This is a genomic window from Acidobacteriota bacterium (assembly GCA_016196065.1).
Classification (GTDB): domain Bacteria; phylum Acidobacteriota; class Terriglobia; order Terriglobales; family Acidobacteriaceae; genus Acidiflorens.
Genome location: JACPYL010000008.1, coordinates 115,344 through 230,686 on the forward strand (window position 1 = coordinate 115,344; position 115,343 = coordinate 230,686).

At 57.7% G+C, this 115,343-nt stretch carries 100 protein-coding genes (2 of these 100 cut by a window edge); 59 read left to right on the top strand and 41 right to left on the bottom strand.

The features are described from left to right. Positions 1–255: the beginning of a PAS domain S-box protein gene (locus tag HY010_01615; protein MBI3474400.1), read on the bottom strand. 3,261 nt of this gene lie to the left of the window's left edge; the window shows 255 of its 3,516 coding nt (coding positions 1–255); its start codon is at positions 253–255; its stop codon lies off the left edge, out of view. Positions 256–385: 130 nt separating this feature from the next. On the opposite strand from HY010_01615, the gene HY010_01620 reads away from it, so the two are divergent. The 3 genes from HY010_01620 to HY010_01630 all read left to right on the top strand — a co-directional run bounded on the left by HY010_01620 (position 386) and on the right by HY010_01630 (position 3,212). Continuing rightward, complete coding sequence (locus HY010_01620) at positions 386–1,462, top strand: response regulator (GenBank protein ID MBI3474401.1); 1,077 nt, start codon at positions 386–388, stop codon at positions 1,460–1,462. Between the two features lie 296 nt (positions 1,463–1,758). Continuing rightward, positions 1,759–2,400: a hypothetical protein gene (locus HY010_01625; GenBank protein MBI3474402.1), complete on the top strand. Its 642-nt coding sequence runs from the start codon at positions 1,759–1,761 to the stop codon at positions 2,398–2,400. A gap of 98 nt (positions 2,401–2,498) precedes the next feature. Then, positions 2,499–3,212, top strand: a complete 714-nt coding sequence (locus HY010_01630; protein MBI3474403.1) for an SIMPL domain-containing protein — start codon at positions 2,499–2,501, stop codon at positions 3,210–3,212. 83 nt (positions 3,213–3,295) lie between these two features. Here the strand turns inward: HY010_01630 and HY010_01635 are convergent, their stop codons facing one another. The 3 genes from HY010_01635 to HY010_01645 all read right to left on the bottom strand — a co-directional run bounded on the left by HY010_01635 (position 3,296) and on the right by HY010_01645 (position 7,006). Beyond that, positions 3,296–4,063, bottom strand: a complete 768-nt coding sequence (locus HY010_01635) for a hypothetical protein (GenBank protein ID MBI3474404.1) — start codon at positions 4,061–4,063, stop codon at positions 3,296–3,298. Between the two features lie 157 nt (positions 4,064–4,220). Continuing rightward, a complete protein-coding gene (locus HY010_01640) occupies positions 4,221–4,481 on the bottom strand; it encodes a hypothetical protein (protein ID MBI3474405.1) in 261 nt (86 codons plus the stop codon). Positions 4,482–4,633: 152 nt separating this feature from the next. Continuing rightward, positions 4,634–7,006, bottom strand: a complete 2,373-nt coding sequence (locus HY010_01645; protein MBI3474406.1) for a DUF1343 domain-containing protein — start codon at positions 7,004–7,006, stop codon at positions 4,634–4,636. A 143-nt stretch (positions 7,007–7,149) separates the two neighbouring features. Here HY010_01645 and HY010_01650 point away from each other — a divergent pair, with 143 nt between their 5' ends. Both HY010_01650 and murA read left to right on the top strand, forming a co-directional pair. After that, on the top strand, positions 7,150–8,304 hold the full coding sequence (locus HY010_01650) for a beta-lactamase family protein (protein MBI3474407.1): 1,155 nt from the start codon (positions 7,150–7,152) through the stop codon (positions 8,302–8,304). A gap of 227 nt (positions 8,305–8,531) precedes the next feature. After that, a complete protein-coding gene (gene murA, locus HY010_01655) occupies positions 8,532–9,833 on the top strand; it encodes a UDP-N-acetylglucosamine 1-carboxyvinyltransferase (GenBank protein MBI3474408.1) in 1,302 nt (433 codons plus the stop codon). A 73-nt stretch (positions 9,834–9,906) separates the two neighbouring features. Here murA and HY010_01660 read toward each other — a convergent pair whose 3' ends face one another. Next, positions 9,907–12,303 carry a protein kinase gene (locus HY010_01660; GenBank protein ID MBI3474409.1) on the bottom strand — a complete coding sequence of 799 codons (2,397 nt, stop codon included), beginning with the start codon at positions 12,301–12,303 and terminating at the stop codon, positions 9,907–9,909. Positions 12,304–12,526: 223 nt separating this feature from the next. On the opposite strand from HY010_01660, the gene msrB reads away from it, so the two are divergent. Further along, on the top strand, positions 12,527–13,096 hold the full coding sequence (gene msrB, locus HY010_01665) for a peptide-methionine (R)-S-oxide reductase MsrB (GenBank protein MBI3474410.1): 570 nt from the start codon (positions 12,527–12,529) through the stop codon (positions 13,094–13,096). 120 nt (positions 13,097–13,216) lie between these two features. On the opposite strand, the gene HY010_01670 is transcribed toward msrB, so the two are convergent. Next, positions 13,217–13,648: a nuclear transport factor 2 family protein gene (locus HY010_01670; protein ID MBI3474411.1), complete on the bottom strand. Its 432-nt coding sequence runs from the start codon at positions 13,646–13,648 to the stop codon at positions 13,217–13,219. A 276-nt stretch (positions 13,649–13,924) separates the two neighbouring features. Here HY010_01670 and HY010_01675 point away from each other — a divergent pair, with 276 nt between their 5' ends. After that, the gene (locus tag HY010_01675; protein ID MBI3474412.1) at positions 13,925–15,346 is read left to right on the top strand and encodes a hypothetical protein; all 1,422 of its coding nucleotides are present in this window, start codon (positions 13,925–13,927) and stop codon (positions 15,344–15,346) included. A gap of 102 nt (positions 15,347–15,448) precedes the next feature. Here the strand turns inward: HY010_01675 and HY010_01680 are convergent, their stop codons facing one another. Further along, on the bottom strand, positions 15,449–15,733 hold the full coding sequence (locus tag HY010_01680; GenBank protein MBI3474413.1) for a DUF427 domain-containing protein: 285 nt from the start codon (positions 15,731–15,733) through the stop codon (positions 15,449–15,451). Between the two features lie 220 nt (positions 15,734–15,953). Between HY010_01680 and HY010_01685 the strand changes: the two genes are divergently transcribed. The 8 genes from HY010_01685 (at position 15,954) to HY010_01720 (ending at position 23,412) form a co-directional block, all read left to right on the top strand. Continuing rightward, complete coding sequence (locus HY010_01685; GenBank protein ID MBI3474414.1) at positions 15,954–16,460, top strand: hypothetical protein; 507 nt, start codon at positions 15,954–15,956, stop codon at positions 16,458–16,460. A 338-nt stretch (positions 16,461–16,798) separates the two neighbouring features. Continuing rightward, the gene (locus HY010_01690) at positions 16,799–17,002 is read left to right on the top strand and encodes a cold-shock protein (protein MBI3474415.1); all 204 of its coding nucleotides are present in this window, start codon (positions 16,799–16,801) and stop codon (positions 17,000–17,002) included. Between the two features lie 26 nt (positions 17,003–17,028). Next, complete coding sequence (locus tag HY010_01695; GenBank protein ID MBI3474416.1) at positions 17,029–17,484, top strand: hypothetical protein; 456 nt, start codon at positions 17,029–17,031, stop codon at positions 17,482–17,484. Between the two features lie 97 nt (positions 17,485–17,581). Beyond that, complete coding sequence (locus HY010_01700) at positions 17,582–18,070, top strand: hypothetical protein (protein ID MBI3474417.1); 489 nt, start codon at positions 17,582–17,584, stop codon at positions 18,068–18,070. 162 nt (positions 18,071–18,232) lie between these two features. After that, positions 18,233–18,967, top strand: coding sequence for a DUF3857 domain-containing protein (locus HY010_01705; protein MBI3474418.1), 735 nt, complete (start codon positions 18,233–18,235; stop codon positions 18,965–18,967). Between the two features lie 5 nt (positions 18,968–18,972). Then, positions 18,973–22,374: a hypothetical protein gene (locus HY010_01710; protein MBI3474419.1), complete on the top strand. Its 3,402-nt coding sequence runs from the start codon at positions 18,973–18,975 to the stop codon at positions 22,372–22,374. Between the two features lie 246 nt (positions 22,375–22,620). Beyond that, entirely contained in the window at positions 22,621–23,007 is a 387-nt protein-coding gene (locus HY010_01715) for a VOC family protein (GenBank protein MBI3474420.1), read from the top strand. Positions 23,008–23,016: 9 nt separating this feature from the next. Further along, a complete protein-coding gene (locus HY010_01720; protein ID MBI3474421.1) occupies positions 23,017–23,412 on the top strand; it encodes a DUF1801 domain-containing protein in 396 nt (131 codons plus the stop codon). Between the two features lie 58 nt (positions 23,413–23,470). On the opposite strand, the gene HY010_01725 is transcribed toward HY010_01720, so the two are convergent. The 3 genes from HY010_01725 to rpsO form a co-directional block, all read right to left on the bottom strand. Continuing rightward, a complete protein-coding gene (locus tag HY010_01725) occupies positions 23,471–26,143 on the bottom strand; it encodes an EAL domain-containing protein (GenBank protein ID MBI3474422.1) in 2,673 nt (890 codons plus the stop codon). A gap of 409 nt (positions 26,144–26,552) precedes the next feature. Continuing rightward, the gene (gene pnp / locus HY010_01730) at positions 26,553–29,000 is read right to left on the bottom strand and encodes a polyribonucleotide nucleotidyltransferase (protein ID MBI3474423.1); all 2,448 of its coding nucleotides are present in this window, start codon (positions 28,998–29,000) and stop codon (positions 26,553–26,555) included. A gap of 152 nt (positions 29,001–29,152) precedes the next feature. Then, positions 29,153–29,419, bottom strand: coding sequence for a 30S ribosomal protein S15 (gene rpsO / locus HY010_01735; GenBank protein ID MBI3474424.1), 267 nt, complete (start codon positions 29,417–29,419; stop codon positions 29,153–29,155). A gap of 249 nt (positions 29,420–29,668) precedes the next feature. On the opposite strand from rpsO, the gene HY010_01740 reads away from it, so the two are divergent. Together HY010_01740 and HY010_01745 are read left to right on the top strand one after the other, a co-directional pair. After that, on the top strand, positions 29,669–29,887 hold the full coding sequence (locus tag HY010_01740; GenBank protein MBI3474425.1) for a hypothetical protein: 219 nt from the start codon (positions 29,669–29,671) through the stop codon (positions 29,885–29,887). 135 nt (positions 29,888–30,022) lie between these two features. Then, positions 30,023–30,442, top strand: coding sequence for a response regulator (locus tag HY010_01745; protein ID MBI3474426.1), 420 nt, complete (start codon positions 30,023–30,025; stop codon positions 30,440–30,442). Between the two features lie 76 nt (positions 30,443–30,518). On the opposite strand, the gene HY010_01750 is transcribed toward HY010_01745, so the two are convergent. The 3 genes from HY010_01750 to HY010_01760 all read right to left on the bottom strand — a co-directional run bounded on the left by HY010_01750 (position 30,519) and on the right by HY010_01760 (position 32,813). Continuing rightward, the gene (locus tag HY010_01750; protein MBI3474427.1) at positions 30,519–30,842 is read right to left on the bottom strand and encodes a hypothetical protein; all 324 of its coding nucleotides are present in this window, start codon (positions 30,840–30,842) and stop codon (positions 30,519–30,521) included. Positions 30,843–30,951: 109 nt separating this feature from the next. Then, a complete protein-coding gene (locus HY010_01755; GenBank protein MBI3474428.1) occupies positions 30,952–31,425 on the bottom strand; it encodes a septum formation initiator family protein in 474 nt (157 codons plus the stop codon). Further along, positions 31,410–32,813, bottom strand: a complete 1,404-nt coding sequence (locus tag HY010_01760) for a phosphoglucomutase/phosphomannomutase family protein (protein MBI3474429.1) — start codon at positions 32,811–32,813, stop codon at positions 31,410–31,412. The genes HY010_01755 and HY010_01760 overlap by 16 nt, the downstream gene beginning before the upstream one ends. Before the next feature lie 46 nt (positions 32,814–32,859). Here HY010_01760 and HY010_01765 point away from each other — a divergent pair, with 46 nt between their 5' ends. Beyond that, positions 32,860–33,177: a divalent-cation tolerance protein CutA gene (locus tag HY010_01765; protein ID MBI3474430.1), complete on the top strand. Its 318-nt coding sequence runs from the start codon at positions 32,860–32,862 to the stop codon at positions 33,175–33,177. 194 nt (positions 33,178–33,371) lie between these two features. Here the strand turns inward: HY010_01765 and HY010_01770 are convergent, their stop codons facing one another. The 6 genes from HY010_01770 to HY010_01795 all read right to left on the bottom strand — a co-directional run bounded on the left by HY010_01770 (position 33,372) and on the right by HY010_01795 (position 39,250). Further along, a complete protein-coding gene (locus HY010_01770) occupies positions 33,372–33,815 on the bottom strand; it encodes a hypothetical protein (GenBank protein ID MBI3474431.1) in 444 nt (147 codons plus the stop codon). A 167-nt stretch (positions 33,816–33,982) separates the two neighbouring features. Continuing rightward, on the bottom strand, positions 33,983–34,783 hold the full coding sequence (locus HY010_01775; protein MBI3474432.1) for a class I SAM-dependent methyltransferase: 801 nt from the start codon (positions 34,781–34,783) through the stop codon (positions 33,983–33,985). 97 nt (positions 34,784–34,880) lie between these two features. Beyond that, positions 34,881–36,032, bottom strand: a complete 1,152-nt coding sequence (locus tag HY010_01780) for a PLP-dependent transferase (GenBank protein MBI3474433.1) — start codon at positions 36,030–36,032, stop codon at positions 34,881–34,883. Positions 36,033–36,100: 68 nt separating this feature from the next. Next, positions 36,101–37,024, bottom strand: coding sequence for a cysteine synthase A (gene cysK / locus HY010_01785; GenBank protein MBI3474434.1), 924 nt, complete (start codon positions 37,022–37,024; stop codon positions 36,101–36,103). A gap of 161 nt (positions 37,025–37,185) precedes the next feature. Then, the gene (locus tag HY010_01790) at positions 37,186–38,256 is read right to left on the bottom strand and encodes a VWA domain-containing protein (protein ID MBI3474435.1); all 1,071 of its coding nucleotides are present in this window, start codon (positions 38,254–38,256) and stop codon (positions 37,186–37,188) included. Further along, positions 38,240–39,250 (bottom strand): VWA domain-containing protein, encoded by a 1,011-nt coding sequence (locus tag HY010_01795; protein MBI3474436.1) that lies wholly within the window; start codon positions 39,248–39,250, stop codon positions 38,240–38,242. Before HY010_01795 ends, HY010_01790 begins: the two co-directional genes overlap by 17 nt. Before the next feature lie 372 nt (positions 39,251–39,622). Here HY010_01795 and HY010_01800 point away from each other — a divergent pair, with 372 nt between their 5' ends. From HY010_01800 to HY010_01815, 4 genes are all read left to right on the top strand, one after another. Beyond that, positions 39,623–40,915: a DUF1015 domain-containing protein gene (locus HY010_01800; protein ID MBI3474437.1), complete on the top strand. Its 1,293-nt coding sequence runs from the start codon at positions 39,623–39,625 to the stop codon at positions 40,913–40,915. 176 nt (positions 40,916–41,091) lie between these two features. Then, entirely contained in the window at positions 41,092–42,552 is a 1,461-nt protein-coding gene (locus HY010_01805) for an N-acetylmuramoyl-L-alanine amidase (GenBank protein ID MBI3474438.1), read from the top strand. Further along, the gene (locus HY010_01810; protein ID MBI3474439.1) at positions 42,549–43,142 is read left to right on the top strand and encodes a GerMN domain-containing protein; all 594 of its coding nucleotides are present in this window, start codon (positions 42,549–42,551) and stop codon (positions 43,140–43,142) included. The genes HY010_01805 and HY010_01810 overlap by 4 nt, the downstream gene beginning before the upstream one ends. Before the next feature lie 244 nt (positions 43,143–43,386). Beyond that, positions 43,387–43,761: a PAS domain-containing protein gene (locus tag HY010_01815; protein MBI3474440.1), complete on the top strand. Its 375-nt coding sequence runs from the start codon at positions 43,387–43,389 to the stop codon at positions 43,759–43,761. Here the strand turns inward: HY010_01815 and HY010_01820 are convergent. Further along, positions 43,758–44,285 (bottom strand): NUDIX domain-containing protein, encoded by a 528-nt coding sequence (locus HY010_01820; protein MBI3474441.1) that lies wholly within the window; start codon positions 44,283–44,285, stop codon positions 43,758–43,760. The two genes, HY010_01815 and HY010_01820, sit on opposite strands and share 4 nt — an antisense overlap. An 80-nt stretch (positions 44,286–44,365) precedes the next feature. Here HY010_01820 and HY010_01825 point away from each other — a divergent pair, with 80 nt between their 5' ends. Beyond that, complete coding sequence (locus HY010_01825) at positions 44,366–44,581, top strand: hypothetical protein (GenBank protein ID MBI3474442.1); 216 nt, start codon at positions 44,366–44,368, stop codon at positions 44,579–44,581. Positions 44,582–44,973: 392 nt separating this feature from the next. Here the strand turns inward: HY010_01825 and HY010_01830 are convergent, their stop codons facing one another. Further along, a complete protein-coding gene (locus HY010_01830) occupies positions 44,974–45,174 on the bottom strand; it encodes a cold-shock protein (GenBank protein ID MBI3474443.1) in 201 nt (66 codons plus the stop codon). Between the two features lie 364 nt (positions 45,175–45,538). Beyond that, positions 45,539–46,606, bottom strand: coding sequence for a PD40 domain-containing protein (locus HY010_01835; protein ID MBI3474444.1), 1,068 nt, complete (start codon positions 46,604–46,606; stop codon positions 45,539–45,541). Between HY010_01835 and HY010_01840 the strand changes: the two genes are divergently transcribed. From HY010_01840 to HY010_01850, 3 genes are all read left to right on the top strand, one after another. Then, positions 46,592–46,948: a hypothetical protein gene (locus HY010_01840; protein MBI3474445.1), complete on the top strand. Its 357-nt coding sequence runs from the start codon at positions 46,592–46,594 to the stop codon at positions 46,946–46,948. The genes HY010_01835 and HY010_01840 overlap by 15 nt on opposite strands. Positions 46,949–47,056: 108 nt before the next feature. Then, complete coding sequence (rph, locus tag HY010_01845) at positions 47,057–47,794, top strand: ribonuclease PH (protein ID MBI3474446.1); 738 nt, start codon at positions 47,057–47,059, stop codon at positions 47,792–47,794. Positions 47,795–47,947: 153 nt separating this feature from the next. Next, on the top strand, positions 47,948–49,318 hold the full coding sequence (locus HY010_01850; GenBank protein MBI3474447.1) for a dipeptidase: 1,371 nt from the start codon (positions 47,948–47,950) through the stop codon (positions 49,316–49,318). Positions 49,319–49,414: 96 nt separating this feature from the next. Here the strand turns inward: HY010_01850 and HY010_01855 are convergent, their stop codons facing one another. After that, the gene (locus tag HY010_01855; GenBank protein ID MBI3474448.1) at positions 49,415–52,861 is read right to left on the bottom strand and encodes a TonB-dependent receptor; all 3,447 of its coding nucleotides are present in this window, start codon (positions 52,859–52,861) and stop codon (positions 49,415–49,417) included. A gap of 111 nt (positions 52,862–52,972) precedes the next feature. Between HY010_01855 and HY010_01860 the strand changes: the two genes are divergently transcribed. Next, positions 52,973–53,329: an MmcQ/YjbR family DNA-binding protein gene (locus HY010_01860; GenBank protein MBI3474449.1), complete on the top strand. Its 357-nt coding sequence runs from the start codon at positions 52,973–52,975 to the stop codon at positions 53,327–53,329. Between the two features lie 126 nt (positions 53,330–53,455). After that, the gene (locus HY010_01865) at positions 53,456–54,577 is read left to right on the top strand and encodes an esterase family protein (protein ID MBI3474450.1); all 1,122 of its coding nucleotides are present in this window, start codon (positions 53,456–53,458) and stop codon (positions 54,575–54,577) included. Positions 54,578–54,579: 2 nt separating this feature from the next. Here the strand turns inward: HY010_01865 and HY010_01870 are convergent, their stop codons facing one another. Beyond that, positions 54,580–55,002, bottom strand: coding sequence for a hypothetical protein (locus HY010_01870; GenBank protein MBI3474451.1), 423 nt, complete (start codon positions 55,000–55,002; stop codon positions 54,580–54,582). 554 nt (positions 55,003–55,556) lie between these two features. Between HY010_01870 and HY010_01875 the strand changes: the two genes are divergently transcribed. The 4 genes from HY010_01875 (at position 55,557) to glmU (ending at position 59,250) form a co-directional block, all read left to right on the top strand. Continuing rightward, positions 55,557–56,009, top strand: a complete 453-nt coding sequence (locus tag HY010_01875) for a hypothetical protein (GenBank protein MBI3474452.1) — start codon at positions 55,557–55,559, stop codon at positions 56,007–56,009. A 48-nt stretch (positions 56,010–56,057) separates the two neighbouring features. Then, a complete protein-coding gene (locus HY010_01880) occupies positions 56,058–56,621 on the top strand; it encodes a tetratricopeptide repeat protein (protein ID MBI3474453.1) in 564 nt (187 codons plus the stop codon). A gap of 46 nt (positions 56,622–56,667) precedes the next feature. After that, positions 56,668–57,711 carry a uridine diphosphate-N-acetylglucosamine-binding protein YvcK gene (gene yvcK / locus HY010_01885; protein MBI3474454.1) on the top strand — a complete coding sequence of 348 codons (1,044 nt, stop codon included), beginning with the start codon at positions 56,668–56,670 and terminating at the stop codon, positions 57,709–57,711. Between the two features lie 102 nt (positions 57,712–57,813). Then, positions 57,814–59,250: a bifunctional UDP-N-acetylglucosamine diphosphorylase/glucosamine-1-phosphate N-acetyltransferase GlmU gene (gene glmU, locus HY010_01890; GenBank protein ID MBI3474455.1), complete on the top strand. Its 1,437-nt coding sequence runs from the start codon at positions 57,814–57,816 to the stop codon at positions 59,248–59,250. A gap of 46 nt (positions 59,251–59,296) precedes the next feature. Here glmU and HY010_01895 read toward each other — a convergent pair whose 3' ends face one another. Continuing rightward, positions 59,297–60,253 carry an EamA family transporter gene (locus HY010_01895; GenBank protein MBI3474456.1) on the bottom strand — a complete coding sequence of 319 codons (957 nt, stop codon included), beginning with the start codon at positions 60,251–60,253 and terminating at the stop codon, positions 59,297–59,299. Between the two features lie 103 nt (positions 60,254–60,356). Here HY010_01895 and HY010_01900 point away from each other — a divergent pair, with 103 nt between their 5' ends. Continuing rightward, the gene (locus HY010_01900; protein ID MBI3474457.1) at positions 60,357–60,977 is read left to right on the top strand and encodes an ABATE domain-containing protein; all 621 of its coding nucleotides are present in this window, start codon (positions 60,357–60,359) and stop codon (positions 60,975–60,977) included. Positions 60,978–61,031: 54 nt separating this feature from the next. On the opposite strand, the gene HY010_01905 is transcribed toward HY010_01900, so the two are convergent. Together HY010_01905 and ftcD are read right to left on the bottom strand one after the other, a co-directional pair. Next, a complete protein-coding gene (locus tag HY010_01905; GenBank protein MBI3474458.1) occupies positions 61,032–61,961 on the bottom strand; it encodes a hypothetical protein in 930 nt (309 codons plus the stop codon). Between the two features lie 251 nt (positions 61,962–62,212). Beyond that, a complete protein-coding gene (ftcD, locus tag HY010_01910) occupies positions 62,213–63,685 on the bottom strand; it encodes a glutamate formimidoyltransferase (GenBank protein MBI3474459.1) in 1,473 nt (490 codons plus the stop codon). Between the two features lie 206 nt (positions 63,686–63,891). Between ftcD and HY010_01915 the strand changes: the two genes are divergently transcribed. The 3 genes from HY010_01915 to HY010_01925 are packed head-to-tail and all read left to right on the top strand — an operon-like array spanning position 63,892 to position 65,800. Next, positions 63,892–64,164: a DUF4242 domain-containing protein gene (locus HY010_01915; GenBank protein MBI3474460.1), complete on the top strand. Its 273-nt coding sequence runs from the start codon at positions 63,892–63,894 to the stop codon at positions 64,162–64,164. A gap of 9 nt (positions 64,165–64,173) precedes the next feature. Then, positions 64,174–65,001: a glutamate racemase gene (locus HY010_01920; protein MBI3474461.1), complete on the top strand. Its 828-nt coding sequence runs from the start codon at positions 64,174–64,176 to the stop codon at positions 64,999–65,001. A 7-nt stretch (positions 65,002–65,008) separates the two neighbouring features. Further along, positions 65,009–65,800, top strand: coding sequence for an MOSC domain-containing protein (locus HY010_01925; protein ID MBI3474462.1), 792 nt, complete (start codon positions 65,009–65,011; stop codon positions 65,798–65,800). Between the two features lie 113 nt (positions 65,801–65,913). Here the strand turns inward: HY010_01925 and HY010_01930 are convergent, their stop codons facing one another. Continuing rightward, positions 65,914–66,930 (bottom strand): energy transducer TonB, encoded by a 1,017-nt coding sequence (locus HY010_01930; GenBank protein ID MBI3474463.1) that lies wholly within the window; start codon positions 66,928–66,930, stop codon positions 65,914–65,916. An 80-nt stretch (positions 66,931–67,010) separates the two neighbouring features. On the opposite strand from HY010_01930, the gene ileS reads away from it, so the two are divergent. Together ileS and lspA are read left to right on the top strand one after the other, a co-directional pair. Further along, positions 67,011–69,989 carry an isoleucine--tRNA ligase gene (gene ileS / locus HY010_01935; protein MBI3474464.1) on the top strand — a complete coding sequence of 993 codons (2,979 nt, stop codon included), beginning with the start codon at positions 67,011–67,013 and terminating at the stop codon, positions 69,987–69,989. A gap of 131 nt (positions 69,990–70,120) precedes the next feature. After that, positions 70,121–70,606: a signal peptidase II gene (gene lspA, locus HY010_01940; protein MBI3474465.1), complete on the top strand. Its 486-nt coding sequence runs from the start codon at positions 70,121–70,123 to the stop codon at positions 70,604–70,606. Between the two features lie 52 nt (positions 70,607–70,658). On the opposite strand, the gene HY010_01945 is transcribed toward lspA, so the two are convergent. Together HY010_01945 and HY010_01950 are read right to left on the bottom strand one after the other, a co-directional pair. Further along, positions 70,659–72,875: a transglycosylase SLT domain-containing protein gene (locus tag HY010_01945; GenBank protein MBI3474466.1), complete on the bottom strand. Its 2,217-nt coding sequence runs from the start codon at positions 72,873–72,875 to the stop codon at positions 70,659–70,661. An 80-nt stretch (positions 72,876–72,955) separates the two neighbouring features. Then, the gene (locus HY010_01950) at positions 72,956–74,113 is read right to left on the bottom strand and encodes a hypothetical protein (GenBank protein MBI3474467.1); all 1,158 of its coding nucleotides are present in this window, start codon (positions 74,111–74,113) and stop codon (positions 72,956–72,958) included. Positions 74,114–74,358: 245 nt separating this feature from the next. Here HY010_01950 and HY010_01955 point away from each other — a divergent pair, with 245 nt between their 5' ends. The 8 genes from HY010_01955 to HY010_01990 all read left to right on the top strand — a co-directional run bounded on the left by HY010_01955 (position 74,359) and on the right by HY010_01990 (position 82,075). Further along, complete coding sequence (locus tag HY010_01955) at positions 74,359–74,988, top strand: sigma-70 family RNA polymerase sigma factor (GenBank protein ID MBI3474468.1); 630 nt, start codon at positions 74,359–74,361, stop codon at positions 74,986–74,988. Next, entirely contained in the window at positions 74,985–75,242 is a 258-nt protein-coding gene (locus tag HY010_01960) for a zf-HC2 domain-containing protein (GenBank protein MBI3474469.1), read from the top strand. The genes HY010_01955 and HY010_01960 overlap by 4 nt, the downstream gene beginning before the upstream one ends. 180 nt (positions 75,243–75,422) lie before the next feature. Then, positions 75,423–75,650 (top strand): hypothetical protein, encoded by a 228-nt coding sequence (locus HY010_01965; protein ID MBI3474470.1) that lies wholly within the window; start codon positions 75,423–75,425, stop codon positions 75,648–75,650. 229 nt (positions 75,651–75,879) lie between these two features. Continuing rightward, entirely contained in the window at positions 75,880–76,365 is a 486-nt protein-coding gene (locus tag HY010_01970) for a YbaK/EbsC family protein (protein MBI3474471.1), read from the top strand. Positions 76,366–76,526: 161 nt separating this feature from the next. Further along, entirely contained in the window at positions 76,527–77,072 is a 546-nt protein-coding gene (locus tag HY010_01975; GenBank protein MBI3474472.1) for an arginine decarboxylase, pyruvoyl-dependent, read from the top strand. A 142-nt stretch (positions 77,073–77,214) separates the two neighbouring features. Beyond that, positions 77,215–78,003: a hypothetical protein gene (locus HY010_01980; GenBank protein MBI3474473.1), complete on the top strand. Its 789-nt coding sequence runs from the start codon at positions 77,215–77,217 to the stop codon at positions 78,001–78,003. Positions 78,004–78,320: 317 nt separating this feature from the next. Then, entirely contained in the window at positions 78,321–81,821 is a 3,501-nt protein-coding gene (locus HY010_01985; protein MBI3474474.1) for a carboxypeptidase regulatory-like domain-containing protein, read from the top strand. 101 nt (positions 81,822–81,922) lie between these two features. After that, positions 81,923–82,075: a hypothetical protein gene (locus tag HY010_01990; GenBank protein MBI3474475.1), complete on the top strand. Its 153-nt coding sequence runs from the start codon at positions 81,923–81,925 to the stop codon at positions 82,073–82,075. A gap of 161 nt (positions 82,076–82,236) precedes the next feature. Here the strand turns inward: HY010_01990 and HY010_01995 are convergent, their stop codons facing one another. Next, on the bottom strand, positions 82,237–83,346 hold the full coding sequence (locus HY010_01995; GenBank protein MBI3474476.1) for a deoxyhypusine synthase family protein: 1,110 nt from the start codon (positions 83,344–83,346) through the stop codon (positions 82,237–82,239). A gap of 166 nt (positions 83,347–83,512) precedes the next feature. On the opposite strand from HY010_01995, the gene HY010_02000 reads away from it, so the two are divergent. The 4 genes from HY010_02000 (at position 83,513) to HY010_02015 (ending at position 88,171) form a co-directional block, all read left to right on the top strand. Next, positions 83,513–84,418, top strand: a complete 906-nt coding sequence (locus tag HY010_02000) for a carbon-nitrogen hydrolase (GenBank protein MBI3474477.1) — start codon at positions 83,513–83,515, stop codon at positions 84,416–84,418. 162 nt (positions 84,419–84,580) lie between these two features. Then, positions 84,581–85,666, top strand: a complete 1,086-nt coding sequence (locus tag HY010_02005) for an agmatine deiminase family protein (GenBank protein MBI3474478.1) — start codon at positions 84,581–84,583, stop codon at positions 85,664–85,666. Positions 85,667–86,179: 513 nt separating this feature from the next. Next, entirely contained in the window at positions 86,180–87,424 is a 1,245-nt protein-coding gene (locus HY010_02010) for a competence/damage-inducible protein A (GenBank protein ID MBI3474479.1), read from the top strand. Between the two features lie 117 nt (positions 87,425–87,541). After that, positions 87,542–88,171: a PilZ domain-containing protein gene (locus HY010_02015; GenBank protein ID MBI3474480.1), complete on the top strand. Its 630-nt coding sequence runs from the start codon at positions 87,542–87,544 to the stop codon at positions 88,169–88,171. Positions 88,172–88,238: 67 nt separating this feature from the next. Here HY010_02015 and HY010_02020 read toward each other — a convergent pair whose 3' ends face one another. From HY010_02020 to ccsA, 4 genes are all read right to left on the bottom strand, one after another. Then, entirely contained in the window at positions 88,239–89,042 is an 804-nt protein-coding gene (locus HY010_02020) for a uroporphyrinogen-III synthase (protein ID MBI3474481.1), read from the bottom strand. 186 nt (positions 89,043–89,228) lie between these two features. Next, the gene (gene hemC / locus HY010_02025) at positions 89,229–90,155 is read right to left on the bottom strand and encodes a hydroxymethylbilane synthase (GenBank protein ID MBI3474482.1); all 927 of its coding nucleotides are present in this window, start codon (positions 90,153–90,155) and stop codon (positions 89,229–89,231) included. Continuing rightward, complete coding sequence (locus HY010_02030; GenBank protein MBI3474483.1) at positions 90,155–91,486, bottom strand: glutamyl-tRNA reductase; 1,332 nt, start codon at positions 91,484–91,486, stop codon at positions 90,155–90,157. Before HY010_02030 ends, hemC begins: the two co-directional genes overlap by 1 nt. Next, on the bottom strand, positions 91,483–92,295 hold the full coding sequence (gene ccsA, locus HY010_02035) for a cytochrome c biogenesis protein CcsA (GenBank protein MBI3474484.1): 813 nt from the start codon (positions 92,293–92,295) through the stop codon (positions 91,483–91,485). The genes HY010_02030 and ccsA overlap by 4 nt, the downstream gene beginning before the upstream one ends. Before the next feature lie 253 nt (positions 92,296–92,548). Between ccsA and HY010_02040 the strand changes: the two genes are divergently transcribed. Next, complete coding sequence (locus HY010_02040; protein ID MBI3474485.1) at positions 92,549–94,720, top strand: hypothetical protein; 2,172 nt, start codon at positions 92,549–92,551, stop codon at positions 94,718–94,720. Positions 94,721–94,748: 28 nt separating this feature from the next. On the opposite strand, the gene HY010_02045 is transcribed toward HY010_02040, so the two are convergent. From HY010_02045 to HY010_02055, 3 genes are all read right to left on the bottom strand, one after another. Next, entirely contained in the window at positions 94,749–95,108 is a 360-nt protein-coding gene (locus tag HY010_02045) for a CPBP family intramembrane metalloprotease (GenBank protein MBI3474486.1), read from the bottom strand. Between the two features lie 486 nt (positions 95,109–95,594). Further along, positions 95,595–96,506, bottom strand: a complete 912-nt coding sequence (locus HY010_02050; protein ID MBI3474487.1) for a serine hydrolase — start codon at positions 96,504–96,506, stop codon at positions 95,595–95,597. A gap of 171 nt (positions 96,507–96,677) precedes the next feature. Then, on the bottom strand, positions 96,678–97,664 hold the full coding sequence (locus HY010_02055) for a hypothetical protein (GenBank protein MBI3474488.1): 987 nt from the start codon (positions 97,662–97,664) through the stop codon (positions 96,678–96,680). A gap of 156 nt (positions 97,665–97,820) precedes the next feature. Here HY010_02055 and mutS point away from each other — a divergent pair, with 156 nt between their 5' ends. From mutS to HY010_02085, 6 genes are all read left to right on the top strand, one after another. Then, on the top strand, positions 97,821–100,520 hold the full coding sequence (gene mutS, locus HY010_02060) for a DNA mismatch repair protein MutS (protein MBI3474489.1): 2,700 nt from the start codon (positions 97,821–97,823) through the stop codon (positions 100,518–100,520). 153 nt (positions 100,521–100,673) lie between these two features. Then, positions 100,674–101,777 carry a beta-N-acetylhexosaminidase gene (gene nagZ, locus HY010_02065; GenBank protein MBI3474490.1) on the top strand — a complete coding sequence of 368 codons (1,104 nt, stop codon included), beginning with the start codon at positions 100,674–100,676 and terminating at the stop codon, positions 101,775–101,777. Continuing rightward, complete coding sequence (locus HY010_02070; GenBank protein MBI3474491.1) at positions 101,774–102,922, top strand: anhydro-N-acetylmuramic acid kinase; 1,149 nt, start codon at positions 101,774–101,776, stop codon at positions 102,920–102,922. Before nagZ ends, HY010_02070 begins: the two co-directional genes overlap by 4 nt. Before the next feature lie 214 nt (positions 102,923–103,136). Continuing rightward, positions 103,137–104,567, top strand: a complete 1,431-nt coding sequence (locus tag HY010_02075) for an ABC transporter substrate-binding protein (GenBank protein ID MBI3474492.1) — start codon at positions 103,137–103,139, stop codon at positions 104,565–104,567. A gap of 122 nt (positions 104,568–104,689) precedes the next feature. Then, positions 104,690–105,481 (top strand): TIGR00282 family metallophosphoesterase, encoded by a 792-nt coding sequence (locus tag HY010_02080; protein ID MBI3474493.1) that lies wholly within the window; start codon positions 104,690–104,692, stop codon positions 105,479–105,481. Between the two features lie 91 nt (positions 105,482–105,572). After that, positions 105,573–107,402: a hypothetical protein gene (locus HY010_02085; GenBank protein MBI3474494.1), complete on the top strand. Its 1,830-nt coding sequence runs from the start codon at positions 105,573–105,575 to the stop codon at positions 107,400–107,402. A gap of 14 nt (positions 107,403–107,416) precedes the next feature. On the opposite strand, the gene HY010_02090 is transcribed toward HY010_02085, so the two are convergent. Next, positions 107,417–108,025 (bottom strand): DUF4126 domain-containing protein, encoded by a 609-nt coding sequence (locus HY010_02090; GenBank protein ID MBI3474495.1) that lies wholly within the window; start codon positions 108,023–108,025, stop codon positions 107,417–107,419. 189 nt (positions 108,026–108,214) lie between these two features. Continuing rightward, positions 108,215–108,442, bottom strand: coding sequence for a hypothetical protein (locus HY010_02095; GenBank protein ID MBI3474496.1), 228 nt, complete (start codon positions 108,440–108,442; stop codon positions 108,215–108,217). A gap of 486 nt (positions 108,443–108,928) precedes the next feature. Here HY010_02095 and HY010_02100 point away from each other — a divergent pair, with 486 nt between their 5' ends. After that, a complete protein-coding gene (locus HY010_02100; GenBank protein MBI3474497.1) occupies positions 108,929–110,047 on the top strand; it encodes a PilZ domain-containing protein in 1,119 nt (372 codons plus the stop codon). Positions 110,048–110,282: 235 nt separating this feature from the next. On the opposite strand, the gene acs is transcribed toward HY010_02100, so the two are convergent. After that, on the bottom strand, positions 110,283–112,250 hold the full coding sequence (acs, locus tag HY010_02105) for an acetate--CoA ligase (GenBank protein ID MBI3474498.1): 1,968 nt from the start codon (positions 112,248–112,250) through the stop codon (positions 110,283–110,285). A 328-nt stretch (positions 112,251–112,578) separates the two neighbouring features. On the opposite strand from acs, the gene nifJ reads away from it, so the two are divergent. After that, positions 112,579–115,343: the 5' portion of a pyruvate:ferredoxin (flavodoxin) oxidoreductase gene (gene nifJ / locus HY010_02110; protein ID MBI3474499.1), read on the top strand. 868 nt of this gene lie beyond the right edge of the window; the window shows 2,765 of its 3,633 coding nt (coding positions 1–2,765); it begins with the start codon at positions 112,579–112,581; its stop codon lies off the right edge, out of view.

The following is a 115,343-nucleotide window of genomic DNA, read 5'->3' on the forward strand; positions in this document are numbered from 1 at the left end:
GACGAATTCCGCCGCTGTGAAGGCTGCCGCTGCCGGCGATGGCGCGTGCACCAGGCCACGCCGCTCCATGAACAGAAAGACGGCGAACGTGATCCAGCCCATTCCCCAGGTCAGCAGATACCGTTCACGGAAAGCTCGATAGAAGAGGAAACTCACTACCGCCAGGATCAGGGCAGTGGACTCCCTCGGCGCCAGCCATGGGATGGCGAGGGCGCCAACCGGGAAGCCTGTTAACCAGGCAGGATTCATAGACACGTGTACCAAAGAGCCTCATTTTTAGATACCATGCGCGCTTCCGTTTTCCGGGGTTTTTCCGCCTCTGGGTGGTTACTTTCGGAATGTCCACCCTGCGATAGAATTGACGATAGACTCTCCACACTCAGCCATGGCGCATGACCGTGTTCTCGTAGTTGACGATGAGGAAACGATCCGGGAGATCGTGTGTTCCATGCTGGCCGGGGCAAATTTTGAAACCTGCCAGGCCGCCAGTGGCCTCGAAGCCCTGTCATTATTGGAGTCCGGGGAGGAATTCGATCTCGTGCTCTCTGACATGTTGATGCCGGGCGGCATCGACGGCACCGCCCTCCTCGAACGCGCCAAGGAAAAATACCCCGACGTTCCCGTCGTGATGGTCACCACGGTCAGTGACATCCAGGTCGCTTTACAGGCCCTTCGCCACGGCGCCTACGATTACTTGCCGAAACCGTTCGAACGAGAGCAACTCTTGGCCACAGTTCGCCGCGCTCTGGAGAATCGGCGGCTGAAACGCGAGAACGACGCGTATCGCACGAACTTGGAAGAACTGGTCGCGGCGCGTACCCAGCAATGGAAGTCAGCCTTGGACGATCTAAAACGTTCTTACGACATCACGCTCGAAGCTCTCGGCGACGCACTCGACCTCAAGGACGCCGAAACCGAAGGCCACTCCCGGCGGGTCACTGCGTTCACCATCGCGATCGCCAGCAAGATGGGACTTCAAAAAGAAGAGATCGGTGTTATCGCGCGTGGCGCGTTCCTCCACGACATCGGCAAGATGGCCATTCCCGACAAGATCCTGACCAAGCCTGACAAGCTCACTCCTGATGAAGTAGAGATCATGAAGGAGCACGCCTGGTACGGGTACAAAATCGTAAAAAATATCCCGTTCCTCAACGAAGCCGCTGAGATTGTCTACTCGCACCAGGAGAAGTATGACGGCTCCGGCTATCCACGCCGGCTCAAAGGCGATCAGATTCCTCTCGGCGCCCGGATCTTTTCGATCGCCGACACGTTCGACGCCATCACTTCAGACCGCCCGTATCGCCCCAAACAGACCGACGAGGCCGCTCGAACGGAAATCTCCAAATGGTCTGGCCGCCAGTTCGATCCTCGCATCGTCGAAGTCTTCCTCGACATGCCCGACGACATCTGGGACCAACTTCGCCGCGATTGCGCACTAAAGGGACGCTTCCCCCATTCCTAGAGCAAAACTGCTTTCAGTTTCTTGTTTCTGGTTTCTTGTTTCTGGTTATTGGGTTCGTTAGGGGCATTGCTTTCGCGAATGCCGCAAGAGGTTTAAGAATCCTCCGTTTAGGACACGGTTTGATTTTGTTCCGCTAGGGCCTGTACTCCCGGAATCCAACCCCGTCGATTCTCCAGGCATCGTTTTTGCCCCACCCTCACATCCAACCATCCAGTTGACGTGAATTTCAGACGGGAACCCCGGGACGGCGAACGGCCGTTCCGGGGTGGAAGTCTCATAGGGCCTCGAGGAGAGTTATGACGAAGTTGTCGAATCTGCTTGGAACGTGTCTCTTGCTGGGAACATCCGCACTCTGGGCACAAACGCATGATCCGCTGATCGCGCCCATGGCTGCTCCAAACGCGGTCCCGGAAGGAACCACTTTCCTGGTCCGCCTGGAAGACAAACTGGACACACGCAAACTGCAACAGGGTAAGCATTTCAAAGTGAAGCTCGGAGAAGACCTCATCGCTGCCAACGGCAATACCATCCCGCGCGGAAAAAAAATCAAGGGCCATGTCAGCTCCGTCGAGCAAGGTCTGCACGCCCGCATGCTGCTCAGCTTCGATGAAATCGAAACCAATCATGGATGGGTCCCTCTGGTCGCGACCGTCACCGGAGTCCCCGGGGAACATGCCGTCAAAACTCCCGACAACGAAGGTGAGATCGAACGCAAAGGCATGAGCAAGAAACGTGTGATTGAAGCGGCAGCCGTAGGCGCCGCCATCGGCACGGTCAGCGGCGCAATTGCCGGTGGAGGCAAAGGAGCCGGGATCGGAGCCGGTGCTGGCGCCGGAGTGGGAGCCCTGGCAGGGTTTCTCACCGACCACGATCTCCGTCTCGATAAAGGCACCACGATGGAAGTCCGCCTCGATCGCGCTTTGCAAGTTCCACGCTAAGGCGAAGCAGTTCCAACAAGATTGTTTCCGTAGAGACGCGGCTCGCCGCGTCTCTTTTTTTGCGCCCCGGTGTATAACTGACTTTTCGGAGACTCACCATGAAATCTGGATTGATTCTTGCCTTACTCGTGCTGGCGACGTTGTCCTCGGCCCAGGCCCCCAACCTCACTGCGCTCCCCAACACCGTCTTCGTCGGCGCCGACGGAAAATTTGAGACCGCTCCCGACACCGCTGTGATCCAGTTCAACATCACAGCGCAAGCGGACACTGCCAAAGCCGCCTACGAGCAAGCCTCGAAATCCGCAGAAGGCACAAGGCAGGTCCTGCGCACCAATGGCATCGACCCCAAGGCCGCTGAAATCGGATTCTTCTCCGTCAACCCGATGTATGACTGGAAGAATCCCAAGCGCAAAGTGATCGGCTACCAGGTCACAACCAGCGTGAGTCTAAAGCTCAAGGACTTCGCCAAGATCGGCCCGATCACGCAGCAACTCGCCGACAGCGACGTGAGTGAGAGCCAGTCGCTCAGCTATACGCTCGAGAACATGGACGAAGCCAAAAGCAAGGCTGTGGCCGACGCGTATCGTCGCGCTCGCGCTTCCGCCCAGGCTCTGGCCACCGCCGCCGGCCGACCGTTGGGAGAACTCTCCTACGCTTCGGTGGATACTTCGGAAAACATTCGTATCTACGCGCCCATGCAGCGCAAAGGCGGACCCGTAATGGCCATGGAGATGTCCGCTCCCACGCAGGAATTCACGCCGCAGGAAGTCACTGTCACCGCGCACGTGAACGCCATGTTTACCTTGAAATAGTTCGAGAATGAATCAGGTGGGTGCCCCGTCCAAGCTTCGCTTGGGCGGGGGTAGTCAGATTTCAGAGCACGGCAAGACGCGCACTACTCGCGGACAATCACTTCCCGCCGGGACGTGATTCTGCTCGGGTCCACGCTCACTTCGCGCTGAATAATCATTTCGATCGACGTGCCTGGCTCCAGTTTCACATCGTTTCCCCGGGAGATCATCGCAATCGCCAATCCGGCGAGTCCGCCCGCGGCAGCACCTAATCCGGCGCCCTTCCCTCCCGCGCTCAACCCGCCGATGACCGCGCCTGTCGAGGCCGTGCTGGCAACCGTCCCAATATCCTTGCCCCGGTCGCTATCCTGACGAACCGTTCCTTCCGATCCCTTGATCGAAGTCTTGTCCGCGCCCGGAATGTTGTCGAGCGATCCCGGCAACATCACCGTATAGCCGCTGGGATAGATCATCGAAGTGAAGTGCATCAGCAATTCCGCGCGTCCCTTGATTCGTCCCGGACGTTGCACGCGGCTGATCTTCCCCTGCACATAGGTCCCAGCCGGGATGATGATTCGGTCCTCGACCACAAACGGAAATGTAGTCACGCAGTAAACGGGATCACCCTCTTTTGCATTGCGCGTCGAAATGGCCTGCTTCAACGCCAACGGAACTTTGGTTCCGGACGGAATCACCAGCCGAGGAGCAGTTCCTTCCACCGCGTTGGTGCTTTCCGGCACCGAAATTGCCGAGGTCGTCCGCGACACTTGTCCGGTCGCTGGCTGGGTAGGACCGGCTGGGGTTGAAGTATCCGGCGCCTGCGCTATTGCGCAGCCCGTCATCAACAGAGCGCCTAATACACGCATCCACATGAAACACCTCGTTGGGATGTTATTTGAGAACAAGCCTGATAACTCTGATGCGACCAGCAAAGCCATCGGTTAGCCGGGAAGATCTGCAGAACTACAAAGGTTGGGAGGTTTGCTGATCACTAACCACAAGGCACTGGCACTGGCACTGACACTGCCTCTATGCCCTTCGCCGTTCCTCATTCTCCCGCAGATTGCCCATGAACTGCGATTGCAGTTTCTGCGCGCATCCTTCTCCGCACACCGGCAACGCGCCTTCCTCGACGATCATTCTTTCGTTCCAGGGCGACAGGTGCAGCACAGGACTGGAATGATCACCGAATGACGACCACATCACCCACCACCGGTTATTGACGCCCTTTACCAAGCCACAATTCGGGCCGGCACAACGGAAGAACGGATTGGGAGCAAAATCGACCATGGACCCACCTGGAGGCAATATTGTATGCGAGGAACGATTTCAGAGCCACATATGGTTTAGGAGTCTGAAACCGCAGAAAATAAAGGGGGATAATCCAGATCCAAACAGGACGAACAACGAAGGGCGAAGGACTGAGTACTGAATGCTGAGGTCTACTTATAAATCAAATACTTCTCCCGCATCGCCATAAACGTTCCCAGCCGTTCTTCCCAGTCTTCTGAAATCCGCCTTGGATCCTGCCCCGCCAGCAACGCGTCATAAGTCGCCTGATTCAGCAGCAGATCCTGGATCCTATCGATCTTGAAGTCATTGGGATAAAGCTTATGCAAAGCAGTCGCGAGTTCTATTCCCAGTTCCGGAGCGTCCAAAGTGTTGCGTTCCAGTAATACGACATTCACGCCCTCGCATTTCTGTCCCGCGAAATTGCTGGACGAAGGCGTAAACGTCACTGGCACAAATCGTACGGCCGAAATGCCACGCTGGTTCAGCGACGCGGCGAGCTCTTTCCCTTTGATCCACGGCGCTCCTACGATTTCGAACGGAGTATCTGTCCCGCGTCCCACGGAAACGTTGGCGCCCTCAATCAATCCCACTCCCGGATACAGTGTCGCTTCCGTTAAGCTCCGCAAGTTTGGCGAAGGATTCACCCAACTCACTCCGGTGGAGTCAAACCAGTCGCCGCGCTGCCAGCCCTGCATGGCGACCACGTCGAGACGTGCTCCGATCTTCCGTTCGGCATTGAACATTTTCGCGAGTTCGCCCAGCGTCATCCCTTGCCGCACTGGCATCGGAAAATAATTCGTGAACATTTCACGCCCTTCATCCGACACCGGCCCCTGCACAAACGATCCCGTAACTGGATTGGGACGGTCCAGCACAACCACGTCGATTCCCGCCTTGGACGCCGCTTCCAGAAAATATCCGACACTCGTTTCATAGGTGTAGAAGCGGGTGCCTGCATCCTGAAGGTCGATCACCACCGCATCCAGCTTTTTCAAATCCTCCACCGCCGGACGCCGCGCCGCATCGCTCGCGCCATACACGCTGAGTACCGTGGTCCCCGTCACTGCGTCCTTGGTATTACTGACATCCGTGGTATCCAGAGTCCCCGTCACGCCATGCTCGGGACTGAAAATCACGTCCAGGGAAATTCCCGGCACGTGCGCGAGCACATCAATCGTTCGCCGCCCCTCCGAGTCGAGTCCCGTCTGATTCGTCAGCAACCCAATCCTGCGGGGAGCCGCTTCTTTCGCAGGCTTCAGCGCCGCAAACGCCGTTTCTTCGAGGACGTCGATCCCCGTCTTCACCGTTCCATTGCGCACTGCCAGCTTGCGCGCCCCACTCTGCATTTCGTTGTAGCCGGTCGTCTTCGCGAGCCGCAGCACTTCGGATTCAGCCGGCTTCAACGCCAACTCCGCCGCCACCGCAGTCGCGACTTTTGTGCGCAACGACACCGCAGTTCCCTTCTCACCCATGTGGACGGCATTCGACATCAGCACGATGTAGGTCCTGGTAATCGGATCGATCCACAGCGACACGCCGGTAAATCCCGTATGCCCAAACGATCCCACCGGCAACAGTTCACCGCGATTCGTCGAGAAAGGAGAATCGATATCCCATCCAAAGCCGCGCACCGCCGTCCCGGTAGCCGGTTGCTGCGGCGAAGTCATCTTCGCGATCGTCGCCGCGGTCAATATGCCGCGGCCGCCGTCCAGCAACGCCTGCGCAAATTTCGCCAGATCGTCCGCGGGGGAAAATAGTCCCGCGTGTCCCGCGACTCCGCCCATCCGTCGCGCGGTCGGATCATGCACCACCCCGCGCAGCATGTGATGATTTTCGTCTTCCTCAGTCGGCGCGGTTCGCGCGGCCCACGAGTGCGGAGGCTCATACCGCGTGTCCTTCATCCCCAGAGGCGTAAAGATATGTTTCTGCGTGTACTGATCCAGCGATTCGCCGGACACCTTTTCGATCAACGCGCCCAGCACGACAAAATTAATATCGCTGTATACGAACCGCGATCCCGGCGCTCGTTCCGGCGTCTCCGCAAATGCCAGACGGTAAGTCGCTTCTTTCCCGGCGAAAGGCTTTGCAAGATCCAGATCCGGAGCCAGACCGGAATAATGAATGAGCAATTGCCGCACCGTGATGTCCTGTTTCCCATTCTGCGCGAACTCCGGCAGATACTTCATCACCGGGTCGCTCATCCGAATTTTGCCCCGCTCCCACAACTGCATCACTGCCGTCGTCGTCGCAATTACCTTCGTCAACGATGCACAGTCAAACACCGTGCCCAGCGTCATCGCCTCCCGCCGTGGCTCAATCGCGCGATTCCCGTAGGCCTTGCGGTAGACAACATGCCCGTCATGCCCAACGATAACGACCGCGCCGGGAATTTGCCCGTCGGCGACCGCCTTGTTGATGATGGAGTCGAGCCCACTGAAATGGGCGTCGTTTGCGGCCTGCGCGAACGCAGTCGCAGACAGCAAAAGCACGCTCAACAAAAGAGTTTTTGCAGGAAATTGCACGCTGTTTTGACTGTACACGACCCCGAACGGCCCTCTCAAGCAATTGCCGGACGATCACGCTCCCGTTAGTAACTCCTCAAGCTACCGTCGTTTGCCTCTGCCGACCGCCTTTGCTATAACCCGATCAGCCTTCCGACTCAACTTTGACCGCCAACGACAATCCGCCCCCCGGCTTCGTCTTCCTGGTGCGCAACTGCAGCGGGCAGGAAGAGAAATTCCGCGGAGCCTTCGCGATTCTCGAGAAAGCGATTACGGCACGCGCATTTCCCGGATGCGCGTGCGCGGTATCACTTCGCGGAGAACTCATCTCTCATCACGCCTTAGGACGCTTCACCTACGATCCCTCATCGTCTGCGGTCACCGCGGCCAGCATCTTCGACTTGGCGTCGGTCACGAAAGCCATCGCGACCACGACGATGGCAATGATCCTCTACGAGAGAGGACTCCTCGACCTCGACGCTCCCGTCGCCGCCGTCGTCCCAGAATTTACGAGCAACAACAGCGACCCGCGCCGGCGCGACGTGACATTGCGAATGCTCCTCGCCCACTCCTCGGGACTCCCCGCATACGAAAAACTCTATCAGCGGACGACGACACGCGAAGAACTGCTGGCTGCGGCGTTCACTACCGGTCTGACCGCCGATCCCGGCACTCGCTCCGAGTACAGCGACATCGGCTTCATCGTCCTTGGAATTGCTTTGGAGCGCCTCGCCGACGAACCTCTCGATACGTTCTGCCAACGCGAAATCTTCGGCCCACTCGGCATGGCGCACACGACATTCAATCCACCAAAATCGTGGCGAGACCAGATCGTCCCCACCGCCAACGAAACAGGTAGCCCCGAAAACTCTGCAAGTACATGGCGCGGTCGAATCATCCAAGGCGAAGTGCAGGACGAAAACGCCAGCCTTCTCGGCGGCATTGCCGCACATGCCGGCCTCTTCGCCCCCGTCGAAAACGTCGCTCTCTTTGCTCACACCATGTTGAACGGCGGACGCCCCATTCTCCGCCCCGAAACGGTGGAACTCTTCACCCGCCGCGAAGCCTCGCCGGAAGGAACGTCCCGAGCCCTGGGCTGGGACACCCCCTCCACACCTTCGCAATCCGGAAAATACTTCGGTCCCCGTTCCTACGGCCACCTCGGTTACACCGGCACCTCTCTTTGGATCGATCCCGACCGCCAACTTTCCATCACTTTACTCACTAACCGCACCTGGCCCGATTGCCAGAATCAATCCATCAAACAAGTTCGTCCCACCTTCCACGACGCCATCATCGAAGCGCTCAAATCCCACTGAGAACTCGGAGGTGATTGAGATTTTGAGTGTCTAATGTTTTGACACTGTCATCCTGAGCGAAGCGAAGGACCTGCTGCCCCCTCAATCGCAACCAGTGCCTACGGCAGCCCGAAGCGAACATGGCGGAAATTCCTCGCTCTCCGCTCGTTACAAACCAAACCCTCCCCGCAAAACAATCCCTGCTCACACCCCCGCCCCGCTAAAATGAATTTCAGGAAAACATTGAAATGGACAAGCTAGTCATCCGCGGTGGTGAACCTCTGCTCGGCACCATCCGCACCAGCGGCGCGAAGAATGCCGCGCTCCCCTGCATGGCCGCCGCGCTGCTCACGGACGAACCCGTCATCCTCGAAAACATCCCGCAAGTCCGCGACATCGAAACCACGCGCAAGTTGCTCGCCGCTATGGGCGCCGAAGTTGAACTTGGTTTTGGACGCGCCCAGCACCGCACCACCATCTGCGCGAAAACGCTCAACGCGCCGGAAGCCTCCTACGAACTCGTCAAGACCATGCGCGCCTCCACCCTCGTACTCGGCCCGCTGGTGGCCCGTTGCGGACGCGCCCGCGTGTCTCTGCCCGGCGGTTGTGCCATCGGCGCTCGCCCCATCGACCTGCACATTAAAGGACTCGAACGCCTGGGCGCGAAGATCACGCAGGAACACGGCTATGTCGAAGCCACCGCCGACCGACTGCGCGGCGCCGAAATCGTCTTCGACAAGATCACCGTCACCGGCACCGAAGACCTGCTCATGGCCGCAACTCTAGCCGAGGGTGAAACCGTCATGCAGAACTGCGCTCGCGAGCCTGAAGTTGCCGACCTCGCCGCGCTGCTCAACGCCATGGGTGCGAAGATCGAAGGAGCAGGCACGTCAACCATCCGCGTGCGGGGCGTTGCCAAACTCCACGGAGCGCGCCATCGCATCATCCCCGACCGCATCGAAGCCGGGACGTTCATTATCGCCGGCGCGCTGACGGGGGGAGACCTCAACGTCACCGCCTGCGATCCCAGCCACCTCACTGCTATCTTGCAGAAGCTCAACGAGACCGGCGTCAAGACCGCCGTGAAAGCTGATTCGGTCCGCGTGATGGGCGATCATCCATTCACCGCCGCCGACATGAACACGGAAGAGTATCCCGGCTTCCCCACCGACATGCAGGCGCAATTCATGGCGTTGGCCACGCAGGCTGAGGGCACGTCGGTCATCGCAGAGAATATTTTCGAAAACCGATTCATGCACGCGCAGGAACTGGTCCGCATGGGCGCAAACATCAAGATCGAAGGCCGCCGCGCCATCGTCCGGGGAAAGACTCCCCTCAGCGGAGCAGCGGTGCTCGCCTCTGACCTCCGCGCCTCCGCATCGTTGGTGTTAGCGGCGTTAGTCGCGGACGGAGAGACCATCATTGACCGCGTGTACCACCTCGACCGTGGATACGAAAATATCGAAGAGAAGTTGAAGAGTGTAGGAGCCCAGATCCGCCGCGTTGGCGACATCCTGCCCAAAAAAGCCGCTGCGCCGGTACGACAATAGTACGGAGTGAAAGCCGTCGTTCGCCGTTGGTCCTTCACAGAATTCGTACGTTCTTCGCGGACGGCGGCCTATCCTACTGCCCCTGGCCCATTCCCAGCATCGCCTGCTGGCACGAACTCGACGCATTCAATACTTTGGCGAACGCCGGATCGGCGCGCAATTTCTCCAATAACGGATCGGACACCAGGTTCGAATGAGCGCAATAATTCTGCTCCACCGCGCTCTGCAGCATCCGTAGCGCAGCCTGCTTCTTCCCGCTGTAGGCAAACAGCGCGCCCTGGTAATACCAAATCTCCGGATCAGGCTCCGCCGGCGGATTACTCTCCGCATCCCGTGCCAGCCGGTCCAACTCCGAAGCCGGACGAATCTGCAAAACCGCCTCCAGCAAGTCGCGGTGGAATCGAGGTGCCGTCGGCATGTGCTTGACCGCTTCCCGCGCCTCCGCGACCTTCCCTTCCCGCAGCAGAATCGACGGCCTCACATACGCCGCCCATTCCGATCCCGCGTCGAGCCAGACGTAATCCGCCGCCCGTTTCGTGTTACCCAATTCCATGAACGCCCACGCGCACGATCGAAACTGATAGTTTCCCGGATCAAGCGCGAGCGCCGTATCGCATTCACCCGCGGCCTTCTCCAGCATTCCCGCATAGCGATAGACGTATCCCATCACGAAATGCGCCTGCGCATCCTCCGGCCGCGCCTTCACCAGCGCCAGCGCCGACTGGTACGCCTTTCCTAACTCACCGCGTTCCACGCGATTCGTAATTAACTGCCCGGCGGCGAGGATGCGATTCGGATCCAAAGCCAGCGCTCGTTCATACGCGCTATTGGAGCGCTGAAACATCGCCTCTCCGCCATCCGAGTAGTTCGAATCGTAGTAACACCGCAAGCCGAGCGCCTCCCATGCCGGCGCGTAGTTTGGATCCAGTTCGACCACGCGCTCCAGCACGGTGATTGCATCCTTATTCGGTCCCGGATCGTGCGGGAGCGCCAGGCTATGCAGGTACAAATCGTAAGCCTGCGCATCCTGCGGACGGCTCTGCGTATCCAGCACTCCGCCCGCCGCTCCCAGGCTGGGCAACAATCCCTGACGCACCTGCGCCGCCATCCCCGCCTGCAGCGCGATCAGGTCATCCGCCGGAGCGGTCACATTGCTCTGCCATCGCAGGCGATTGGTGTCGACCTCGATCGCCTCCAGCGTGACCAGCAACTTGTCGCCCTGCTTCAGAAAGTGTCCGGTAAGAATGTTGGCGACGTGAACTTCCTTGCCCACTTTCTGAGGATCGACGTCGTTGGACACATACTTGCGAGTAATCGAAGATGGCCTGACATCGAGTGATCGCGTATAGGTCAGCGTGTTCGCAATTTCGTCTGCCAACGCGAAGCGCAGGAAGTCGACGCTGATGTCGCCATTCATGTTCTGCAGCGGCAACACCGCAATCGTATTCTTTGCCGCCCCTCCGCCCGCTCCCGGACGGCTCTTGAACCACCACGCTCCGACCGCCGTCAATACCGTCACCAGCAGTCCCGCCACCGCAATCAAAATGTAGGTCTGCCACTTGCTTGTCGCCGCGAACGTGTTCGTCGCAATCCGGTACGGCAACGCCGGACGACGGAGCCCGCTCTTCGTCAACCCGGTCTCCGTCTCGCGCTTCAGCGACAGCAAATCTCCCTTCATTGACTGCGCGTTCGGATACCGGTTCCCTTTGTTCTTCTCCATCGCCCGCCCGATGATGCCTTCCATTTCCCTGGGCAGAAGGTGATTGAGTTGCAGGGGAGAAATCGGTTTCTGATTCAGGACCGCATCCAGCGTCGTGACGACATTGCCGCCGGAGAAGGGTTTCTTGCCCGTACACATTTCGTAAAGCACGACGCCCAGCGAGAATAAATCGCTGCGCGGATCGATCTCTTCCCCGCGCGCCTGCTCCGGAGACATATACACCGCCGTCCCCGGAATCACGCCCACCGCGGTCAGCGAATCTTCCGTAGCGTTATCGCCCGCCGCCAGCTTCGCCAGTCCGAAGTCGAGGATTTTCGCTTGCCCAGTCGGCGTCACAATAATGTTGGCAGGCTTGATGTCGCGGTGAATGATCCCCTTGGCATGCGACGCGCCCAGCGCGTCCGTTACCTGGATCCCGATGTCGAGGATCTCCTCCAACTCCATCGGATTCCCCCGGATGCGCTCCTTGAGGCTGGCGCCGTCGAGTTTTTCCATGACAATGAAGGGCTGTCCATCGCCATTTTCAATGTCATGGATCGTGCAGATTCCCGGATGATTCAATTGCGAAGCCGTGCGTGCCTCGCGTAGAAAGCGCTCCAGCGCCTTCTCGTCTCGAACGAGATTGTCAGGAATGAACTTCAGCGCCACATGGCGGCCGAGGCGCGTGTCTTCCGCCTCGTAAACCACTCCCATGCCACCGCCACCGAGTTTCCCCACGATGTGGTAGTGGGAGACTGTCTGTCCAATCATCCGGAGGGCCTCGGGACCTGTCCGGCGCTATGGTAGGCCGTCAAGCGAACTCCGGTCAACCCGCGACCTCTGTAGCGGCCGCAGGCGCCAGTTCCCTTCGGCCTTTGCCTGCAGGTATCGCTGGTCTTGAAAACGAGGAGTACCCCCATTTCCTCCGAGGTCAACCACTTTGTGAAACTTTTGGCCTTCTCGCAACTCTCACTCCGTGGGGATCAACAAGATCATGAACCGTAGAAATTTCCTTACAAGTTCAGCGCTCGCGATTGCGGGAGCAGGCCTGGCGACGTGGCTGGCAGATCCGTTCATTGAGGGCGTCGACGCCAGGAATTCAGATGGCGCAGACATCGTGAAGGTTATTGGATTTGATGATGCGGGGAAGAAACTGGGCCCGGCCCAAGTGAAAAAGGTTCGCAAGACGGACGCAGAGTGGAAACAGCAACTGACTCCGGAACAATTTGAAGTCACGCGCAAAGCGGGCACGGAAAGAGCTTTTACGGGCGAGTATGCCGAGACGAAAGACAAGGGGCTCTATCGGTGCATCTGCTGCAGCAATGCGTTGTTCAGTTCCGACACCAAGTTCGATTCGGGAACGGGCTGGCCCAGTTTCTGGGCGCCCGTCGCCAAGGAGAATGTTCGCACCGGTGACGACACGAGCCTTGGCATGTCCCGGACTGAAGTCTCTTGCACCGAATGCGACGCGCATCTTGGTCACGTCTTCGACGACGGACCGAAACCAACCTACCTGCGCTATTGCATGAATTCAGCTTCGTTGCGATTGGTGAAACACACCTAGCCTGCACGGGAGTTCCAGAAGTCCGGACAGTTTTCCTCAGCCTAGGTTAGCGCCCGAGAACCAATCATCTTGGAAACCGACCGTTCGTGCGGGGGCGCGAACCTGGGGCACCGGCCGGTCCTAGTTATCGATTCGCTGTACGACCGAGAGAATTTTCCAACCCCGCTCCGTCTTCGAGAGCGTCAGGTAATCAACCCAGTGCGGGGTGACGAGCTTGGCAGACGCAATATTGCCTGCCACGTCCAGCACACTGACCTGTTCCGTCCGCTCCGCTTGAGGAATGTTGGCAGACCCGTTAGTGCGCACTATTCGCAATATCTGCAAACCCGTCATCTCCCTCATTGGGATAGTTCTATGAATCATGTGTTTCAGGTAATGAGGATGAAGCGTCTGCTCCATGCGGCGAGCATCTCCGGTGTAGTAGGCCTCGATGTAATCCTTTACGGTGGCGCTCACCATGGCCGCGTCATCTTTGGCAGAGAGGTTGTCTTGAGCGGGGACTGAAATGTTGACAAGCGAGAGTAGCAGGATTCCCAGGGCGAGGCGTTTCATGGTGGAGGCTCCGTCCGGCTTTTGCCGAATGAACCGATGATGTCATGTGCCTAAATCGGATACAAGCGCACGAAAGTCCATGTATGCGGAACTAGTGGCGCAGGTTGCGTCTCTCGGAGTCTGGTTGTCGCCGACTTCCCGCGTCCACTACGGGAAGTGGCCGACCTGTTCTTCGAAATCGTGACTCACGCTCATAGAGCATGCGGGAAGGGATTGGTGTACCATTCCCAGTCGCGGCGTTCGACCTCGCGAGCCGCCGTCAACCTGGAGAGTTTCATGAAAAACAAATTCGTATGCTTTGCCGCCCTCGCGCTATTCCTTACCATCGTCCAGACTGCATGGGGACAGTGGTCCTCAGACCCATGGACGAACCTTGCCTTGGCGGACAAACCAGGCAATGATCAAGTGCAGCCGAAGGTCAGAACTCTCCCCAACAACCAGTGGTATGTCAGCTGGTTTGATTCGGACCCGAACACGCCTCCTCCAGTCGGATACGACGTATTTCTGCAGCGGCTCAATGCCAACGGCGTTGAACAGTTCCCTCACAATGGGACGATAATCGCAGACCTCGGCAACAGTTCCACCGAGGACTACGGACTCGACATCGACACGACCGGCAATGCGCTGCTCGCCTTTCTCGATACCCGCGAGGGCAGGAAAGAGCAGGTGACTGCGACCAAGACCAGCAAAACTGGCGCTCCACTCTGGGGACTATTCGGCGTGCAACTGACCACTGGTTCAGCTGGACACTTCTCCCCGAAAATTACGGGCACCAGCGATGGAGGAGCAGTCGTTGCCTGGACGGAAGCCGTTGGCAGTTCCGTCAAAGTGAAAGTGCAGAAGCTCGACAAGAATGGACACAACGTCTGGCCGCAGCCAGTGATCTTCCGCGAGACTGGATTTCAATATTTCCTGTCTGACTTGCACGCTGCAGAAAGCGGTAGCGTGATTATCTCGATGGTGAAAGAAGCCGGCTTCTTCAGCGATCACCAACTCCGCGCCAACAAACTCTCTGCTGACGGGACCAAGTTGTGGGGAAAGAATAGCGTCGTAGTGTTCGATCAGGGCTCGCTACAATTCGGCAACTTCCCTTACTTCATTCTCGACGGCGCTGGCGGCGCGATCTTTGCGTGGTATACCAACAATCCCTTGCAGTGTTTCGCGCAACATATTCGCGCCGACGGCAGCGAAGCCTTCCCGCACAATGGATCCGCTGGCTCCACCGACACGTTCAACATCCGGGTCGAACCATCGGTTTCCTATCGCGCGTCGACGGACGAAACTTTTCTTTTCTGGACAGAAGAAGACAGCAACCAGTTCACGAATGGCGTCAGTGGTCAGAAGTTTGACGGTCACGGCAACTCCCTCTGGGGAGACACCGGCCTAACGATCATTCCACTCGGCGCCGACAGCCAGACCTTCGTTGAGACGGCGCAGGTTGGTACGGGTGCGTTCGTTTTCTGGGTCGACGCACCGGGCTTCGGCGCGGGCACGATGCAGGCCGCAAAGTTGGACGGGAATGGCAACGTTCTCTGCGCGCCCTTCGCGTTGTCGTCCGCTCCGGCGAATAAATATGGTTTGTCGGTCGCGACGTCTCGCTCGGGCCTCACTGCTGTGGCCTGGGCCGATGACCGCATCGGCAACAATTCCATTTACATTCAAAACGTCAATCCCAATTGCTCGCTGGGACAGAAGTAGTTACATCAGCAGGATTGAACTCACTCGACCCTTCGCCACTGAGGACAACGATCTTTAGTGGTGAAGGGTCTTCTGCTTTCTACCTACCGATTTTCCTTCGAACTACTTCGCGACCTTCACGCCCTTCCAGAATGCAACGCGTCCCTTGATCTGGTTTGCCGCGGATTTCGGATCCGTGTAGTACCACGCCGCATCCTTGTTCCGCTTACCGTCGACGACCACGTCGTAATAGCTCGCAGTACCTTTCCAAGGACACACCGTCTGCGTCGTACTCGGCTGAAAGAATTCCTGATGGACCGAGTCCGCCGGAAAGTACTGGTTCCCTTCCACCTCGACACACTGATCGCTGTCTGCCAGCACCGCATTTTCCCACGTAGCTTTTGCCATAGTGGTTAGATGGCTCCGAAGGCCCGGGGTTTCAGCAATGCTGCAACCGTCGATACAGGGCCCGCCGCGCCTCCCCCTCTCGGCAAAAATCAGGCAAAATATGCCCTAATCCGGCAGATTCCAGGACTCAGGCCGCGCGCACCCTGTCCGGATGCCATCCTCCGTGTCGTACTCCCGTGACGTGGAATCCGCGACCGTTCCCGGCGACCATGGGAGAGCCATGAAATTCCCCCAAATCGCCCGCCTGTCAGCCTGTTTCGGGATCACCGCTCTTTGCGCGCTCACGTTTTCCACCCCCGCCGTGGCGCAACGCTGTCCAACGGTCAAAACGACCACGCAGACGGCCGCGACCATGCGAGCAATCGTGAAGTCGGTCAATTGCCTGGTGGAATCTGGAGCCTCACCAATAACGACGTCTGCCTCGGTTCGCACCGCGGACGTTCGAACCGCAGATGCCCGCGTCGCCGACTCTCGTCCTGGCACGCAGGTCGACACACTCCCCATCATCGGCCCGCAACACTCGCGCATGTATCCTGGATTCCAGCTCGCCATCCTCTCCATGCCCGTCGACAACTCGCACAGATCTGCTCTCGTCACTCCCGACGCTCCGCAAGCCACCGTTCGTGGCGCCGGCGGCGGAGAATGCAAACTGAAACTCAACCCCGACCGCACTCTCGACGCACAATGTAACCAGGCCGGCGGCACGGTGTTCGTGGTGTTCCGGTAATTAGGTCGGGAGGGCACGGCTTCAGCCGTGCCGATAAGCTCTCTGCGAAATGAGCTTCGGCGCAGATCCAGCATTTTGGGACAACCCTCTGTGGCAGCCCCTGTTGGGGCAACTTTCGAATCCCTGCCTTTAGTAGCCTTGTTTACAGCCGGCAAGCCAACCGGCAGTTTCCTGTCCCCGCGTATTCATTGGCTTTCGGGGGTCAGGTCTGGTACTCTAGAGGAGCGTCTGATTAGAGTCGGTAGTAAGAGCAGCTTCGAGCCAACCAGCTAGCGCCTGCCCGCGGTACTTCCGAATTCCTTCCAGCGTAAATCGATTGAAAAGGACACCCGATCCAAATGGCAGAACAAGGAACAGTAAAGTGGTTCAATGACGCTAAGGGCTACGGCTTCATCAGCCGTCAGACTGGCGAAGACGTTTTCGTGCACTTCTCGGCAATCCAGGCTGGCGGTTTCAAGAGCCTCCAGGAGGGCCAGAGCGTCGAATTCGACGTCACCAAGGGCCCGAAGGGCTGGCAAGCTGAGAACGTCCGCCCTCTGTAAGGCGCACCGACTCTCGAACGCAGCGGGTGCCCGTCCGGAACGTGCAAGTTGAGGACGGGCACTCTGCCCAAGAATCCCCCACCAATACGTTGCCGATCGACGCGCAACCGGTTCGAAACGAAATCACCAATTCGAACTCAAAACACGAATTCACGAACCTCGGAGCCCCTCTGATAAACGACGACGCAAAATCTTCCTACGTGCTGATCCGTCACAACGTGCGTACCTATGTGTCTGCTGGAGTAGTCGAAGTAGTCCAGGGCCGCGCGAATGCGGAAGCCGCCATGCGCGAATATCAGAATCGGCAAAGTCCCGCAGATGCCCACGAAGGGTGGCGCTTCTTCCTCGAAAAGACAGGGCTGCGTCCTGGTATGGATCCCGCCCAGGCGACTGACGCCCGTCAGCGCGACCTCGAATTGCGCGAGTCGAAAGAATCGGCCGGCAATGGAGCGGGCATCCCGTCCTCGCTCGGACACCACTAGGCTCCTCTTTACCCGTCATCCTTCCAGTCTTCTTGTAAGCGGTAGACTCCCTTTTGCTTTCAGGTAGAATCACAAGCGATTTCTTGGGGTCCTGCGAATGTCCGATTCTATCCGTGATAGCCGTACAAGTTCCGCAGCAGCGAGGCCACGAACGTTTCTCGCGATCTTCGTTGGCGGATTCATCGTTGGCGTGATCGATCTGGCTTACGCGATTCTGGTGTACAGCCCGAAGCATCCGATCCGCGTTGCCCAGGCTGTAGCTAGCGGAGTACTCGGAGCAAAGTCATTCACCGGTGGCTGGCAGTCTGCCGCCTTGGGAGTCCTCCTCCACTTTACGATTGCCTTCGGCGCGGCAACCGTCTTCTACCTCGCCAGCCGAAAGCTACGGTTCCTGGTCGAACGTCCCGTGGTGTGTGGCCTCATCTACGGAGCAATGGTTTACGGCTTCATGCATCTCGTCGTTCTGCCGCTCTCCGCGGTCAGCCATGGACACTCTCCCCTGATCTACCAGGTCTGCGAGTTCGTCGAACACTGGTTCGGAGTGGGCCTGCCGATCTCGCTGTCGGTGCGGAAGTATGCGCGATAAATTTGCAGGTAATCGCCTGCAGTAACCTCATTGTTCATCCACTAACCCCGTCCACGACTAACTCCATGAAATTGTGCCCGAAATGGTTCGCCCTTCCCTTTCGAGAGTGATTGCAGTACAAAGTACATTCTTACTTTTTACCCCGAGGTAGCGAAGGTGAGATTGCTACTAAGATTCTGGAACGTTCTTCGAGTCTGTGTCGTCTTATTTGCAGCTCAGTCGTGCGCAGCCGATGTCTGGGATGGGACAGCGTTTGATGCACCGCCCGACGCGCTGCGGAAGGCAAGCGACACCGTCAGAGCAGCCAACGATGATGAGGCGACCGTGCTGCTGAATGAAAAACACTTTACGTTTGATTCCGCTGGCCGTGTTACAGAGGTTCGCCACGTTATCTATCGCATTGAAACCCAAGAAGCGGTTTCCGGATGGTCGGAGACCAGTGTGATCTGGGCGCCGTGGAATCAGAGTAAACCCGAGATCAAAGCTCGCGTGATCACGACGGACGGGAGCGTGCATTGGCTCGACCCGAAGACTCTGTCCGACTTGCCGGTCAATGAGAATACTCCCGACCTCTACACCGACAAACGCAAGTTTGGAGGCCCCCTGCCTGCACTAGCTCCGGGCGCCATCGTCGAGGAGGAGAGCGTGCTCCGCGAGACAGCTCCCTTCTTTGCCGCCGGAGCGACAACGGAGCGAAATCTTGCCTGGTCCGTTGTGGTCAACAAGACTCGCGTTGTTCTGACTTATCCGGAGTCGGTCCCGGTGAAATACAAAGTCAACGTTTTGCCTGCTATCTCGATCACGAAGTCGGTGGCCGATCACGTCGAGACGGTGGTGTTCGAGCAGGTCCGCTTGCCAGCTATCCCGCCGAAGCGGATCACCTCCCGCCGGACCTGAACCTCATGCCTGGAATCATGTTCACAACCGGCACGAGTTGGCAGAGCGTTGCGACTGAGTATGCCCGGCAGACCGAAGAAAAGTTGCGACTCGCTGACGTACAACCGCTCATGTCGAAGATCGAAGGCCGGCAAAAGTCGCGCGAGAAATTGATTCGCAGCATCGTCGCCGTGCTTCATAACAACGTTCGCTATACCGGCGTCGAGTTCAATGAGTCGAGCCTCATCCCTCAATTTCCGGCGGAGACACTCAAGCGTAGATACGGTGACTGTAAAGACAAAGCTGCGTTGTTGGTTGCCATGCTGCGTAGTGCTGGCATCGCGGCCAATCTAGCCTTGCTCGAATCTGGCCCCGGCCTTGATGTTGATCCTGACCTGCCGGGCATGGGCGTGTTCGATCATGCCATCGTCTATGTTCCCGCTTCCGGCTCAGACCCGGAAATCTGGATTGACGCCACGTCGCAGTATTCACAGGTCGGAATCCTTCCGTGGGCAGACTATGGGCGTCACGCACTGGTAGTCAGCGCCGGGACCAACAAGCTGACGCAAACTCCCGAACTGACTGCGGACCGGGTCATTCACCGCGAATCGCGGGAATTCACCATGGCGGAATATGGCCCCGCTAAGATCGTCGAAACCAACGAGGACATCGGTCCCGGCGACGCAGACAGCCGCGACTACTACTTGGGTGACAGCAAACAGCTCCGGAAGCAAGCCGAAAAATATGTCAGCGACATGTATCTCGCGGACTCCCTTACGTCGCTGGAACGCGGCAACCTGGCCGACCTGGAAAAGCAGGGGTTGGTGACTTACATCGCTTCGGGAAGGCGAGGGAACACCTATCTCGACAGCGCCACTATGGCGATTCGCATTGAAGGCCTGTTTTCCAGCTTGCCGACTTTCTTCCGGACTGCGGAAGACAAACAGAATGAAAAGGCGGACGCGGCCAACGGAGAAAAGCCCCGCACGGCCGACTGGTGGATTAACCCATTCACGAGCGAATGGAACTACAAAGTCATCGCTCCCCTGGGATTCAAAGTGCGGGCCCTTCCTCCCGACAAAACCGAGCCCATTGGGAGCCTCACGCTCAGCCAAAAGTACTCCAGCAATTCCGACGGCACCATTGTCACCGCAGTTCTGCGCATGGAAAACGCCCAGCGGCGGCTGACGGTTGCGGAGGCTAAGCTGTTGCGCGACGCCGTAGTAAAAGCCTCCAATCGGGATGCCATCTTCATCAATTTCGATCATGTTGGACATTCCCTGTTGGCTAGCGGAAACATCAAGGAAGGCCTCGCCTCCTATGAAAAGATCGCCGCCCAGCATCCAAAAGAAGCTCTGCACAAAGCCCAACTCGCTAGGGCGCTTCTTGCAGCCGGACTCGCCGAGCGGGCGCGCACCGTGGCTCTGGAAGGCACCCAACTAGAACCCAATTCCTTCATTGCCTTCAACACGCTCGGCCACGTGCTGAAGCATGACCTGGTCGGCCGAATCATGAAGCATGGCATGGACTACAAAGGCGCCGTGGCTGCCTACCGGAAGGCCATCACGCTCGACCCGAAAGACAAAGACACCCGGGCCGACCTGGCACTTCTTCTGGAATACGACGCCGAGGGAGTTCGCTACAACGATATTGTTTCCTTGAAGCAATCGGTGGAAGTGCTTCGTGATCTCAAGAAGCTCGACGAAGAGTTCGAGCGCAGCTACGAAGACAACATTCTCTATGACCTCTGGTACACAGGCGACTATGACGGCATTCTTGCCTATGCTGCAACCCTGCCCGCCACGGAAGTCCGAAAGGGCCTCATCGTCGCAGCCACGACACTGCGCGAGAGCACCGAAGTCGCTTTAAAGAAATCGCTGGAGATGACCCCCAACGATCAATCCCGGAACAAAATCCTGGACAATGCCGCCGCCGTACTGATTCGCGCGCGGAAATATCCGGAAGCTGCTGCCATACTGTCAGCAGCCGCAAGCGAACAAGGCGACGAACCGCGCACCCGGCGCGTCGCCATTGTTTCGAAAACGAGACCTTATACGGAGGTCAGCGTCGATCCTTCAAAACCCAGCAGCGTCGTCTTACGACTCTTTGGGCAACTCCTTAGTGGCACCATGAAATTGCCAGAGTACAAATCAATGCTCTACGGCGGCGTACAGAGCAATGGAGAGCTTCCGGATGAAAAACAATTCCAGGAGTTGATGTCCAAGTTGAAAGTTCAGTTGTCGGCCACGGGTTCTCCCCTTGTCAATATTGCCGACACCGTGGTCTCCAACATGCGATGCACGGTTGATGGTGATGACGCTTCCGGCTACAAGTTGACAATCGAAAGCCCCGGCGCCGCAGCGCAGGAATTTTTTGTGGCCCGCGAAGGCGGCGAGTACAAAATACTGGGTTACTCTCTGGAGAGTACTGAGACCGATACGGAGGGCTTGGCTCCTATTATCCTGGCCGAACTGAAGCAGCAGAACCTAGCCGCCGCTCGCGTGTGGCTGGACCGGGCGCGCGATCGCATTCATACCTCCAGTGGCGACGATCCACTTTCCGGCGCGCTGTTTCCAGCATTCTGGACCAAAGGCCAGGAAGCGGACGCGAACGCCATGCGGACGGCTGCGCTCGTCCTGCTGCCCTCCAAGCAGGCGGGCCCCTATCTTGCCGATCTCAAGGCGGCCCGGGATACGGCGAAGACCGACATGGACCGCAAACGCCTGACTCTGGTCATCGCCTATGTCGATTCGGCGATTGAGAACTGGCCGGAACTGTTGTCCACCTCAGAAGAAATAGTGAAGGCGGAACCATCCTCTATCCGCGCTTTTAATCTGGTGACCATCGCGTACCGCCGTTTGCAACGCTACGACGACTGGGACAAGTTAGTGCAGGAGAAGAGAAAGAAATATCCCGATGAACTCGCTTATGTGAGATCAGCAGCGGAGCTGGCGGTGAGTCGTGGACAACCGGAAAAATCGCTCGAGATCGCAAAAAGCATTATTGATAAGGGCAAGGCCACCGCAACGGATTTGAACTTGTATGCCTGGTATGCTCTGTTCCTGCCCACACCAGTCAACGACGAAACCCTGCAAATTGCCCATCGGGCGAGCGAATTGACGCAGAACAACAACTTTTCGATTCTCCACACCGTCGCATGCGCGTATGCGGAAGCCGGCAAGCCCGTCGTGGCTCGCGAATATCTCCTCAAAGCAATGGATGCCGCACACCTGCAGGAGCCGGAGTCAGCAGTATGGCTGGGCTTCGCGCTCATCGCAGAACAGTACGGCATCACCGACGCAGCTCAAACCATGTACCGGCGGGTCGAGAAGGCCAAGTTCGAGTACGCTGGTTCCAACTACGCGCTGGCACAGCAACATCTTGCTACCTTGAGTGCCGCGGGCGGTGGTCGCAGTCCTAAGCAGTAGCACGATGCCCGTTGCTCCGGAGCAATTGACACCTTGTGCTATCCTCTCTGCGTACCTCGCGGGGCCCGCGTGCCGATCTTTCGGCGCCACGAAAAATGAGGACTCCTACCTACGTTCTTCCTCGCAGGGATCGTGGATGGAGGAGATGCGAGCACACCGGAGGTGTGCTGTGCCATCGCCTTTCATCTTTCGTCCGGCAGCACGGCGCGCCTTCTGGCAAAATCATTCAGCCACGAGGAGAACATCATGCAGATCAAGAAACTTACCCCCAACCTGATCGTCCGCAATGTCGAAGCCAGCCTGAAGTTTTATCGCGAAGTGCTCGGACTCGAGACCGCAATGACCGTCCCCGAACAATCGCCATACGTCTTTGCGGGAGTTTCGAACGGCACGGTCGAGCTTTTCTTCAATGACCAGAAGGTAGTTGCGGCCGAATATCCCCAACTGGCCGCATCGATCGCCGCCAGCCTCACGCTCTACATGGAAGTAGACAGTCTGCAGGCCGTCCTCGAACGTGTGCAGAAGGCAGGAGCGAAGATCTCCATGCCTGTCACCGAACAGTTCTACGGTATGAAAGAATTCGCGTTTGAGGATGTCGACGGATACACGATCACCATTGCGGAAAAAATGTGAAACGGCGGGATACTAGAGTGTGGAAGGAGATCGCGTAGCGTGCGGAAAATCAAACCAAAGAGTGTTGAGGAATATCTGGCGACCGTGCCGGAGCCCGCACGTTCCACTCTACAAAAAGTGCGCGCGACGATTCGGGCCGCGTCCCCTGCCGATGCGACCGAGGCAATCAGCTATGGGATTCCGACCTTCAAGTACAAAGGATCGCTGGTAGCGTATGGAGCGTTTTCCAAACATTGCAGCTTGTTCCCGATGAGCATGGCCGTGATTGGAATGTTCAAGGACGAGTTGAAAGATTCCCTCGCATCCAAAGGGACGATTCACTTCCCTCTTGATAGGCCTCTGGCCGCGGGCTTGCTGAAGAAGATTGTGAAGGCGCGGGTGGCGGAAAAAACCAAGAAGAAATAGTGACGAACACGCTATCGCCGCACGCGTGCATACTCTTGACCCCCCAAGGCCTCACGATTCAGAGTTGTTTTCTCAGCTCGATCGAGGTATTGATGCCTTCCAATTCCAAGTCTTTGGAATACTGGGTTCGGAGCCTGTCGGTAACCTCGTCGACCGTTAACGGCTTACTAAAATAGTATCCCTGAATCTCGTCACAGTGATGGGCTCGCAAGAATGATAGCTGGGCTTCGTCTTCGACACCTTCCGCAATGACCTTGAGATTCAGGCTCTTGGCCATGCTAATGACTGCCATCGTGATCGCGGCGTCATCAGGGTTTAACGCGACGTCTCGAATGAAGGAACGGTCTATCTTCAGCTTCCGGACCGGAAAGCGCTTTAGATAGCTGAGGCTGGAATAGCCAGTTCCGAAGTCGTCGATTGCCAGCGCCAAACCCATGGCGCTTATTTCCTGAAGAACCGACAGGGTGACATCAGCATTCGCGAGCAGGAGGCTTTCCGTCAGTTCCAATTCAAGATATTGCGGGGCGACGCCAGTCTCCCGCAGAACTCTTCGGATGCCCTCGCAGTAGCCTTCATTGCGAAACTGGACGGCCGATACATTGACTGCCACCGTCACTTGAGGCAGGCCGTCGTCTGCCCATTTTCGAGCCTGGGCACATGCCGTCTTGAGGACCCAATCGCCAATCGACACCATCAGGCCGCTATTTTCAGCAATGCGAATAAACACGTCGGGCGGCACAAGACCCAATTCCGGGTGCTGCCAGCGAAGAAGGGCTTCCAACCCGCTGATCTTTCCAGTCGCGATATCCATCTGCGGTTGGTAAACGAGAAAAAGCTGTTGTTTGTCGAGAGCCAGTCGCAATCCGTTCTCGAGCGTCAATCGTTCCACTGCTTGCGAGTTCAAGTCCGCCGTAAACAATTGAAAGTTGTTCCGACCGCTGTCCTTGGCGCTATACATTGCAGCATCGGCGTGTTTGATCAGGGTTTCGCTATCCTCGCCGTGTTCCGGGAACATGCTGATGCCGAGGCTACAGCCAATCGAGAGGGAATGGCCTTGAATAACGAATCCCGAGGACATCGCGTTCATGAAGCGCTCGGCGGCAACAGCAACGTCTGGAATGTCTTTCACATTGGTAAGCACGATAAGGAATTCGTCTCCGCCGAGGCGGGCCACAGTGTCCTGCTCGCGGGCAAAAGTTCTCAGACGGGCGGCGACGTCCTGCAGGAGAATGTCACCGACTGAATGCCCAAGTGAATCGTTGATCGTCTTGAAGCGGTCGAGATCGATGAATAGAAGCGCCACTTTATGGTTCTGCCTGCGAGCGGTGGCCAGGGCCTGCGACAATCGGTCGCGCAGAAGAATCCGATTCGGTAATCCCGTCAGAGCATCAAAGTACGCGAGTGATTGAACCCGTTGTTCGGCGACGCGACGGTCGGTGATATCGACCAATGTGCCTTCAATGATGCCGTCACCGCCGGCATCGCCGTCCACGAGACTTACATTCAGCATGACCCAGGCCGCATCGCCGTTTTTGCGCCGAAACTTCATCTCATGATTGGTAACAGTTTTCTCGGATTTGACTTTTTCCAGGAAGGCGAACCGATCAGAGGCCGCGTAATACAAGTTTGACACCGGGTTGGCGAGAACTTCATGGGGAGAGTCAAAACCAAACATGTGAGCGGCGGCGGGATTGCACTCCAAGACGCGCCCGGTAACGGTCGTGCGAAAGACACCTGCCAGGTTCCGCTCAAACAGGAGACGATAACGCTTTTCCGACTCGCGGATGGCCCGATCGACCTTCTTGCGTTCCGTAACCACCGCTCCCAGGCAAAGGCCCGTCAGACCTAACGCCAACATGGCGAGTTGCAGTCTTGGAAGCGAGCCCCTCGGAGCCTGCGTGAACCAGGCTGCGAGGGTCATACCGAAGCTAATGGCGAATGTGGTCAGGACGGCTCCCGGTAGACCGCGCCGAACAGCGACCCAGATGACAGGAATGAACAGCAGATAAAGAGGTTGATAGGGTATGGCGGGGGTGTAGCCGAAAACCAGCCAGATGGCGAAGAGGACCAAGCCAGATTGTGCCGCCAGTTCGAGAATCTCAACGAGCGAAAAGCTAAATCGCCAGCCCGAATGAAAGGCATCCACGATTCCGGATCGCAACCACCGAATCACGAAGGGAGCAACAAACAGGAGTAGAAAGGGCGTGAAAGTGATGATCGCGAGCGTATCGCTGACCCACCACTCCGCTGTCGTCTTGGGAATATCGGATGGCGCGATTTTCCCGTCACCGAGGAGAGTCAGCATTCCAATCAGTGCGCTGACTACCGTTGCACCGAAGCAAGCGAGGATGTATCGTCCGACGTCGACCAGAGTGGCAAGCCTGAAGTCGAGACGCCAGCGCCCTCGTAGGATCGTCGCGCACTCTACATAACCGAGATAGATGGCGATGGAACCGGGAATCCCGCACCAGGAAAAGATCGGGCGGTGGTAGTTGAGTAGCGCTGCCACAATGCTGGCGACAAACAGCACCGGCACACTCCGTATTCCTCCGCAAAGGAGCAGGGCCAGGCTCAGCCCCACTGGCAGATAGAGAGGTGGAGCCCCTTCCCATCCCTGCGATGCGGTGGATGAGCCGTCCAAAACTAAGAAGGCGGCTATGAAGAGCGCCGCTAGCAACAACTGCTTGTAGAGTGGAATATCGCGCCAATGCAACCCCGCAGAAGTGGCCACCTTTGGCAAGACTTCGTCTAGTTCCGACGGGCAGGCGAGCTTCTGCACCGATGCCCACTCACTTGAGCATTGTTCCGCTGCGGGTTTGATACAACTTTCGATGTTCGAAGTCATCGCAGCCAGGATTCTGAGGTGCTTTGACGGCACGATGCCATTCGCGCAGTTCGGGCTCAGTCCCACGCACGTAACCCTTTTTTGCAGCCCCTAACACTCATTCATCGGCAAGGCGGGCTCTCGACATTAGTTCCGTACCGTTTGATGAGACGAAAATGAGAGGATGAGCTTTGTGGGGGTAGCAACGAATGCGAAGCCGTGCACTCCCGAACGTGCGACTGAGGCGGCAAAAAAAAGGGCCGCATCTCTGCGGCCCTTGATTTTGTTATCGAATCATCACTAACGACTGAAAAGATTAGCGTCTACCGCGACCGCCGCCTCCGCCGTGATGTCCACCGCCACCACCGCCGGGGCCACGCCTTCCGCGGTCACCACCACCGCCGGGACGACGACGGCGATTACGATCTCCGCCGCGATCGCCACCACGGCCGCCTTCTGGACGACCGGCAGGAGCGCCCGCTGGTGCGCCTTCGCCTTCGACACGGTTGAAGTTCGGTTCGTCGTCGGCATCGAAATCGGCTCCGCCTTCAATCACTGCGGTTGGTTCACCGTGCGACTGCGAGGCTGAGGGCACGAAGGATTGCTCTGAACCACCTCCCTGATCGTCAGGAGGAGGAGCTCCCCCCATCTTGGCGCGTTGCTCTTTCAGAATTGCTTTGCGCGACAACTTGATGCGATTGCCTTCGACGGCCAGGACTTTTACCAGGACCTGGTCGCCTTCCTTCAGCTCGTCTTTAATGTCTTTAATCCGGTGCTCGGCGACTTCACTGATGTGCAGCAGGCCGTCGGTGCCGGGGATGATTTCGACGAAGGCTCCGAACTCCGCCAGCCGCGTGACTTTGCCGAGATAGGTCCTCCCTACTTCGGCGGTTGCGGTCAGGTCGCGGATGATCTGGATCGCCTTGTTCGCCGCCGCTTCATCGTTCGACGCGATGTTGATCTTGCCAGTGTCTTCCACGTCGATCTTGACGCCGGTCTGCTCGATGATGCTGCGAATCATTTTGCCGCCCGGCCCAATCACGTCGCGAATCTTATCGACGGGAATCTGCAGGGTGTAAATTCTAGGCGCGTAGGCCGAAACCTTGGTGCGCGGTTCGGTGATGACTTCCGCCATCTTGTCGAGGATGTGCAGACGCCCGCGTTGCGCTTGCGACAACGCTTCGCGCATGATCTGCGAAGTGATGCCGGCGACTTTGATGTCCATCTGCAGAGCGGTGATGCCGTCGCGGGTGCCGGCAACTTTGAAATCCATGTCGCCGTAGTGATCTTCTGCGCCGGCAATGTCGGTGAGGATGGCGTACGCATCGCCTTCTTTCACCAGTCCCATGGCGACTCCAGCTACGGGAGCCTTCAAGGGAACACCTGCATCCATGAGGGAAACGGAAGCGCCGCAGACGGTTGCCATCGACGACGATCCGTTGGATTCCAGAATGTCGGAGACGACGCGCATCGCGTACGGCCACGTTTCGAGTGGAGGAAGCACTGCTGAAACTGCACGCTCAGCGAGCGCGCCGTGGCCAATTTCGCGACGCCCGGCGCCGCGCAGGAACTGAACTTCTCCAACCGAGAACGGCGGGAAGTTGTAGTGGAGCATGAAGCGCTTTTTGGATTCGCCTTCGAAACCTTCGAGGCGCTGCATGTCGTCGCTGGTACCGAGAGTCGTGGTGACCAGGGCCTGGGTTTCACCGCGGGTAAAAATCGCGCTGCCGTGGGTGCGGGGCAGGACGCCGGCTTCGATCCAGATTTCGCGGACCTGGTCGAACTGGCGGCCATCGGGACGGCGTTTGTTGTTGATCACCTGGTCGCGGAAGATGCGCTCGCGCAGGGACTCGTAATATTTTTCGAGTTTCTGTTTTGCCTTGGCTACGGTCTTGTCGTCGCCCTCGGGGAGCGCCGCGACCAGTTCTTTCTTAATGGTGCGAACCAGTTCGTAGCTTTCGAGTTTCGGGTGCTTCTCGGTGTCGAGCGCGTCAGAGAGGCGTGCACCGATCTTCTTTTCCAGTTCCTTGTAATAGGCCTCGTCGAACTCAGGCGGGGTGACGGCACGTTTCTTCTTGCCAGCTTTGGTGCGCAGGTCGTTGATGACTGCGCAGATTTTCTTGATCTCGGTATGGGCGAATTCGATCGCGTCGACGACGGTCTCTTCTTTCACTTCTTTCGCGCCGGACTCGATCATCACAATCGCTTCCGAGGTTCCAACGACCATGATGTTCAAGAGGCTGTCGCGCATCTCGGCGTAGGTGGGGTTGGCGATGAAGCGTCCTTCGACGAGTCCAACGCGGACGGCACCGATCGGGCCGAGGAACGGAATGTCGGACAAAGTCAGCGCGCACGAGGCAGCGTTGATGCCGATCACGTCAGGATCATTGTCGTTGTCGGCAGACAACACAAACGCGATGAGCTGTGTTTCGTTCTTGAAGCCGTCCGCAAACATGGGGCGGATCGGGCGATCAATCTGGCGGCTGGTGAGCACTTCGCGCTCACTCATACGGCCTTCGCGCTTGATAAAACCTCCCGGGATGCGTCCACCGGCGTAGGTGTATTCGCGGTAATCGACGGTCAGGGGGAAGAAATCGATGCCTTCGCGGGGCTCGGGATTGGCGACGGCGGTCGCGAGTACAACGTTTTCACCCATCCGCACAACGGCGGACCCGTGGGCTTGCTTGGCGAGTTTGCCGGTTTCAAAGGAAAGAGTTTTGCCGCCTGTGAGTTCGACGGAAACGATTGTAGGTTCGGGCTTCATAAGGTATGTCCTTTAGGGCAGGAGGCTAAGCGCGCGGCACAGAGTTCGCACGGGTAGGCGGATGCCAGTGGGTCGGGGTTGGGAAAGCGCACGCACTATCACTGAGGGCTCTTGTGAATCAAGGAACCGGCTCCCCACGGAGCCGGTCGCGCTTATTTGCGGATGCCGAGCTTCGAAATAACAACTTTGTAGCGTTCGGAGTCATACTTCTTCAAATAGTTCAGCAGACGACGACGCTTGCTGACCAGGATGAGAAGTCCGCGGCGCGAGCCGTGGTCTTTCTGGTGCGCTTTGAAATGCTCCGTCAACTGACCAATGCGCTCGCTCAACAGCGCGATTTGAACTTCCGGACTACCCGTATCGGTGGCGTGCGTGCGATAGGTGTCAATGACGGTCTGTTTTTGCTCTCTGGCTAGCACTAACCTGTTGCACTCCTGATTCTTTTCATTTCGTAACGTCTTCGAGGTTAACACGTTGCCGCGAGAAGTGGCAAGGGGCGGGAAAAGTGCTGCCGGCTTCGCTGGGGGCTTCGAAGTGCAACATTTGCAAAGGGCCACGGCCCGCACAGGATCTGAGCCTCACTTTGGAAGACGTCCATTCGTGTAGAGCGCGGGTGCGTTTAGGCATCCGTGACCGCGATTCCGCATCTATAGTGAGTGAATAATCTTATGAGCAACGACGCGGTAAACGGCGACAGCCTCGACGACCTTTGTAAAGACTGTGGACCCACGTTCACGGCCTTCCTGGAGCAGATGGCTGCCCACAATAAAGAGCAAAAAGAGCAGATGGAAGAACTCCAACCCAAAGTAGTGTGCCCGACCTGCGGCAAAGTTCACGCCTACAGTTTCCCGGGCGGATCGAAAGTGATCGAGTCGCCAGCTTCGTGATGCGATCGTCTTTGTAGATGCCCTAACCATTACAAATCTCTACTCACTTCTTCTGCAAGGTCAGACCTGCACCATCGTTCCTCGGTGAAATCACGGACGCCTCTGCCAGCTTCCGAGCCAATCAACGGAGGATTTATGACGATGGAACACCGCACGACCGTGTTTTATGTGGACGACAATCCAAAGTCGAGCCGGGTACTGACCGCCGTTCTGGAAGCATGCGGCTTCCGCGTGATCGCCATGCAGGATCCCGTCGAAGCAATGGAACTCTGCAAAAGAACATCGTTCGATCTCGCATTACTGGACTACGAAATGCCCGGCCTGACGGGATCGCAACTGGCGCAGGAAATCAAATTCATGGTCCCAGATGCCCCGGTAGTGTTGATCTCCGGATACGCGGCGCTGCCGGCGACCGAACTGGTGTTCGTCGACGCACATTTTGGGTTGGGAACGTCGTTGGACGATCTTTTGTGGACGATGCGGACACTGGCTGGAGTGATCGTGCCTCCGGGATCGATGCATCACGTGGTCGGGCAGCGAGCGGATTCCACGTAGCAGGAGCGCAAAACTCACGGCAACAGCAAAGGGCGGCCCAAGGGCCGCCCTTTTTAATGCCTTAATCGGAAACGCCTTACAGCATCTTTGCGCTTTCCACCTGGATGCTGTCGCCTTCCACTTTGCCGGTAACGGCAACATGGTGGCCTTCATGACCCTTCAGGGCATCGGGGTTCTTCACGGTCAGGACCTTCTGATCCTTGTCGGTGACAACGACCATGCTGGCTCCGCCTTCGAGGCATTTCTTGGTGCATTCCGCAGCGCCTTCATGCGCGCCTTTTACGCCGCACTTGGAATCGCTGATCCAGCCGTTGACGGTGCTCGAATCGCCGGCGAACGAAGCTGTTGCCAGCATCGAAACGAGCGCGAGCGCTGCTAGTACAAACAGAAATTTACGCATGCCATCCTCCTGAGATTCCTTGCGAGAGATTTGTACGCCCTAAGGGTTCCTTGAACTCTACCACAAGCCCATCCCCCATCGCACCGGGAAACCGGCCATGACCAACTTCTCATTTTCTAGCGCGTCCGACCGGCGGCTTCGGGGCTGGATCGGGGGCAACATAGACATATTCTCCGGGACGAGTGTAGTGGAGCTGTTCGCGCGCTTCCTTTTCGATCGCCCGGTGATCGGTCTTCATAGCTTTGATGCGGTCTACGTATTCATCGTTTTCTTTTTGCAGGCGTTCGACCTCAGTCTGTAACGTTACCCGTTCCGCGCGCTTCTGCTGGTACACGACAACGCCATTGGCTCCGAACATGGCATGAAGCAACAGGCCAACCGTAAGCAGCATCGCGGCCAAGGTACCTACCCGGCGCCATTCTGTCGCGATCCAGGTCCATACGGGACGAGTCTGTTCCACGCAGCGGGCGGCCATTTCTTCGGCTTTGGGACCCTGTTCTTCGATGACCGATCGCCATCCTTCGCCGGAGTACTGGCGTGGAAAGATGCGCTTTCGAGATTGCGGTCCTAGTCGAAGATCCATGATTTTGCTGCCGCGCTCAACTTCTCAATTCCGTCTTTACTGCGCGCTTCCGTATAGGCTCGAACCACGGGTTCCGTCCCGGAAAGGCGGTAGCAGACCCACGATCCATCGGCGAGCACGAGTTTGAGGCCGTCGGTGCGGACCACGCTTGCAACTTTGCTGCCGCAAAAGTCAGACGGATCTCGACGTAACTTCTCAGTAAACTTCGCTTTCACCTCGGGCGTCAAGCTGAAGTTCTCACGCAGAGGATAGAAGGAACCAACATCGACAAATAACTTTTCGAGTTGTTTACCCAGTGAGGCTCCTCGACGGGCGACCATCTCGCAGCAGAGCAGTCCGGCGAGGACTCCATCCTTTTCCGGAACGTGCTTGCGAATCGACAGGCCAGCGCTTTCTTCGCCTCCGATGACGATCTTGTCTTCTTTGATGAGTTCTCCGATGTATTTAAAGCCTACCGGTGTTTCGTAAAGCGGAATCTTGTGTTTCTCGGCGAGTGCGTTGACCAGGTTGGTGGTGGCAACGGACTTGCCAACACCGTTTCTCCAACCGCGGCTTTCGACGAGGTAATCGAAGAGCAGGGCGATGATGTAGTTCGGCTGCATGAAGGTGCCGTCCTCATCGACGATGCCGAAGCGGTCGGCGTCACCGTCGGTTGCAATACCGATGCCGGCGCTAATTTCGCGCATCTTGACGCGCAGGTCTTCCAGCAAGTGGTCGTCGGGTTCGGGGGCATGGCCTCCGAACAGGACATCGCGATAATCATGGACGGCTGCTACTTCGACACCGGACTCACGCAGGAGGGCATCGGAGTATCCGCGCGCGGCTCCCCACAGGGGATCGAAGGCAACCTTCAAGCCGGACTTCTTGATGACGTCGAAGTCGACGATCTCGTGGAGACGCGAGAGATACATGCGGCGCGGATCAATGGGCTGCGTCTCGGCACGGTTGCCTTTCGATGTCTCGGGATGAGCGTCGAAATCGGCGATGGCGGCTTCGATGGCTTTCGTGGCTTCCGGCAACGCAGGAGCGCCGTCGGAAGTGGAGAACTTGATGCCGTTATATTCCGGCGGATTGTGTGAGGCCGTGAAGTTGATCGCGCCGTCGGCCTTGGCCTGGGTCACGGCGTAGGAAATCGCGGGAGTGGGTGCAGCTTCGGCAATGACCAAGGGAGTGATCTGGTAGCTGGACAGGATCTCGGCGGCCATGGCGCAGAATGTTTCTCCAAGAAAGCGCGGGTCGCGGCCGACGATCACTTTGGGAGCCTTCGAGTTCTGCGCCACTACATAACGAGAAATTCCGTGGACGGCTCGGCGAACGTTTTCGAACGTGAATTCTTCCGCGACGATTGCCCGCCAGCCCGACGTACCAAACTTGATTTGCGTCGCCATGTTCGCCCCCGTATCCTGCGAGTGAAAATGTAACGCCTGATTTTATATGACTGACAAGAGAGTTGTGCTGACAACCTGCGGGTCTGCAGAAGAAGCGCGACGCATCGCGCAGCAATTGGTGGAACGGCGGCTGGCGGCGTGCGTCAACATCGTTCCACAGATCGAGTCGGTGTATCGCTGGAAGAACGAAGTGGAAAGCGCGAGCGAGTGGCTGTTGCTGATCAAGACAACCGCAGATGCATTCGACGCGTTGCGGGCAGCGATCAAGGAATTGCATTCCTATGACGTACCGGAATGCGTGGCGATCGCGGTTGAAGATGGGAGTGCGGCCTATCTGGAATGGATCGGGGAGTCGGTGGGTTAGCGTCGGCGCGAGGGCTAACCAGCGCCGGGGCTAAAGCCCCATTTCATATTTAGCTCACGCGGCCCTGAAGGGCCGCTCTTCCACGGTTGTGCCCACAGCAACACCAACAGGATGACGGCAAGGTGACGGTGCTACAAAAGAAAAACGGCGGCGAGATTGCGCTCGCCGTCATTTCGTTCTGATCCACGGAAAGACTATTTGCCTTTGCGATCGCGATGAAGGTAGCGGCGATCGTGACGGATATCATTCTTGTCGTGATGGATGTCGCGCTGATCGTGGCGAACATCTTTCACATCGGCATGACGGTCGGCGCGATCGTGACGGATGTCCCGCTTGTCGTGACGGGCATCGGCACGGTCCTTGGCAAGAGCAGCGGTATTGCCCGTGCGCTTGTCGCGAGCGATATCGGCGCGGTCGTGGTTCAAGTCGCGGCGGTCGTGGTTGATATCTTTCTGGTCATGACGAACATCGCGCACGTCCTGGTTACGATCTCGACGGTCTCCGCGCAGGTCGCGGCGATCGTGTCGCAGGTCTTTCTTGTCTTTGGCGACATCGGTCGCTGAACCCGTGCTGCTCTGACCAAAGGCCATCGCACCGGCCAACAAGATAAATCCAAAACTCAATACGCTTCGTCGCATTTGTCTCTCTCCTGAGGCTTCCCGCCTTCGTTTGCTTGAACACGGCGGGAATGGGAAAGTTTCGCCGACGAGCGACGAGCCGAGTAGATGCTGGCAGGACAACGACTATTACCTTGGTAACTCAGGCTTGCGGGTAAGTAAGCAGGCCCCGTGTTTTCAGGGGGTTCCTATCTGGGCTTACGCGCACGCAAATTCAGGCGAGTGTAATCGAGTGTCCATCCGAAACCATCGCCGGCGGTGCGGCGGGCAACTTCTTGAAGGAATTTCAACCGTAGCGTATCCGTGGGCAAGCGCTCCAGATGGCGGTGCAATACAAACGTGCGGAGATATTCTTGAAATTCTTCACTCGTGGACACGGTAACCGCGGCCGATTCGAGATTGGTGCGAATCCCTTCAAATCCGGCGGACTGCAAGCGCGACGCTGCGCTCTCGGCGTCATAGAAGAACCAGGGTTCAGCATAGCCCGCGAGCCACTGGGAAAATTCCACCGTCTCGGAGAGCGCTCGCACGTGTTTGCGCAATCGAGCGATGTTGGGACCTCCTCCGCATTGTGCGTGCAACCATCCACTGGGGCGGAGAGCGCCGAAGATGCCGCGAAACAGCGCATCGTGGTCCGCCACCCAATGAAATGAGGCGGTGCTGAAGATGCCGTCGAAGGCATCGTGAAAAGGCAGAGCAAGGAAGTCCGCGGCTACAAAACTGACGCGGTCACCGAACTGCGAAGTTAGATCGGCCTGCGCATGCTGGACCATGTTGCAGGAGAGATCGAGCCCGACGACTCTTCCGCGCGGGAGATTTTCCAGAAGAAGGCGAGTCAGTTTCCCCGTCCCGCAACCCGCATCGAGTACGCATTCATCGCCGCGCAGGTGCAAGTCGTTAAGGACGCGCTGTCCCCATTGAAATTGCGGCGTGGAGAGGCGATGGTATTCGGCGGCGTTCCATTCGCGGGATTTCGGTGGTTGCGACATGGATTGATTTGTAATCTGCAATTTGCAAATGAACGACAGCGTGTTTCGGATTCAAATTGCCAATCACAAATTACTGATCTGCTAGCTCTTTTTCGACCTAAATGGCGGCCAGCGCCTGCTCGAGATCAGCGAGGATGTCCTCGACGTCCTCGATGCCGACGGAGATACGCACAAGGCCGTCGGTAATGCCGATTTTGCGGCGGCCTTCTTCGCCGACTGCGGCGTGGGTCATCGTAGCGGGATGAGAGATTAACGTTTCGACACCGCCAAGAGACTCTGCCAGGGAGCAGACGCGGACTTTGCGCAGCATCTTGTTCGCGTTGTCGAGCGAGCCGGTTTCGAAGGCGATCATCGATCCGAAGCCGGACATCTGCTTCTTCGCTAATTCGTGCTGCGGATGATCCGACAGGCCAGGGTAGAAAACTTTCTTGACCTTCTTATGTTTGGAGAGGTAGTCGGCGACTTTGCGTCCATGGCTGTCGTGCTGCACCATGCGAGCGGCCAACGTTTTCACTCCACGCAGAATCAGCCAGCACTCGAAGGGAGACAGGATCGCTCCTGCAGCTTTTTGGAGGTACGCCAGTTTCTCGCCTTGTTCGGGCTTGGTGCATACGACGACTCCACCGAGTCCGTCGCTGTGGCCGTTGAGAAACTTTGTCGTCGAGTGGACAACCATATCGGCGCCGAGTTCGATTGGGCGCTGAAAGTACGGCGACATGAAGGTGTTGTCGACGACGACTTCGATTCCCCGTTGATGGGCGAGTTCGGCGATCGCGCGGAGGTCGCAGAGTTCCATCAGAGGATTGGTCGGGGTCTCGACGAAAATCAGTTTCGTGTTCTTTTGGAGTGAGCGCTCAACATTCTTTACATCGGAAGTATCGACGTACGTGAATGTCATGCCGAAGTTCACGAACACGTTATTAAAAAGCCGGGGCGTGCCGCCATAAAGATTGTGCCCGGCGACGACGTGGTCTCCGGACTTGAGCATGGTCATGATGGCGTTGATGGCCGCCATGCCGCTGGCAAATACCCGCGACGAGGTTCCTCCCTCGAGCGCGGCGAGATTGGTTTCGAGGCGGTCGCGTGTGGGATTCGAGACGCGGGCGTATTCGTATCCCTTGTGCTTGCCGATCTCCTCCTGCACGTAGGTCGAAGTGGGATAGATCGGAACGGAGACCGCGCCGGTCAATGGGTCGGGCTCTTGTCCAGTGTGGATGGCGGTGGTGGCGAAACCGGGCTGCTTTGTCAAAGGCACTCCTAGGATTTCAGCGCTTGGCGCTCAGTAACCTTAAGAAGCGGTGCGGGCTTAAGATTCTTCTATACTCCGCCCTCGAAGATTTTCTTCGATAAATATCGTTCCGCTGAGTCGGGGATCAAAGTTGCGACTCGCTTCCCTGCCCCGAGACGCTTGGCGATTTGCAGGGCGGCGAAGACGTTGGCGCCGGCGCTGGATCCGCCGAGGACGCCTTCACGGGCGGCGAGTTGTTTCACCATGCCGAAGGCTTGTTCGTCGTTCACCATCAGGACTTCGTCGCACACGGAAGCATCGAAATTCTTCGGAATAAAACTGGAACCAATGCCTTCGACTTTGTGCGGACCGGGCTGGCCCCCGCCGAGCACAGAGCCTTGCGTCTCAACCGCGATCGCCAGGACATTCGGCAGGCGCTCTTTCAAGAAGCGAGCTATGCCGGTAAAGGTGCCCGCTGTTCCGGAGCCGACGGTGACCGCGTCGATGCGTCCCTCCATCTGTTCGAAGATCTCGCGAGCGGTGGTCTGGTAGTGGTAGTCGGGGTTGGCGGGATTTTCGAACTGGGCCGCCATGAAGGCGGATGCGTCGGTGGCCTGCAGGTCTTTTGCGCGTTGGATGGCGCCTTGCATGCCCTCGGCTTCCGGAGTGCGAGTGACCTCTGCGCCGAGGGCCCGCATGATCAATACTTTTTCCTCCGAAAATTTTTCGGGGACGAACATGTGGACTTTATATCCGCGATTCACGCCGATCAGAGCCAAGCCGATCCCGGTGTTGCCCGCAGTGGCTTCAATGATCGTGCCGCCCGGGCGGAGTTTCCCTTCCCGTTCGGCCCGCTCGATCAAGCCGATGGCGGCGCGGTCCTTCACACTGCCGCCGGGATTCAGGTATTCCAATTTGACGAAGACGTCCGCCGAACCGGCGGGCACGAGCTTCTTCAACTGCAACATCGGGGTTTCGCCTACGAGTTTGGTGATGTCGTCGCTGACGCGCAGGCGCGGATTGGTAGTGGTCGGGGTCACACTACAGGGTAAGGAAGGAAAGGCGGAGCGTCAATGACCGCAATTTGTAATTTGGCAATTTCTAATCTGGAATGTGACGTGATGTCGTCAGTCCTTGCATTGCCCACCACAAAACCATCGAATCACAATTTTGTTTATTTCGCGCCAGAGGCGGCTTCGGTACCGGCGTAGTATCCCGTTTTTGTGCGGACTACCATTTTGCCGTAGCTGCGGGACTTGGCGTCGACTCTCACGGTGCGATATCCGCCTTGATTCTTGGGAGTGGTGGGTTTGTACCCAAGCGTGTACTGGTTACGGATATCGTGGGCAACGGAGCGGCTGATGGCATCGACCTCGTCGAGAGTCTTGGGGAAGAAGGCGATCCCGCCGGTTCGTTCAGCCATCACTTGCAGGGCACGCTTCGCGCGTTTGGGATGCTCTTCGTCACCCAGAATTCCGATCGCATAGACGGTCGGACCGTTTTCCTCCTGCAGGCGCCGGACAGCTTGTTCCAGCGACTGGCCACTCGCTGTATCTTCTCCATCAGTCACAACGAAGATCACTTTTTTCTCGCGTTTGGCTTGTTTCAGCCAATCGGCGGAAGCAACGACTGCATCATAGAGGGCGGTTCCTCCTCGGGCCTCAATTTTTTCCAGGGCCTCCTTGAGCTTCTTGATGTCAGACGTGAAGTCCTGATCGTTGTAGAACTCGTCGTTGAAGTTGACGATAAATACTTCGTCATCGGGATTGCTGGCTCGCACAAGGTTCAAAGCGGCAGCGTTGACCTTCTGGCGCTTTTCGCGCATGGAGCCGGAATTGTCGACGACGATCCCAATGGAGACGGGAATGTCTTCGTGGCGGAACGAAGTGATGGTCTGGGGATGGCCATCTTCGAGTACCGAGAAAGAATTCTTGTCGAGATTCGTGACGAAGCGCTGCTTGTCATCGAACACCACGGCGTGCAGCACAACTTCCTCCACACTCTTCTTAAAAACAAACGCGCCACTGTCGCCCGGATCGGCAGCCTTCGGCGGATTCTGAGACTGCGTGGTGGCCGGTTGCGCAACCTGGTCCTTGAGCGGCGCTGCGGGGGCAGTCGATCCAGGGACGGCAGAGGATGCGGGGGCCTGCGGGGCGGGAGGCGCGGAATTAGACTGCGCCAGGAAGTAAGGGGCTAATCCCACAAGCAGTACTACAAGAATGAGTCGGCTATTCCGTCGGCGCATAGTAACCCGTTTTCGCGTAAACCCGGAGCGGCGGCAATCCCTTCGGCGGAAGTAGCTTCACTTTTATCTTACGCCATTTGCCATCGCGTACTGGATTCTTTGGACGGTATCCGAGCAGGTATTGGTTGCGCAACTCGATACCTATTTTCGTGGATACGTCCGCGAGGTCATTCGGGTTATCAATCGTAAATGCCCGTCCACCTGTCAGTTCCGTAATATCGCTGAGCAAGGTTGGGCCAAGCCGTTCTTCGTCGGTCGGGAAGAAATGATCGTAGATGCCGACGGCGTAAATCAGAACATCGGCTTCTTTGACGGTTGAGCGGATTTCGCCTTCGGTGTAGCGGCTGTGGTTGTCGCCGCCGTCGGAAATGATCAACATCGCTTTCTTGGGATAGCGGGCCTGCCGCATCTTGCTAACGCCGAGATAGATGGCATCAAGCAAAGCAGTGCGCCCCTTGGGAACGGTGTACACGAGCTTGCCCTGGATGTCTTCGACCGAGGTCGTGAAATCGGAAATTTCTTCGGGCTTGTCCGCGAAAGTGACCATGAAAAATTCATCCTGCGGATTCGCGGTCTTGAAGAACTCGATGACGGCTTCGCGGGCGCGCTCGATCTTGCTGCTCATGCTACCGCTCATGTCGAAGATCACGCCGAGGGAAACCGGGGCGTCTTCGCTGGAGAAGGTCTTGATTTCCTGCTGCTCTTTGCCTTCGAACAGGTTGAAGTTCTCGCGATCGAGGCCGGTGACCAGGCGATTCATTGGGTCCGTGATGGTCACAGGTACGAGCACCATTTCCACGTTCACGCTGAGAGGCTTGGAGTGACTCTTCAGTGCAGGATCAACATCGGGCTCTTTCGGAGTGGCCGGAGGACGAGGCTGGATGTGTACGTCTTCGGTGGAATTTTGCGCAAAGCACTGGAGAGCGCTGAAGGTCGTGACAACCAGGACCGCTGCCCATACTGACCGAAACAGCAACTTCTCGATGTACAACATAGGCCCCACACATGACAGAAAAGTGCGAGTCAGCGTTGAGGGTAACGACCCGCATTCCAGGAGGCGGGCCATAGAAGCCTCGTATGAATCGGATACTAGCACAGTCCTGAAGGGGTGATCGGAGTTTTTAATACATGTCCCAAAAATCATATTTACCTGGCGACGTGGATCCGCGATGCGCCTTAATCCGGCGCGGGTAGCGGAGTTTCGAGCGTCACCAGCATTATTTGTCAGCATACTTCTGCCACCCCAGTTGTCGGCGGCCGCGTTTCCCCGGCATAGAGAGACGAGGCAAGCCTCGTCTGTACGACATCACTGGAGACTCCGCTCGCGCACGGGCGGGAGGATCGCCTGCTACAATTTTGCTCATTCATGGCGATCATTTCTCCATTTCGAGCCTGGCGTTACGACCCCGGCAAGGTTCCGGTCGATCGATGCGTAACGCAGCCGTACGACAAAATCACCCCTGAGATGCAGGAGCGCTACTACGCGGCCAATCCGTCAAACCTGGTGCGCATCATCTTCGGTCAGCGGCATCCGGGGGATAGTCCGTCAGACAACGTCTATAGCCGCGCCACCGCCAGTTTTCGTGACTGGCGCCAAAACGGGGTATTGCGGCAAGACCCACAGCCGTCGGTGTACCGCTACACCCAGAAATTCACCGCTCCTGGTAGTAAGACGACAGCGGAGCGGGAAGGTTACATCGCTCTTGGCCAGATGGAGGATTATTCGGCTGGGGTCGTGTTCCGGCATGAGTTAACCCACTCGGGGCCAAAGGCGGATCGGCTGGACCTCCTGCGAGCTACCCGCACTCATTTCGAGCAGATCTTCTTGCTGTATGCGGATTCCGGTGGGATTGAAGCGCAACTGCGGTCTGATGCGTCGCCGGATATAGAGGTCACGGACGAGTATGGCGTGTCACATCGGGTATGGAAGATCTCCGATCCGGCGTTAATTGCCGATTTGCAGACGCGGATGCGCGAGCAAAAATTGATCATCGCGGACGGCCATCATCGTTATGAAACGGCTCTGGCCTATCGCGATCAGCGGCGGGCGGCAGGCGGCGCGGGGCCCGCGCCCTACGACTCGATGATGATGACGTTCTTCAACATGAATAGTCCGGGGCTGGTGATTCTGCCGACCCATCGAGTGGTGCATGGGTTGCCTTCCTTCTCTGCCGATCAATTGCAGGCGGGCGCGCGAGACTTCTTCAAGGTGGAGGAAGTTGGCAGGGAGATCGATGGAGTGCAGGCGGCCAAGCTGTTGCATGAAGCCGGGCGCGCTTCTTGTGCGCTGATTGTAGCCACGGCGGATCGCGTTTTACTGATGCATTCTCCCCGGGCGATCGGCACCAACCGGTTTGCCGGACTGTCGCTGCGTCAGCAGGCGCTCGATGTGGTGCAACTGCATAAGTGTCTGCTGGAAGGCGTCCTGAAGATTTCGGAGGAGTCGATCCGGAAACTGGAGAATATTTCCTATCATCGCGAGGCGGGAGATGCGCTGGCGCAAGTGCGCAGCGGAGCAGCACAAGCAGCATTCCTGATGAATCCAGTGCGCATGGAGCAGGTGAGGGATATCGCGTTTGCGGGCGAGGTGCTGCCGCAGAAGTCGACGGACTTTTATCCGAAGCTGTTGAGCGGGCTGACGATTTACGGGATGGAGTGACCCGGCGATTTCCTCGGCGGCTGAAGCCGCACTCCATGTAGGTTGGTTTTCGCAGCGGTAAACCGCTGCACCAACCAAAAGCGAGCTCATCCGGCGTCTTATTTTCTTTCCTTTCCTCGCGCGCCGTGGGAAATATCTGGCGTACTTTGGCCGCCGCGGGTTAGCGTTGAGTACACGTGACCTTCGCCTCTTCGAATTCCGCACATAAGATGTTGGCTGCAGCGCTGGCCGCGCTTGTGTTTCTCGGGGCGACTCCAGGTTCCGAAGAAAAACGGCTGAGCATCTACTCCTCCGTTGCCAACTACACTCTGCCGGTTACGGACCGTATGGGGCACGAGTATGTCGGATTGCTGGAAATTCTGGAGCCGCTGGGACGCATCAGTGCGCGGGTGGAAGGCCAGCATTGGAAGATGCGGTTCAACGACACTGACTGTGACTTTGTCGCGGGCAGGACACACGCCAGAGTCCGCGGCCGCGATGTCGATTTAAGCAGCGTGTTCCTGATTGAGAATTCGCGCGGATTGGTGCCGGTCAGTTCGCTCAGCACCTTGCTGCCGCGTTTCCTCGGAAACACCGTCAACTTTCATGAAATGGCACGGCGCTTGTTTATTGGTGACGTCGCCACGCAAGTCAGCGCGCAAGTGGACGCGAGCAATCCATCACGGCTGGTCCTGACCTTTTCTGCTCCGGTAAATCCGACGATATCGACCGAACCGGGAAAATTGCGGATGGTCTTTGCGCGTGAACCGCTGGTACCGCCCGGCAGCATGTCGCTCACTTTTGAGAATACGACGATTACGCAAGCTAATTTTTCTGAATTCAATGGAATGGCCGATCTGACGCTGACGGCGAGCGTCCCGTTGATGGCAAGTTTCAGCAACAACGGACGCACGATCACGGTGGCGGCCGCTTCGTCAGGGGCTTCGTCGGGCGGGACCGCGACATCCGGAGGATCGGTGACTACCAGTGGGGGGCAGGCAGAGAGCGGAAATCCGGCGAACGGTGTGACACCTGGCGCGACAGTTTCGCCGCCGAATGTTTCTATTCGACGAATTCTAGCGATCGTTGATCCGGCGCATGGAGGGACGGAGCGGGGCGCCGCTCTAACCGATTCGCTGGCGGAAAAAAATGTCACGCTGGGGTTTGCGCGGCTGCTGCGCCATGAACTGGAGCGGCAGGGCTTCGCGGTCGTCATGTTGCGCGAGGGAGATGACTCCCTGACTCTGGATCAGCGGGCAGGAATAGCGAATGCCGCTCACGGAGGAATTTACATCAGCTTGCACGCGGCGTCCGAAGGGAGCGGCCAGAGGGTGTACACGGCGCTCCTTCCAGTTGCTGGACAGGATAAAGGGCCATTCCATGCGTGGAATGCGGCGCAGGGTCCGGCACTGACGGTGAGCCGTATGGCGGCCTCGGCGATTGTCGGCGAGATGCAGAAGGATCAACTGCCGGCGCGAGGATATGCGGCGTCGCTTCGTCCGCTCAATAATCTTGCGATGCCGGCGGTCGCGGTTGAACTGGCGCCCGGACCGAACGGCGTGGCTGATCTGCCTTCGGCGAACTATCAGCAAAAAGTCGCGGCCGCGATCGCGGATGGAATCTTCTCGATGCGGGACCGGTTGGGAGCGCAGCCATGATTCCTCGCCACCTTACTCTTGGCGTCGCGGTGATGCTGGTGATCGTGCTGTCGATGGGCATCTACTTGCGCCAAATGAGTCGGAGAGCAGCCGAGACGCAGCGCCTGGCGGTCGATTCTCGTCCCGTCGCTGCGCCCGCCTCAGGCCCCACGGAAACCGTGACTCTGTATGTTGCGGATGACGCGACGGGCGCGCTGCATGCGCAGGCGGCGCAAATTCCGCTGCCGGGGGGACGCCAGCAACGCGCGGAAGAATTGCTGCGGGCCCTGCTGCGTATTTATCAGCAAACGGATTCGCCGCACCCACTGTCCCCCGCAGGCGACGTCCGCAGTATTTTTCTAGTGGATCCCGGTGTGGCGGTGATTGATCTCAATGCGGCTTTTGCCGATCAGCACCGGTCGAGCATCCTCGGAGAGCAGCTGACCGTCAACTCGCTGGTGCAAACGCTGGCGGCCAATGTTCCGGGGATTAACCGAGTGCGAATCCTGGTGGATGGAAACACTCGAGAAACGCTGGCCGGCCACGCAGATCTGGGTGATTTTTTCGATGTGAGTACGGTGGGGCAAGTGGTAGCGCAGGGCGGACAGTAAAAACCAACGGGATGGTTGCGACGGAGAATTGGCATACCATCGCCACCCGGTTCATTGGCTTGTCGTGCGTTGTGTTGTGGTTGCCTTATTAATGTGATCTCCGTCACTAAAGACGAATTGCCTGATGGCCGATAATTGAGAAGTGGATTTCCATTTTGCAGGCCGTAAGAAACGCCAACCGAAAGAGGAGGGACCTCCCGAACTGGAGGCGCTTGGAATTCCTTTCGTCAATAGCACAGACCCCATGTGGGTTTATGACGTTCAGACGCTCCGGTTTCTCGAAGTAAACGATGCTACCGTGCGAGCGTATGGTTATTCACGCCGCGAGTTCATGACCATGACCCTGATCGACATCCGCCCCACTGAAGACATCAAGCCCTTTCTGCGCGACTGGGAACATCCTCACGAGAGCACTGCGGAAAAGTGGAGACATGTCGGGAAGGATGGCAAAGCGTTCCCGGTCCTAATTACGAGTTGGGAGCTGACCTTCCAGGGAAGGAAGGCAGAACTTATTTTGGCCAGGCGCGACGTACCTACTCCGGCGCGTGTGGCTGAAAGCGAGACGACAAAAACCTATCCGCCTCAGCAGAAGAGCAAGAGCGCTACCACGAATCCCTAAGTTATTCGCTGAATTCTGTTCACTGCACGGTCCAGCACTTCCGCCAGAGCGTCGCCGAAATCCGTATTGCGATCCTGCTGCAAACGGCGTTTCGCTTTCTCGACCGAAAACCAGGTGGGATTGCGACCCGCTTCCTGCGGAGGGTCGAGCCACAGCACTTCGCAGAGATGGACATTGACGGTCGTGGGGATTGCGGAAGAGTCGGAGCCCTTTTGCGGCCGGACGTACTGGGTAAAGGACCTTTCTTCCATGCGGCCGTGGACGCCGGCTTCCTCGAACGCTTCGAGGGCGGCGGCTTGGGCGTGGGTTAGTCCAGGTTCGGCGCTGCCTTTGGGGAAAATCCAACGGCCACCACTGGTTTGGACTAGTAGGAATTCGATCTCGTTCCTGCGGACACGATAGCAGACGGAGGCTACCTGCTCTGATCCTCGGAGCTGCTGCAGGTGTTCCAGCCGAAAAAACCGCCTTGACGGTTTGATGGACCTCCCCAAGACGCCCGGCAAGCGGGATTCGCCAGCACTCATGGACAGTAGAGTGCCTGATTGGATAGGTCTGTGGCTAGAACCCAGTGTGGTTCAGGGTGTTGAGGTTACGAGGCCTTCGCTTGCTTCATCAGCTGCAGGCGGGCGCGATTTTCTTCGCGTCTCTGGTTAAACGACACAACCGTCCGACCCAGGGCCGCGAGCTGGCCCAGTTCCTTCTGGATATTCTGCAGCCGTTCATGGCGCTGGCCGTGCGCGATCTGCTCCACAGTACGGCTACCCTTTTGGCGCCTATACTGCTCATTCTGCTCGTGAATTTCGGCGATTTCCGCTCGTAAACTCACGATCTTTTCCTGGAGAACTCCGAGATGATCCATAGGGCTAGGATATACCAACTTTTCAAGAAATGGTCAGAAGATGCTCAAAGTAAGCAATATCAAGGCTTATGGGCGGTCACATTGGCGGCTTGGCCTGGTTTGACCTTGGCTGCACGCAGCTGTTCGCTGCTGAAAACCGCTCCACAAGTGCTGCAACGCCACCCTGTCATAGGGGTTCGGGCCGCATTGGCAACGCCGATCCGGGTTGGGTTGAACGATAAACCCAGTTCCCCACCGCAATCCAGACACAGACGTTTGGCCAGAATCCCTCTCTTCCTGGGTGAAAGCGCCAGGGCAGAAGTTGCATATCTCCCGCCCCAGGCGGTTTGCCCAGGGCGGGGACTAAGTTCAGCTTACAGGAGCTGAACGTTTTCGGCTTGCAGACCTTTCGGTCCTTTGGTCACGTCGAACTGTACGGCTGCGCCTTCCTGAAGGCTCTTGAAGCCGGACGACTGGATCGCGGAGAAATGGACGAATACGTCCTCTCCACTGTTACGGCTCAGAAAGCCGTATCCCTTCGCATCGTTAAACCACTTCACTGTTCCTTGTTCCATTTGGGTAATACCTTGTTTCTGTTGAAATTTCCTGCTGAGAACGATTGCTTGCTACTGTGAGGTGGCGACGCGGATTAGAACTGCGGGTCCAGCCCAAAATGGGGCAAATCAAACTTAGCCTGATAGTGATCAGATGCGGGGGTTGGGGCAGGGACTCATTTATTTTTCGCCACTCTTCTGCCCTCTCATCTTAGGCCTGTCATCCCGAGCAGCGCGAGGGACCTGCATTTGGGAGAGGAAAGAAGAACTGCAGATCCCTCGCTCCGCTCGGAATGACAGAACCTATTCAACAAACCTCTAACAAGAGTTGTCCCGGAGGGACAGTCGACAATAGCCCGGCGTTTCAACGCCGGGTGAGATTGCGTCAGGGGCGAACGCGTTGATCGACCTGCGCTACAAAAACCTGGCAGTCCCCGCCAAAGTCGACTTTCTTGCAGACGGTGAAGTAAACGGTTCGGCCGTCTGGCGACCAGCGGGGTTCGGTGGCTCGGCCTTCGGTGTTGGCGAGGAGGCGGGGTTCCGTCCCGTCGGCATTCATGATGAATATCTGGTAATTGGCGTTGCGGTTCGATCCAAAGGCAATGCGCTTGCCATCGGGAGACCATGCGGGCCACCCGTCAAATGCGGGATGATTGCTCAGGTTGTGCGGATCTGACCCATCACCGTTGGCGACGAATACTTCCGAATTCATCTCGCCGAGCATGCGCCGGAAAACGATCTTCTGCCCGTCGGTTGACCATGAAGGATAGGTGTTCGTTCCGCCTGAGATGAGCGTCGTCACTTGTTTCGTCTTGAGGTCAATGCTGAAAATCTCGGAAGCGTTCTTGGCAGGCGGCTTCAGGTCGTCATCGGAGCAGTAGATGATCTTGCTGCCATCGGCTGACCAACTTGGATGAATGTATTCATGCTTGTCATCCGTGATGCGCTCCTCGCCGGTGCCGTCGGAATTGATGGTGTAGATGACGGAGTGCTTGGTCTTGTCGCCAGCGTACGCGATCTTGCGGCCGTCGGGAGACCACGCCGGAGTGTCGTGATTGGCTGGGTCATGCGTGATCTGTACCTGGCCGGTGCCGTCGGGATTCATGATGAAGAGCTGGTAGACGCCGGCAATGCTGATCTCAAACACAATCTTCCTTCCGTCGGGTGAGGGGAATGGTTCTCCGGTATCGACGTGCGTGAGTTGATATCCAAGTGTCATCGCTCCGCGCTGCGCCAGGCAAAGCAGAGGGAGAAACACCAGCAGGAGAACGATGGCGATTTGACGTGGAAGGCGATGGAACCGACGAACGACGATATCCATGCAGGTTGGACGGAAAAGTGACGGAAATGTGAGTTGGGAATCCTTCTTCGCACTTGCGCCGCGGAACGCATCCAGCCAGTATTTCTGGTGGTAGAAATTCGCTGATCGAGGGAATCCTTGGATATCCAGCACTGTTTACGCTGCAGCCGCGAACTCCCGGCAGGACATAAGTACGCAGCGGTCTATATGTTCTCGCAGACCGTCGGTATCAAGCCGCGGCAGAAGTCGTCGGCGCAGCGGATTTGTTTCTGTCCGCAATGCTCGGTGTCTCTAGCGATGGGACCTCCTCCGGAAGGCGCGCTCAATCTGGCGGCGTGGCAGATGATTCGCGATTTGGTAGGCGCGGATCCGGCATTGACGGAAGCAGCCTGGGAAAATTTGAGTGGCGTCGCGGGATTATTGCCGGGGAGCGTATTGCCGGCGACCGGCACGGATGGCGCTCGTCGGGCATCGGGCGGGTATTTCGAGTTTTAGATGCCCTCGGGCAGAAGCCCCAATTCCTTCTCAAGTCCTCTTGGCACGGCTGCACCAGACGCGCTTTCCACACAGAGTCGCTGGCGTCCATCATTTAGAATCTCCGCGATGATCTTTCGCAGCGATAACCGCACTCCTGACCAGATTCGTCCTGTCGTCATCACTCCTGATTTCATTTCCACAGCCGAAGGTTCGGCGCTCATTGAAATTGGCAACACGCGCGTGATCTGCACGGCTTCAGTAGAAGAGACAGTGCCATCTTTCTTGCGCAACTCGGGTAAGGGATGGATTTCCAGTGAATATGGCATGTTGCCGCGCGCCACATTGACACGCACCGCGCGTGAGGCCGCGAAAGGGCGGGCCAGTGGACGCACGCACGAGATCCAGCGCCTGATTGGACGTTCCCTGCGCGCGGTGGTGGATCTGAAACGGCTGGGCGAACGCACCATCTGGATTGATTGCGACGTGATCCAGGCGGATGGCGGCACGCGTACTGCTTCGATCTCGGGGGCATTTGTGGCGCTCGGCCTCGCCCTGCAAAGACTTGTCGAAGCGGGGACACTGACTTCGGCCCCGATCCGGGATTATGTTGCGGCCATCAGCGTGGGGATTGTCGACGGCGAAGTTTTACTGGATCTTGCCTATGAAGAAGACTCACGCGCTGATGTCGATATGAACGTGGTAATGACGGCCGGGAACAAGATTGTCGAGTTGCAGGCGACCGCCGAGCATCAGGTTTTCGACGACGCGCAGCTGGCGAAGATGATGTCGCTGGCACGGCAAGGGATCCAGTCATTGATCGCGAAACAGCAGGCTCTGCTGGGGAAATTGACGCTGCGGCAGTAGAGTGAGGAAGTAGCCGACCGATCATCGCGGCTGCAAAATCAGCGGCAACAGTTTCACCCGGACGCCGCAACGGCGCTACTTTTGCCTTCGGCGTATACTCAAAACGTTTCTGCGGTAGCTTCTCCATCAAGTTATTTATGGAAAGAGGTCATCATGGCTTCCCCGGCAATTGATTTCGCACGCAATAATCAACAACGGTTTCTTAGCGAATTGAAAGATCTACTGCGCATCCCCAGCATCAGCACACTCGACGAACACAAGGGTGACGTCCAGAAAGCGGCGGACTTTGTTGCCAATGAATTGCGCCGCATCGGCATGCAGAATGTCGAAATGATTCCGACCAAAGGGCATCCGCTGATCTATGCGGACTGGCTCCACGCTCCCGGCAAGCCGACCGTATTAATGTATGCGCACTATGACGTGCAGCCGCCTGATCCAGTGGATGAGTGGCATACGCCTCCGTTTGAGCCGACCGAGCGCAATAACAATATCTATGCGCGCGGCGCGGTCGACGACAAAGGCCAGCTCTGGATGGAAGTGAAAGCGCTTGAGGCTCTCCTCCAGGTGCATGAGGGCAAGCTTCCGATCAATGTGAAAGTGATCTTTGAAGGCGAAGAAGAAGTGGGTGGAGAGTCCATCGCCGAGTACGTCCGTAAACAGAAAGCGAAGTTGAAAGCGGACTTCGCGCTGGTCTGCGATACGGAACTGTTCGCTCCGAATCTTCCGACGTTGTGCGTGGGATTGCGCGGGCTGGTCTACACCGAGATCGAAGCCTTCGGCGCAAAAACTGATCTGCACTCGGGCATGTACGGCGGCGCAGCTCCGAATCCTTTCTTCGCGCTGATCGAGATCATTGGCAAGCTGAAAGACTCGAAGGGCAAGATCCTCATCCCCGGCTTTTACAAGGGCGTAAAAGCTCCCACCAAAGATGAACTGAAGGCGTGGAAGCGGCTGCCGTTCAACGAAGAGCACTATCGCAAGACGGAAGTGGGATCGAAGGTGCTGACCGGCGAGCCTGGATATTCGGCGCTCTATCGGACGTGGGCACGTCCCACGCTGGAAGTGCATGGCATGCCGGGCGGATTCGTCGCTCCGGGCGCGAAGACGGTGATTCCGGCGAAGGCGTCCGCGAAAGTTTCGATGCGGCTGGTGCCGAACCAGGATCCGAATGACATCCTGAAACGCTACACGGCGTTTGTGAAGAAACTAACGCCGAAGGGCATCGATCTGAAGATCAAAGTGTGGAGCAAAGGGCCAGCATGCGTCGTCGGCACCGATAACCGCTTCATCAAGGCTGCCACCGAAGCCCTGCATGACACGTTCAAGAAAGACACTGTGTTCATCCGCTCGGGCGGATCGATTCCAATCGTCACGGATTTTCAGGATGTGCTGAAGATTCCATCGGTCATGATGGGCTTCGGGCTCCCCGATGACAATCTGCACGCGCCGAACGAGAAGTTTCATATCCCCAATTTCCATCGCGGGATTGAGACGATTTGTACGTTCTTCGAGAAGTTGGGGTAAGTAAATTCATAACCACGGGGGTCACGGAGGAATTCTACGGGGGTTCTCCGTGTCCTCTGTGGTTATGCGCTTTTGCGGCAACGGCTCGATTCCGCACTAGAAGATCATCTTCACCGAAAACTGAATCTGCCGCGACGATCCAGCCGTCTTGCTGATCAGACCGAAGCCGCTGCCACGGACGACGTTCGATGGCAATCCGAAATTCACGATATTGAAAACGTTAAAGAACTCGGCACGAAATTCCACTGTGCCGAATTCCGCGTTGCCGCGGCGTCCGAAAGGTGTGTCCTTGATCAGGGCGACATCGAAGTTGTGAAAGCCGGGTCCGCGAAAGGTACTGCGGCCTAGAGTCCCGAAGCGGCCGTGATTGGGTCCGGTGCCGTCCGAGAGGTTGATGGGAATGTTGAAGAAGGAAGCGTTGTCGGCGCCGCGACCGAAATAGTCTGCACGCACGGCACGGCTAGTTGAGAAGTGCGGCGTCGAGGCCAGGTCGGGACGATCGGAACCGCCGGCTCCCGCGCCGGTCTGCTGGACCCCTGAATAAACGGTGAAGGGCGAGCCGGTCATCAGAGTCGTGATGTTCAGGAACTGCCATCCGGATGTCAGCGTCTTTCCCAGAGGCCGTAGAAACCCAACGCGGTCGAAGGGCAGCAACTGGATCCAGCTGACCGTGAAGACGTGGGTCACGTCAAAAGTAGAAGCGCCCTTCTCGGCGCGCGGATCCCACGGGTTCTGTGGCGCGGTTTGCAGAACGACTCCTGCACCCGCGATCGAACCTCCAATCACGGAACTGGTGTCATCGATCGACTTGGAATAGGTGTAGCTGGCCTGCAATCCGATTCCGGCGCGCGCAGAATTTTTGGTCAAGCTCATTTGTAGCGCGTGATAGCTAGAGTGGGAATCACTGGTGATGATGCCGACCTGGCCAAGCCCGCCGGTGCGGTTTCCGGCGTCATCGAACGTAGTGAAGGGCGCAAATGCGGGATCGGCTCCGGTATAGCTATTGGGGAAAAACGGCTCCGGCAGATGAATTCCGACCGTCGCTACGTAGGCAGCGGTGGCTTTGAAATCACGAAAAAAGTCGTGATCGATACCGAGCGTGTAGCTGCCAATGTAGCCGTTGCGAAAATTGTTTGCGATCCCATAGACAACGGGCAATTGAGTTTGGCCGCCGGGCGTCTGGTTGGCAACGTCTCGTTGAAAGCGCGCCAGGTCCATCACGGTGTTTGGTTTTGCATCGGTGCTGCGGTTATTCGGAAAAATCAGATTGCCCTCGAGATCGTAAGGCGGCGGCAACGGCTCGGGCACCACGGAATTCGAGAACGGAACGGCAGTGGTCGGCTCGGCAGTAAAGAACGGGTTGAAGACGAACGGAATTGCCGCGGTCAGAGAATTTTCCTGCCACAGGTTGGAGAGGCGCGTGGTGATGGCCCCGCCAGCATGAAGGACGGTGTGGTCCGAGAAAGCGTAGTCCACCGCCACGCGCGGGCCCCAGCCGTTCCAGTCTTTGTGGTAGGGCGGATCAGGGTTCACGACAAATTTGTAACTGGCCTGGTGATTCCAGTACGACGTGGGCTTCCCCTCTGCGTCGACAAAAAATGGCAGCGACGTTCTCTTGGTCGCTTCGTGGATGCGGCTGTTGATCTCGTAACGCAGTCCGTAGGAAATGGTGAGGCGCGGAGTGGCTTTCCAGGCATCCTGAAAATAGAAATTGTAGGCTTCGCGTCGGACTCCGGCTTCATCGAACTTGCCACCGATGGGAGTGAACTCGGCCACCGCAACGACGTTGTACGAGTAAGGTGTCGCAGTGAGCAGGCCCGTGAGTGAATCAGGCAGGGGGTCGCCGGGATTGATGTTGTGCGTTCCACTGGCTGAAATGATGGGTGGCGCCTCGGGGTCATTCGGCGCGTAATAGGCGGTCCCGCCGCCGAAGGAGTACGCGCCGTTTGGCGTCACACCGAAGATCGTCGAATCGCGGTTCACGCGAATCTCCACACCCCATTTGAAGGTATGGTTGCCGCGGATGCCGGTCATGTCGTGCTTCAACTGGTAGAGGTTGGAATAGGAACCGTAGATCGATCCTGCCGGAGCGCCGTAGGCAGAGAGCAGTCCGTCGCCGAAAAGAATTGCCGGTTGCGTGTGATTCGCGGCCGGAAAAAATGGCGTACTGCGGATGTATCCGAGAGAAGTTTGAAAACTGAGATGCGGGCTGATCGTGCGCGCGTAGCTCACGCCGGCGTTGCGCTGGTGATCGAAGAACTGAATCGCAAAACTGGGATCGAGAGCCGTCTGGTCGGGATTCGTAACTGGCCCAGTCACTTGATTCAGACTGAAGCGCGTGAAGAGCTGCGCTTTGTCCGAGAGGCGATGGTCCACGCGAATGGAAAATTGATCCGTGACAGTTTTGACCTTCGACGAAGTCGCGAACGTGCGGTCGCCGTATGGTCCAGCCGGATCGTTCGGTAGCGGATAGGCATGAAGAACCGGCTGGATCGCATCAGCGACAGGTACGGTGAGCGTGTCAGGATCGCAACCGCCCGCGTTATTCGGGAAGCAGACGTTCACAGTGCCATTGCGTTCGGCTTCGGTCGGCACCGGGAAGACTTGCGTGGTGCCGAGGATCTGTCGGAATCCCTGATACTCGCCGAAGAAGTATGTGCGATCGCGTCCGTTGTAGGCGGGAAGCACCACGGGCCCGCCAACCGCTCCGCCGAATTCATTGCGGATGAACGCCGGGATGCGGCGATGGTCAAGGCCGACGTGGTCGAAGTAGTTGCGGGCATCGAGCGATGCGTTGCGGGAAAATTCAAACATGCTGCCGTGAATCGCATTCGTGCCCGAGCGCGTGACCACGTTGGTGTATCCGGCCGCGCCGTGACCGATTTCAGGCAGCATCACGCCAGAGCTTGACTGCACTTCCTGAATGGCGTCGACGTTGAAATTGGAAAATGTGGCGCCGCCCATCTCGGGATCGGTGGTCTCCACACCGTCCATGGAAAAAACGGTGGTGGAGCCGCGCTGTCCGTTGACCGCGAACTGCTGTGTGAAGTTGGCCGCGCCGTTGGCGTCGGTCATGGTGCCGGCGGCGAGCAACAGGAGTTTGCTGAAGTCCCGCGAGTTCAGCGGCAAGCTGGAAACCTCGGAACCGGAGAGCCGCTCTCCGCCACTGGCCTGTAACGTGGCGGGGCCTAGTTCCTGTAGATAGACGAGGCCCTTATCAGCGGTCGACAGTTGCAGGACGGGTGGGAAGTGCACGCCGTCCTTAACATCGATCGCGCTTGCGGATCTGAATGTAGCCGACGGCGTGGTTACTGAGAGTCCGTATTTGGCTTCGGCGATATTGGAGAAGGTGAACTCTCCATTGGACGTGGTTGTGGTCGTGTACGCGGGCTTTGCAGAAGCGTCGGTCAGGATGACGGTTGCACCCGGAACAAGGCTGCCGGCAACGTCGTGCAACGTGCCAGTCCAGGAAGAAGACGCGAACGCGATCGAATTCGAGAGAATAAAGAGCACCGCCCCAAGCAGGCGGAAATAAGAGTGCATGACGCGAGAATTATACCGATGTATTGAGGCGAGGATTGCGAGTCTAATCTGCGACGAGGCATCGGAAGGTCTGGCCTGGTATAGCATTCTGGTGGGCAACGGTGGTGAGTAATGAATGCATCCGATTTCAGGCGGATTGCTTTGAGCCTTGACGGAGCCGAGGAAGGCTCGCACATGGGAGCGGTAGATTTCCGTGTGGGTGGCAGGATCTTCGCGACCCTCGCCGCGCAGAAACAAGGCTACGGGAACTTGATGCTGACCGTGGAACAGCAGGAGGAATTCGTCCGGGAGTTACCGGAGGTGTTCCTGCCGATTCCGGGTGGATGGGGCAGGATGGGAATGACCCACATCCGACTCGCACAGGCGGGAGAAGAAGTCCTAGCCGGTGCTCTGCGAGCCGCGTGGATTCTCAGAGTAGAAAAGAACAAGAAGCCGAAAAAGAAGACTGGCGGCGGGAGAAAACGATAGCGCGTACGGTGCTGAATATCCTCTCGGCTTTTAGCCGAATAGCGAGTTTCAAGAATGTTGCAAGATAGAAAATTTCCTTTCGTCCGGCATGCACTGGACATTTCACGGCGGGCCGGTCTCATCGCCATGATTGCCCTGGCAATGGGTACGCTAGGGTTCGGCCAAGGTGTTTCGCCAACACCACTTACGAAACACGCTGATCCACCAACGCGCGATCCGCACACTCCCGGCTACGTGACTGCGAAGGAGTTGCCCGATGGATCGGTCCCTCCGGTAAATGTGGACGGCAACTTCATCATCGGACCGACTCACGATATTGCTCCAGGAGTCTCCGCGCACAACGGCGCGACCAATTCCCTGCCGAACGGCGCCGTGATTGAGTTCACGATGAACTCAGTGGACAGCAGGATTTATCCCGGTATTGCGCGGGATGCAAATACGTTTGGGATCGTCGATCCGAAAGATCCGGCACGTCTGGTGGTTACGACCAGCCATCCGGCGCCGTATACGCGGAAGGTGGCGGTGTATGTACCGAAGCAGTATGTAGGGGGCAGCGTTGCGCCGTTCATCGTTGGGACGGACGGGCCGGACTGGTTGCTCTTTTCTGTTCTGGATTCCCTGATCGCACAACGCAAGCTTCCGGCAATGATTGCAATCTCGATCGACAACGGCAGCGGAGACGCGCAGGGTAGCCAGCGCGGGTTGGAGTACGACACGATGTCCGGCGTGTATGCCGAGTTTGTGGAGAAGGAAGTTTTGCCGCGGGTCGAAGCCGCGGCGCACGTGAAGCTCACAAAAGATCCCGACGGCCGCGCCACCACCGGCGGCAGTTCAGGAGGTTCGTGCGCGCTCATCATGGCCTGGTATCACCCGGAGCTCTATCACCGGGTGCTGACCTACTCGGGGACTTTTATCAACCAGCAGTGGCCGTACGATCCGCGGACGCCGCATGGGGCGTGGGAATTTCATGAGCATCTGATCCCCGACAATCCAGCGAAGCCGATTCGAATCTGGATGGAAGTGGGCGACCGGGATCTTTTCAATCCGAACGTGATGCGCGACAACATGCACGACTGGGTGCTTGCCAACGAAAAGATGGTGACGGTACTCGCCGCCAAGGGATATCACTATCAGTTTGTGTTTGCCCGGAATGCGTGGCACGTGGATCGCGCCGTCCGAGAGCAGACGCTGGCGGAAGCGCTGGAATATCTGTGGCAGGGGTATGGAGATGCAGCGGCTAAGAAGTGACCTCAGAGTTCATGGCGTTGCTTCGCGACAGAACTGAGTAGTCGCGGCAGGAGCACTGTCAATACAAGCACACCAACCAGCATGGGATAGAACAGGGCGATGCGTTCGAAGGCGCCAAACAACACAGACCAAATCGTCCCCAATATCAGGAGGGCTGCCCAGACACCCCAATTGGGTCTAATTGGCTGGAGTCTTGCACGGGATTGTGCCTGATCTAAAAAGACCAGTGGAGGAGTTGCAAGCGGCTGCGGCACCGGAGCGTCTTGCTTCCGGCGCTGCGCTAGTTCCTGGTCGTAGGTCAGGCGTTGGGCCGAGTCCGAAAGCACGCCGAAGGCTCGCACGAAGTCCCGGTACGCTTGTTGAATTTCGTCTTGCGTTGCGGTCTCTGGGATGCCGAGGACAGCATAGTAAGTGTCGGCGCTCATCGTTTCCCTCGATACCAACTCACTCGCTAACTGCGCGACGGAGTACCTGGTGCAAGGCCCGGGAGATATCTGGCACGATCGAGGAGAATACGAATCCCCGGAATCATAATAGACCCAGACTGGGGGGCTACCTCAGGTATTTCGGAATCGGGCACTATTCCGGGATGGATACGATTTTCCCTCGCCTGGCAAGAACGGGCACCACATGCTGACGCGAGAGGCGCAGGATGGAAAAAAGGGAGAGGACGGAGATCCGCCTGTGAATAGAAAAGCAGCTGTCGACACGCGCTTTGTTGCGCAGGACGCCGACAGCGGTCACGTTTCGCTAAAGCCAGCGAGCGGCCTTGTAACTACGTTTTCGTCTTTTTCGGCTTACGCTTTTCGCGTTTTGGAGCGTCTTTATTTCCCATGGCGATAGTTTCCCACAGTGTTGGAGATGGCGCCAGTCCATGAATTTCGACGCGTGCTCCGAAAGGTACTCCCACCGAACCCGGCGGGTACTCAGCCAATCGGGCGACAATCAGGTAAAATATTGTTACCGAGGTTTGTACTCCATGCGTAAACGTGTGTTGACGCTCTCTTCGCTATTTTTGTTGGTGACGGTGCTTTCGGCGCCCTGGCTGAGGTCCGACGATAAAGGCGTGCCGCACTACAATGCCGCGCCCGCCAAGGGCGACAAGCTGGAGCCGATCCTGACGAAGAATCAGCTTTGGGGAGACAACGCGCAGTATACGTACCAGACGCATGCGTATGAACTGGCGGCAAAGATTCCGGCGGTGATCCGCCAGCAGCCTTGCTATTGCTATTGCGACCGCGGCATGGGGCACAACAGCCTGCACAGCTGCTTTGCGGGCACGCATGGCGCGCAGTGCGGAACCTGCCTGCAGGAGCTGTATTACACCTACCAGATGAACAAGCAAGGCAAGACTCCGCGGCAGATTCGCGCGGGAATTATCAAAGGCGACTACAAGCAGATCGATCTGCAGACAGCCGCCAGCATCAATTGATCGTAATCCGGTAATCTTGTTCCTCCACTTTTTCGACAAGGCGGTTTAATGGCACCGAAGCTGATTGCAAAGAAGCAGGTAACAGAAGATCCACATCACACAGAAGCAGTGAAGAGTTACGAACAGGGTGTTCGCGCCCTGCAGGAGCGGAAGTTCGAGAAGGCCAAGGGGCATCTGCAGAAGGTATTGGCCGGGCCGAATAAGTCGCTCTGCGACCGCGCGAAAGTCCATCTCCAGACCTGCGACCAGCACTCCGACAAACCGGCGCTGCAGTTCAAGACGTCGGAGGAGCATTTCGATTTCGCGGTTTCGCTCATTAACACGGGCGACTACGAGACGGCGCGCGAGCATCTGGACAAGATGCTCAAACAGCAGCCGAAATCGGATTACGTTCTTTACGGACTGGCCGCTCTCAGCTGCCTGACGGGACACATTGAGGAAGCTCTCAAGACTCTGGATGAGGCGATCCAGGTGAGCCCGGCGCTACGTTTTCAGGCTCGCAACGATTCCGACTTCCAGAATCTGGCGGAAGATCCGCGCTTCACCGAACTGTTGTATCCAGATCCGGGAGCGGAAGCAGGCGTTGCGGAAGAGGAACTGAACACCTACTAACCGGCGCAACGGCCGGCTCAGGTGCTGCATGGTCTTGCAGCAGCGCATGCCCACATCCGATAACAACAAGGCTGGTGCGCGCGATCTGCGCGTCGTCGCCATCGGCGGCGGCACCGGCCTTTCCACCCTGCTCAAAGGGTTGAAGGGTTACGTCCTTACGCCGGCGCTGGCGGATTCGGGTCAGATTACGATCCGCGAACTGTGCGGCGTGGTAACGGTCAGCGACGACGGCGGGTCCAGTGGACGGCTGCGCAAAGAGTTCAACATGTTGCCGCCGGGCGACATCCGGAACTGCATCGTTGCCCTTTCCGAAGACGAGGCTCTGCTCTCCAAACTCTTTCAGCATCGATTTCAGAAGGGATCGGGGCTGGAGGGGCACAGTTTCGGAAACCTGTTTCTGGCTGCGCTGACCTCGATTACGGGAGATTTCGCCGAAGCGGTGCGGCTATCTTCAGAAATTCTCCTTACCCGCGGCCACATCTATCCGGCAACCGGATCGAGCGTGGAACTTGAGACGCTGATGGAAGATGGATCGCGGGTCCGCGGCGAAACCAAGATCACGGCAAGCAAGGGCAAGATTCGCGAACTGTTTCTCGTGCCCGCGCAGGTCGAACCGCTACCTCAAACGTTGGAAGCGCTGGCGTCCGCGGACTTGATTACGATCGGGCCGGGGTCGCTATTCACGAGCCTCATTCCCAATTTGCTGGTGAGCGGGATTGCCAAGGGGATCGTGGAGTCCCCGGCAGTGAAAGTGTTTGTGTGCAATCTGATGACGCAGGCCAACGAAAGCCTGGGTTTGTCGGCGGCAGATCATATCCGCGCACTGAATAAGCATGCGGGCGCGCAGCTGTTCGACTACGCGCTGATTAACCAGAAGCAGGCGTCGGCGGAGATGCAGGCCAAGTATGCATTGGAAGGCGCTTCGCAAATTGCAGCCGATCTGGAAGCGATTGAGGCGTTGGGCGTGTGCCCGATCCTGGGCGACTATCTCGATGAAGGCGAAGTGGCGCGGCATGCCACAGATCGCGTCGCACGAGATCTGATGGCATTGATGGCACAGGCGCCGGACCGGCAGTCGATGCCGCGCTAAGTAGCAGCGGCGCATCCCTCCGGAGGCCGAAGGCATGCGCTTCCCAAAGCCCTCTCTTGTTTGCGGTCTCCAGATTGCCGTATAAGTTGGACTGAACTCACTATGGCGAAAACGTTAGTTAGAAAGTCATCGTCTTCAAGCCGGCCGCCGCGCGTGGCGATTGCGATCATGGCCGCGGGTAAGGGAACGCGACTCAAGTCGAGGCATCCTAAGGTTCTCCATGAAGTCGGCGGAAAACCGATTCTCTCCCATGTGATCGCGACGGCGATGAAAGTTGTTCCGGCACAGGACATTTTTGTCATCATCGGCCACGAAGCGGATCAGGTACGAGCGGCGGTGGCGTCGACCGGCGTGCAGTTTGTCCTGCAGGCGGAGCAGCGCGGTACAGGACACGCGCTGATGGTCGCAAAGGACGCGCTCGCTGGCTACGATCAGGTGATCGTGCTTTCGGGCGATGCTCCATTGATTACCGCGGAGACGATTCAAAGACTCAGCGCGTTCCATTCCGCGCAAAAGGCTGCGATGACGTTGCTCAGTGCGGACCTGCAAGATCCGACTGGCTACGGTCGCGTGATTCGCAAGACTGCCAAAGGATCCGAGGTGCGGGCCATTGTGGAAGAGAAGGCCACGAACGCACAACAGAGGAAGATCCGCGAAATTAATTCTGGCTTCTATGCTTTTTCGGTGCCGGATCTCTACGAACACATCAGTAAGCTCTCCACCGACAATGCCCATCATGAGTACTACCTCACGGATATGGCTGCAGTGCTCGGGCGTGCGCGGAGCAAGGTGGTCGTGCAAAAAACTCCGAGTGCGGCGGAAGTTCTGGGGAGCAACAAGCGCTCGGAGATTGTCGATCTCGACGCGCGCATGCGCCTGGCAAAATGTGAACAGCTCATGGAAGAGGGCGTCACGATTTTTTATCCACAGACCTGTGTCATCGACAGCGACGTGCAGATCGGCGCGGACACCGTGATTGAGCCGTTCGTGCAACTTCGCGGCAAGACGAAGGTCGGGTCGGACTGCCGCATCCGTTCGTACAGCGTCATCAACAATACGGAGATCGGCGATGGCGTGATGGTGCTACCGGGCTGCGTAATGGACGATTCGCGGATCGCGAACAGGGCCACAGTTGGACCGTATTCGCGTCTTCGCCCGGGAAGTGATATCGGCGAAGGAGCGCATCTGGGAAATTTCGTCGAGACCAAGAAAACCAGGCTAGGCAAGGGTTCCAAGGCCAATCACCTCAGTTACCTGGGCGACGCGGAAATCGGCGAGGGCGTCAACGTGGGCGCGGGCACGATTACATGCAACTACGATGGCACGCACAAGCACAAAACGATTATCGAGGACGGCGTGTTCGTGGGCAGCGATTCCATTCTGGTTGCGCCCCTGAAGATCGGACGAGGTGCGTACGTTGCGGCCGCCTCGTGCATCACCGAGGATGTACCGGCGGATTCGCTCGCGCTGGGACGGGCCCGACAGACGGTGAAAGAGGGTTGGGCCGCGCAGCAGAGAAAAGCAAGAGGTCAGAAGTAAGACTGCAGAAGGTAGCAATCAAATTGCTGACTTCTTACTTCTGCAATTAGTCGGACTGGACAGCTTCCGCCTGCAACTCGGCGTGACGGTCGCCACGTTGAATCAGGACAATTGCTGCCAGAATTACCGCCGTCGCGATCACGATGCGCACGCTGATTGCTTCGGAAGCCCAGAGCCATCCCACCAGTACTGCTACCAGCGGATTGACGAAGGTATGGGTCGCGACCAGCGTCGGCGAGCAATGCTGCAAGAGCCATGTATAGGCGGTGAAAGCGATCACCGAACCGAAGGTGATCAGGTACGCCAGGCCCAGCCACGACTTCAGCGAGACCGCTCCCCAGTGCATGGCGGAAAACTCTCCCGATCCACCAGCAACCAATAGCAACATTGCAGCGCCACAAAGCACGGGGATCGCGGTGCGCCCGACGGGATCGCGCGGCAAGCGCAGTCTTGGGGAAATACATACTCCTACCGCCCATGAGGCGGCTCCGACCAGGATGGCGATCACCGCGATCGTCATCGAACTGCGGGTCGTAAATTCTCGCGCCGTCAGGATGCCGACGCCAGCCATCCCCATTAAGAGGCCTAGGCCGCTCTTCCAGTTGATCCGTTGTTGGCCCATAGCGGCGCCCAGGACCAATATCCAGAGGGGTTCGCTGGCCACCAGCAGTGCGGAAAGTCCTGACGATACATATTGCTCGGCCCAGTGCAGCGTACCGTGGCCGACCAGGAAGAACAGTGCGCCCAGGACCGTACCAGCAATCCAGTGCTCACGGCGCGGACGAAATCCGCGCGACCATGCGATCGCTAGCAGGATCACGCCTGCACTCGTATGACGGAGGCCTGCCGTAACCAACGGAGGGATGGTCTCAACCGCGTAGCGAATCGCCAGGTACGTGGTGCCCCACACAATGTAGATCGCAAAAAATGCGAGGACCATCGAGAGGCGCGACGGCCTTGCGGCGGGAGCAGCGATGGGCGCATGGATGGTCGCGGTCGACATAACTTGCAATACTCACTTTCGAAGGTTATATTCTAGAGAGCGATCTGTAACCTGTCAATGGACATTTCGCCAGTTACAATACGATCTTGATGAGAGTGTTCCTGTGAAGTTTCAAATTATTGCAGGCGAGCTTTGCCTGGACTTCATCAACACGGTGGACAACCGTCTTGTCCGGGAGAGGCGGCAGGAACTGGTGCCGTCCTACGCCGACTTGTTGGAGTGGGCGGTGCAAGCGGGAGCCGTTTCGGCCGGACAGCAGCGAATGCTCGGCCGTGAGGCCTTGGCCCATCCGGGCAGGGCCGAATCAGTTCACGAGCGCGCCGTGACATTGCGAGAGTGTTTGTACCGGATCGCGACTGCCATCGCGAATCATCGCAAGGTCGCCGCGAATGATCTTGGCGTTCTCAACACTTTTCTGGACGAAGCTCTTGCTCATCTCAAATTGCAGCCTAACCAAAAAGGATTCCGCATGGACTGGGCGCAATCCGATCTCCCACTGGATTTTGTCTTGTGGCCAATTGCCCGTTCTGCCAGCGATCTGCTGACTGGGGACGACCTCCAATATGTGCGGGAATGCGGGGCCGGCACCTGCCGTTGGCTCTTTGTGGATCGCAGCAAGAATCACAGCCGGCGATGGTGTGACATGAAGATTTGCGGTAACCGGATTAAGGCCCGAAAATTCTACCGGCGACAAGGCAGCGTGCGAAAGGCCCGTTCCCGATGAGAGCACAGAGACGCGGCAAGCCGCGTCTCTATGAAAGATTCGTTAGTTAGACAACTAGCGCGAGACGGCTGCGAACAATTCCGAGTGCAGTAGCGACTGGAATTTCTGGTCGTCGGTCTTGAAATGCACCTGCAGATTCGAGCTGTCGGAATCGACCGAAGTGCTGTCGAGGGCGGTCTTCTCGATCGGAGAAGCGTTGAGCTTCTTGTAGAGCATGCCGGCTTTGACCAGTGACGACAGGGTTGCGGCGGTCATGGAGTCGGACGTCAGCACGCTCAGATCAAAGTTCACGCCGCTCTGAAAGCTCATGGTATAGCGCGACGCGAGGATGCGCTTCTTGAGAGTCTCGTAATCGGCGATTTTGGATGCGTCACCCAATGCGGAACGCATCATGGCCTGGGTTCCCTGCTGGTCGAGGACGCTCCACACGGGCGAACCGTCCACCGACGCCATCTGCTCCGCCATCTGGGGATTGGAATCGAGCGTGGGGCGCTTCCCGTCACGGGCGTCGAGGCCGCTCTTTAAAGAGGCCTGCGTCCCGAAAGCCAGAGTGTTGTCGTCGAGAAAAGTCATGATCAGGCCGTCGGCCATTGGATAAAGCAGAGCGGTGCCGTATTTCACGGAACTGATCTTCTTGAGCTTCATTCTCTTGAGGACAGCCTTCGCCGAGAATGATCCCTGGGCAACGCTCACGACCTGCAGTCCCTGCTTGCCGGAACGGAATGAGGCGAAGGTCAACTGGTCAAGGTCGTGTTCCGCGTCGATGCCGATGCCCTTGAGAGCCGCTTCGAACTGCTTGAGGTTCTCGGGCAGTACCTGCGCCTTGAGGGCCTGGGCAGTGGGAGAATCCTTGAGAGCGCGGTAGTCGACGCCGATCAGTTGCTGAATTTCAGCAGGCACCATGGCACGCGCTGACGAGGCGATCGGCATGGCATAGCCGGCGGTCGCGCACAAAAGAATTACAGCAAAAACACTATTTTTCATAAACATCATTCCTCGTGAGGGTCTGCATGGTTGGATGCGATCTGCAAAGTACCCGGTTCACGATCCAGATACTATTTTAATGCCGAATCGGAGGTTGAAACCGGTACTAAAGTGCATACCTGGGACCTGTCATTGGAACGTGGAAATGAGCGGAACTTGCGCGGTCAAATGGAAGATTCTGTCGTCTCGCGAAGCGATGGATCTGTGCTGTCACGGAAAGATGCGGTCCCGGTTCGCTCGGGATGACAGTTCTATTTCAACGCCAGAGCCTTCCTCCTGGTCTGCGCGACAAAGGCATCGTCTTTCAGCAATTCCAGATTGATCTCCACGTTGGCAAGCGCGCCTGTCAGCGCCGCTTGGGCTAGTGCGATGGCCGTGGTCAGATCGGACTTCATATTGGGATTGGTGATGGCCTTGAGCTTTTCGGCGATGGCCGCAACTTCAACGACGCCCTCTGCGACTCCGAGAGGGACGTTGGTGGCTTGTTTCAACGCGGCGGTGATGGCTGTATCGCCATCAGACGATTCTTTCGCTGACTTGTACGCCTTCATCACCTGGTTATAGGACTCCGCATCGGCGTCGATGGCGGCTTTGAGTTCTTCGCGGAGCTGGCCGAGGCGCGCGATGGCTTCGCTGTGCGCGGCTTCGTGCTGGAGATAGGCCTTCTTGCCGCGCGACATCGTGGCGACCATGGTGGCGAGTCCGGCGGCCATGGCTCCGCTCGCGGCAGCGGCGCTACCTCCGCCGGGAGTGGCGGTGGCGGCGGCGAGTTGCTCGACGAAGGGCTCGACTCCTGCACGCAGTCCGCCGACCGCCATCTTGCCGCTGATGACGGCGGCGAGGCGGTTCTCGAGGATCAGCGAGGAATCGAAGTTTTCCACCTGCAGGAACCACTCGGCGGCTTGCTCGAGAGCTTTCTTCGGGAGGAGTCCGACGATCTCGCTGGAGACTGGGATCACGCCATAACGCGCAGCTTCGCGCTTTACGTATTCGAAGACGCGGTGAATGGGCGTCTGCTCGAAATCAGTGAGGTTCATCGAGACTTGCGCCATGCCACGGACAAGGAATCCTGCGCCCTTGACGAAGCGCAATCCTCCGCTGGAAAAACGCACGGCTTTAGCGACCTTCTTGGCGATGTCGACGTCGGTCGTATTCAAAAAGACGTTGTAAGCAATCAGCGCTTTGCGGGCGCCGACGACGGTCGCTCCGGCCGTGGGATGGATGCGTGGTTCTCCGATATCGGGGCGGCGCGCGGGGTTGGTCGCGATCTCATCGCGGATGCCTTCGAATTGTCCGCGGCGGATGTTTTCCAGTCCCTGGCGCTCGGGAGTGGCGGCGGCCGCTTCGTAGAGGTACACCGGAATCTGAAAGCGCTTCCAGATTTCCGCGCCGACATGCTTCGCCATGGCCACGCAGTCTTCGATGGTGACGCCTTCGATTGGGATAAACGGCACAACGTCGGCGGCTCCCATGCGCGGGTGAGCGCCCTGGTGCTTGGTCAGGTCGATCAACTCCGAGGCCTTGCCTACTCCGCGGATCACTGCTTCCTGAATGGCATCGCGATCGCCGACAAGGGTGATCACGCAGCGGTTGTGGTCGGAATCCATCTCGCGGTCGAGAAGATAGACGCCGGACATTTTCATGGCGTCGACGATGGCATCGACTTTGGCTTTGTCACGGCCTTCGGAAAAATTCGGGACACATTCGACGAGCGTGGTCGGCATACGCGAGAAGGATAAAGGGAGGAAGCAGGTCCCGCAACTCTGACTGCCTTCCTCCGTGACCTCCGTGACCCCCGTGGTGGAGAACCAACTCTTAACCACGGGGGACACAGAGGTCACGGAGGAAAACGGGATTGACCTAGGCGGGTGCTAAAATCCGTGATTCGCCGTTGTCAGTGGCGGCGAATGAACCGGGAGGGCGTCAAATTATGCCAAAGTACGTGATCGAGCGGGAAATCCCGAATGCCGGGAAGTTGAGCGCGCAGGATTTGAAGGGAATCTCGCAGACGTCATGCGGAGTGTTGCGCAATCTGGGACCGCAAATCCAGTGGGTCGAGAGCTTCGTCACCGATGACAAGATTTATTGCATTTACATCGCGCCCAACGAAGAGATAATCCGCGAGCATGCCAAGCAGGGGGGATTTCCGGCGAACAGGGTTTCGGCAGTGCGCAACGTGATCAGTCCCACGACCGCGGAGTAACGGCCTCCTGTGACTGCTTCCCGAAGACCAACGATCGGCGTATTTGATTCCGGCGTGGGCGGATTGACCGTCCTGCGCGCGCTACTGGGCCGCGTACCGGACGCTGACTATCTGTATTTCGGCGACTCGGCGCGCCTGCCGTACGGATCGAAGTCCGCGGCAACGGTGGCCCACTATGCCACGGGAGCGGCGCATTTCTTGCAAGAACACGGCGCTGAGTTGCTGGTCATTGCCTGCAACACTGCGACGGCTCTCGCCCTCGACGAAATCAAAGCGGCAGCACAGGTGAAAGTCATCGGAGTAGTCGAACCGGGCGCTGAGGCCGCAGTTGCGGCCAGCCGCAAAAAGAAAGTCGTCGTCCTCGGCACCGAAGCCACCGTCGCCAGCCACGCTTACCGGCGCGCGCTGGAGAGTAAAGGAGTCGCCGCGACGGAGAAAGCGTGTCCCCTGTTTGTACCGCTCGTCGAAGAGGGCTGGACCGAGCACACTGTCACCGAACAGGTGGCGCGAATTTATCTGTCGGAGGCGTTCGCAGACGACTCGCATGACGCAGATGTGCTGGTGCTGGGCTGCACGCACTATCCGCTAATCCAGCCTTTGCTGCGGCGAGTTGCGCCGGATCACATCACCATCGTGGATTCGGCAGAGTCGACGGCGCAGGCGGTCGCGGAAGAACTGCGGAAGTCGCCGCTCCACCTGCAGGGAGAGTCTGAAAAACGGGCGGTGCCGCGCCTCAAGTTCTTTGCCACTGATTCGGCGGAGAAGTTCAAGAAGATGGGGACGCGGTTTCTGGGACGCCCAGTCGAGGATGTGGTGCACGTGGACTTAAAGGAGTAGGAACAGATTGAAAGTGGTCGGCAAGATCGAGAGTCTCTGGCGATACCCGGTCAAGAGCATGCGCGGCGAGGAGTTGCAGGAAGCCTTTGTCGGGTTTCCTGGCGTCTACGGTGACCGTTTGTATGCCTTTCGGAGCGCGGCATCCCCGCCAGGATTCCCCTGGCTGACGGCACGCGAGCAGGAAGCGATGCTGCTGTATCGGCCCCGCTACCGGCATTCCGAGCGCACGCTCCAGCCGGATAACCTCGCGGAAGCGGAAGCGCTCGGGTCTGGCCTCACGCCGGTCTATGGGGAACTCTCCGATCTCATGGTGGACGTCGATACACCGGCAGGAGAACGGTTCGCCATTGATGATCCCAAGCTGATGAGCCTGCTGCGCGAAGGCATCGCAGAGAAACATGAACTGACGCTACTTCGATCCCACCGGGCAATGACAGACTGCCGCCCTATCTCGATCTTTTCCATCCAAACCGCACGCGCGCTGAGCCAGGAGTTAGGAATCGACGTGGACAAGCGGCGATTCCGCGCCAATCTTTATGTCGATCTTGAATCGGAAAAAGGTTTCGGTGAAGACGAGTTCGTGGGCCGGACCTTACGGATTGGTACAAGAGCGGCAGTCGCAGTGCTAAATCGCGACTCCCGCTGCAAGATCATCACACTCGATCCCGACACCGCGCAGCCTGGTCCCGAGTTGATGAAGCGGCTGGCTCGCGACCATGAAGGCCAGGCCGGGGTCTACGGAGCAGTTCTGGTGGAGGGAACCATACGGCCAGGCGACGAGATCACGCTGTCGGATTGAGGCAGGATCACTGCCTCGCCACTGCTGCTCCAATCAGTGCGCGCTTCACAACACGATGGCGCAACAAAAACGGCCGCTTGCGCGGCCGCTCTTTAATTCTAAAGATCTGAATGCTAGTACAGCCGGAAATTTACCTGGACTGAAATCAGGACGTTGACGGGCTTGCCGTCTTTGGTGGCGGGATCAAAACGCCATTTCCTGACTGCTTCAATCGCTTTTTCGTCCAGACCAAGACCAAGTGTATTCGTGACTTTGATGTCATGCGCCAGACCGTCTGGTCCAACGACGACGGAAAGTACGCAGGTGCCCTGATACTTCGCTTTGCGGGCTTCTTCGGAATACTCAGGTTCGGGATCGTAAATCAGCTTCGGGGCTGCAACACCGTTGCCAACGCGGAATACACCGCCGCCGGTGCCGCCACCGCGGCCTTCACCGAATCCGGGGCCAGTACCCATCCCAACACCACCGCCTGATCCGGAGCCGATGCCTGCACCGGAACCCACTCCGTTTGAGGGGGGCGCCGTAGAGTGCGAAAGAGGATCTCCCAAGTTTGGGAGAGTGAGCTGCGCCAACTTCACGTCTGGCGCCATCACTACGGTCGCTTCCTTGGGCAGGATCGGATGCTGATTACGGATCACTGCGGCCGGCGGAGTGAACTGTTCCAAAGCCTTCTTTGGCAGGCGTCCCTGTGAAGCTTGAATTTTGTCGCGATCGCCGCCACCGCCACCACCGCCCGAAATCTTTTTCGAAGGCTCCAAGGTCGGAATGCCGTCCGGAGCAAGCAGCACGATTGTTTCCTGGGGCTTCAGTTCAGTGACCACTCTGCGCGCAAATAGTGCGCCGCTAATGATGATCGCCACGGCGATGATGTGAACGACCGTCGATCCCAGAGCGCCTCGAGACTTGTAGTTCCCGTAGAGCCCCCAAATGTCCCGCACTGGAACTGGCTTCGAGGTCAATACCAGAGGCGGCAACTTCTTCGGGAAGAAGAAATCATCCAAGCCCTGAAAAAGTCTCTTGTAAAGGGGGCCGTCTAGAATTTCATCTTTCAGGAGGAGATTGAGCGTGGGCTCAGGGGCTGCAGGACTGGCCAGCTCTTGCGGATTCCGCGGGATTTCGATGTCGGCCATATTTTCCGAGGAAGCTGCCCCGCGTCAAAACAAGGGCAGAGCATTGCTTTCTATTCCCTTAGATGCGCGAACTGTCCGCTATGACAAAAATTGTACACGCTTTTTCTCAAAGCGATACAGTACTTTTTGCATACGGACGGTTGTTCCCGTCTCCAATAGACGTGTCCTTCTGCGCTCCCTATAATGAAAAGATTCAATCATTTGGGAGAATCCAGCTAGTGCCGAGCGAGTTCAAATCCACCCTCAACCTGCCTAAAACCGACTTCTCAATGAAGGCAAATCTTCCCGTCAACGAGCCCAAGATGCTGGCTCGCTGGGAAGAGATGGCCCTCTACGAGCGTGTGCGAACGGCTCGCAAGGGATCGCCTGTTTACCTGTTGCATGACGGCCCTCCCTATACCAGCGGCCCCATCCACCTCGGCACCGCCATGAACAAGTGCCTGAAGGACTTCATCGTGAAGTCCAAAACCATGTCGGGCATGGACGCGCCCTATGTGCCGGGATGGGACTGTCATGGACTGCCCATCGAAATCAAAGTCGACAAAGAACTCGGCGGCAAGAAGCTCCAGATGCGGCCGAACGACGTGCGCGCGGAATGTCGCAAGTACGCGCAAAAATATCTCGATCTGCAGCGCCAGCAGTTCAAGCGCATCGGCGTCTTCGGACGCTTCGACGATCCCTACGTCACCATGAATCCGCAATACGAGTCGGTCGTGCTCGAGACATTTTTCTCGTTCTACGAAAACAACTTCGTCTACAAAGGGCTGCGTGCCGTCTACTGGTGCATGCACGACGAAACTGCGCTTGCCGAAGCGGAAGTCGAGTACGAGAACCACACCAGTTCGACCGTCTGGGTGAAGTATTCCCTGCTCGACGATCCCGCTGGAATAGACGCGTCACTGGCCGGAAAGAAAGCGTCGACGATCATCTGGACGACCACTCCGTGGACGCTGCCGGCATCGATGGCGGTCGCATTCCATCCGGATGAAGAGTACGTAGCGCTGGAGTCTGGCGGCGAAGTGTACATCGTCGCTTCGAAGCTGGCGAAAGATGCGGCTGAAAAGTGCGGCCTCGCCAACCCTCGCGAACTCGCTCACTTCCCTGGGCGAAAGATGGAGCGGCTGAACTTCCAGCATCCATTTCTCGATCGCAAAGTCCTGGGCGTGCTGGCCGATTACGTCACTATGGATACGGGCACGGGCGTTGTTCATACCGCTCCGTCGCATGGTGCGGAGGATTTCATCACGGGCGTGAAGTATGGCCTCGACGCGACCAGCAACGTCGACGAAAAAGGCATCCTGCGCAACGGACTGCCGGAATACACAGGCAAGCGAGTGTGGGAGGCGAATGCGCCGATCATAGAACTGGTGAAGAGCCGCGGGGCTCTGCTGCATACGGAAAAGACGGAACATTCCTATCCGCATTGCTGGCGTTGCCACAACCCGGTCATTTTCCGCGCGACCGAGCAATGGTTCATCTCGATGGAAACGCCGATGCCGGATGGAAAGTCGAAAGCGGACACGCTGCGCACCCGGACACTGGAGCGAATCAAGGATGTGAAGTGGGATCCGGCGTGGGGCGAAGAACGCCTTTCGAACATGATCCAGACTCGGCCCGACTGGTGTATCTCGCGGCAACGAGTGTGGGGCGTGCCGATCGCAGTCTTCCTGTGCGAATCATGCGGCAAGCCGTTGAATGATCATGCGGTGAATCGCAAAGTGGTGGAACTGTTCGCGCGCGCGGGGGCCGATGCGTGGTTCACGTCCGAGCCAGACACGATTGTTCCGACGGGAACGAAATGCGCTCATTGCAGTGGCACGAAGTTCGAAAAAGAAACGGACATCTTCGACGTGTGGCTGGAGTCGGGCGCGAGCTACCTGACTCTCCGTGCGGCAGACCCGCAAAATCCGTGGCCTGCGGATCTTTATCTCGAAGGCGGCGACCAGTATCGCGGATGGTTTCAGTCTTCCCTGCTGTGCGCGATGGGAACTCACGCCACGCCGCCGTTTCGCGGCGTCGTCACACCGGGGTGGACGCTGGACGAAAAAGGCCAGGCGATGTCGAAGTCGCGTGGCAACGATGTCGATCCGGTCGATATCGCAAATCGACTCGGCGGCGAGATTGTGCGGCTGTGGACGGCTTCGGTCGATTTCCGCGAAGACGTGGTTGGGTCCGAAGCGCTGATGCAGCGGGTAGGCGAGAACTACAAGAAAATCCGTAACACGTTCCGCTACATCCTGAGCAATCTGTACGATTTCGATCCGCAGAAAGACTCGGTGCCCTTCGGCGAGATGGAAGTGCTCGACCAGTACATGCTGCGGCAGACCTCCGCGTTCGCGAACGATGTCAGGAAGTCGTATGACGACTTTGCATTTCACAGGATTTATCACCGGGTGAATCATTTCTGCATCGTGGACTTGAGCGCGTTTTACTTCGATGTGCTCAAAGACCGCTTCTACATTTCCGCTCCCAAGTCGCTCGGCCGGCGTTCGGCGCAGACTGCGGTCTGGCGGATTGGAGAGGCACTGGCGCGTTTGCTGGCGCCGATCCTGACGTTCATGTCGGAGGAGATCTGGGAGCATCTGCCGAAGATTGCGAGCCGGGAAGAGAGCGTGCACCTGGCGATGTTTCCGGCGACGTCCGACATCCTGGGCGCGGGCGCTACCCCGCACAGCGAACAACAGGATCAGGATTGGGCGGCCTTGCGGTCAGTGCGTGACGAAGTCCTGAAGGCGCTCGAAGAGGCACGCAACCAGAAACTCATCGGAACGGGACTCGAGGCGCAGGTCGCAATCACGGCGGCGGATCCGATGTTCTCGCTCTTGAAACGTTACGAGGGAGAATTGCGGTATCTGTTCATCGTTTCGGCGGCGAGCGTTGTGCAAGGTTCGGGCAATGGCAGCAGCGGAGTCCAAGTCGCAGTGAAAAAGGCCGACGGCACGAAGTGCGAGCGCTGCTGGAACTACTCGACTCGGGTTGGTGAGGATAAGACCTATCCGACCGCGTGCGAGCGCTGTAGCGCCGTGCTAAATGTGATTGATGTGGGGACAGGTCTCTGACCTGTCCCGGCCCGCAGGGCCGCCATTTTTTATTGCACAGTAAAAAACTGCTGAGCATGGCTCGGCATGGACAGGTCAGAGACCTGTCCCCACGTTTTAGTTGAGTGTCTAAGACAGGGGTTCTGCTGTTCATGCGTAAGTATCATTTTCTGATTGCGGTGATCGTGATTGCGTTGGATCGCGTCACCAAAATAACGATCGCTCGCCGGTTGTCGTTTCACGACAATATTCGAGTGATCCCAGGATTCTTCAGCATCATCCACACCGAGAACCGGGGCGCTGCATTTGGGCTCTTCGCGGACTCGCCTTCGCAATGGAAGGTCGGCGTGCTGATTCTGTTCTCGCTGATCGCGTTATCGATCGTCTCGGTGCTGCTTTGGAAGACGAGCCACCGGTTCACGACCACCGGCATTGGTCTCTCGCTGATTCTAGGCGGCGCGATCGGGAACTTGTGGGATCGCGTGGTCAGCGGGCACGTCGTGGATTTTCTGCTGCTCTATGTCGGGCAGCATCAGTGGCCGGCCTTCAACGTGGCGGACAGTGCGATTGTGGTGGGCGCGGTGCTGCTGGTGATTGAGATTTTGTTTGCAAAGCCAACGACGCATACGACGGTGTGAGACCAAACTCCGCCAAGCACCTGCGTAAGCGAAGATAGGACGGGGCGCTGGCCTACGGCGTGCCGTACAGCCGCTGATACAGCGTTTCATTCCGCAAGATTGCCTGCACGTACTCGCGAGTCTCCGTAAACGGTATGGACTCCACGAATTCCTGTGGATCGCGGTAGTGTCCTTGTCCGAGCCAGTCGCCGACGCGGTCGCTGCCGGCGTTGTAGGCGGCGAGGGCGTATTCGAGTTGTCCGCCGTACTTGTCGACCATGGATTTGAAGTAGCGAGTCCCGAGTTGCATATTGACGGACGGCGTGTAGAGTTGGCTCGGGTTATAGCCTTTCAGCTTGATTTCTTTTGCGACGTGCTTGCCGACGCTGGGAAGCAATTGCATCAGTCCAACGGCGTTGGCCCGTGACACGGCCATCGGATTGAATTCCGACTCCTGCCGGATCAGCGAAGCGACGAGGTAGGGACTGAGTCCGTTCTGCTGCGAGTATTTACGGAGATCGGTCCAATACGGTTTGGGAAAGAGTCCGTCCCAATAGGCACGTGGCAGTTCCGGTACGTCGACGGCAAAATAGTTAGGCTTGGCGCGCTTGAGAGTCTGAATGGCGCGGTTGTACTGGCCGCCATCCTGATAGATGCGGACGGTTTCGGACAGTGCCCACGATCCGCCGTCTTCGAGAGCGGCAGCCTGCAACTCGCGGACAGCAAGGTCTGCTAACGCGCCGTTCGAAAGCAATCGCGCACGCTGCAAACGGAGGTTCTCTTCAGGTGGCTCGCTGTCAGCGACCTTATCTTTTTGCGAAAGCGGAGGCACCCGGTCCAATAGAGCGTAATGATGCGCGACGTCGGCGCTTGCAGCCGGAAGATTCTTCAGACGCTGGCGGCCTAGTTCGGCGTAGTAGTAATTCAGAAAGCGCGACGTCAGCTTCTGGTAAAACGCTCTGGCCATAGCCGCGTCGCCATCTTCTTCGGCAACACGCGCGCGCCAGTAGAGCGCGGCCGGCACTTCATTGGAATCGGGATAGAGCGCGATCTGATCTTCAAATCCTTTGCGGGCTTCGTCGGCGCGGCCTTGCCGGAAACAGAGCCACGCGGTCTTCCAGTGCGCATAGCTGGCGCGAGGGGCGCTCGGAAAACGTTGTTGCAGTTCGCGGAAATGATCGATGGCGCGGTCGTAGTCGCGCTTGAGCAGATACATGTTCGCGGCTGAGAGCAGAGCTTGTTCCAGCCATGGGCTGGTGGGCCCGAACTGGCGAAGTTGCGCGAGGGAGCGCTGCACATCTTCGTCATCATTGCTGGAGCGGGCCGTTTCGTTGACCAGATACAGTCGCTGCGCTTCAGCATCTCCGGTTTGCGGTCCCATCGCGGTCAGGACCTGGCGGGCCTCGCGGCTCCGGTCATTCTTCAATAGAGAGCTGGCCAAAGCGAGTTGCAGGACAGGGCGTTCGGCTGGAGTCACTTCATCGAGCAGATCGCGGTACTCGTTGGCGGCGTCACTGTAGCGGCGCGCTTTGAACAAAAGGTCGGCACGAGTGCGGCGCTCGGTGAGGGTTCCGGTAATTTTCAGCTTGCGCAGTTCTGCTCCGGCGGCGTCGGACTCCGCACTCACCGGCAGGTTGTAGTAGACGTTGCGGAATGCGGTCGAAGCTTTTTCTTGCTGACCCAAGGTGGCGTAAGCTCGCCCGATGGCCAGTTCTAGATCGCTGCGCACCGGCTCACGGTCTTTTTCCAGTAAGGTGGCCGCTTCCTGCGCCCGGTTTTCTTTCATCAGCGCACTGGCGTAGACGAGATGCACGTCACGGGTGAGAAGAGAGTCAGAGAAATTTTTATTGAAATCGGCCAGAGTGGAAAGCGCTTCCGCGGTGTGTCCAGTCTCAAGGTAGGCGTCGCCCAGGTAGTAGGCCACGTAGTCGCCCAGTTCACTGGCGCCGGATTTCGAACGGTTCAGCGGATCAATCGCTCTCCCGTAGTCATGATCGAGCGAGCGAGCGTAGCCGACCACCAGCCAGGCTAAGGCGCCCGCGTCTTCCTTAGCGTGCTGGCGGGCGTAGGTTTCAACTCCGGCATAAGCGGCGGGAGTGCGGTCCTGCAACAGCTGTTGGGCCATCGGACGCAGGCTCGCGGAAGCAACAAAGGCTCGCTTCACGCGGCGGACCCTCGGAGATGCTTCTTTTCTCCTCTTCTTGCTCTTTACAGACTTGCTGGTTGCTGACGTTTTTTTCTTCGCGCTGGCAGCGGAAGTCTTGCGCGCTGAGGAGGTACTCTGCGCCATGCCTGCATCGGGCAAAATTAGGGAAAGGAAGAGAGAGACTACCAGCAACCTGCCAAGCGCACTACGCAATGGAACCCTACCTAATGCCGGAAATTCGCGCCCATGATGGAGACGTCGTCTTCGGCGAGACTTCTTACCAGTTCATGTTGAAAGTAATCGCCGGAAGCCGCAACTGTATTCCCGTAACGTTTCTGGTACGTGCCGCGGCTTTTCTCAATCGCTTCCTTCAGACGATCGTAAAGATCTTTGTGTTTCCGGCCTTCCGTGACCTTCGCCTGATTATAGAGTTTGACTTCGTCCACGAGCAGGCGCGCGAAGCGCTGGGCCTTGCGATGTACGTCCTGATCCTCGGATGAGCCTGCCGGAGCGGGCGACGATTCAGGCGCGGCTTCCGTGGCAACCGCCACGGCGGGCACCAATTCCTCGACTACAACTGGTTCGGCCTCGGCCACCGCGCTCATCACCGCTGCAGGTGCGGGCGCTTCCGCGGATGCGGAAGCAGCGGCTGCCATTGCGTGCGTCGGAGAGTGGGATGCGAACGGATCATTGAATGCAGGCGCCGCTTCGGCCATGGGCGCAGGCCGGCTCTCGCCACGTTCAGCCGCCGGTTCCTTGTGGGCCAGCTTCCGCAATGAAGTCACTTCGAGCCAGGCGCTGGTCGAAAGGACGAGCAATTCGAGCGAACCGGCGTCGAGATGGCCGGTCTCGGTACCTGCGTCGGCATATACGAGCGCTGCCACTTTATCTTTCAAGACGAGCGGCAACAATCGCGCTTCCCCGCTGGCCGGAGCGCCAAAATCCTGTGCGAAACGCGCATCGAGATCTGCAGTGGGAGCGGAAACTGGCGCGCGGTCGCCGATCGCGCTTACAACGGAGGCAGCGTGCGCATCGAGCGCAAAATCCTTGATGCCATCATTGTTGCTGAAGCCGCGCCCTTGCCATCCAGACGCGTTGTTGCCTTTCACCACAAACAGCGCCACGCGGGAAGCGTAGTTCGCGCAGCTGTCGAGCAGCGCTTTCAGAATTTCTTTCTGGGAAGTGCCGAGCTGGATTTCGGTGACAGCGCGCGCGAGATCCGCGGAGTTCGCACCGGCAGGAGCGGACTCTGGCTCGGGCTGAGAAGCAATTTCAGCCATCACCTGACGTACGATTTCCGTTCGCAGTTGGACAGCATGGCTCTCCAGTGACTGAGTAACCACCCGCTCCACGATCGGCTGCATCCAACTGCGGTCCGTCATTCACACTCCGGATAATCTTGCTGATGGCCCAACGATGCCTTCTAACTCATGATTATAAGCCACTTGCAGGTATTTCCGGGACACCATAGTACGTGTTCTCCCGGTTACCAGCGTGCCATGGAACCAATCCCATTAATGAGACTCAGGGTCGCAAAGCCGGGCCGCATCCCAAAAAGGCACGTTAAACGGTACAATAGCACTCTGGTATTGCGTCGCGCAGCGCTAAAAACTGCATCGAGTTACGAATGAGTGCCATCCAACCCAATATAACGGAGCCCCTCAGTGAAGAACTGACACTGGTACGGGCCGCGAAGCAGGGCGACGATAAAGCGTTCGAAGAATTGGTGCGGCGATACGATCGCAACGTTTTTCGAATCGCACAGCACATTACGCAGAATCGCGAGGACGCGGAAGATGTAGTGCAGGACGCGTTTCTCAAGGCGTATGGCAATCTGCAGCAGTTCCAGGAGCAGTCGAAGTTTTACACCTGGCTGGTCCGGATTGCCGTTAACGAAGCGCTGATGAAGTTGCGCCGGAGGAAACCGGAACGCACGGTTTCCCTCGACGAAGAAATCAAGACCGAGGATGATTCGGTTCCGCGCGAGGTTGCGGATTGGAGTCCCAATCCGGAGCAGATGTATAACCAAGCGGAATTGAGAGACATCCTGACGCGCACGATCCAGGGATTGCCGCCGGGGTTTCGAACGGTGTTTGTGCTCCGGGATGTGGAAGGTTTATCCACCGAAGAAACGGCGCAAGCTTTGGAGTTAAGCATACCGGCAGTGAAATCGCGCCTGCTGCGGGCACGCTTGCAACTGCGCGAACGGCTCAGCCGGTTTTTTCAGAAACGGGCGAGCGGAGACAGCGACCAGTGAAGTGCACTGAATTCCTTAAGGAACTGACTAACTACCTCGACGGCGCGATCGATGCGCGTACCAAGTCCGATCTCGAGGATCACTTGGCGTGGTGCCATAACTGTTACGTGGTTTGCGACACCACCCGCAAAACGATTGAGATCTATCGCGACTCCGAGCTCTATCCGCTACCGGAAGATCTGCGTGGACGTTTGCGTTCGGCGATCATGTCGAAGTGCACCGCGAGCAAGAAGTCTGATCCTCAGACCAGCTGACACGCAATTTCCCCCACCTCCCCCAAGCCCTTGATTCTTGGCAGCTAAGTGTACTCATCAGGTACGCAGGGCCACGAACGAACCTTTTCAGCCCATTTTGAATCTAAGATTATGAAGCAGTAACCGCCCAAAAGAGCGAGGTGTGCAGCGCTGAGGCGGCCCCGTGGTAGGGAGGCAACAATGTTTTCCAAGTTGATGGACGCGATGTTTGGCTGCTGGCATTCCCACTATAGTTTTCCGATGACGGTGCGTGCTTCGCGTCGCAATCAGAGCACTGCGAAAGTAGGCACGTACGTCGTGTGTCTCGATTGCGGCAAGGAACTCGCCTACGACTGGAAGGAAATGCGCGTGATGGAAGGCACTCCGCAAGCAGCATCTCGATCCCTCGTGATCAAAGAAGCCGCCTAAGATCAGATTTTCTCCTGGAAGAAGCCGCGACTCGGGTCGCGGCTTTTTTTTGTCCGCATCAAGGGGCAGTGCCTTCTCTTCGGCGATTCGATCGGGCCATGCCCTCATGCACAAAAAAAATGTGCGCCTTTGGGGTGCGCGGGCGGATAATGGGGCGAGCTGAATCGCGGATCCTGTTCGAGGATCTGATTTCTAGTTTCTCTCCAGATGATTCGGCCCGGAGGTATCTATGCCTCTTTCCAAGCTTCGCGAATTCCTTGACCAAAACAATATTAAATATCTGGTAATTTCCCACTCGGTTGCGTACACGGCGCAGGGCATCGCGGCGATGGCGCACATCCCTGGAAAAGAACTGGCGAAAACGGTCATGGTGCTGGTGGACGGACGACTGGCAATGGCGGTTGTGCCCGCTTCCTCCCGTGTTGATCTTGCGAGGTTGACCCGGTATCTGGGAGCGGACGTAGTGGAACTAGCGTCGGAAACCGAATTTCGCGACCGCTTTCCGGATTGCGAGACCGGAGCCATGCCACCTTTCGGCAATCTCTACGGCATGGCCGTGTTCGCGGACGAAAGCCTGACTCATGACAAGGAGATCGCCTTCAACGCCGGATCTCATCGGGAACTGGTGCGGATGAGCTTTTCCGATTTCCAGCGCCTCGTAAATCCCGCTTTGATGCCGTTGGCATTGGCGCGAGCCAGAGCTTACGCCGTCTGAGCGAGGTCCGGCGGGCCGGTTTCCCGGGCACGGATAGCAAGGAAATGCGTCTCAGGGAAAGTTCTTTTCATTTTTCATCCAAACTTCACAAATCACTGTGTTAGATTCAATTTCCTACAGTCAATTTTGACTTCCCGGAGGAAAATGAATTGGGCAAAGACATGGTCCCCAAGCGGATCTTTTTCACCAAAGGTGTGGGAAAGCACCGCGAGCGGCTGACGTCTTTTGAGCTCGCCCTGCGCGATGCCGGCATTGCCGCGCAAAATCTGGTGCGTGTCTCTTCGATCTTTCCGCCTAACTGCAAGCTGGTACCGCGCTCCCAGGGACTGAAATACCTACACCCCGGAGAAGTTGTGTTCGCGGTGGTCGCCGAAAATTCCACCCATGAACCGCACCGTCTGCTGGCCTCGTCGATCGGCGTCGCCATTCCCGCCGACCGCAACACCTACGGCTATCTGAGCGAACATCATTCATTCGGCGAAACGGAAGACTCCGCCGGAGATTACGCTGAAGAACTCGCTGCTGAAATGCTGGCGACTACGCTCAACGTCGAGTTCGATTCCGACCGGTCGTGGGACGAGAAGAAGGAGATCTACCGGATTTCCAACAAAATCGTTCGCACGGCTAACGTCACGCAGTCGGCGGTCGGTGACAAACGCGGATTGTGGACGACGGTCATCGCGTCCGCGGTTTTGATCTTCGACTAAACCAGTGGATCCACGGCACGGCGCCGAATCTCCATTGAGTTCGTGAGAATGGGTGAGTCCATCTGCCAGTTTTGAGTATCGGTACGGGCCCTGGTTGATCCGGAAGAGTCTTCAGGAGGCTCTTCCGCATAGGAGAACGCCCATGTCACGCACCTTTGTTTTGTCGGTGTCTTTTGCTTTTCTCGCCTTGCTGGGTGCGGCGACAATCAACTGCGGCGGCTCTTCAAGTTCCGGCGGAGGAAATGGCGGAGGTCCTTTCGATGTCGTGGGGGACTGGCAACTCGTCTTCTCTTCCAATGTCGGTGATACCGCATTCGCCTTTGGAGCGATCAATTCCTCCGGATTGGGCGCATTCCTGGACTTCTCGGGAAATATCGTGACTCTACCCAAGGTCACCGGCGTGAAGTCGTTTTCCGGAAACTTGACCGCGTATGCCGTGAATCCGAACTTCTTCTCCAATGGCACTCCGCTCGAGACCGATCCCGCGCAGGGCAACGTGAACTCCGCCACGTCGATCACCGGCACGTTTACAAGCGGCACGAATCCGGCCGGCACTTTTGCCGCTGGCCCCTATTTCGCCATCACTGGCGCCCCTGTCGCTCTTTCGGGAGCGATGAATGGGAAAGAACTGGGCTTCGTGAACACCTTGCTCCTTACCTTCAACTCGAATGGGACTTTCAGCGGAGGTGATAACTTCGGCTGCAGCGTTGGCGGGACGATCGCGCAGGAGAAATCCAGCGATGTTTTTGACGTAACCTTCTCGAATGTATCCGGCGCTTGCACGACCGACACGCGCACCGGCATTGCCTTTGAAAGCAAGACGGATTTTTTCAATGTGAACGCCGGCGCGGACGCCACCTATTTCTACATGATCCTGCTAACATCCCAATTGACCAACGTGCGCCCGGGTGTGATCGTAATTTACCAATAGAGGGCGGACGATCGACCTTCCCTCCTGCGCAACAGTCACGGCTTACCCGATGTTGTGTGATGGGCACCATTGTTAAGAGCACCCAACATTTTCGAAACATTCTCCGTTGTCTAGTGAGTCCGCAATTCCGTAAAGTCATCGCAGGTGTCTATGAATTTCGGTTTTTGAAACCCCTCCCACCCGAGAAACTCCCAGCCTTCCTTGTAAATCTGTGATGGCCATCCCTTTGCGTTGTAACTAGTAGCCCAATCGCGGCCTGCACGGCAGTTCATGACAAAAAACAGAGCTGACGTGATGTCAATCAAAAGGAGAATGTTATGGAGAGTATCCGAAGCGTCCAGTGGCGGCTGGGAACAATTTTTGTACTCTTGTTGTGCGCGTGCACTGCCATCGCACAAACGCAATTTGGAACGATCACGGGACGAGTCACGGACAAGACGGGAGCGGTTATCGGCGATGCAGTCGTGACCCTAACCGATACTTCGACTCAAACCAGCAAAGAGGTCAAGACCGGTGCAGATGGAAGCTTCACCTTCGCAGCCGTCGTTCCATCCAATTACAAGCTGAATGTAGCGAAAGAAGGATTTGGCGGGTTCCAGAAAACATTCGCCGTCACTCCAGCTGATCGCCTGACCGAAGACGTTTCGTTGGCGGTGGGCGGTTCGCAGACAACCGTCACGGTTGAGGCCAATACTGTTCAGGTCAACACGACCACTGGAGACGTCTCGCACTCCATTACCACCAGCGACCTGCAGAACATGCCGCTGCTCACCAAGAACCCGTATGCTCTGATCGGCCTTGCCGCCGGCGCAACCGATACCGCGTCCGCGAACGGCGACACTCGCGGTCAGGGCTTCGCGGTGAACGGACAGCGCACCTCATCGGTCAACTACCTCCTGGATGGCGCCGAGAACAATGAGTCGTATATCACCGGCCCGGCTGCACTTGTACCGAACGATTCGGTGCAGGAACTGAAAGTTCAGGGCAGCAACATGACGGCGGAATTTGGCCGCAACGCAGCGGTCGCCAACGTCGTCACCAAGTCGGGGACGAACCAGTTCCACGGTTCCGGATCCGAGTACTATCGCGGCGCAGCTCTCACTGCCAATACTGTACAGAACAAGGCCAACGACGTTGGCAAACCGAATTTCGTCCGAAACGATTTCACATTCGCCGGCGGCGGCCCTCTTATCAAAGACAAGACTTTCTTCTATGCTGCGATTGAAGGCGTTCGCGTTCGCTCCTCCGGGCAAAATTTCTGGTGGGTACCGACACCGGAATTCATGGCGAATACCGCCCCGAACATGGCGAATTACCTGACGGTAGGCGGATTGCCCACCGCCAGCACCACCAATGTCATCAACTCACTCCAATTTAGGAACCTGAATTCGATCGACACCAATGGCGACGGAATTATTGAGGATGACGAACGAATTCCGGCGTTGACCAATGCGAATACAGGCGCCGTGATCGGTGATGACGTTCCCCTGTTTGGACAAGTGGTCAGCACCGCGCCGATCGATGCTGGCGGCGGCAATGCGCAGAACACTTGGAATGCTCTGGGGAAGGTTGACCATCGTTTCACAACCAATACCCAGATGAGCTTCCGCTTCGCGTTTACCGACAACAAGTTTCCGGTAGGTTTCAACGATAGTCCCTACAACGACTTTCGAACCGCCAACTTCTTCACTAGTTCGAACTATTCCACGTCGTTGACACACACTTTCTCGCCCCGGATGATCAGCGAAAGCCACCTGACCTTCAGCCGGACCGAACCAGAAACGCCGAATGGAACTGGCAGTCCGCTCATTCCCTGTATTCAGTTCGGTAACCGGAACGCCACGCCGGACGGAAAGCCCATCGTGTTTCCTGGCTACATTCCGACCATTTGCAACGTCGGCAGCGTACGGGCTGGTGGACCGCAGAACACGATTTCGGCAGGCACCGGCTTCACCCTTTCGAGGGGTAACCACACCTTCAAATGGGGCGGATACTTCAGCCACCTCCGCGACAACCACACCTTCGCCGCCTTCGAGAATGGCAACGGCACCATCGCCGATCCGCAGAACCTTCTCAACGGCATTGTTGACACTCGCTTTTCCGTCGCGTTTGATCCGAAGGGAAAGGTTCCCGGCGACCTTTACGACCCGTCGGTTGACGGGCCGTTCGTCGCTCCGAACTTCACGCGCCACTATCGCTACAACGAAGTGTCGTTCTATGGGGAAGACTCCTTCCGCATTACTCCCCGCTTCACGCTGACGGCAGGCCTGCGATGGGAATATTTCGGCGTACTGCACAGTCCGAACGCGGAGAGATCGCTGGATGCCAACTTCGTGCTCGACGCGGTGGGCCAACCCAAGTCAGCGAACCCTTCGAAAACCGTCTTTGAGCAGATCCGGGACGGCCGCTTCCAGCGAACCAATAATCTGTTCAACCAGGACTGGAATAATTTTGGTCCGCGCCTCGGCTTTGCCTGGGACGTCTTCGGCAACGGCGGCACTTCGGTCCGCGGCGGCTACGGGATGTTCTTCGACAAAAATTTCGGCAACGCACTGTTCAATGTGATTCAGAATCCGCCGAACTACAATGTGGCGGCGCTTTCTGGATTCAATGCCGCTGTGGACGTCAACGAATACGCATTGCTCACGAACATCGTTGGCCCCGGCGCGGCGCCGGTTGGCGGTTCGGCCCGCATGCTCGACCAGAAAATGGTGACGGCCTACAACCAGCAGTGGAATATTGGAGTGGAGCATGACATCCTGCACAAGGGACTGATCGCTTCCGTCACCTACGTTGGCAACAAGGGCGACAAACTCTATGCGTTGAACAACCTTAACCAGCGCGGTTCCTGCATTCTGGCACCCGAGGGCTCGTTGCCAGACTGTAACGCAGCCGGCGGACGCACCGGACGGCTGAACCAGACCGGAGTCACCGGCCTGAATCGCCGTGGGAACGAAGCCTTCTCCCGGTACAACAGCATGCGTGCTGAGTTGAAGACTCGCGCCATTCACGGCGTCACGCTCGACACCTCCTACACGCTGGCTCATTGGAAGGACAACGTCAGTTCCTTCTTCGGGGACGCCACCTTCGACGGAAACTTTGGCTTTGGATTCCGCGATCCGTTTAATCCCAAGTTGGACTACTCGGATTCCTCCAACGACATCCGGCACCGTTTTGTCCTGGCTTACACCTGGGCGATTCCGGTGGGGAACAACATGAGCGGCATCGCCAAGAAGATCGTCGCCGACTGGTCGTTAAGCGGCGTCTATTCTGCCCAAACCGGTGGCGCCTTCTCCGTGTATGACGCGTCGGGCTTATTCGACAGCCAGTGCTCGGAAAGCGGCACCAACTACTGTTATCCGCTTGATGGACCAACGCCCAAGGCGCACGTAGTGAACGCTGGCCCGAACACGTTCAACTACTACGACTTGTCCGGGTACAAACCGCAGAACGCAAACTGCCTCGTCGATGGCGATCCCAACAACGTGGACCTGGCTTGCACCGCCGCACTCTATTTGCAAGATCCGACCGCCCTGGCAAAACGCAACGTTCTTCGTTTGCCTGGCGTTTGGAACTTTGACGCGGCGTTGGCCAAGAGGTTCAGTATCGGCGAGAAGATCGGGCTCGAACTGCACCTCGAAGCGTTGAACATATTAAATCACTCGAACTTCTACGGGAACCCGGCGACGAATGATATCGCCAACGGGTTCTTCCAGGTGACCCGTGGCGTACTCCCGGTCGCGGCCGGGACGGCGCCCGCTCAGGGGACGATTGTGGAACGCCGTGCCCTGCAGTTGGGGGCGAAAATCACCTTCTAACCCAGAACGTTTCTTTCACAAGGGGAGCCTCGGCTCCCCTTTTTTCATGCAACCCGTTCGCGGATTGGCGCCTCCTTAATGTGAACGCAGGAGGAAACAACATGATCCGCAAACTTAGTTCGGGAAAATTCCGGTTGTATTCAAGAAAGAAAGATCCGAAGACGGTCAAGCGCCGCAATCTTGGAACGTTCGGCAACCGACCGGCGGCGGAGAAGCACGAGAGGGCGGTGCAATACTTCAAGAGGGCGGGATAGATTCTCGCAGCGGCTGAAGCCGCATCTTTGATTGGGACAAGGAGCGCGGCCAGAAGCCCGCCTCTCAAAGGAACGTCAAGGCCAGGCCCCGCTTAGGCAAGGGTCCCACGGCAGCGAGCGGAGACATCTATAGCCAGCGAAAATCCCCCTCCCCATCTGGTTTAGCGCTTCTTTCCGGAAGCTTTCCCCTTACCCAATCTTTCTAATACTGCCGTCACGATCATCGGAAGACCGACCGTCGCATCGACGAATACTTCGCCGAACTTGCCGCCTTCGGCGGGGGGAACAAATTTTCCCCACGATACCGCTTCGCTATAAGGGCTGCCCGACAGGCCTCCCCAGTGCACCGGTTCGGGACAGATGCGCAAGCCATAGTGGTAGCGCTTCAAGGGCAGATCTTCCCCGCCCCGGCGATGGCGCAATTCGATGAAGGGACCGAATTGTTGCGACCAGTTGCGCGGCACGCCGCCGCCGATGGTGAATATTCCCAGGCGTTTTTGGGCGAGCAGCGTAGCGGCAAAGTGCTCCAGATCTTCGAACGGATCAAAACGGAAACGTGCCTTGCCCTGTTTATCGCGCTCGCGATTGGTGAGAGCGTAGTCCAGTCCAAGTTCGGAATCGGAGAATGCCGGCACGAATACCGGGACATTCTGTTCATACGCCGACTTCAAGATTCCGCGCTGGCCTTTGGCCGTCTTTGCGAGATATTTCCCGATTGCGCGATTCAGCTTGTAGGAGCACATGATTTCATCGGAATCCCAATCGGAGAAGACCGCGTGCATGACCCGTTCGACGTCGTCGAGATTCTGCTCGGGTTCAAGCGTGTCATAGACGCGGTTGTAGCCGGCTTCATAAAGTTCTTCGTCACTGAATTCAGGATTGTGGCGGAAATGAGCGCGCCCGGTGGCCTCGACGAGTCCGTGCGCCATGAGGGCGCCGGTAGAAACAATGGCGTTGACGATCCCGCGGTCGATCAGCTCAGAAATGATCAGGCCCTGCTTGGCGACAGTCATCGCGCCCGCCAGCGTCATCACAACAAAACAATCCTTGTCGCGAGCCATTGCTTCGAGAACGTCGGCCGCTTCGCCCAATTGGCGTCCAGTGAACGCGGTCTTCGCCATGGCGCGGACCAGGTCGTCCACGGTGTGAATCTTCTGGGGATCGAGAGGCTCCAGGGGGATCAGCCGATCCTGCACAGGATCGTGCAGCTTGCGGTCAATACCGGCGCCTTCCTGATGATGGCCGTGCTTCGAGTCGTTTTTGTGCTTCAAGAATCCAACCTCCGTATGAGTAAACAAAATTGATCGGAAGAAACAATTTACTAGAAGTCGCGGGAAGATGCCGAGCCCATTGACGCCGCGTTCACATCAGGATCGCGAGCTTTGATATCCTGCCTATTCAAGTCTAATAAAGCGGGGCATCCCCTTGGAGAAATCATTGCCCGATAAATTCACTGTCGCGCTAGTCCAGATGTCGTGCGGCCCGGAGCCTGCCGACAACATGGCGAAGGCGCTTGATCGAGTAGCGGAAGCAGCCAGGCGTGGTGCGCATGTCGTCTGCCTGCCCGAGCTTTTTCAGACGCAATATTTCTGCCAGCGCGAGGAAGCGGGACTTTTCGATCTTGCCGAGCCGATTCCTGGGCCGGGCACAGAAAAGCTCGCCGCAGCGGCGCGGCAAAATAAAGTAGTGCTGGTCGCTTCCCTGTTCGAGAAGCGCGCTCCCGGGCTGTATCACAATACGGCAGCGATTTTCGAGAATGACGGCTCGTTGCGGGGCATCTATCGCAAGATGCATATTCCGGACGATCCGCTTTATTACGAAAAATTCTATTTCACTCCCGGCGATCTGGGATTCAAGGCGTTTGACACCTCGGCTGGCAAGATCGGGACGCTCGTTTGTTGGGACCAGTGGTATCCAGAAGGCGCGCGGCTCACGGCGCTGCAGGGCGCAAGCATTCTGTTTTATCCGACCGCCATTGGATGGCATCCGGACGAGAAGGCGGAGTTCGGAATCGCGCAGCATGATGCCTGGAAGACGATCCAGCGCGCGCATGCGATTGCGAACGGCGTGTATGTTGGAGTGGTCAATCGCGTGGGATTCGAAACCGGCAACATTCGCGGCAAGTCCGCGCCCGGCAAGGGGCTTGAATTCTGGGGCGGATCGTTCTTGTGCGATCCATTCGGAAGAGTGCTCGCGGAAGGTTCGCATGACAAAGAAGAAATTTTGCTGGGTGAAGTGGACCTGCGGCACCTGGAAGAAGTCCGCCGCAACTGGCCGTTCCTGCGGGACCGGCGCATCGATGCATATGCCCCGATCACAAGCCGCATGCTGGATGGGAAGTAGGATGGAAATCAATCGATTTGTCGGCACTCTATTTCGAACTGTCATCTTGAGCGGAGCGAAGGACCTGATTTCTTTTCGTTCGTCGGGACAGCAGGTCCTTCGCTCCGCTCAGGATGACATTGTTGTAGTGGAATGTGGTTTAGACACAGGTGGCATCCGCTCATGACCCCCCGCCCTCGCAAACCGCCCTCCGCCCTCGGCTATCGCATGCCCGCCGAGTGGGAGCCGCATGAATCCACGTGGCTGGCCTGGCCTCATTTTCGGGATGACTGGCCGGGCAAGTTTGAACCCATCCAGTGGGTGTACGCAGAGATAATCCGCAACCTGGCCCGGCATGAATGCGTCGACCTGGTCGTGAATAGTGCAAAAGCCGAGCGGCAGGCGCGCGCGGTGCTGGAGAAAGCCGATGCTCTTTCCGACAACGTTCGCTTTCACCTGTGGCGTACCGATCGTGTGTGGACACGCGATTCGGGCTGCATTTTCCTTCAGAAAGATTCGGACGACAGCAAGGCTGCGACGCTTGCGCTGAATTTCGAATTCAACGCGTGGGCGAAGTATCCGAATTACAAGTTCGATGCGAAGATGGGCGCTCGCATGGCGAAGACCTCGGGCGCGCGCGTGGTGCAGCCCTTCTCTGGAGACCATCGCGTTGTGCTCGAAGGTGGATCAATTGATGTCAACGGCTCCGGAACGCTGCTGACGACGGAAGAGTGCCTGCTCTCGAAGGTGCAAGAACGAAATCCGCCGATGGACCGCATGGCCTACGAGCAAATGTTTGCCGACTACTTTGGAGTGCAGACGGTGATCTGGCTCGGCGAGGGCATCGCAGGCGACGACACGCACGGGCACGTAGACGACATCACGCGCTTCGTCGCACGCGACCGGGTCGTCACGATGGTAGAGGCCAACGCGCAGGACGACAACTACGCGACGCTCCAGGCAAATCTTGGTCGCCTGCGCGCAGCGCGCACCGCGGATGGGACCAAGTTCGACGTGGTTGAGCTTCCGATGCCGCGTCCAGTGATCTTCGAAGACCGTCGTCTACCAGCAAGCTACGCCAACTTCTACATCGCGAATGGAGCGGTACTGGTGCCGGTCTTTAACGATCCCAATGACCGGGTGGCGTTGAATACGCTGGCTGAGTTATTCCCCACCAGCGAAATTGTCCCCATTTATTCTGGCGACCTGATCTGGGGATTTGGGGCGCTGCACTGCATGACGCAGCAACAACCGGCGGTCAGCGCCTAGTCCAGAGTGTGATCGAATGATGGTTGCCTTAAGAGCGGTACTCGCAGTGGCTGTTCTCTTTTCCTGTATTGGTTGCAGGGATGAAAGCATCTCGGATCGTCTTGCTTCTCAGGTCGGGTCAAAAGCGAGCAGTTTGGATATGGGAAAGATTGCAGCTTTTAACTGGGATCAACTGTTCATATTTAGCCCTTACGCTTTTCCCCAAGGCATCTGCGACACAATCAGGTTGTCGCCCTCCGAGTGTTCTGCGGCACACTTCAGCGACGTCGACGAGGGAGACTTCTTGCTTGTATTCATGCATGGACGCGAGATCGTACGCCGTGAGTTGGTACGCCGATTGATTGGCGATTTCGACGCTGCTTGCTGCTGGAAAGCATGGCGCCGAACTGATGCGGTGTTCACGATAAACCGAACATCGTCAGGCGTCTATTTCTTGTGTTCCAAGTAGATACGCCCTGAGCCTCAGGATTCACTCCCGTCTGAATTAAGAAGCACTTCATTTACACTACCCCTGTGAACGCGGAAACCATCGCCGTGGGCTCGGAGATGCTGACGCCGCATCGTCAGGATACGAACTCGCTCTACCTCACGGAAAAGCTGAACGAGTTGGGCGTCGAGGTGCGTCACAAATGCGTGGTCGGCGACAACAGTGACGATCTGGCGGCGGCGGCGAAGTTGGCCATGCGGCGCTCGGACATCATCATTCTGATTGGCGGGCTTGGTCCAACGGAGGACGATCTCACGCGCGAGGCGGTGGCGGAAGCGCTGAATCTGCAGTTGCGGCGCGATCCGGAAATTCTCGTCAAGTTGGAAGAACGTTTTGCCAATCGGGGATGGAAGATGTCCCCTAACAATGCCAAGCAGGCAGACGTGATCACGGGCGCAGTGGTGCTGCCGAATCCGAATGGGTCGGCGCCCGGACAGTGGATCAGCGGGAAATACGATGGCCAGGAACGGATTGTCATCCTCCTACCCGGTCCGCCGAATGAATTGAAGGGGCTGTATGAAGGCGAGTGTATTGCGCGGTTGAAGGCTCGCGTACCGCAGCAGTTCATCGCCATGCGCGAATTGAAGATTGCCCTCCTGCCGGAATCACAGGTCGACGCGAAGGTCGCTCCCATCTACAAAACGTTCACAGATGTCCAGACCACAATCCTCGCAGGCTCTGGCGAAATTCAGCTGCATCTGCGTTGCCGCAAGGAATCGCAGGAGGAAGCCGAAGCGCGCGTCGAGGAGTTGGCCGAAAAGATCGACGAGGAGATGGGCGACACAATTTTTTCCCGCAAGGGAGAAAGCCTGGAGCAAATCGTCAGCTACCTGCTGCAGATGCGCGGCATGACTCTGGCGGTCGCCGAATCCTGCACGGGCGGATTATTGGCGCAGCGGATCACCGGGCTGAGCGGAAGTTCGCGCTATTTTCTCGGCGGCGCGGTGGTCTACTCCAACGAATTAAAGACGCAGTTTGCGAATGTCCCCAAGGCCTTGATCGCCAAGCATGGAGCGGTCAGCCGCGAGGTCGCCAAGGCGCTGGCGGAGGGGATCCGCCAACGGTGCCTTTCGAGCTACGGAATTGGTATTACGGGCGTGGCCGGCCCGACGGGCGGCACCGAACAGAAGCCGGTTGGCCTGGTCTACGTGGCCCTGGCGGGGGAAGAAGGGACGCAGGTCGTTGAGCGGAACTTCCCTGGCGACCGCAAGCGCGTGCGCTGGTATGCCTCGCAACAGGCGCTGGAGATGATCCGGCGGGCCCTACTATAGAGACGGATTGACCATCGCGAGTCTCTGACCTAAAGTACCGGAGCGGCACCCCTTTGTATTATCGTGGTGACGCGGCCGAGCGGTATCATCGGCTGTAGAGCGGTCAATAGGCTATCCATGACCCAACAACCCGAACCACGCGTGACTGTGGACCTGCCGGTGCGGGTGTGGGGGATGACTGCGGACGGACGTCCGTTCTCGCAGCACGCGCGGGCGCAGAACATCAGTTCAGAAGGCGCTTTACTGGCAGGGATCGAAAGTGAACTGAAGGTCGGGGACATCATCGGCGTGCAGTGTGAAGAGAAGAAAACTCGCTGCACGGTGATGTGGGTGATGAACACCGGCCCCATCAAGAAAAATCAGGTTGGCATCAAGTTGCTGGCGGATCAGGATTGTCCGTGGAAAGCCTACTTGCCGATGCAAGGGACCACGGCCACGATTCTCGAGAGCAATCGGCGGAAGTGGCCCCGGCACAAGATTTCATTCCCAATTGAACTCCGCGACGAGCGCTTCAAGACGCCGATGCGGATCAGCGCTACCGATGTCAGCGGCAATGGTTGTTACGTGGAAAGCATCATGCCACTGCCGATCGGAACCGTCCTGCGCGTCGACTTCTATCTGCAGAACGAGCACATCACGATCACTGCCGTGGTGCGAACGTGCGATCCGGGCGTGGGGAACGGGATCGAATTTACCGGCGACCCCTATTCCTCAATCGCCGGCGTCGAAACGACAGGCTTCCGCTAAACCGCCAGCTGCAGATCCCTCGCTCCGCGCGGGATGACAGAATCTTAAAAAATACCGTAGCTGCACTTCACGCCGCGAAGGTGGCGTAGCGGGCGAGCAGGATGGCGCGAATCAGGCCGCCCATGGTGAATTCGCGGGCTTCAATCCCAGGCACCAATTGCAATTCTCGAAGCGTGGCCGAGGTTACCGGACCAATCGATGCGAATTGAACTTTCTTGAGCGAGCGAGCACGGGATGACCCGAGGAGTTCGGCAAAATTTCGCACCGTGGAAGAGCTGGTAAAAGTCACGATGTGTGGACGCCGTTCTGGGTCTTTCATCAGGGCACGTAAACGGATTTGCGATTTCTTCGGCACGACGGTCTCGTAGGCTTCTACAACATCGACGGTAGCGCCGGCCGAGCGAAGTTCCTCAGGAATCACATCGCGAGCGACTTTGGCGCGGACCAGCAAGACACGCTTCCCGTTTACCTTGTCGCGCAAGCCTTTCACCACGGATTCGGCAACGTATTCTTCTGGAACCATCTTCACTTTCAGGCCGCTTTTCAAGAGTGCTGCCTTGGTAGCCGGGCCGATGGCGGCGATCTGCAAATGCTTGAAATGCCGGGCGGTCAGGCGGAACTTGCGGCGGCGTTCCCACATCGCTTTCACGCCGTTGACACTGGTCAGAATCAGCCAGTCGTAGTTCTTCAAATTCCTGAGCGCCTCATCGAGTGGCTGAAAGGATTCCGGCTTGCGAATCTCGATAAATGGAATCTCGATGACACTCGCGCCGAGCGTGCGCAGGCCAGCAGAAAGTGCGCTCGCTTGATGACGAGCGCGTCCGACAAGAATTCGAGTACCGCGGAGAGGACGTTTTTCGTTCGGGGCCATGGAAACCAGTTCTCAGTTCCTAGTTCTTAGTTCTTAGTTCTTAGTTCTCAGTTCTCAGTTCTCAGTTCTCAGAAAAGGCAAAAACACTGGTAAATGGGCGTCAACAGATCTCTTTAGAAACCGGAACGCTGGTCCCGGTTTCTGGTTTTACTGAGAACTGAGAACCGGGAACTGGGAACTGCTTTACTACGGCAGTGCGAATCCGGATCCGTAGACTTCTTCCAGTATCGCATCTCCGCCACGTCGGAGAAGAGTTTCGCCGACTTCCTCACCTAACTTAACCGGATCATTGCCTGCGCGCGTCTCTCGGAGGACTTTTGTTCCGTCCGGATGTGCAACCAGAGCGTTCAAGTGGATCTTGCCATTTTGCACTTGGGCAAAAGCGCCGATTGGTACCTGGCAACCGCCTCCGAGCTTATTGAGTAGAGCGCGTTCGCAGGTGGTGCTGGCACGGGCAGCATGGTCATCGAGAAAAGCGAGATGAGCGCGGGTTGCGCTATCACCGTTTCGGATCTCAATTCCGAGAGCGCCTTGCCCAGCGGCAGGAGTCATGACATCGACTGGAATGACCTGGCGGATGAGCTGCGTCTTTCCCAGGCGATTCAATCCGGCGGCGGCGAGAATGATGGCATCGTAGTCCCCCGCTTCGAGCTTGCGAAGACGCGTGTCGACATTGCCGCGCAGGGGATGAATCTTCAAGTCCGGCCGGATCGCCATCAGTTGAGCCTGGCGGCGCAGGCTGCTGGTGCCGACATTGGCTCCTTGCGGCAGGTCTGCGATGCTGGCGATGTTCACCGAGCAGAAAACATCGTTGGGATTTTCGCGCGACGTAATGGCAGCAATTTCAAAATCACTCGCCAATTCCGTAGGCAGATCTTTCAAGCTATGCACCGCCAAGTCGACGCGATTCTCCACCAGGGCCTCTTCGATTTCCTTGGTGAACATGCCCTTGGTACCGACTTTGGCGAGGGCGACGTCGGTGATCTTGTCGCCGGTGGTCTTGATGATCTCCAGTTCGACAGTGTGTCCCTGGGCGCGCAGCAGATCAGAAATATGATGCGCCTGCCAGAGGGCCAGTTGGGAGCCGCGAGAACCGATCCGGAGGAGTGCCATTAGTTAGACTCTCCTGCATCACGGCCAGACTTGGAGGCTGCGGTACGCTTTTCTTTTCCCTGCTCGGGCGACTCGCCCTCTTCGAGGTTGAACAGGCGGCGCACCAGTTCAACGACGGTCGTGGACTCCGGTTCGCGGGCAGCCGTCTTTAATGTGCTGATCGGGGTATGCATGATCTTGTTGATGATGCCGCGGGTCAGTGCTTCCACCGCCATTTCCTGATCGGGAGACATTGTGCCCAGGCGTCCGCGGACGCGATCGATTTCGGCTTGCCGGATAGTCTCCAGATGATCGTGCAGCGAGACGATGGTGGGAACGACGTCGAGCGTCTGCAGGCGAGCATTAAATTTCACCACCTCGCCGTTGACGATCGCTTCGGCCTTTTCGGCTTCTTTCTTGCGATCGGCTACGTGCGACGCTACAGCCTGCTGCAGATCGTCGATGTCATAGACGAAGACACCGTCCAGCTTGTTCATCTCCGGATCGACATCGCGAGGCACAGCAATATCGATGAAGAACATGGGACGGTTGCGGCGGCGCGACAGGAACTGCTCTCCATGCTCGCGTTTGAAGATAAAATTTGGCGATCCGGTGGAGGTTATGACGATGTCGGCGCGATCGCACGTTTCGTAAAGACGGCTGAACTCGATGGCCTGTCCGTTAAATTTGTGGGCGAGCCCAATCGCGCGATCGTAAGTGCGATTGGCGACAAAAATCGACTCCGCGCCATGAGCGAGGAGATGCCGGGCAGCCAGTTCGCTCATCTTGCCCGCGCCGACCAGGTAAACGGACTTCCCTTTCAGGTTGCCGAAGATTTTTTCCGCCAGCTCGACCGCAACCGAGGCAACGGACACGGACGATGAACCGACCGCGGTTTCCGTGCGCACTCGCTTGGCGACGGCAAAAGCACGGGTGAGCAACTGGTCCAACTGCATGCGGACGGCGCCGACTGCGCGGGCGGTCGCGTATGCCTCTTTGATCTGACCCAAGATTTGCGGCTCGCCGACGATCATGGAGTCGAGGCTGGCGGCAACGCGGAACACGTGACGGATGGCTTCGTCCTCGCGAAACTCGTAGAGATGGCTTTCAAACGGCCCCATGTCGACATCGAAGTAATCGCGCATGAAAGCGCGCAGGTCGCCGGAACCATTCTTCATGTTGGCGAGAAATTCCACGCGGTTGCAGGTGGAAACGATCATGCCTTCAGCGACGTCCGCATGTTCCGCAAGTCGCTTGCAAGCCTCCGGCAGGCGCGATTCCGGGATGGCAAGGCGCTCGCGCACTTCGACCGGGGCCGTCTTGTGATTCACGCCGATGAGTTGAAATCTCATGAGGCAATAAACCTGTGCATGCCGCTGAAATAGTTCGCTGCCCATGCCACGATCGCCGCGACGAAGGCAACACTGGCCAATAGCGCGGCTCGGCGTCCCCGCCATCCCGCACTCAGGCGCATGTAGACCATGAGCAGGTACACGACCCACATCAGAACCGAAAGCAGAATCTTCGGATCGAAGAAATCGACTTTGCCGTACGCAGATTCCGCAACTACCGATCCGAGTACCAGGCCCAGCGTCATGAACGGGAAGCCCAACATCAGCGAACGGTAGCCGATGTCGTCAATGACCTGGAGCGCGGGTAAGCGTGCAAACACCCCCACGGAATTCTTCGCCTTCAGGGCACGTTCCTGCAACAGGTACAGCAGACTGGCTCCGAAGCTGAGGAATAGTGCCGCATATCCGGTGAAGATCATCAGGATGTGCGCCGCAAGCCATCCCTTGACGGCTACCGGCGTCAGCACGAGCGGCTGCTGGGCGGTGGCGGCGACGAATGTCAGCAGAAAGACGATCGGAAAGACCACGATCCCGGGCGAGGTCGTCTTGTAAATCAGGTACGCGATCATGAAGACAACCATGATCAGGAACGCGAGCAGGGACTCCGAATTATGCACCGATGCCAAGGTAAACTGGCCGGCATCGACAACCGCCTCTACCAGGGATACGAAGTGCAACACCATCCCAAGGTAGGCAGCATGCAAAGCCACTTTGCTAAGAGTTTCCGCAGTGCGGTTGAGCGCGACTAGGGCATACAGCAAGCCCACGGCATAACAAAACAGCGCCACTCGCAACCAGATCAAAGTCATAGTCTTGATGTATGCAGGACATCGGCTGAAGGATTCATCCCTCACCCGAACCCAGTGATTATAGTGTGCATGGTGGTCTCCACGCGCGGAAACAGGCGGGATCACAAGTACATGTGACGTCCGTCACAACAGAAATTTGTACATCCGGTCCATGCGCATTTCAGCGGGCACGTCGGGGCAGCGCTTGACTGCGCACCATGATCCGTTTTCAATGCCTGCAGTGACAGGTCGGTTGGAGAGAGGATTTTTTAACATGCAAAACCGTCGAAGTCTGCTGGTGCTCGCGTTACTCACCCCGATACTCGGTTGGGCGCAGTCCTCATATTACGATCACGTAAGTTTTGACAATAGCCTCGCCGACCGGTCGTTTTATTCAAGCCATGTATCGTCAACTCTTCCCAGCGAGATTGATGCGATCGATGGCAAGTTGCCCGTCGATGCGGCGCACTCGGTGAGCCCGCCGAATTCATTGCGCTTGAAGTGGAGTTCGCGCACCGGAGGGGAATGGGACGTCAATCTGAGAGCGCGGGCGAATTACGGCATGCCCGATTTCTCGGGACACTCTCTGTGGTTCTGGGCTTTTTCCGAGGAGGGCCTGTCGTCTGCGGAGTCTCCCCTCATCTACCTGGCGGGAAACGACGAGGGGACCAATACGATTCGCCTGCTGGGCAAACTGGATCGAATCCCAGCGCAGAAATGGGTGCGAATTCAGCTTCCGCTTGACTCCTTCAAGGGACAAGTAGAGAACACGCGCGAGTCGCACTTTGATCTGGCAAAACTGTCGGAGATCGGCATCGTACAGGGATTAGACGATGGCAAGTCGCACACTCTCTACCTCGACGACATTGAGGTTCGCGACGATTCGCCCGCATCGAGTCATCCTCCTGTAACACCTTTGGGTTTGGCGGCAAAAGGATATGACCGGCACGTTGAATTGTCGTGGACCGCGCAGTCCGAACCGGACCTTCGCTATTACACAATCTATCGCTCGCTGGATGGGAAATCCTACGAACCGATTGGCATTCAGCGATCCGGCCGATCGCGATATGAGGATTTTTTGGGCGCGAGTGACAAGACCGCCCATTACAAGATCAGCGCGGTGAGTGTCGGTTACGACGAGTCTCCGCTTTCTTCCGAAGCGAGCGCCAGCACACGCGCGTTCACTGACGATGAATTGCTGACCATGGTGCAGGAGGCATGCTTCCGCTACTACTGGGAAGGCGCGCACCCCAATGCCGGGATGGCCCTCGAGATTCAGCCCGGCGACCCCAACATGGTAGCCGTGGGATCGTCAGGTTTCGGCGTCATGGCGCTGGTGGTGGGCACGGACCGCGGGTTCATTACGCGACCGCAAGGCGCAGATCGCATGCTGAAGATCGTTCGCTTCCTATCGAAGGCGGATCGCTTCCATGGAGTCTGGCCGCACTTCCTCGACGGCCGCACCGGCAAAGTCATGCCGTACTTTGGTCCGTATGACAACGGAGGCGACCTGATCGAAACCGCCTTCCTGGTGGAAGGACTGCTGACCGCGCGCCAATATTTCACCGCAGACAATGCCGCTGAGCGCGAAGTGCGTGACACCATCACCAGTCTGTGGAAGTCGGTGGAATGGGACTGGTACGCAAAGGGGCCGGATCCGAATTTTCTTTACTGGCACTGGTCGCCCGACAAGGGCTTCTACATTCATCATCCTCTGATCGGCTGGAACGAGACGATGATTGCGTACCTGCTGGGGATCGCTTCTCCGACACATCCGATTCCAGCCAGCATGTACTACAGCGGATTTGCCAGCCAGTCCGACTTTGCGGCGGAATACCGGCAAGGCTGGGGACGGACGACGCAAGGCGATCACTTCCAGAACGGAAATTCCTATTACGGAATCAAACTCGATGTCGGAGTCGGCGAAGGTGGTGGACTTTTCTTCACTCACTATTCGTTTCTGGGATTCGATCCACGCAACAAGCACGACCGCTACACCAACTACTTCCAGAACAGCCGCAACATTGCGCTGATCGCTCACGCCTACGCGGTGGCCAATCCTCTGAAGCATGCGGGCTACGCCGACAATTCGTGGGGACGCAGCGACGGCGTCAATGCCCGCGAAGGCAAGTCGCATCCGCGCGGCGACAATGGCACCGTTACCTGTACGGCCGCACTGGCATCATTCCCCTATACGCCGGAAGAGTCGATGAAAGCGTTGAAACATTTCTACCGTGATCTGGGCGGGAAGTTGTGGGGCGTGTACGGATTCCGCGATGGCTTCAACCTGACGGAAAACTGGTTCGAAGACGTCAACATGGGACTGAACCAGGGACCGATTGTGGACATGATCGAAAACCACCGCACGGGACTTTTGTGGAAAGCTTTCATGTCCAATCCTGAAATCGATCCGATGATGAAGGCAATCGGATTCCAGAAGGATTGAGCTGACAGATGTTCACGGACGCCGGCGGTTAGTGTCTGACGAAGCCGCCCAGCACATCTTGCAGCGTGTGCGAAATCATGCCCGGCCGCAGGCTGCGACGCCAGTACGCGAGCAGACCGAGCAGCACTCCGAGCACTCCGATTTGCAACGCCTTCGCGAGACCCTGATAGGAATGCGCGGCACCGAACACGGACGCAGACAGAACGATGCCAGCGGGAATACTTTTGGTCAGAGCAGCGAATTGTTTCTGCAAGTAGCCACGAAAGACAGCCTCCTCACAGATGCCGGCGCTGATCGAGAGCGCCACCCACAGCACTCTCTCAAGGGTGGTATGCGGCAGGAGAAACCGCGTGCTCTCGTCTTGCGCGTCGCGATGAGAAGCAAGCATCGACAGGACACCGATCGATACGATCAGAAAGAGCACTCCGATTCCAATATCGCGAAAGAAATCCCCGAAGGACTGCCAGCGTTCTCCTAAGACAGTGAGAGCCGACGATCCAGCCAGCCATAGTCCGATGAGCACAAGCCCGACAAGAAGCCATTCCGTCGCGATGGTGCGCAGATAGAGTCCGACGCGATGTTGATCGGCCATGGCGTGCATCAGTGCGGCACGCTGCCATCCTCGGAAGGCGAGTGTGCCAATGGCAGCAAGCACGGCAACGGTGTGCCACGGTGAGGCGATCCGACGAAGTGTACCGATCTCGGGTGGCGGCGAAATGTTGGTGGCGATGAGTGGCTCCTTGCGCACAAGGCACTGCAGATAGCCCTTGGACGTGCCAGAAGTGAAAGTGTCACTAGATCCGTCGTTGGTCGTTCGTCGTTCGCCAGGCATGGATTTGCTAACGACGAAGGACGAACGACCGACGACGATCCGCTATTTACTGGAATTCCCCGGCGAAATCACGCGGCCGTATTCGCTGGCGCGAGCCAGGCGATCGAACATTCTCCAAGCGGAGAGAGAAATCTTGCTGATGGCTTCTTCGCCCTCGCGCTCGCGATGCAGATACGAAGTCATCACGCACAAAATGTACGGACGCTTCTCCACGAAAATTACGCCGGAATCGTTGCGGACACCTTCTAGCGCGCCGGGCTTATCGGCGATCTTCAAGTCGTCGGGGAGATCGCGCGGGATCCAACTATCTTTGTGGGTCGCGAGCACGCGGAAGAAGTCTTCCGTCATCTCTTTGTTGAGCACTTTGCCGCGATAAAGCGCCTCAAGCAGGGCCATCATCTCGGACGGTGTCGAGATATTTTCCCGGCCTTCGCCGGCGGCTTTCAGGTCCATCATCTTGCGGCGCAGGCGCGTGTGGGTGAGGCCAAGCGAATCCAGCCATGCGTTGACGTTCTCCATGCCAACCCGGTCGATCAGCACGTTGGTAGCGGAGTTATCGCTGACCGCAACCATCATGGTCGCCAGATCGCGCAGCGTGATCTTCGTGACGCCGGGAGTCAGGCCGCCCATGATGTCGCTGTCCTGAACAAGGTCAGAGGCATTAACCGTGTAAAGGTCCGTCAGTTTGAGCTTGCCTTGCTGTGCCTGCCGGTAGAGTTCAGCGAGCACGCATATCTTGATGGAACTGGCTTGGGCGAAGACGTCATTGCCATGCAGTAAATATTTGTGGCCGTCAGTGAGATCGAGAATCGCGACGCCCATCGACCCATCAAGGTTGCGATCGACGTCGCCGATCGAACTCTCCAGTTTCTGCCAGAGGGCTTGCTGCTTTTCCTGCGGAGCGGCTGCGGCGTTTTGCGCAACCGCGATTCCGCTGATCATCGAGCAGCACATCGTCCATGCAAAAGTAGCGGCTCGCCACCGATTGACCCTCCCCCAAGGTCTGCCATCCCGAGCGAAGCGAGGGATCTGCAGCTGGCGGCGAACTGCGGATCTCTCGCTCCGCTCGGGATGACAGTGAGGGAAGAGTATCTCCACGATGGCAAGGGCTCGCATTCGCATGCGTTATATCTTCGCCTCTCGCAAACGCTTCACCGCCGTCTCCGAAGTCACCGGAGAATAGTAGACCTCTTTGAAAGTGTACGAACGTCCTTTGGACGCGATCACGGGCAGGATTTCAATATGCCAGTGATAGTCCTCGTCGAGCGTCTTCCAGTAGCCGAGCGTGCCCGATTGATGGCGGCTGTTCGGCGCCGTGTGCAGCACCAGATGGAAAGCCTCCGTGATACTGCGGATTCTCTTCAAAGTGCGTCGCAAGAGTGCTGCCAGATCGGCAATCGCGCCGGCCTTCAGAGCCCCGGTACGCTCAAACGAAGACTCATGGGTGCGCGGCACGATCCATGTCTCATACGGCGCGCGCGGAGCGTAGGGACAGAACGCCGTATAGTCACCGCGGATCTCAAGGATGCGCGATCCCTGGCGCTCTTCCTGCGCAACGATGTCGCAAAACACACAGCGCTCTTTGCTCTCGAAGTAGTCACGCGCGGCGCGCAGTTCGTAGAGCACACGGCGAGGGACAAAAGTCGTCGCAGTCAGCTGTGAAGCGGGATGTTCGAACTCCTGTCCAGCAATCGGGCCATGATTCTTGAAAACGCTCACGTATTTGAAGCGGCTGTCGAGTTTCAGATCCTGGATGCGCTGCGCCATCAAGCGCAGGAATGGCTCCAGTTCGCGGTCGCTGGCTTCCCAGAGATGGCGATCGTGCTTGGGATTTTCGAGCAGAAGTTCGTGGGCGCCGATCGATCCCATGCGGTCATACAAGCCATCGCCGCGTCGCCCCGGTTCGCCTTCAATGTGGTAAATCGGTGCCGGATGCACCACGGAACGAGCCGCCCATGTGTTGCCGTCCAGGCCGGGCAGAGTGGCGACCACTTGCAACTGCTGCGATCCGTCACCGCAAAACAGACATGGTCCGGGACGCGGCGCCGGCTCGGGGACATCGTCGCCGGTAATCACCCAGGAGCGCGTGATCGGATCTTTACGGAGTTCCATAGCTAGCAGGAGAACAAAATGCAACAGGCACGTCAAATGGGAAGTGTAAATTTGTGATTTGATAATTTGTGATTTGCAATTTCCAAACGAAACCAGCCGTATACTCACTGAGATTGCAAATTGCCCGATTACAAATTACAAAATTACCAGTTCGCCATGTCTGAGCCCTCCACGCCGCTGATGCGGCAATATTCCGCCATCAAGAAAGAGCATCCCAATGCTCTGCTGTTGTTTCGGCTGGGGGATTTCTACGAACTCTTCTTTGAAGACGCGGTGGTGGCGGCCCGCGAATTGCAAATCACACTGACGTCGCGGAACAAGGAAAAGGGGATGGCCATCCCGATGTGCGGAGTGCCCTACCACGCCGCCGAGGGATACATTTCGAAGCTCATCCGCCGCGGATACAAAGTCGCGATCTGCGAGCAAATGGAAGACGCGCGACTCGCCAAGAAATTGGTGCGGCGCGAGGTCACGAGAGTCGTCACGCCGGGGACAGCTGCGGATTCGTCCCTGGGTTCGGAAGAAAACAATTTTCTGGCGGCCGTGGCGGCAGTTGGCGATCGGGTGGGATTTGCTGCCCTGGATTTGTCCACGGGCGAGTTTCGAGCGACCGAATTCGCCGGAGAATCGGCCGCTCGCCGCATTCAAGAAGAACTTGAACAGTTACGTCCAAGAGAGCTTTTGTACGGGTCTTCCGTACCGCTACTGGAGGGAAGGGCGAGGACTGAAGACGGCCTGCCGAGTTTGGCCCGGCCTGGACAGGTCAGAGACCTGTCCCCACATGGACAAGGGCAGCGGTCGACATGGGCAGAGACGCCTCTCGACGACTGGATCTTCGCTCCCGACCATGCCGTACCTCTGCTGGAAAATCATTTCGGCGTGCTCTCGCTCGAAGGCTTCGGACTCGCGGGCAAACCGGCAGCAGCATCGGCGGCAGGAGCGATCCTCTATTACATCCGCTCGACGCAACGCGGCGCGCTGCAGCACGTGGACCGCATCGGCTTCTATGAACGTCAAAATTGTCTGGTCCTCGACGCCGTCACGGTGCGCAACCTCGAACTGATCGAACCCCTCTTCGCCGGAACCGACGCGGGCGTCACGCTCTTTCGCGGGCTGGACGCAACCGTGACGCCGATGGGTAAGCGTCTGCTCCGCGCCTGGATGCTGCGGCCTTCGCTCGACCGTTCAGAGATAGAAGCGAGGCTGGATGCGGTGGAGGGGCAAGTCAAAGATCTGATCCGGCGCGAAGAGTTGCGGCGGGCGCTCGAAGGGATCCTCGACCTGGAGCGCTTACTGAGCCGGGTCACGCTGGAGACGGCAAACCCGCGGGACGTACTGGCGCTATCCGCTTCGCTTGCGAAAATTCCTCAGGTGCGAAGCGGGCTGGCAGGATTTGCGGCGGCACGGTTGGGCGCACTCCATGGCCTGATCGATGAACTCGCTGATTTGCGCGCCAAGATCGACAGCACGATTGTCGAGGAACCTCCGCTCACCCTGAGCGATGGTGGCGTGATCGCCGCGGGAATCGACAAGGATCTCGACGACCTTCGCGACCTGAGTCGCAACTCAAAACAATATCTCGCGCAGGTGGAGCAACGCGAACGGGAACGAACCGGCATCCGATCGCTCAAAGTAAAGTTCAATTCTGTATTTGGTTACTACATCGAGATTTCGAAAGCGAACCAGCACCTCGCTCCCACCGATTACGAACGCAAACAAACTCTGGTGAACGCCGAGCGGTACACGACTCCTGAGCTTAAGGAATACGAATCGAAGATTCTCGACGCGCAGGAAAAAATTGTCGACATCGAGCGACGTCTGTTCGCCGAGTTGCGAACGGCCATTGCAGCCGAAGCCAAGCGCATTCGGCAGACCGCGCTGGCCCTGGCTGAAGTGGATGTGCTGGCGTGCCTGGCAAATGTCGCGGCATTGCGCAATTACTGCCGCCCGAAGTTTACTGAGGCGCCCGGCGAGAAGGCGGGAGACTCCGGCGATCTCGAGATTGTCGACGGCCGCCACCCCGTGATCGAACAACAGGAACTGGCAGCGGGCAGCGAGCGCTTCGTCCCCAACGATCTGTTCCTGAATTCGACGACTCACAACATCGTTGTACTGACTGGCCCGAATATGGGAGGTAAGAGTACCTACCTGCGACAGGCCGCCCTGATCGTGATCCTGGCGCAGATGGGATCGTTCGTTCCCGCTCGCTCCGCACGCCTTGGCATTGTCGATCGTGTCTTCACCCGCATCGGCGCCAGCGACAACCTCGCCCGTGGACGCTCCACCTTCATGGTCGAAATGACCGAAACCGCAGCCATCCTGCACACCGCCACGCCGCGTTCGCTCATCCTGCTCGACGAAGTCGGACGCGGCACCGCCACCTATGACGGCCTCGCCATCGCCTGGGCCGCGGTTGAATACCTGCACACTCGCGTCCACGCCAAGACGCTCTTCGCCACTCATTATTTCGAGCTGACCGAATTAGCCGAACAACTCAGCGGCGTAAAGAACTACCATGTATCCGTAAAAGAGACCGGCGGAGGCGTAGTGTTCCTCCGCAAAGTGGAACCGGGCGCCGCGGACAAGAGTTATGGCATCGAAGTCGCCAAACTCGCGGGACTGCCGAATGAAGTGGTGGTGCGGGCGCGGGAAGTGCTGGCCGAGCATGAGTCGGCGGAGCGGCAATTGTCAGAACATTTGACCCCCGGTTCGCAGCCGGAACGTCCGGCGCAGTTGACGATCTTCACTCCGCTCTCGCAACCAGTGCTGGAGAAATTGCGAGAAGCGGATTTGAATCGGATGACACCGCTGGAGGCGCTGAATTTGCTGGCGGAGTTGAAGAGGCAGATTGACTAGCGGGCAGCCCGAGCGTAGCGCCGCCGCCCCGGCGGCAGTCGTGGCGGCGACCCGCCGCCACATCCGAGGGCGAGGCGCCCTCGGGACGGCCGGCAAGGTGCCGGCGCTACTTTTCGCTGTGCGCAGTTTCAGACTAGAAAGCGAGATTTGACCTTGGCGCATCCGTCGACCGCAGCGAACATCGGACAACTCCTCATCATCGGCTTCGACGGTACCGAGATGTCGCCGCGTCTCGCTTCCCTGCTCACTCGTGTCCAACCGGCCGGTGTGATCCTCTTCGCGCGTAACATTGCCAGTGCCGACCAGACGCATCGCCTGCTTCGCGCCTGCCAGAAACACGTCGCGACGCCCCTGTTTACCTGCGTCGACCTCGAAGGCGGCACGGTCGACCGCTTCCGCAACGTGCTCGGGCCCGCACCGTCCCCTGCGCAAGTCTTCGCCACCGGGCGCCGCGAACTCTATCGCAAGCACGGACGCATCATCGGCACGAACTGCCGCGCCCTTGGCTTTAACGTCGACTTCGCTCCCGCGCTCGACCTAGCCTTGAAAGCATCGCGCTCAGTCATGAGTTCCCGCGCAGTCTCCGCCGACCCGAAGCAGGTCATCATTTACGCTCGCGAATTCCTTCGCGGGCTGGGCGATGCCGGAGTCCTCGGCTGCGGCAAACATTTTCCCGGACTCGGTGAAGCCAACCTCGACACGCATCATGAACTCCCGAGCGTCGAGAAGACGTTGCGAAAACTGTGGGCTGAAGACCTGGTCCCTTATCGCACCATGCATCGCGCACTTCCCTTCGTAATGGTTTCGCACGCCGCATTCCCGCTGGTCACCAAAGAAAAAACACCCGCGTCGCTCTCGAAGAAGTGGATCACCGACATCCTCCGCAAGAAGATCGGCTACCGCGGCCTGATCTGCTCGGACGATCTGGAAATGGGCGGAGTGCTCAAAGCAGCGCCGATTGAAGAAGCAACGGTCGGATTCATTCGCGCGGGTGGAGATCTCGGACTGATTTGCCACCAGGAGGATTACATCGTGCGGGCGTTTGCAGGCTTGACTCGCGAAGCCAGTCGCGATCGCAAGTTTGCGCGGCGAGTCGAAGAATCGGTCAAACGCGTGTTGGCGTTCAAAAGGAAATGGAAGCCGCGGCGCTCGCCGATTCCGACCGACGCGGCCACGCAGAAACTCACCCGCCAGCTGTGGGAGTTCGGCGAGGAGATCCGGCTCGATTCGCTGGAAGTTGAGGGGCAATCCGCATGATCGTCGCTGGCGTGATGAGCGGGACATCGGCGGATGGGATCAACGTTGCACTCGTTCGCATCAGCGAACGCGGGCGTGGGCGCCCGCGCCACACCATCCTCGCTCATGCCGAATACCCGTTCCCGGCTCAGGTGCGGCGGGCGATTCTTGGAATGATGAACGCGGAGTCGGCGCGCGTCGCTGACATTGCGCGGCTGAATTTCTTGCTGGGCGAACTTTACTCCGAGGCTATCGGCAAGACGGTCCGTTTGCACCGGGCAAAAATCGAATTGGTCGGATGTCACGGCCAGACGCTCTATCACCAGGGAACTGCGGCACCGTTTCTAGGACGCATGGTGGCGGTCACCTGGCAAACGGGCGAAGGCGCGGTGATCGCCGCCCGACTTGGTGTGCCGGTAGTTTCGGATTTTCGTCCCGCTGACATGGCCGCTGGTGGAAAGGGCGCGCCGCTGGTGCCGTTTCTCGACTACGCGGTCTACCGCGACCCGCGCATCGGACGCATCGCACAGAACATCGGCGGCATTGCTAACCTCACCGCGATTCCTTCCAATGCGAAGGCCGATCAGGTCATCGCCTTCGATACGGGTCCGGGCAATATGGTGATGGATGCGGTCACCGAGAAGTTGTTTGGCAAACGGTACGATCGCGACGGACGAATCGCCGCGTCCGGGCAAGTTCTTGAAGATGTGGTCGCGCAACTAATGAAAGCGCCTTTCTTCCGTCTGAAGCCTCCCAAGACTGCCGGCCGCGAAGAGTTCGGCAGCGTTTACGCGAAGGAGTTCCTCCGCCGCTGCGGACGCGCCGATAAGCGCGACATCGTCGCCACTGCGACCGCCCTCACCGCTCGGTCGATTGCCGATGCAGTCCAGCGCTACGTAGCTCGGAAGCGCGGCGCCTATCAGGAAATGATTGTGTCGGGCGGGGGCGCGAATAACCCAACGCTCATGGCGATGTTACGCAACGAACTTGCGCCGCTTGGGATTGCGCTGCGCTTCTCCGACGAATTCGGAGTGCCTACGGAGGCAAAAGAAGCGGTCGCGTTCGCGATCCTCGCTTACGAGACGTGGCACCGGAGACCGTCGAATGTCCCGTCAGCAACCGGAGCAAAGCGAGCAGCGGTTCTGGGGAAGATTTCCTATGCGTAAGGCTCGAGCTGCGCATTCCTTCCTCAAAACTGCCATCCTGAGCGACGCGAAGGACCTGCTTTCTTTTCGTTCGCAAGGAAAGCAGGTCCTTCGCTTCGCTCAGGATGACAGTTCTCATAAGAGTGGCGGCAGGGCTATTGCTCTTGGACTGGCGACCATCCTTCTTCTCTTCCTCCTCTCCTGCTCCCAGCCTCCCGATCCGAACACGCTGGTCATGATCATCGAGAGCAGCCCGACCAACCTCGACCCTCGTGTCGGCCTGGACGCGCAATCGGCACGCATCGATGCGCTGATCTTCGACGATCTGCTTGAACGCGACGAGCATCTCAACGTGACGCCGTCGCTCGCGGAACGTTGGGAGATTCCCGACCCGCTGACGTATGTCTTCCATCTCCGCCGCGACGTGAAGTTTCACGATGGCCGTACGCTCACCTCCCGCGATGTGAAATGGACTTTCGATTCGCTTCTCGAAGGCAAGATCCGCAGCACCAAGACAGGAACGTACCGCATCTTGGATCGCATCGATACGCCCGATGAAAGGACCGTCGTCTTTCGCCTCAAAGAGCCGTCTTCCACTTTGTTGTGGAACTTATCGGACGGCGTCATCGGCATTGTGCCCTTCGGCAGCGGAGATGAGATGACCAACCATCCCATTGGCTCTGGCCCTTTCCGTTTTGTCAGCGCGGAGACGGACAAGGAAGTCATCCTGCAACGCAACGATGCGTACTGGGGAGCAGCGCCTCATCTCAGCCGTGTGCGTTTTGTCGTTGTGCCGGACGCGACCACGCAGGCGCTTGAACTACGCAAGGGTAGTGCCGACCTCACGATCAACTCTCCGATGCCGCCAGACACGGTTTTGACGCTAGAACGCGATCCTTCGCTCACTGTTCAGCGAGGACCGGGCACGCGGCTCGCCTACCTTGCGTTTAATCTGCGCGATCCCATCCTGAAGGATGTCCGGGTCCGCCAGGCAATCGCCTACGCGGTGGATCGCCGCCCGATGATCGAGCATCTATGGCGCAATCAGGTGCAGGCCGCCGACAGCGTGTTGCCACGCCAGAGCTGGGCCTACGACGATCATGTTTCTCGGTATGATTTTGATCCCGCGAAGGCCCGCCTCTTGCTCGACGCGGCCGGTTATCCGGAAGTGAACGGCGTGCGCTTTCATATCACGATGAAAACCTCGACCGACGAAAACACGCGATTGATGGTCGCGGTCATGCAACAGCAGTTGCGCGGAGTCGGTATCGTGCTCGACATTCGCACTTTCGAGTTTGCGACTTTCTTTTCGGACGTAACGCACGGCGCGTTTCAGCTCTATGGATTGCGCTGGATCGGCGCCAACGAAGATCCCGACATCTTCGAGTACGCCTTCCACAGCGCAAAATTTCCACCCAATGGCGCCAATCGCAGTTTCTATTCCAACCCCCATCTTGACGCCCTCATCGATCAAGGAAGGCGCGAAACCGATCCAAACGCGCGCAAGCAGATCTACGCTGAAGTGCAGCAGATTCTCGCCACGGATCTTCCCTACATCAACCTCTGGTATCTCGACAATGTGCTAGTGCATACGCGGCGAGTGAAAAATGTCACGCTGAATCCGCCCGGCAACTACGATTTCCTGAAGACGGCCGAAATGCAGTAGCCCGTTCTCGCTCACCAGCGAAATCAAGAGATTTCGCGTGATAACATGAAAAGCTCGACCAGCTCCAGGCGCCGCCTTTGCCGTTCCTGAGACCTGACACCTAACACCTGAGACCTGCTTCTTTGAACATTCTCTTCATCGGCGACATTTTTGGCCGCCCTGGGCGGACCATCGTCAAGGAACGCCTGCCCGGCATCGTCAAGGACCATGCCATCGACCTCGTCATTGCCAACGGCGAGAACTCTGCTGCCGGATTTGGCATCACGCCGCAACTGGCCGACGAACTGTTCGATCTCGGCATCGACGTGATGACGACCGGAAATCACGTCTGGGACAAACGCGAAATCATCGAATACTTTCAGATGGCGGATGGCAACCCGCACAGTCCGGCGCGACGACTGCTGCGTCCGGCGAATTTTCCCGCCGGCATGCCCGGCTGGGGAGTGTATGAAGGCGAGAAGAAGGGCGTTGGCTACGCGGTGGTTAACCTGCAGGGGCGCGTGTTCATGGGGTCGAGTGACGATCCGTTTCGATACGTGGACAAGCTTCTCGAGAAAATCAAAGCCAAGGTGATCTTCGTCGATTTCCACGCCGAGGCCACGTCCGAAAAAGTTGCGTTCGGGTGGTACCTCGATGGACGGGTCACGGCGATCGTCGGTACGCACACGCACATTCCGACCGCGGACGAAATCGTGTTGCCCAAAGGGACCGCGTATATCACCGACGTGGGGATGACGGGCCCGTACGATAGCGTGATCGGCGTGCGCAAAGAGTTGGTCGTGGATAAGTTTGTCAGCGGGATGCCTGCACGTTTCGAAGCGGCGACCGGGGATGTCCGCTTGTGCGCGGTCGTGGTCGAGTGTGACAGCAAGTCGGGACGGGCCACGGGCATGAAGCGGTTGATGCTGCGTTAAACGACATTTCTCCCCGTTACGACGGTAGTTCCTCTCTCCTGATTTTGCTTGCAAGACACTGGCGGCGACGCATTCTATAGTAGGTATAGCCATGCGATCGCTGTTTACGGGAATCCTGCTTTTGAGTGCCGCGGCTTGTCTTGCTGCCGATGGCATTCCTTCGTCTCCCTGCTCGGAGGCGGCGGGTGCTCCCGCGTGCAAAGCAGCGGCCAAGGACTTGAAAGCGGCTCGCCAGGCGTTTACTCGCGGATTGAAGTTCGAACACTCCAAAAACTTCGATGAGGCATTCTCACAGTTTGAAGAGGCATCCCGGCTCGTCCCGCAGAACGTGGAATACCTTACAGCGCGGGAAATGCTGCGCCAGCAAGTAATCGCGTCCCACCTGGAACACGGCAACGACCAGCTTCAAAATGGACATCAAGTCGAGGCGCTGGCTGATTTCCGGCTCGCCGTACAACTCGATCCGCAGAACGACTTCGCGCAACAACGGTTGCGGGATGCTGCGGGCACGCCTGCGGTCCACATTATGGGTGCGCCAGAAATGGTTGAGAGCGTTGACGCGCTCGCTTCCAAGCCCAAAGAAGAGCGTCATGACTTTCACTATCGCGGAGATTCTCGCGGTCTGCTCACCGCTGTTGCCACAAGTTTCGGACTCACAATAATTTTCGATGACGCGTTTCCCAGCCGCCGCGTCCACTTTGATGTGGAAGATGTCGATTTCCCCACCGCCCTGCAGGCAGCAGAGTCGGTTACGAAGAGTTTTGCGGTGCCGCTCGACGAAAAAGTCCTGTTTGCCACGCTCGATAATCCTGAGAACCATCGCCTGTACGATCGCATGGGAATGCGTTCGTTTTATGTTCCCGGAAGCGGTACACCGCAGGAACTGAACGAACTGTTGAACTCCATCCGCTCGCTGTTTGAATTGCGCTTTGCCAGTTTGAATATCGCTTCCAGCGTGATCACTGTCCGCGGGCCGCAAAGCATTCTGGAGGCCGTCACCCGGTATCTTGACACCCTCGATAACGCGCGTCCCGAAGTGCTGCTGGACGTGAAGGTGTATTCGATCGATCACAGCTTCGCCCGCAGCATTGGCCTGCACATCCCGAACGATTTTCATCTTTTCAATATCCCGCTGGCCGCCTTGCTGGCTGCCAGTGGCCAGAATATTCAGGATCTGATCAATCAATTGATAGCCTCGGGCGGCATCAACCAGGCTGGGAATCAGGACATCCAGTCGCTGCTCGAGCAATTGCAGGGACAGACAGGTTCGATTTTCAGCCAGCCGCTAGCCACGTTCGGCGGCGGCATCACGCTGTTTGGGCTGAGTGTAGATCAACTACGGGCAGGACTCTCAGTCCACGAAAGTTCGGTGCGGACGCTCGAACACGTCACATTGCGGGCTAGCCACGACCGGGAAGCTACCTTCAAGTTGGGGTCGCGTTTTCCGATTCTCAATTCCAGTTTTGCCCCGGTGTTCAACAATCCGCAGATCGCGAAGGTGATCGGGAACAATTCCTTCACCGCGCCTTTCCCTTCCGTGAACTACGAAGACCTGGGACTCACCGTCAAGGTGAAGCCGGCGGTGCATGGGACGTCCGATGTAAGCATGCAATTGGAACTCCTGTTTCGCACCCTGGGAGGCGCAAGCCTGAACGGCGTACCCGTCATTTCGAATCGTGAATTCAAGGGTGGCATCGCTTTGAAGGAAGGCGAACCGGCCGTGGTAGCCGGCATGGTGAGCAAGACCGAGCAGAAAAGTCTGAGCGGATTGCCGGGAATGTCGCGAGTGCCGCTACTAAAAACTCTGGCCGCCGAAAGCTCCAAGCAGGAAGAAGACAACGAACTGCTGATCGTGATCACGCCCTACGTTGTGCGGGGTCCGGAAGGCAGGGAAACGCCGGAAATCTGGCTGAGCAAGTAAGGTCGGACCGCCTTTCATGCTTTCAGTTCTGCGGCTTCTCTTTCGGCTCCGCTGAACAAATTCTTCAACGCCCGAATTACCCACCGGACGACCACAGCAATCGCAATCAGCAACGCCAGCACGATCATGGACGACAGAACTGGATGCTGGGTGGAGAACCAGACCAGAAAGATTGCCAGTACATCCTCTCCCATGCTGAGAGAAATGTTGGAAACAGGTTCCGGCGAAGGTGTCACAGCGGCTCGCGCGGCGGTCTTGCCGCCATGTGCTGCCAGGGCGATGGCGCCGCCCGCCAAGGTCGCCAGGAGCTGCTTTTCCGGCGACAACTGAGACGTGGCGCTATAAGCGATGACGGCGGCGACTGGTACCCGAACAAAAGTGTGGAGCGCGTTCCAGATGAGGTCAAAAGCGGGAATCTTGTCAGCGAAGAACTCGATGACAAACAGTACGAGGGAAGCGGCAATGACCCACCAACTGGCAACCAGATGGATCCCCGGTGGCAAAGCCAACACGCCGAGGTGCGCCAGGATGCCCAGAGTCCCAACCGTCGCATACACATTCAGTCCGGCGGCGAAGCTGGTGGCAACCAGCAAACCCACGAGTTCGGTTCCCCCGAATTTCATGAACGCAAGGATACCTCAGGGACGGGCACAGGTCTCAGGTGTCGGGTCTCAGGTGGCAGGTTTCAGGTTTCTGGTTTCTGGTTTCTGGTTGCGGATCAGCTTCCCATCATGTCTTAATCGCAAACCTTCACTCCAAAAGCAAAAGGGTCGCGCTAGGCGACCCTATGGAAGAACTGAGCCTTAACTTGATTACAGTGTGGACTCGATTTCAAAGCCCCAGGCTTCGAGCAAGGGCTCAGGAATGTACTTGGAGTTCTTGTTGCGCCGCGCCCATTCGCGCAGTCGAGTCGACCGCAAGTATTGATCAGGAGAGAGCTTGTACTCCCGCACAACCTGCTCAAACTCGGTAATGGTCGGAGTCACGGGCCCGATCGGCTCGGGCTTGCCCCAATTAGGATTTCCACGTCGCTTTGCCATGGGGAAGACAACCCTTTCTTGCTTAAGATGACGGCTACTTCAGCATTTCCTTTAACTTTGATTCCAAAAACCGTATCCGGGATTCATGCTCCAGACATAAATTCAGCGTAGTTGCAGCCTGCACTACGCTCAATATTCCATTTGGAAACTACTGATAATAATGGGTTTCCATCCATTAGTCAACAGAAAAATGACATTTGGAATATCTTGGCACATATCCCCTTTCCATCCAGCGACTTCCAACAGTCTCTGCCCCATGGTGATCCTGCCCCATCCCAATCCGTGCCATGCAAGTTAGTCGGCTCTTCCCCGATGCAAAACACCGCTGCCAGGTACCTCCAGGTGACCAGCGTAACCGGAAGATCAGGCCATAGCGTTGACCATGGATTTCCATAGACTTAGAGTGCGATGTAGGAGTGCCCGGTCGGACTCGGCTACCGCGCCCCAGCGCGGCCGGGACAAAGGTTCGACCCGTTCCCGAAGCTTATGAATTTGAAGTGTCTACTGGTGAGTGCCGACGAGAAAACCGTGCGCATCCTGCGCCGGGTTCTTAGCGACCTGGAAATCCTGGTCGAGCATTGCGAAGCCGCCGATGGGGCGATTCGAAAAATCACACGGCAGCGTTTTGAATCCATCATTGTGGATTGCTCGATCCCGGAAGAGGGTGCCAGTGTCTTGCGGGCAGCCAAGGCCGCCCCTGCCAATAATCGCGCCATCGGAATCGTGCTCGTGGATCCCGCACTTGGGATGCGCGGCGGCTTCGATATGGGAGCCCACTTTGTTCTGCACAAGCCGATTTCAGGAGAGCGCGCGAAGGCCAGCTTCCGAGCCGTCCGAGCCTTGATGAAACGGGAGCGGCGGCGGCAATTGCGGGTGCCGGTCCAGATCCCGGTCGAATGCCGCGCCTTTGGCAGTGCGGTGGTATTCAAAGGCAGTACTTTGGACCTTTGCGAAGGCGGGATGGCCATGCAGTTTCCGGGACCGTTCCCCAAGGAAAATTCGCTGCGTTTCTCGCTCGACTTGCCCGGCATGGACCGCAAGTTTGAAGTGGAAGGCGAATTGGCGTGGGAAGGGCATCGCGCCCAAGCCGGCGTCCGCTTCAAAACCATTTCCGAGGAACAGCTGCAGACGCTGCGCCAATGGTTGAATGGCCAGTTGCCTGAGGCCGAACCGGATGATCCGCCCGTCAGCTGTACATTGACCGACCTCAGCCTGGGCGGCTGCTATTTGAAGACAGTCTCACCCTTTCCCCATGGGACGCGCGTCACTTTGTCCATGAAGACCGCCGAGTTATCGCTGCGGGCAGGCGGAGTGATTCGTATCGTTCATCCTGAATTTGGTATGGGAGTAGAGTTCCTCCAATCCACAAGCGAGCAGCATGACCAGGTGCATCGGTTAATCGAGACACTGCGGGCAAGTGGAGCAAAATCGCCGGAACTGCTGGTCGAGCCTGATGGCCTGGAAGGCGCTTTGCCGGCCGAGGCGGCGGCGACCGCTGCCGGCGAGGATAGTCTGCTGGAGTTGTTCCGGCACAAATCGAAAATCCCGCTCGATGCGTTCCTTGAAAAGATGCGGGAACAGAGACAGGCATTGGAAATACATTAATTTCGAGATGCAGCCTGCTGCGTCTTACAGCTCCAGAAAAGAGTTCTCATGGATCCAGCCGCCGCATTCCTGCTCGCTCTCGGTATCTGGCTGATCCTTTCGGAAGTCGTACTCCCCAACCTGGATTCGTCTCCCGACCAACTGCCGGACCAACCGGAACCGCGATAGAGGTATGGCCGGCTTGAGACGCGGCAAGCCGCGTCTCTACAGCAGGAACAAGTGTGACCACGAAGATCTAAACTTCGTCTTGCTCTTTCAACTTGGCGATCACGCCGAAGTCTTCGAGGGTTGTGGTGTCGCCTTTTACGTCGCCACTGCTGGCCAATTCGCGCAACAGGCGGCGCATGATCTTACCGCTGCGTGTCTTGGGAAGCATGTCGGTGAAGCGGATATCGTCCGGCTTCGCGAGAGAGCCAATTTCTTTCGCAACCCAGCGTTTCAACTCTTCTTTTAGTTCCTCGCTGGGCGTAACGCCGTGTTCGAGCGACACAAACGCGGATATCGCCTGCCCCTTGATGTCATCTGGACGGCCCACCACCGCCGCTTCGGCAACTTTTTCGTGAGCGACCAGCGCTGACTCCACTTCCATCGTGCTTAACCGGTGGCCGGAAACGTTGAGGACATCATCGACCCGGCCCATGATCCAGTAGTAGCCGTCTTTGTCTTTGCGAGCGCCGTCACCTGTGAAGTAGGTGCTGGGGATCTGCGACCAGTATTGCTGCACGTAGCGGTCGGGATCGCCATAGATGGTTCGCAGCATGGCCGGCCAGGGTTGCCGAATGACGAGAAATCCCCCGGAGCCTTCCGGAACTGCCTTGCCATCGATCGTGACAATCTCTGGGGCAACGCCAAAAAACGGCTTGGTCGCCGAACCCGGCTTGGTGGCCACTGCGCCGGGGATGGGCGAGATCATGATCGAGCCCGTTTCGGTTTGCCACCAGGTATCGACGATCGGACAACGCTCATGACCGATCACCTCGCGGTACCACATCCATGCTTCAGGATTGATCGGCTCGCCTACGGTCCCGAGCAGACGCAGGCTATCGAGACGATGCTTTCTCGGCCATTGCTCTCCCCACTTGATAAACGTGCGGATCGCGGTCGGGGCGGTGTAGAAAATGTTGACGTCGTGCTTGTCGATCAGGCTCCAGAAACGGTCTGGCTCGGGAAAATTAGGAGCGCCTTCATACATCACGCTGGTCGCGCCGTTCTGCAGCGGTCCGTAGACGATGTAGCTGTGCCCGGTAACCCATCCGATGTCGGCTGTGCACCAGTATGTGTCCTCTTCCTTCAGGTCGAAGACGTACTTGGTGGTAAGGGCCGTGCCCACCGAATATCCGCCGGTCGTGTGCACCACGCCCTTCGGCTTACCGGTAGTCCCCGACGTGTACAGGATGTAGAGCGGGTGCTCGGAGTCGAGCGGCTCGGCAGGACACTGATCGGAAACCGAGGCCATCAATTCATGCCACCAGTGATCACGCCCCGGCTGCAAGTGAATCGGCGATCCCGTGCGCTTGTAGACGACCACGCTCTTCACGGACGGGCAAGACTTCAACGCCTCTTCGACGGCTGGAAACAGCTTGACCTCAGCGCCTCGGCGGTACGAACCATCCTGGGTGATGACGGCGGTTGCCTGCGAATCATGAATACGGTCGATGAGTGCGTTGGAAGAAAATCCGCCAAAGACTATGGAATGCGGGGCCCCGATCCGAGCGCAGGCGAGCATGGCAATCGGCAGTTCCGGCGTCATGCCCATGTAAATCGCCACGCGATCGCCTTTGCGGACGCCCAGAGACTTCAACACGTTTGCGAATTTTTGCACTTCTTTCCAAAGCTGCTGGTAGGTGTACGTGCGCACTTCGCCGGGTTCGCTTTCCCAGATCAGTGCCGCCTTATTCTTGCGCGAAGTTAGAACGTGGCGGTCCAGGCAGTTGTAGGAGAGATTGAGCTGGCCTCCGACAAACCACTTCGCCCAGGGAGATTTCCATTCCAGGACTTTGTCCCACTTCTTGAACCAGTGCAGTTCTTCGGCGGCGCGTCCCCAGAATTTTTCGGGATTCTCGATGGATTCTTTGTAGAGCGCTTCATACTCCGCCAGGCTCTTGAGGTGCGCCTTCTGGGCAAATTCCGCTGGACATTCAAACTTGCGCTGTTCGTCCAGCGTGGAATCAATGTGGGGCTGGTTCCCTGCTGCGTCTGACATTTTATCTTCCTCGGGTAGTTGGGCCATCAACCTGGCCCAGGACAACGGGAACGATTTTACTTGGGCGGGATGGGAATGTCTGCCGCGGGGAAAGGCAAATTCTTTAAACCACGGAGGTCGCAGGGGATGCGGAGGAAACTCGATGCCTTGGCTTCCCCGTGTTCCCTGTGGCCTCTTTAGTCAAGAAACGGTTTTCGGCACGTCCAAACCTCGTGTGATTGTCGTCACAACCGGGTGTGACCCACGTTGCCGACCCTTGGCCCGTTCCTCCGGCATCATGAACGAGATGGCGTCGCCGCCAGTGGGGTCGACGTACCAGAGGGGAACAATCATGAGTCGCAAGTTCAAAACCATGGACGCGAACGAAGCCGTCGCTCACGTCGCCTACCGCGTCAACGAAGTGATCGCGATCTATCCCATCACGCCCTCGTCCAACATGGGAGAGTGGGCTGACCAGTGGGCTTCCGAAGGAATCGAGAACATCTGGGGTACGGTCCCGCAGGTCACCGAAATGCAGAGCGAAGGCGGAGCGGCCGGCGCGGTTCACGGAGCTCTTCAGACGGGCTCTCTGTCGACGACCTTTACCGCGTCGCAAGGCTTGCTCTTGATGATCCCGAACATGAACAAGATCGCGGGAGAACTGACCCCGACGGCTTTCCATGTTTCGGCTCGCACCATCGCGACCCACGCGCTTTCAATTTTCGGCGACCACAGTGACGTCATGTTCTGCCGCACGACAGGCTTCGCAATGCTGTCATCGAATTCCGTGCAGGAAGCCATGGACATGGCGCTGATTGCCCATGCCGCCACGCTGGAAACACGAATTCCCTTCCTCCACTTCTTCGATGGCTTCCGCACCTCGCACGAAGTGAACAAGATCGAAATGCTGGCGGACGACGATCTCCGCGCCCTGATCAACATGGACCGCGTCTTCGAGCACCGCGCACGCGCACTTTCGCCGGAACATCCGGTGCTGCGGGGCACGGCGCAGAATCCAGATGTGTTTTTCCAAATGCGCGAAGCGATCACGCCTTTCTACGACGCGTGCCCGGACAAAGTGCAATCCGTGATGGATAAGTTCGCGCAAGTCGTGGGCCGCTCTTATCACCTGTTCGATTATGTGGGAGCTCCTGACGCCGAACGCGTGATCGTGATGATGGGATCGGGCGCCGAAGCAGCTCATGAAACTGTGGAGGCGCTGACGGCGCGGGGCGAGAAAGTGGGTTTGCTGAAAGTACGGCTCTATCGTCCGTTCGCAGGGAAGCAGTTCCTGGCAGCGCTACCCGCATCGGTGAAGAAGATTGTGGTCCTTGATCGCACGAAAGAAGCGGGCGCAGAAGGCGATCCGCTCTATCTCGACGTGGTCAATGCTCTGCACGAAGGAAAGCGGTCCGTGGAGGTGATTGGCGGACGTTACGGCCTGTCCTCGAAGGAATTTACTCCCGCAATGGTTAAGGCCGTCTACGACAACCTGGCCTCCAAGAGTCCGAAGCCGCACTTCACAGTCGGCATCCAGGACGATGTTAGCCACTCCAACCTCGACTATGACACTGCTTTTTCCACCGAACCAGACAATGTGGTGCGCGCCCTGTTCTATGGGCTCGGCGCAGACGGCACGGTGGGCGCGAACAAGAATTCCATCAAGATCATCGGCGAAAATACCGACAACTACGCGCAGGGCTACTTCGTGTATGACTCCAAGAAGTCGGGCGCGGTAACCGTTTCTCACCTGCGCTTTGGACCGAATCCGATTCGCTCGACCTACCTGGTTTCCAAAGCAAATTTCGTCGCCTGCCACCAGTGGATCTTCCTCGATCGTTACGACATGCTCAGCGCGCTCGTCGATGGCGGGACATTCCTGCTGAACAGTCCCTTTGGCCCCGACGAGATTTGGGACAAGCTGCCGCAACTGGTGCAGGAGCAGTTGATCGCCAAGAAAGCCAAGTTCTTCGTGATCGACGGTTACCAGGTGGCGCGCGACACGGGTATGGGCAGTCGCATGAATACGATCCTGCAGGTCTGCTTCTTTGCGATCTCGAAAGTATTGCCGGGCGATGGAGCAATCGAGGCGATTCGCAAATCGATTCGCGACACCTACGGACGCAAGGGCGAAGAGATCGTCCAGAAGAATATGAAAGCCGTCGACGAGACGCTGGCCCACCTGAACGAAGTAAAAGTGCCTGCCACCGTCACCAGCCGGTTTCAATTGCCCTCCCCCTTCCCTTCCCATGCACCCGATTTCGAGCGCAATGTCCTGGGAACGATTTACGGCAACCGCGGTGAAGAATTGCCGGTCAGCGCATTTCCAATCGATGGCACATTCCCAACCGGAACCGCAAAGTGGGAAAAACGGAATCTCGCTCTCGAGATTCCAGTGTGGGACGACAAAATCTGCATTCAGTGCGGCAAGTGCGCGATGGTATGCCCGCATTCCGTGATTCGAATCAAGGTGTTCGACTCCACGGAACTGCAAAGCGCACCCGCAACTTTCAAGTCCACCGAAGCGCGCGACAAGGAATGGGCGGGCATGAAATACAGCCTGCAGGTTGCGCCGGAAGACTGCACAGGATGCGGCATCTGCGTGGAAGTCTGCCCGGTAAAGAACAAGAGTCAGGCGCGGTTGAAGGCAATCAACATGACGGCGCAGCCGCCGTTGCGCGCAGCGGAAGCTGAGAACTGGAACTTCTTCCTCAAGATTCCGGAACTTGATCGTCGCAAGATCAAGGCGGGCGCGATCCGCCAGCAACAGGTACAGGAACCGCTCTTCGAATTTTCAGGAGCATGCTCCGGATGCGGCGAGACGCCGTACCTGAAGCTGCTCTCGCAACTGTTCGGCGACCGCGCACTGATCGCCAACGCCACCGGCTGTTCCTCGATTTACGGCGGCAACCTGCCGACGACACCGTGGTCCAAGAACGCCGACGGCCGCGGACCGGCCTGGTCGAATTCACTCTTCGAAGATAACGCCGAGTTCGGGCTTGGCTTCCGGCTCTCGATCGACAAGCAGACTGAGTTCGCCCGCGAGTTGGTGAAACGCTGCGCCGGAATCATCGGCGACGAACTGGCCACTGCATTACTGAACGCTTCCCAGAA

Bases quoted from the DNA above. Each gene is read 5' to 3' on its own strand.
- HY010_01680 (MBI3474413.1), bottom strand. From the start codon at position 15,733: ATGGCAAAAGCTACGTGGGAAAATGCGGTGCTGGCAGACAGCGATCAG.
- HY010_01870 (MBI3474451.1), bottom strand. From the start codon at position 55,002: ATGAGCGCCGACACTTACTATGCTGTCCTCGGCATCCCAGAGACCGCA.
- HY010_01660 (MBI3474409.1), bottom strand. From the start codon at position 12,303: ATGATTGGACAGACAGTCTCCCACTACCACATCGTGGGGAAACTCGGT.
- HY010_01800 (MBI3474437.1), top strand. From the start codon at position 39,623: ATGGCGATCATTTCTCCATTTCGAGCCTGGCGTTACGACCCCGGCAAG.
- HY010_01740 (MBI3474425.1), top strand. From the start codon at position 29,669: ATGAGCAACGACGCGGTAAACGGCGACAGCCTCGACGACCTTTGTAAA.
- HY010_01790 (MBI3474435.1), bottom strand. From the start codon at position 38,256: ATGCGCCGACGGAATAGCCGACTCATTCTTGTAGTACTGCTTGTGGGA.
- mutS (MBI3474489.1), top strand. From the start codon at position 97,821: ATGTCTGAGCCCTCCACGCCGCTGATGCGGCAATATTCCGCCATCAAG.
- HY010_01950 (MBI3474467.1), bottom strand. From the start codon at position 74,113: ATGACGGACCGCAGTTGGATGCAGCCGATCGTGGAGCGGGTGGTTACT.
- acs (MBI3474498.1), bottom strand. From the start codon at position 112,250: ATGTCAGACGCAGCAGGGAACCAGCCCCACATTGATTCCACGCTGGAC.
- HY010_02085 (MBI3474494.1), top strand. From the start codon at position 105,573: ATGCGATCGCTGTTTACGGGAATCCTGCTTTTGAGTGCCGCGGCTTGT.
- HY010_01820 (MBI3474441.1), bottom strand. From the start codon at position 44,285: ATGAGTGCTGGCGAATCCCGCTTGCCGGGCGTCTTGGGGAGGTCCATC.
- HY010_02055 (MBI3474488.1), bottom strand. From the start codon at position 97,664: ATGGAACTCCGTAAAGATCCGATCACGCGCTCCTGGGTGATTACCGGC.
- HY010_01980 (MBI3474473.1), top strand. From the start codon at position 77,215: ATGTCACGCACCTTTGTTTTGTCGGTGTCTTTTGCTTTTCTCGCCTTG.
- ileS (MBI3474464.1), top strand. From the start codon at position 67,011: ATGACAAAAATTGTACACGCTTTTTCTCAAAGCGATACAGTACTTTTT.
- HY010_01905 (MBI3474458.1), bottom strand. From the start codon at position 61,961: ATGAAAAATAGTGTTTTTGCTGTAATTCTTTTGTGCGCGACCGCCGGC.
- HY010_02090 (MBI3474495.1), bottom strand. From the start codon at position 108,025: ATGAAATTCGGGGGAACCGAACTCGTGGGTTTGCTGGTTGCCACCAGC.
- HY010_01815 (MBI3474440.1), top strand. From the start codon at position 43,387: ATGTGGGTTTATGACGTTCAGACGCTCCGGTTTCTCGAAGTAAACGAT.
- HY010_01810 (MBI3474439.1), top strand. From the start codon at position 42,549: ATGATTCCTCGCCACCTTACTCTTGGCGTCGCGGTGATGCTGGTGATC.
- HY010_01880 (MBI3474453.1), top strand. From the start codon at position 56,058: ATGGCACCGAAGCTGATTGCAAAGAAGCAGGTAACAGAAGATCCACAT.
- HY010_01850 (MBI3474447.1), top strand. From the start codon at position 47,948: ATGGCTTCCCCGGCAATTGATTTCGCACGCAATAATCAACAACGGTTT.
- HY010_01700 (MBI3474417.1), top strand. From the start codon at position 17,582: ATGTCCGATTCTATCCGTGATAGCCGTACAAGTTCCGCAGCAGCGAGG.
- HY010_01640 (MBI3474405.1), bottom strand. From the start codon at position 4,481: ATGGTCGATTTTGCTCCCAATCCGTTCTTCCGTTGTGCCGGCCCGAAT.
- HY010_01760 (MBI3474429.1), bottom strand. From the start codon at position 32,813: ATGGCGACGCAAATCAAGTTTGGTACGTCGGGCTGGCGGGCAATCGTC.
- hemC (MBI3474482.1), bottom strand. From the start codon at position 90,155: ATGGCACTCCTCCGGATCGGTTCTCGCGGCTCCCAACTGGCCCTCTGG.
- HY010_01855 (MBI3474448.1), bottom strand. From the start codon at position 52,861: ATGCACTCTTATTTCCGCCTGCTTGGGGCGGTGCTCTTTATTCTCTCG.
- ccsA (MBI3474484.1), bottom strand. From the start codon at position 92,295: ATGACTTTGATCTGGTTGCGAGTGGCGCTGTTTTGTTATGCCGTGGGC.
- HY010_01970 (MBI3474471.1), top strand. From the start codon at position 75,880: ATGCCTCTTTCCAAGCTTCGCGAATTCCTTGACCAAAACAATATTAAA.
- HY010_01620 (MBI3474401.1), top strand. From the start codon at position 386: ATGGCGCATGACCGTGTTCTCGTAGTTGACGATGAGGAAACGATCCGG.
- HY010_01770 (MBI3474431.1), bottom strand. From the start codon at position 33,815: ATGCGACGAAGCGTATTGAGTTTTGGATTTATCTTGTTGGCCGGTGCG.
- HY010_01975 (MBI3474472.1), top strand. From the start codon at position 76,527: ATGGTCCCCAAGCGGATCTTTTTCACCAAAGGTGTGGGAAAGCACCGC.
- HY010_02015 (MBI3474480.1), top strand. From the start codon at position 87,542: ATGACCCAACAACCCGAACCACGCGTGACTGTGGACCTGCCGGTGCGG.
- HY010_01990 (MBI3474475.1), top strand. From the start codon at position 81,923: ATGATCCGCAAACTTAGTTCGGGAAAATTCCGGTTGTATTCAAGAAAG.
- HY010_02070 (MBI3474491.1), top strand. From the start codon at position 101,774: ATGATCGTCGCTGGCGTGATGAGCGGGACATCGGCGGATGGGATCAAC.
- HY010_01635 (MBI3474404.1), bottom strand. From the start codon at position 4,063: ATGTGGATGCGTGTATTAGGCGCTCTGTTGATGACGGGCTGCGCAATA.
- HY010_01675 (MBI3474412.1), top strand. From the start codon at position 13,925: ATGAAAAACAAATTCGTATGCTTTGCCGCCCTCGCGCTATTCCTTACC.
- HY010_01685 (MBI3474414.1), top strand. From the start codon at position 15,954: ATGAAATTCCCCCAAATCGCCCGCCTGTCAGCCTGTTTCGGGATCACC.
- HY010_01625 (MBI3474402.1), top strand. From the start codon at position 1,759: ATGACGAAGTTGTCGAATCTGCTTGGAACGTGTCTCTTGCTGGGAACA.
- pnp (MBI3474423.1), bottom strand. From the start codon at position 29,000: ATGAAGCCCGAACCTACAATCGTTTCCGTCGAACTCACAGGCGGCAAA.
- HY010_01930 (MBI3474463.1), bottom strand. From the start codon at position 66,930: ATGGCCGACATCGAAATCCCGCGGAATCCGCAAGAGCTGGCCAGTCCT.
- HY010_01985 (MBI3474474.1), top strand. From the start codon at position 78,321: ATGGAGAGTATCCGAAGCGTCCAGTGGCGGCTGGGAACAATTTTTGTA.
- HY010_02040 (MBI3474485.1), top strand. From the start codon at position 92,549: ATGCAAAACCGTCGAAGTCTGCTGGTGCTCGCGTTACTCACCCCGATA.
- HY010_02045 (MBI3474486.1), bottom strand. From the start codon at position 95,108: ATGCTTGCTTCTCATCGCGACGCGCAAGACGAGAGCACGCGGTTTCTC.
- HY010_01750 (MBI3474427.1), bottom strand. From the start codon at position 30,842: ATGCGTAAATTTCTGTTTGTACTAGCAGCGCTCGCGCTCGTTTCGATG.
- HY010_01955 (MBI3474468.1), top strand. From the start codon at position 74,359: ATGAGTGCCATCCAACCCAATATAACGGAGCCCCTCAGTGAAGAACTG.
- HY010_01745 (MBI3474426.1), top strand. From the start codon at position 30,023: ATGACGATGGAACACCGCACGACCGTGTTTTATGTGGACGACAATCCA.
- HY010_01765 (MBI3474430.1), top strand. From the start codon at position 32,860: ATGACTGACAAGAGAGTTGTGCTGACAACCTGCGGGTCTGCAGAAGAA.
- HY010_02095 (MBI3474496.1), bottom strand. From the start codon at position 108,442: ATGGCAAAGCGACGTGGAAATCCTAATTGGGGCAAGCCCGAGCCGATC.
- HY010_01710 (MBI3474419.1), top strand. From the start codon at position 18,973: ATGCCTGGAATCATGTTCACAACCGGCACGAGTTGGCAGAGCGTTGCG.
- HY010_01775 (MBI3474432.1), bottom strand. From the start codon at position 34,783: ATGTCGCAACCACCGAAATCCCGCGAATGGAACGCCGCCGAATACCAT.
- yvcK (MBI3474454.1), top strand. From the start codon at position 56,668: ATGCCCACATCCGATAACAACAAGGCTGGTGCGCGCGATCTGCGCGTC.
- HY010_01715 (MBI3474420.1), top strand. From the start codon at position 22,621: ATGCAGATCAAGAAACTTACCCCCAACCTGATCGTCCGCAATGTCGAA.
- HY010_01860 (MBI3474449.1), top strand. From the start codon at position 52,973: ATGAATGCATCCGATTTCAGGCGGATTGCTTTGAGCCTTGACGGAGCC.
- rph (MBI3474446.1), top strand. From the start codon at position 47,057: ATGATCTTTCGCAGCGATAACCGCACTCCTGACCAGATTCGTCCTGTC.
- HY010_01865 (MBI3474450.1), top strand. From the start codon at position 53,456: ATGATTGCCCTGGCAATGGGTACGCTAGGGTTCGGCCAAGGTGTTTCG.
- HY010_01895 (MBI3474456.1), bottom strand. From the start codon at position 60,253: ATGTCGACCGCGACCATCCATGCGCCCATCGCTGCTCCCGCCGCAAGG.
- HY010_01755 (MBI3474428.1), bottom strand. From the start codon at position 31,425: ATGGATCTTCGACTAGGACCGCAATCTCGAAAGCGCATCTTTCCACGC.
- HY010_01965 (MBI3474470.1), top strand. From the start codon at position 75,423: ATGTTTTCCAAGTTGATGGACGCGATGTTTGGCTGCTGGCATTCCCAC.
- HY010_02020 (MBI3474481.1), bottom strand. From the start codon at position 89,042: ATGGCCCCGAACGAAAAACGTCCTCTCCGCGGTACTCGAATTCTTGTC.
- HY010_01795 (MBI3474436.1), bottom strand. From the start codon at position 39,250: ATGTTGTACATCGAGAAGTTGCTGTTTCGGTCAGTATGGGCAGCGGTC.
- ftcD (MBI3474459.1), bottom strand. From the start codon at position 63,685: ATGCCGACCACGCTCGTCGAATGTGTCCCGAATTTTTCCGAAGGCCGT.
- murA (MBI3474408.1), top strand. From the start codon at position 8,532: ATGGACAAGCTAGTCATCCGCGGTGGTGAACCTCTGCTCGGCACCATC.
- glmU (MBI3474455.1), top strand. From the start codon at position 57,814: ATGGCGAAAACGTTAGTTAGAAAGTCATCGTCTTCAAGCCGGCCGCCG.
- HY010_02050 (MBI3474487.1), bottom strand. From the start codon at position 96,506: ATGTGCTGCTCGATGATCAGCGGAATCGCGGTTGCGCAAAACGCCGCA.
- HY010_02005 (MBI3474478.1), top strand. From the start codon at position 84,581: ATGACCCCCCGCCCTCGCAAACCGCCCTCCGCCCTCGGCTATCGCATG.
- lspA (MBI3474465.1), top strand. From the start codon at position 70,121: ATGCGTAAGTATCATTTTCTGATTGCGGTGATCGTGATTGCGTTGGAT.
- HY010_02100 (MBI3474497.1), top strand. From the start codon at position 108,929: ATGAATTTGAAGTGTCTACTGGTGAGTGCCGACGAGAAAACCGTGCGC.
- HY010_01875 (MBI3474452.1), top strand. From the start codon at position 55,557: ATGCGTAAACGTGTGTTGACGCTCTCTTCGCTATTTTTGTTGGTGACG.
- msrB (MBI3474410.1), top strand. From the start codon at position 12,527: ATGAACCGTAGAAATTTCCTTACAAGTTCAGCGCTCGCGATTGCGGGA.
- HY010_01670 (MBI3474411.1), bottom strand. From the start codon at position 13,648: ATGAAACGCCTCGCCCTGGGAATCCTGCTACTCTCGCTTGTCAACATT.
- HY010_01945 (MBI3474466.1), bottom strand. From the start codon at position 72,875: ATGGCGCAGAGTACCTCCTCAGCGCGCAAGACTTCCGCTGCCAGCGCG.
- HY010_01690 (MBI3474415.1), top strand. From the start codon at position 16,799: ATGGCAGAACAAGGAACAGTAAAGTGGTTCAATGACGCTAAGGGCTAC.
- HY010_01915 (MBI3474460.1), top strand. From the start codon at position 63,892: ATGCCAAAGTACGTGATCGAGCGGGAAATCCCGAATGCCGGGAAGTTG.
- HY010_02075 (MBI3474492.1), top strand. From the start codon at position 103,137: ATGATCATCGAGAGCAGCCCGACCAACCTCGACCCTCGTGTCGGCCTG.
- HY010_02030 (MBI3474483.1), bottom strand. From the start codon at position 91,486: ATGAGATTTCAACTCATCGGCGTGAATCACAAGACGGCCCCGGTCGAA.
- HY010_01630 (MBI3474403.1), top strand. From the start codon at position 2,499: ATGAAATCTGGATTGATTCTTGCCTTACTCGTGCTGGCGACGTTGTCC.
- HY010_01830 (MBI3474443.1), bottom strand. From the start codon at position 45,174: ATGGAACAAGGAACAGTGAAGTGGTTTAACGATGCGAAGGGATACGGC.